General features: G+C 62.5%; 110 protein-coding genes and 2 tRNA genes (2 of these 112 cut by a window edge). 48 read left to right on the plus strand and 64 right to left on the minus strand.

Features of this window, described 5'->3' with window-relative positions; all coding sequences use genetic code 11:
- Together hpnD and RMET_RS09750 are read left to right on the plus strand one after the other, a co-directional pair.
- A protein-coding gene (gene hpnD, locus RMET_RS09745; protein ID WP_011516672.1) for a presqualene diphosphate synthase HpnD crosses the window boundary here: on the plus strand, positions 1-663 show its 3' portion. It extends 168 nt beyond the left edge of the window; 663 of the gene's 831 nt are visible here — the last part of the coding sequence; its start codon lies beyond the left edge, outside the window; its stop codon occupies positions 661-663.
- Positions 664-722: 59 nt separating this feature from the next.
- On the plus strand, positions 723-1,985 hold the full coding sequence (locus RMET_RS09750) for a Zn-dependent hydrolase (protein WP_011516673.1): 1,263 nt from the start codon (positions 723-725) through the stop codon (positions 1,983-1,985).
- A 93-nt stretch (positions 1,986-2,078) separates the two neighbouring features.
- On the opposite strand, the gene RMET_RS09755 is transcribed toward RMET_RS09750, so the two are convergent.
- Positions 2,079-2,456, minus strand: a complete 378-nt coding sequence (locus tag RMET_RS09755; protein ID WP_017513458.1) for a hypothetical protein — start codon at positions 2,454-2,456, stop codon at positions 2,079-2,081.
- A gap of 261 nt (positions 2,457-2,717) precedes the next feature.
- Between RMET_RS09755 and ompR the strand changes: the two genes are divergently transcribed.
- From ompR to RMET_RS09785, 6 genes are all read left to right on the plus strand, one after another.
- Positions 2,718-3,440, plus strand: coding sequence for an osmolarity response regulator transcription factor OmpR (gene ompR, locus RMET_RS09760; RefSeq protein ID WP_006576352.1), 723 nt, complete (start codon positions 2,718-2,720; stop codon positions 3,438-3,440).
- A gap of 26 nt (positions 3,441-3,466) precedes the next feature.
- Positions 3,467-4,816: an ATP-binding protein gene (locus RMET_RS09765; protein ID WP_011516675.1), complete on the plus strand. Its 1,350-nt coding sequence runs from the start codon at positions 3,467-3,469 to the stop codon at positions 4,814-4,816.
- Between the two features lie 254 nt (positions 4,817-5,070).
- Positions 5,071-6,360, plus strand: a complete 1,290-nt coding sequence (tcuC, locus tag RMET_RS09770; RefSeq protein WP_011516677.1) for an MFS transporter — start codon at positions 5,071-5,073, stop codon at positions 6,358-6,360.
- Positions 6,361-6,706: 346 nt separating this feature from the next.
- A complete protein-coding gene (locus tag RMET_RS09775) occupies positions 6,707-7,255 on the plus strand; it encodes a peroxiredoxin (RefSeq protein ID WP_008651557.1) in 549 nt (182 codons plus the stop codon).
- Positions 7,256-7,376: 121 nt separating this feature from the next.
- The gene (locus RMET_RS09780) at positions 7,377-7,898 is read left to right on the plus strand and encodes a carboxymuconolactone decarboxylase family protein (RefSeq protein WP_011516678.1); all 522 of its coding nucleotides are present in this window, start codon (positions 7,377-7,379) and stop codon (positions 7,896-7,898) included.
- A gap of 205 nt (positions 7,899-8,103) precedes the next feature.
- Positions 8,104-8,682, plus strand: coding sequence for a GNAT family N-acetyltransferase (locus RMET_RS09785; protein WP_011516679.1), 579 nt, complete (start codon positions 8,104-8,106; stop codon positions 8,680-8,682).
- 37 nt (positions 8,683-8,719) lie between these two features.
- Here RMET_RS09785 and ispF read toward each other — a convergent pair whose 3' ends face one another.
- Together ispF and ispD are read right to left on the minus strand one after the other, a co-directional pair.
- Positions 8,720-9,226, minus strand: a complete 507-nt coding sequence (gene ispF, locus RMET_RS09790; RefSeq protein ID WP_011516680.1) for a 2-C-methyl-D-erythritol 2,4-cyclodiphosphate synthase — start codon at positions 9,224-9,226, stop codon at positions 8,720-8,722.
- A gap of 32 nt (positions 9,227-9,258) precedes the next feature.
- The gene (gene ispD / locus RMET_RS09795; protein ID WP_008651553.1) at positions 9,259-10,083 is read right to left on the minus strand and encodes a 2-C-methyl-D-erythritol 4-phosphate cytidylyltransferase; all 825 of its coding nucleotides are present in this window, start codon (positions 10,081-10,083) and stop codon (positions 9,259-9,261) included.
- 134 nt (positions 10,084-10,217) lie between these two features.
- Here ispD and mfd point away from each other — a divergent pair, with 134 nt between their 5' ends.
- Complete coding sequence (gene mfd / locus RMET_RS09800; RefSeq protein ID WP_008651552.1) at positions 10,218-13,670, plus strand: transcription-repair coupling factor; 3,453 nt, start codon at positions 10,218-10,220, stop codon at positions 13,668-13,670.
- A 54-nt stretch (positions 13,671-13,724) separates the two neighbouring features.
- On the plus strand, positions 13,725-14,936 hold the full coding sequence (gene argE / locus RMET_RS09805) for an acetylornithine deacetylase (protein WP_029307725.1): 1,212 nt from the start codon (positions 13,725-13,727) through the stop codon (positions 14,934-14,936).
- Positions 14,937-15,223: 287 nt separating this feature from the next.
- On the opposite strand, the gene RMET_RS09810 is transcribed toward argE, so the two are convergent.
- From RMET_RS09810 to RMET_RS09860, 11 genes are all read right to left on the minus strand, one after another.
- Positions 15,224-17,074 carry a gamma-glutamyltransferase family protein gene (locus tag RMET_RS09810; protein ID WP_011516682.1) on the minus strand — a complete coding sequence of 617 codons (1,851 nt, stop codon included), beginning with the start codon at positions 17,072-17,074 and terminating at the stop codon, positions 15,224-15,226.
- 101 nt (positions 17,075-17,175) lie between these two features.
- The gene (locus RMET_RS09815) at positions 17,176-17,646 is read right to left on the minus strand and encodes an OsmC family protein (protein ID WP_011516683.1); all 471 of its coding nucleotides are present in this window, start codon (positions 17,644-17,646) and stop codon (positions 17,176-17,178) included.
- 135 nt (positions 17,647-17,781) lie between these two features.
- On the minus strand, positions 17,782-20,370 hold the full coding sequence (gene clpB / locus RMET_RS09820; protein WP_011516684.1) for an ATP-dependent chaperone ClpB: 2,589 nt from the start codon (positions 20,368-20,370) through the stop codon (positions 17,782-17,784).
- A 216-nt stretch (positions 20,371-20,586) separates the two neighbouring features.
- Positions 20,587-22,755 (minus strand): D-(-)-3-hydroxybutyrate oligomer hydrolase, encoded by a 2,169-nt coding sequence (locus RMET_RS09825; RefSeq protein ID WP_011516685.1) that lies wholly within the window; start codon positions 22,753-22,755, stop codon positions 20,587-20,589.
- 277 nt (positions 22,756-23,032) lie between these two features.
- Positions 23,033-23,413, minus strand: coding sequence for a fluoride efflux transporter CrcB (gene crcB, locus RMET_RS09830; protein WP_008645434.1), 381 nt, complete (start codon positions 23,411-23,413; stop codon positions 23,033-23,035).
- Entirely contained in the window at positions 23,413-23,904 is a 492-nt protein-coding gene (gene moaE, locus RMET_RS09835) for a molybdopterin synthase catalytic subunit MoaE (protein ID WP_011516686.1), read from the minus strand. Before moaE ends, crcB begins: the two co-directional genes overlap by 1 nt.
- Position 23,905: 1 nt before the next feature.
- Positions 23,906-24,163, minus strand: a complete 258-nt coding sequence (moaD, locus tag RMET_RS09840; protein WP_011516687.1) for a molybdopterin converting factor subunit 1 — start codon at positions 24,161-24,163, stop codon at positions 23,906-23,908.
- A 2-nt stretch (positions 24,164-24,165) separates the two neighbouring features.
- Positions 24,166-25,401 carry a molybdopterin molybdotransferase MoeA gene (locus tag RMET_RS09845; RefSeq protein WP_011516688.1) on the minus strand — a complete coding sequence of 412 codons (1,236 nt, stop codon included), beginning with the start codon at positions 25,399-25,401 and terminating at the stop codon, positions 24,166-24,168.
- Between the two features lie 153 nt (positions 25,402-25,554).
- Positions 25,555-27,000 carry a threonine synthase gene (gene thrC, locus RMET_RS09850; protein ID WP_011516689.1) on the minus strand — a complete coding sequence of 482 codons (1,446 nt, stop codon included), beginning with the start codon at positions 26,998-27,000 and terminating at the stop codon, positions 25,555-25,557.
- 28 nt (positions 27,001-27,028) lie between these two features.
- A complete protein-coding gene (locus RMET_RS09855) occupies positions 27,029-28,339 on the minus strand; it encodes a homoserine dehydrogenase (protein ID WP_011516690.1) in 1,311 nt (436 codons plus the stop codon).
- A 50-nt stretch (positions 28,340-28,389) separates the two neighbouring features.
- Positions 28,390-29,619, minus strand: a complete 1,230-nt coding sequence (locus RMET_RS09860; protein ID WP_008650683.1) for a pyridoxal phosphate-dependent aminotransferase — start codon at positions 29,617-29,619, stop codon at positions 28,390-28,392.
- A gap of 307 nt (positions 29,620-29,926) precedes the next feature.
- Between RMET_RS09860 and RMET_RS09865 the strand changes: the two genes are divergently transcribed.
- The 5 genes from RMET_RS09865 (at position 29,927) to RMET_RS09885 (ending at position 34,335) form a co-directional block, all read left to right on the plus strand.
- Complete coding sequence (locus RMET_RS09865) at positions 29,927-30,307, plus strand: Mth938-like domain-containing protein (protein ID WP_011516692.1); 381 nt, start codon at positions 29,927-29,929, stop codon at positions 30,305-30,307.
- A gap of 200 nt (positions 30,308-30,507) precedes the next feature.
- Positions 30,508-30,969: a peroxiredoxin gene (locus tag RMET_RS09870; RefSeq protein ID WP_011516693.1), complete on the plus strand. Its 462-nt coding sequence runs from the start codon at positions 30,508-30,510 to the stop codon at positions 30,967-30,969.
- A 346-nt stretch (positions 30,970-31,315) separates the two neighbouring features.
- Entirely contained in the window at positions 31,316-33,010 is a 1,695-nt protein-coding gene (locus tag RMET_RS09875; RefSeq protein WP_011516694.1) for a PhoH family protein, read from the plus strand.
- 161 nt (positions 33,011-33,171) lie between these two features.
- Positions 33,172-33,648, plus strand: coding sequence for a hypothetical protein (locus RMET_RS09880; RefSeq protein WP_011516695.1), 477 nt, complete (start codon positions 33,172-33,174; stop codon positions 33,646-33,648).
- A gap of 48 nt (positions 33,649-33,696) precedes the next feature.
- Positions 33,697-34,335, plus strand: coding sequence for a C40 family peptidase (locus RMET_RS09885; protein WP_011516696.1), 639 nt, complete (start codon positions 33,697-33,699; stop codon positions 34,333-34,335).
- Between the two features lie 60 nt (positions 34,336-34,395).
- On the opposite strand, the gene RMET_RS09890 is transcribed toward RMET_RS09885, so the two are convergent.
- The 8 genes from RMET_RS09890 to RMET_RS09925 all read right to left on the minus strand — a co-directional run bounded on the left by RMET_RS09890 (position 34,396) and on the right by RMET_RS09925 (position 40,287).
- Positions 34,396-35,406 carry an inorganic phosphate transporter gene (locus RMET_RS09890; protein WP_008650677.1) on the minus strand — a complete coding sequence of 337 codons (1,011 nt, stop codon included), beginning with the start codon at positions 35,404-35,406 and terminating at the stop codon, positions 34,396-34,398.
- A 13-nt stretch (positions 35,407-35,419) separates the two neighbouring features.
- Positions 35,420-36,046, minus strand: a complete 627-nt coding sequence (locus tag RMET_RS09895; protein ID WP_008650676.1) for a DUF47 domain-containing protein — start codon at positions 36,044-36,046, stop codon at positions 35,420-35,422.
- Between the two features lie 150 nt (positions 36,047-36,196).
- A complete protein-coding gene (locus RMET_RS09900; protein WP_011516697.1) occupies positions 36,197-37,588 on the minus strand; it encodes a replicative DNA helicase in 1,392 nt (463 codons plus the stop codon).
- 120 nt (positions 37,589-37,708) lie between these two features.
- Complete coding sequence (gene rplI, locus RMET_RS09905) at positions 37,709-38,161, minus strand: 50S ribosomal protein L9 (RefSeq protein ID WP_011516698.1); 453 nt, start codon at positions 38,159-38,161, stop codon at positions 37,709-37,711.
- A gap of 30 nt (positions 38,162-38,191) precedes the next feature.
- Positions 38,192-38,470 carry a 30S ribosomal protein S18 gene (rpsR, locus tag RMET_RS09910; RefSeq protein WP_006163606.1) on the minus strand — a complete coding sequence of 93 codons (279 nt, stop codon included), beginning with the start codon at positions 38,468-38,470 and terminating at the stop codon, positions 38,192-38,194.
- 3 nt (positions 38,471-38,473) lie between these two features.
- Entirely contained in the window at positions 38,474-38,773 is a 300-nt protein-coding gene (priB, locus tag RMET_RS09915; protein WP_011516699.1) for a primosomal replication protein N, read from the minus strand.
- Positions 38,774-38,793: 20 nt separating this feature from the next.
- Positions 38,794-39,168 carry a 30S ribosomal protein S6 gene (gene rpsF / locus RMET_RS09920; RefSeq protein ID WP_008650672.1) on the minus strand — a complete coding sequence of 125 codons (375 nt, stop codon included), beginning with the start codon at positions 39,166-39,168 and terminating at the stop codon, positions 38,794-38,796.
- A gap of 117 nt (positions 39,169-39,285) precedes the next feature.
- The gene (locus tag RMET_RS09925) at positions 39,286-40,287 is read right to left on the minus strand and encodes an asparaginase (protein WP_011516700.1); all 1,002 of its coding nucleotides are present in this window, start codon (positions 40,285-40,287) and stop codon (positions 39,286-39,288) included.
- A 205-nt stretch (positions 40,288-40,492) separates the two neighbouring features.
- Here RMET_RS09925 and lexA point away from each other — a divergent pair, with 205 nt between their 5' ends.
- Positions 40,493-41,149, plus strand: a complete 657-nt coding sequence (gene lexA, locus RMET_RS09930) for a transcriptional repressor LexA (RefSeq protein WP_011516701.1) — start codon at positions 40,493-40,495, stop codon at positions 41,147-41,149.
- Positions 41,150-41,272: 123 nt separating this feature from the next.
- Entirely contained in the window at positions 41,273-41,446 is a 174-nt protein-coding gene (locus RMET_RS33945; RefSeq protein ID WP_011516702.1) for a hypothetical protein, read from the plus strand.
- A gap of 113 nt (positions 41,447-41,559) precedes the next feature.
- Here the strand turns inward: RMET_RS33945 and RMET_RS09935 are convergent, their stop codons facing one another.
- Entirely contained in the window at positions 41,560-41,832 is a 273-nt protein-coding gene (locus RMET_RS09935) for a hypothetical protein (RefSeq protein WP_011516703.1), read from the minus strand.
- Positions 41,833-42,100: 268 nt separating this feature from the next.
- On the opposite strand from RMET_RS09935, the gene RMET_RS09940 reads away from it, so the two are divergent.
- Entirely contained in the window at positions 42,101-43,717 is a 1,617-nt protein-coding gene (locus tag RMET_RS09940) for a bifunctional aspartate transaminase/aspartate 4-decarboxylase (protein WP_011516704.1), read from the plus strand.
- A 55-nt stretch (positions 43,718-43,772) separates the two neighbouring features.
- Positions 43,773-45,458, plus strand: coding sequence for an aspartate-alanine antiporter (aspT, locus tag RMET_RS09945; RefSeq protein ID WP_011516705.1), 1,686 nt, complete (start codon positions 43,773-43,775; stop codon positions 45,456-45,458).
- Between the two features lie 77 nt (positions 45,459-45,535).
- On the opposite strand, the gene RMET_RS32195 is transcribed toward aspT, so the two are convergent.
- The 4 genes from RMET_RS32195 to dusA all read right to left on the minus strand — a co-directional run bounded on the left by RMET_RS32195 (position 45,536) and on the right by dusA (position 48,349).
- Positions 45,536-45,745, minus strand: a complete 210-nt coding sequence (locus tag RMET_RS32195) for a DUF3079 domain-containing protein (RefSeq protein ID WP_008650658.1) — start codon at positions 45,743-45,745, stop codon at positions 45,536-45,538.
- A 173-nt stretch (positions 45,746-45,918) separates the two neighbouring features.
- Positions 45,919-45,994 (minus strand) — tRNA-His (locus RMET_RS09950).
- Positions 45,995-46,109: 115 nt separating this feature from the next.
- Entirely contained in the window at positions 46,110-46,370 is a 261-nt protein-coding gene (locus RMET_RS34140) for a hypothetical protein (protein ID WP_011516708.1), read from the minus strand.
- Between the two features lie 923 nt (positions 46,371-47,293).
- On the minus strand, positions 47,294-48,349 hold the full coding sequence (dusA, locus tag RMET_RS09960; protein ID WP_011516711.1) for a tRNA dihydrouridine(20/20a) synthase DusA: 1,056 nt from the start codon (positions 48,347-48,349) through the stop codon (positions 47,294-47,296).
- Between the two features lie 554 nt (positions 48,350-48,903).
- Here dusA and RMET_RS09970 point away from each other — a divergent pair.
- The 5 genes from RMET_RS09970 to RMET_RS09995 all read left to right on the plus strand — a co-directional run bounded on the left by RMET_RS09970 (position 48,904) and on the right by RMET_RS09995 (position 53,580).
- On the plus strand, positions 48,904-49,323 hold the full coding sequence (locus tag RMET_RS09970) for a hypothetical protein (protein WP_011516714.1): 420 nt from the start codon (positions 48,904-48,906) through the stop codon (positions 49,321-49,323).
- 370 nt (positions 49,324-49,693) lie between these two features.
- A protein-coding gene (locus RMET_RS09980) for an IS3-like element IS1087B family transposase (RefSeq protein WP_085959070.1) occupies positions 49,694-50,892 on the plus strand; the annotation gives its coding sequence in 2 pieces (ribosomal slippage) (positions 49,694-50,009 and positions 50,009-50,892; 1,200 coding nt in all).
- 54 nt (positions 50,893-50,946) lie between these two features.
- The gene (locus RMET_RS09985; RefSeq protein ID WP_011516716.1) at positions 50,947-51,195 is read left to right on the plus strand and encodes a type 2 periplasmic-binding domain-containing protein; all 249 of its coding nucleotides are present in this window, start codon (positions 50,947-50,949) and stop codon (positions 51,193-51,195) included.
- 516 nt (positions 51,196-51,711) lie between these two features.
- Positions 51,712-52,158 (plus strand): phosphate-starvation-inducible PsiE family protein, encoded by a 447-nt coding sequence (locus RMET_RS09990; RefSeq protein ID WP_011516719.1) that lies wholly within the window; start codon positions 51,712-51,714, stop codon positions 52,156-52,158.
- A gap of 582 nt (positions 52,159-52,740) precedes the next feature.
- Positions 52,741-53,580, plus strand: a complete 840-nt coding sequence (locus RMET_RS09995) for an integrase arm-type DNA-binding domain-containing protein (RefSeq protein ID WP_029310228.1) — start codon at positions 52,741-52,743, stop codon at positions 53,578-53,580.
- Between the two features lie 178 nt (positions 53,581-53,758).
- Here the strand turns inward: RMET_RS09995 and RMET_RS10000 are convergent, their stop codons facing one another.
- The 4 genes from RMET_RS10000 to RMET_RS32205 form a co-directional block, all read right to left on the minus strand.
- Positions 53,759-53,974, minus strand: a complete 216-nt coding sequence (locus RMET_RS10000; RefSeq protein ID WP_011229369.1) for a hypothetical protein — start codon at positions 53,972-53,974, stop codon at positions 53,759-53,761.
- 53 nt (positions 53,975-54,027) lie between these two features.
- Positions 54,028-54,861 carry an ExeA family protein gene (locus RMET_RS10005; protein WP_008651548.1) on the minus strand — a complete coding sequence of 278 codons (834 nt, stop codon included), beginning with the start codon at positions 54,859-54,861 and terminating at the stop codon, positions 54,028-54,030.
- Entirely contained in the window at positions 54,858-56,297 is a 1,440-nt protein-coding gene (locus RMET_RS10010) for an IS481 family transposase (protein ID WP_008651549.1), read from the minus strand. The genes RMET_RS10005 and RMET_RS10010 overlap by 4 nt, the downstream gene beginning before the upstream one ends.
- Before the next feature lie 111 nt (positions 56,298-56,408).
- Positions 56,409-56,954 (minus strand): transposase, encoded by a 546-nt coding sequence (locus RMET_RS32205; protein WP_124682078.1) that lies wholly within the window; start codon positions 56,952-56,954, stop codon positions 56,409-56,411.
- An 86-nt stretch (positions 56,955-57,040) separates the two neighbouring features.
- On the opposite strand from RMET_RS32205, the gene RMET_RS10020 reads away from it, so the two are divergent.
- The 15 genes from RMET_RS10020 to RMET_RS10090 all read left to right on the plus strand — a co-directional run bounded on the left by RMET_RS10020 (position 57,041) and on the right by RMET_RS10090 (position 67,528).
- Positions 57,041-57,559: a tyrosine-type recombinase/integrase gene (locus RMET_RS10020; protein ID WP_157139104.1), complete on the plus strand. Its 519-nt coding sequence runs from the start codon at positions 57,041-57,043 to the stop codon at positions 57,557-57,559.
- The gene (locus tag RMET_RS10025; RefSeq protein ID WP_011516721.1) at positions 57,556-58,161 is read left to right on the plus strand and encodes a hypothetical protein; all 606 of its coding nucleotides are present in this window, start codon (positions 57,556-57,558) and stop codon (positions 58,159-58,161) included. The genes RMET_RS10020 and RMET_RS10025 overlap by 4 nt, the downstream gene beginning before the upstream one ends.
- 179 nt (positions 58,162-58,340) lie before the next feature.
- On the plus strand, positions 58,341-58,661 hold the full coding sequence (locus RMET_RS10030) for a hypothetical protein (RefSeq protein ID WP_029310384.1): 321 nt from the start codon (positions 58,341-58,343) through the stop codon (positions 58,659-58,661).
- A 7-nt stretch (positions 58,662-58,668) separates the two neighbouring features.
- The gene (locus RMET_RS10035; protein WP_011516723.1) at positions 58,669-58,971 is read left to right on the plus strand and encodes a hypothetical protein; all 303 of its coding nucleotides are present in this window, start codon (positions 58,669-58,671) and stop codon (positions 58,969-58,971) included.
- Between the two features lie 2 nt (positions 58,972-58,973).
- Complete coding sequence (locus RMET_RS31745) at positions 58,974-59,840, plus strand: hypothetical protein (RefSeq protein WP_011516724.1); 867 nt, start codon at positions 58,974-58,976, stop codon at positions 59,838-59,840.
- A 125-nt stretch (positions 59,841-59,965) separates the two neighbouring features.
- Complete coding sequence (locus RMET_RS32210) at positions 59,966-60,511, plus strand: transposase (protein ID WP_124682078.1); 546 nt, start codon at positions 59,966-59,968, stop codon at positions 60,509-60,511.
- A gap of 111 nt (positions 60,512-60,622) precedes the next feature.
- The gene (locus tag RMET_RS10050; protein WP_008651549.1) at positions 60,623-62,062 is read left to right on the plus strand and encodes an IS481 family transposase; all 1,440 of its coding nucleotides are present in this window, start codon (positions 60,623-60,625) and stop codon (positions 62,060-62,062) included.
- Positions 62,059-62,892: an ExeA family protein gene (locus RMET_RS10055; RefSeq protein ID WP_008651548.1), complete on the plus strand. Its 834-nt coding sequence runs from the start codon at positions 62,059-62,061 to the stop codon at positions 62,890-62,892. Before RMET_RS10050 ends, RMET_RS10055 begins: the two co-directional genes overlap by 4 nt.
- A gap of 53 nt (positions 62,893-62,945) precedes the next feature.
- Positions 62,946-63,161: a hypothetical protein gene (locus RMET_RS10060; RefSeq protein WP_011229369.1), complete on the plus strand. Its 216-nt coding sequence runs from the start codon at positions 62,946-62,948 to the stop codon at positions 63,159-63,161.
- Positions 63,162-63,433: 272 nt separating this feature from the next.
- Positions 63,434-63,913, plus strand: a complete 480-nt coding sequence (locus RMET_RS10065; RefSeq protein ID WP_011516725.1) for a hypothetical protein — start codon at positions 63,434-63,436, stop codon at positions 63,911-63,913.
- A 106-nt stretch (positions 63,914-64,019) separates the two neighbouring features.
- Positions 64,020-64,376, plus strand: a complete 357-nt coding sequence (locus tag RMET_RS10070) for a hypothetical protein (protein WP_011516726.1) — start codon at positions 64,020-64,022, stop codon at positions 64,374-64,376.
- Positions 64,377-64,380: 4 nt separating this feature from the next.
- Positions 64,381-64,659: a hypothetical protein gene (locus RMET_RS10075; RefSeq protein WP_029310311.1), complete on the plus strand. Its 279-nt coding sequence runs from the start codon at positions 64,381-64,383 to the stop codon at positions 64,657-64,659.
- A 16-nt stretch (positions 64,660-64,675) separates the two neighbouring features.
- Entirely contained in the window at positions 64,676-64,972 is a 297-nt protein-coding gene (locus tag RMET_RS10080) for a hypothetical protein (protein ID WP_011516728.1), read from the plus strand.
- 377 nt (positions 64,973-65,349) lie between these two features.
- Positions 65,350-66,690 (plus strand): phage major capsid protein, encoded by a 1,341-nt coding sequence (locus RMET_RS10085; protein ID WP_035822924.1) that lies wholly within the window; start codon positions 65,350-65,352, stop codon positions 66,688-66,690.
- A 256-nt stretch (positions 66,691-66,946) separates the two neighbouring features.
- Positions 66,947-67,528 carry a hypothetical protein gene (locus RMET_RS10090; protein WP_152560299.1) on the plus strand — a complete coding sequence of 194 codons (582 nt, stop codon included), beginning with the start codon at positions 66,947-66,949 and terminating at the stop codon, positions 67,526-67,528.
- Positions 67,529-67,593: 65 nt separating this feature from the next.
- Here RMET_RS10090 and RMET_RS32215 read toward each other — a convergent pair whose 3' ends face one another.
- From RMET_RS32215 to RMET_RS10100, 3 genes are all read right to left on the minus strand, one after another.
- Positions 67,594-68,478, minus strand: a complete 885-nt coding sequence (locus RMET_RS32215) for a DUF2971 domain-containing protein (RefSeq protein ID WP_157139105.1) — start codon at positions 68,476-68,478, stop codon at positions 67,594-67,596.
- Positions 68,479-68,737: 259 nt separating this feature from the next.
- Positions 68,738-69,046 carry a hypothetical protein gene (locus RMET_RS34145; RefSeq protein ID WP_011516732.1) on the minus strand — a complete coding sequence of 103 codons (309 nt, stop codon included), beginning with the start codon at positions 69,044-69,046 and terminating at the stop codon, positions 68,738-68,740.
- 55 nt (positions 69,047-69,101) lie between these two features.
- The gene (locus RMET_RS10100; protein WP_011516733.1) at positions 69,102-69,506 is read right to left on the minus strand and encodes a hypothetical protein; all 405 of its coding nucleotides are present in this window, start codon (positions 69,504-69,506) and stop codon (positions 69,102-69,104) included.
- A gap of 140 nt (positions 69,507-69,646) precedes the next feature.
- On the opposite strand from RMET_RS10100, the gene RMET_RS10105 reads away from it, so the two are divergent.
- On the plus strand, positions 69,647-69,991 hold the full coding sequence (locus tag RMET_RS10105) for a hypothetical protein (protein ID WP_029310307.1): 345 nt from the start codon (positions 69,647-69,649) through the stop codon (positions 69,989-69,991).
- 155 nt (positions 69,992-70,146) lie between these two features.
- On the opposite strand, the gene RMET_RS10110 is transcribed toward RMET_RS10105, so the two are convergent.
- The 3 genes from RMET_RS10110 to RMET_RS10120 form a co-directional block, all read right to left on the minus strand.
- Positions 70,147-70,222: transfer RNA gene (locus tag RMET_RS10110), tRNA-Met, on the minus strand.
- A gap of 267 nt (positions 70,223-70,489) precedes the next feature.
- A complete protein-coding gene (locus RMET_RS10115) occupies positions 70,490-71,050 on the minus strand; it encodes an NADPH-dependent FMN reductase (protein WP_011516735.1) in 561 nt (186 codons plus the stop codon).
- Positions 71,051-71,143: 93 nt separating this feature from the next.
- Complete coding sequence (locus RMET_RS10120; RefSeq protein ID WP_029309788.1) at positions 71,144-72,226, minus strand: enoyl-CoA hydratase/isomerase family protein; 1,083 nt, start codon at positions 72,224-72,226, stop codon at positions 71,144-71,146.
- Positions 72,227-72,371: 145 nt separating this feature from the next.
- Here RMET_RS10120 and RMET_RS10125 point away from each other — a divergent pair, with 145 nt between their 5' ends.
- Entirely contained in the window at positions 72,372-73,283 is a 912-nt protein-coding gene (locus RMET_RS10125; protein ID WP_035820795.1) for a sterol desaturase family protein, read from the plus strand.
- A gap of 86 nt (positions 73,284-73,369) precedes the next feature.
- Here RMET_RS10125 and typA read toward each other — a convergent pair whose 3' ends face one another.
- Positions 73,370-75,193 carry a translational GTPase TypA gene (gene typA, locus RMET_RS10130; RefSeq protein ID WP_011516738.1) on the minus strand — a complete coding sequence of 608 codons (1,824 nt, stop codon included), beginning with the start codon at positions 75,191-75,193 and terminating at the stop codon, positions 73,370-73,372.
- Positions 75,194-75,388: 195 nt separating this feature from the next.
- Between typA and RMET_RS10135 the strand changes: the two genes are divergently transcribed.
- The 4 genes from RMET_RS10135 to RMET_RS10150 all read left to right on the plus strand — a co-directional run bounded on the left by RMET_RS10135 (position 75,389) and on the right by RMET_RS10150 (position 80,401).
- Entirely contained in the window at positions 75,389-75,895 is a 507-nt protein-coding gene (locus RMET_RS10135) for a MarR family winged helix-turn-helix transcriptional regulator (RefSeq protein WP_035820798.1), read from the plus strand.
- A gap of 70 nt (positions 75,896-75,965) precedes the next feature.
- Positions 75,966-77,480, plus strand: a complete 1,515-nt coding sequence (locus RMET_RS10140; protein WP_035820801.1) for an AdeC/AdeK/OprM family multidrug efflux complex outer membrane factor — start codon at positions 75,966-75,968, stop codon at positions 77,478-77,480.
- A gap of 46 nt (positions 77,481-77,526) precedes the next feature.
- Positions 77,527-78,768: an HlyD family secretion protein gene (locus tag RMET_RS10145; protein ID WP_011516742.1), complete on the plus strand. Its 1,242-nt coding sequence runs from the start codon at positions 77,527-77,529 to the stop codon at positions 78,766-78,768.
- A 19-nt stretch (positions 78,769-78,787) separates the two neighbouring features.
- The gene (locus RMET_RS10150; RefSeq protein WP_011516743.1) at positions 78,788-80,401 is read left to right on the plus strand and encodes a DHA2 family efflux MFS transporter permease subunit; all 1,614 of its coding nucleotides are present in this window, start codon (positions 78,788-78,790) and stop codon (positions 80,399-80,401) included.
- A gap of 74 nt (positions 80,402-80,475) precedes the next feature.
- Here RMET_RS10150 and truB read toward each other — a convergent pair whose 3' ends face one another.
- From truB to RMET_RS10190, 8 genes are all read right to left on the minus strand, one after another.
- Positions 80,476-81,420, minus strand: a complete 945-nt coding sequence (truB, locus tag RMET_RS10155) for a tRNA pseudouridine(55) synthase TruB (RefSeq protein ID WP_011516744.1) — start codon at positions 81,418-81,420, stop codon at positions 80,476-80,478.
- A 59-nt stretch (positions 81,421-81,479) separates the two neighbouring features.
- Positions 81,480-81,851, minus strand: a complete 372-nt coding sequence (gene rbfA / locus RMET_RS10160) for a 30S ribosome-binding factor RbfA (RefSeq protein ID WP_011516745.1) — start codon at positions 81,849-81,851, stop codon at positions 81,480-81,482.
- A gap of 64 nt (positions 81,852-81,915) precedes the next feature.
- Positions 81,916-84,855 carry a translation initiation factor IF-2 gene (gene infB, locus RMET_RS10165; RefSeq protein ID WP_011516746.1) on the minus strand — a complete coding sequence of 980 codons (2,940 nt, stop codon included), beginning with the start codon at positions 84,853-84,855 and terminating at the stop codon, positions 81,916-81,918.
- An 83-nt stretch (positions 84,856-84,938) separates the two neighbouring features.
- Positions 84,939-86,414, minus strand: coding sequence for a transcription termination factor NusA (nusA, locus tag RMET_RS10170; protein WP_008650614.1), 1,476 nt, complete (start codon positions 86,412-86,414; stop codon positions 84,939-84,941).
- Entirely contained in the window at positions 86,411-86,899 is a 489-nt protein-coding gene (rimP, locus tag RMET_RS10175) for a ribosome maturation factor RimP (RefSeq protein WP_011516747.1), read from the minus strand. Before rimP ends, nusA begins: the two co-directional genes overlap by 4 nt.
- A 328-nt stretch (positions 86,900-87,227) precedes the next feature.
- Positions 87,228-89,123, minus strand: a complete 1,896-nt coding sequence (gene rluB, locus RMET_RS10180) for a 23S rRNA pseudouridine(2605) synthase RluB (protein ID WP_011516748.1) — start codon at positions 89,121-89,123, stop codon at positions 87,228-87,230.
- 28 nt (positions 89,124-89,151) lie between these two features.
- The gene (scpB, locus tag RMET_RS10185) at positions 89,152-90,060 is read right to left on the minus strand and encodes an SMC-Scp complex subunit ScpB (RefSeq protein WP_011516749.1); all 909 of its coding nucleotides are present in this window, start codon (positions 90,058-90,060) and stop codon (positions 89,152-89,154) included.
- A gap of 550 nt (positions 90,061-90,610) precedes the next feature.
- Complete coding sequence (locus RMET_RS10190) at positions 90,611-91,378, minus strand: sulfite exporter TauE/SafE family protein (RefSeq protein WP_011516750.1); 768 nt, start codon at positions 91,376-91,378, stop codon at positions 90,611-90,613.
- Between the two features lie 85 nt (positions 91,379-91,463).
- Here RMET_RS10190 and fnr point away from each other — a divergent pair, with 85 nt between their 5' ends.
- Positions 91,464-92,189, plus strand: coding sequence for a fumarate/nitrate reduction transcriptional regulator Fnr (gene fnr / locus RMET_RS10195; protein ID WP_024570149.1), 726 nt, complete (start codon positions 91,464-91,466; stop codon positions 92,187-92,189).
- An 83-nt stretch (positions 92,190-92,272) separates the two neighbouring features.
- On the opposite strand, the gene RMET_RS10200 is transcribed toward fnr, so the two are convergent.
- The 18 genes from RMET_RS10200 to ugpB all read right to left on the minus strand — a co-directional run bounded on the left by RMET_RS10200 (position 92,273) and on the right by ugpB (position 112,810).
- Positions 92,273-92,518: a hypothetical protein gene (locus RMET_RS10200; protein WP_008647451.1), complete on the minus strand. Its 246-nt coding sequence runs from the start codon at positions 92,516-92,518 to the stop codon at positions 92,273-92,275.
- A complete protein-coding gene (locus tag RMET_RS32220; RefSeq protein ID WP_011516752.1) occupies positions 92,515-92,751 on the minus strand; it encodes a membrane protein in 237 nt (78 codons plus the stop codon). The genes RMET_RS10200 and RMET_RS32220 overlap by 4 nt, the downstream gene beginning before the upstream one ends.
- 13 nt (positions 92,752-92,764) lie before the next feature.
- On the minus strand, positions 92,765-94,294 hold the full coding sequence (ccoG, locus tag RMET_RS10205) for a cytochrome c oxidase accessory protein CcoG (protein WP_011516753.1): 1,530 nt from the start codon (positions 94,292-94,294) through the stop codon (positions 92,765-92,767).
- A 55-nt stretch (positions 94,295-94,349) separates the two neighbouring features.
- Entirely contained in the window at positions 94,350-95,264 is a 915-nt protein-coding gene (gene ccoP, locus RMET_RS10210) for a cytochrome-c oxidase, cbb3-type subunit III (protein ID WP_011516754.1), read from the minus strand.
- Positions 95,261-95,428 (minus strand): cbb3-type cytochrome oxidase subunit 3, encoded by a 168-nt coding sequence (locus RMET_RS10215; protein WP_011516755.1) that lies wholly within the window; start codon positions 95,426-95,428, stop codon positions 95,261-95,263. Before RMET_RS10215 ends, ccoP begins: the two co-directional genes overlap by 4 nt.
- Positions 95,429-95,432: 4 nt before the next feature.
- The gene (ccoO, locus tag RMET_RS10220) at positions 95,433-96,098 is read right to left on the minus strand and encodes a cytochrome-c oxidase, cbb3-type subunit II (protein WP_008647462.1); all 666 of its coding nucleotides are present in this window, start codon (positions 96,096-96,098) and stop codon (positions 95,433-95,435) included.
- A 17-nt stretch (positions 96,099-96,115) separates the two neighbouring features.
- A complete protein-coding gene (gene ccoN, locus RMET_RS10225) occupies positions 96,116-97,564 on the minus strand; it encodes a cytochrome-c oxidase, cbb3-type subunit I (protein WP_008647464.1) in 1,449 nt (482 codons plus the stop codon).
- Between the two features lie 171 nt (positions 97,565-97,735).
- Positions 97,736-97,882: a cbb3-type cytochrome oxidase assembly protein CcoS gene (gene ccoS / locus RMET_RS10230; RefSeq protein ID WP_008647465.1), complete on the minus strand. Its 147-nt coding sequence runs from the start codon at positions 97,880-97,882 to the stop codon at positions 97,736-97,738.
- Positions 97,883-97,884: 2 nt separating this feature from the next.
- A complete protein-coding gene (locus RMET_RS10235; protein ID WP_011516756.1) occupies positions 97,885-100,470 on the minus strand; it encodes a heavy metal translocating P-type ATPase in 2,586 nt (861 codons plus the stop codon).
- 146 nt (positions 100,471-100,616) lie between these two features.
- Positions 100,617-101,714: a cell division protein ZapE gene (gene zapE, locus RMET_RS10240; protein ID WP_011516758.1), complete on the minus strand. Its 1,098-nt coding sequence runs from the start codon at positions 101,712-101,714 to the stop codon at positions 100,617-100,619.
- Positions 101,715-101,799: 85 nt separating this feature from the next.
- Positions 101,800-103,224, minus strand: a complete 1,425-nt coding sequence (lpdA, locus tag RMET_RS10245) for a dihydrolipoyl dehydrogenase (protein WP_011516759.1) — start codon at positions 103,222-103,224, stop codon at positions 101,800-101,802.
- Positions 103,225-103,349: 125 nt separating this feature from the next.
- Positions 103,350-104,609, minus strand: a complete 1,260-nt coding sequence (odhB, locus tag RMET_RS10250) for a 2-oxoglutarate dehydrogenase complex dihydrolipoyllysine-residue succinyltransferase (protein ID WP_011516760.1) — start codon at positions 104,607-104,609, stop codon at positions 103,350-103,352.
- A gap of 93 nt (positions 104,610-104,702) precedes the next feature.
- Positions 104,703-107,555: a 2-oxoglutarate dehydrogenase E1 component gene (locus tag RMET_RS10255; protein WP_011516761.1), complete on the minus strand. Its 2,853-nt coding sequence runs from the start codon at positions 107,553-107,555 to the stop codon at positions 104,703-104,705.
- Positions 107,556-107,835: 280 nt separating this feature from the next.
- Entirely contained in the window at positions 107,836-108,573 is a 738-nt protein-coding gene (ugpQ, locus tag RMET_RS10260; RefSeq protein ID WP_011516762.1) for a glycerophosphodiester phosphodiesterase, read from the minus strand.
- Positions 108,570-109,673 (minus strand): sn-glycerol-3-phosphate import ATP-binding protein UgpC, encoded by a 1,104-nt coding sequence (locus tag RMET_RS10265; protein WP_011516763.1) that lies wholly within the window; start codon positions 109,671-109,673, stop codon positions 108,570-108,572. The genes ugpQ and RMET_RS10265 overlap by 4 nt, the downstream gene beginning before the upstream one ends.
- Positions 109,674-109,682: 9 nt before the next feature.
- On the minus strand, positions 109,683-110,531 hold the full coding sequence (ugpE, locus tag RMET_RS10270; RefSeq protein ID WP_011516764.1) for a sn-glycerol-3-phosphate ABC transporter permease UgpE: 849 nt from the start codon (positions 110,529-110,531) through the stop codon (positions 109,683-109,685).
- 10 nt (positions 110,532-110,541) lie between these two features.
- The gene (gene ugpA, locus RMET_RS10275) at positions 110,542-111,423 is read right to left on the minus strand and encodes a sn-glycerol-3-phosphate ABC transporter permease UgpA (protein WP_011516765.1); all 882 of its coding nucleotides are present in this window, start codon (positions 111,421-111,423) and stop codon (positions 110,542-110,544) included.
- A gap of 76 nt (positions 111,424-111,499) precedes the next feature.
- Positions 111,500-112,810, minus strand: coding sequence for a sn-glycerol-3-phosphate ABC transporter substrate-binding protein UgpB (gene ugpB / locus RMET_RS10280; RefSeq protein ID WP_011516766.1), 1,311 nt, complete (start codon positions 112,808-112,810; stop codon positions 111,500-111,502).
- A gap of 205 nt (positions 112,811-113,015) precedes the next feature.
- On the opposite strand from ugpB, the gene RMET_RS10285 reads away from it, so the two are divergent.
- Both RMET_RS10285 and RMET_RS10290 read left to right on the plus strand, forming a co-directional pair.
- Positions 113,016-113,822, plus strand: coding sequence for an HAD-IIB family hydrolase (locus RMET_RS10285; protein ID WP_011516767.1), 807 nt, complete (start codon positions 113,016-113,018; stop codon positions 113,820-113,822).
- 163 nt (positions 113,823-113,985) lie between these two features.
- A protein-coding gene (locus RMET_RS10290) for a M30 family zinc metallopeptidase (RefSeq protein WP_322790409.1) crosses the window boundary here: on the plus strand, positions 113,986-114,539 show its beginning. The gene runs 1,087 nt beyond the window's last position; the window shows 554 of its 1,641 coding nt (coding positions 1-554); it begins with the start codon at positions 113,986-113,988; the stop codon falls past the right edge of the window.

Below are 114,539 nucleotides of genomic sequence, written 5' to 3' on the forward strand. Positions count from 1 at the left end.
CATCAGCGCCTGGACTGGTGGCGCGCGGAATTGCGCCGCCTGTACGACGGGGGGGCAGCCCACCCGGTCAGCCAGGCGCTGCAGCCGCATCTGGATGCGCTGCCGCAGGCCGAAATGGCCGAGATGCTCGCCGCCACCGAGATGGATTTGGCGCAATCGCGCTATCTGGACGAGATCGGCCTGCTTCGATACTGCCGCGCCTCGGGCGGCACGTTCGGCAAGCTGACGGCCCGCGTGCTTGGCCACACCGACCCACGCACGCTCGACGCCGCGGAACAGCTTGGGCTGTCCTTGCAGCGGGTGCGCATTGTGAAGGATATCGGTGGCGATGCGCGCCACGGCCGCATTTATATTCCCGTCGATACGCTGCAACGCTTGGAAGTGCCCGCCGCGGACATCCTCCAGTCGCGCCATTCGGACCGCTTTGTCGCGCTGATGCGGGAACAGGCCACGCAAGCCCGCGCGCTGTATGGCGAGGCACTGGCCGCACTGCCACGCGCCGATCGTCGGTCTCAGCGTGCCCAGCTGGCCTTCGCGGCCATTCAGCACGCTCTTCTGGACGAAATCGAAGCCAGCGACTTCCAGGTCCTGAACCAGCGCATCGATCTGACGCCGATGCGCAAGCTCTGGATTGCCTGGAAAACCTGGCTGAAGAATGGCTAACCCCCGGCTTCGTTCTGCTTTTCTGCCTTTCTGCTTTCTGCCCTACTGTCGTTGACGCCATGACCATCGCCACCCCTTCCCTCGGCCAGTCGATCCTCGAACGCGCCGAAGCCCTTGCCCGCTTCTCGGATATGGAGGATGGCCTGACCTGCGCCTTTCTGACGCCCGCCCACCGCCAGGCACAAGCGCAGTTGGCACGGTGGATGGAGGATGCCGGCATGACGGTAAGGATCGACGCGATCGGCAACGTGATTGGCCGTTACGCCGCCGATTCGGCCACGGCCAATCCGAAGGTGCTGATGACGGGCTCGCACTTCGACACGGTGCGCAATGGCGGCCGCTATGACGGCAGGCTCGGCATCCTGCTGCCAATTGCCGTCGTTGGCGCGCTGCGCGATGCCGGCATCCGCCTGCCCTATCACTTCGAAGTGGTTGGATTTGCCGAGGAAGAAGGCCTGCGTTTCAAGACCAGCTTTCTGGCCAGTAGCGTGCTGGCGGGACGCTTCGACCCCGCGCTGCTCGACCGCGCTGACGTGGATGGCGTGACGATGCGCGAGGCGCTGGCCGACTCCGGCCTGCCCGGCGCCGGCGACATCGACGCCTTGCGCGCTGCGGCGGTCGATCCGTCGACATTGGCTGGCTTTGTCGAAGTCCATATCGAACAGGGCCCGGTGCTGCTCAATCGCGGATTGCCGCTCGGCATCGTGACCCAGATTGCCGGAAGCAGCCGCTTCCAGGTACGCGCGGAGGGCCTGGCCAGCCACGCTGGCACCACGCCGATGGATATGCGCCGCGATGCCGCGACGGGTGCCGCCGAAATGATCCTGCTCGTGGAGTCTCGCTGCGCCCAGGTGCCGACGCTGGTGGGAACGGTGGGCCAGCTTCAGGTGCCGAACGGGTCAAGCAACGTGATTCCGGCCGCGTGCGTGTTCTCGATGGACATTCGCGCCGGCGAAGACGGCATCCGCGAGGCCGCCATCGCCGATATCGTCGCCGGGATCGAGCGGATTGCCGCAAAGCGCAGCCTGAAGGCCAGCGTGGAGCGCGTGACGCCGGTCAACAATGCGCCTTGCGCGCGCTGGCTGATGGATCAATTCGGCGCGGTGCTGAAAAAGCGTGGCCATGAAGTGTTCGAACTGCCTTCAGGCGCAGGCCACGATGCGATGATGATGCACCGCATCATCGATGTGGCGATGCTGTTCGTCCGATGCGGCAATGGCGGTATCAGCCACAACCCGCTCGAGACGATCACCGAGGAAGACGCGCAACAGGCAGCCGAAGTCTTCGTGGACTTCCTGCGGCATTTCCGGGTGAAAGACTGAGCGGACTGGGCCTGGGGGGGGCCTGGGGGGGGCCTGGGGGGGGCGGTACGGCAAAGCCGCGCAACCACGCCAGGATCACTCTGAAGCGGTTGCTCAGCCGCCTTGGTACATCTCGCGGCTGAGATCGTAGAGATTCTTGCGTAACGTCTTGCGCTCGTCGGGCGACAGGCGTGGATTGCCACCGCGCTGCCCCTGCCGCGTGGCGCGGTCCGCCATGTCCCGTTCGGACTCGGCCTTGTCTGACCGCCGGCCGGACGGGCGACCTCGCTCCGAGGCCTGGCCGTTGCCGCCCTGGGCGCTGGATGAGGACTGGCTTTTCGATGTATGAAGCAGATGTGCCATACCCGCCGACTGGGCCAGCGCCACGCCGGATGCAGCCGTAATCAGCAGGGTCAGGCCAGCCAGACATGCTGCTCGCGCGTACGTCGCGCGCCGCAGGGTATGCCCAGGCCGGATTCGCTTCACTTTCATTGGATAATGGCGGTTTCGACGGCACCCCGACCGCCTGCCATCCAGCATCAACTGGGGGGAGGCTGCGTGGCCCCTGCCGTCGACAAGGGGCGCGGGATGCCCGTGGTGGCCGTTCCTGAAATTGGACCAAAAATCGGCATCAGGAATACGGTTTGCGGAGTGTAAATGCACAAAAGGTGCACGCCGCCATACCACAGGGTAAAGTATGTAACGTTTTGTTAAGCCATTTTGAGCGAAAGCGATAGTCGCTAAGATACCGCCATGGAAAATACCAGCCACAAGATTCTCGTCGTGGACGACGACCCGCGCCTGCGCGATCTTCTACGCCGCTATCTCGGCGAGCAGGGCTTCACGGTCCTCGTGGCGGAAAACGCCACGGCCATGAATAAGCTCTGGCTGCGCGAGCGTTTCGACCTGCTGGTGCTGGACCTGATGATGCCGGGCGAGGACGGCCTTTCCATCTGCCGCCGCCTGCGAGGCGCCAACGACCAGACCCCGATCATCATGCTCACCGCCAAGGGTGAGGACGTGGACCGTATCGTCGGCCTGGAAATGGGCGCGGACGACTATCTGCCCAAGCCCTTCAACCCGCGTGAACTGATCGCGCGGATTCACGCCGTGCTGCGCCGCAAGGGTCCCGCCGAAGTGCCTGGCGCCCCGTCGGAAACCCCGGAAACGTTCGCCTTCGGCGATTTCGTACTCAACCTGGCCACGCGTACGCTGACCAAGAACGACGAGGAAATCACGCTCACCACGGGCGAGTTCTCGGTGCTCAAGGTTTTCGCGCGCCACCCACGCCAGCCGCTCTCGCGCGAAAAGCTCATGGAAATGGCACGCGGCCGCGAGTACGAAGTCTTCGACCGCAGCCTGGACGTGCAGATTTCTCGCCTGCGCAAGCTGATCGAGCCGGATCCGGGTAACCCGCGCTTCATCCAGACGGTCTGGGGCCTGGGTTATGTCTTTATCCCCGATGGCGTGAAGTAATTCCGGTCGCACCTCACAGCTTCATCGTGGCGACCGCTCTCGGCCGTACCGCAACGCGGTTCTTTGGTTCGCTCTTCTGGCGAACCTTCATGCTGATCGCCCTGTTGCTGGCGATCTCGCTGGGTATCTGGTTCCAGAGCTACCGGCTCTTCGAACGCGCGCCGCGTGCCCAGCAGATCGCCATGCAGGTAGTCAGCGTGGTCAAGCTCACCCGCGCGGCCCTGCTCTACTCGGACCCGGCTCGTCGCCGGTTCCTTCTGCTCGACCTCGTCCAGAACGAGGGCATCAAGGTCTATCCGCGCGAGAAGGACGATGACTTCGCCGCGCCCACGGCCAACCCGTTCCTGACACAACTCGTGCAACAGGAGATTCGCGGCCGCCTGGGCGAAGACACGGTCATCGCGACCACGGTCAACGACATTCCCGGCGTGTGGGTCAGCTTCGAAATCGAAGGCGACGACTACTGGGTCGCCATCAGCCCAGAACGATTCGAGCGCGTGCCAGGCATCCAGTGGCTCTGGTGGAGTATCGCGGCGCTGATGCTGTCGATCATCGGCGCGGCATTCATCACCGCGCGCGTCAACTATCCGCTCAAACGACTGGCCAACGCCGCGCGCCAGATCGGGTCCGGTGGCGATCCGCCGCCGCTGCGCGAACAGGGCGCAAGCGAAGTGGCGCAGGCCAACCGCAGCTTCAACCAGATGGTGCACGACCTGCGTCAGCTCGATGACGACCGTGTAGTGATGCTGGCAGGTATCTCGCACGATCTGCGCACGCCGCTCACCCGCCTGCGGCTGGAAACCGAAATGTCCCCCGTGGACAACGTCACCCGCGACGCGATGATCGCCGACATCGAACAGATGGACGCGATCATCGGCCAGTTCCTGAACTATGCCCGGCCAGGGCAGGAAGTCGTGGAACCGGTCGATCTGTCGACGCTCGTGCAAGAGTCCGTCGGCGTCTATGCCGCGCATGACGACGTGCGCATCCACGTGCGATCGAACGGCCCGGTGATGGCCATGGCCAACCGCATGGAAATCCAGCGCATTCTCGACAACCTCGTGGAGAACGCGCGGCGCTACGCCAAGGACGAAGAGACCGGCATGGCCGAAGTGGAGATCTCCACGCGCGTCGAGGACAAGGATGCGTTGCTGGTAGTGGCGGACAACGGCATGGGCGTGCCAGACGAAGAACTGTCGCTGCTGACGCGCCCGTTCTACCGGCTCGACGCCGCCCGCAGCGAGGCCAAGGGGGCCGGCCTGGGCATGTCCATCGTCAACCGCATCCTGCAGCGCAACGGCGGCAGGCTGGTCCTTGCCAACCGTCCGGCGCCCAAGTCCGGGCTGGTGGTCAGCGCAATCTTCCGGCGCGCCTGAGCGCCATCTCGCGAAAATCGCCGCGAATGTATTCGATGCGGCGCATTGACAGGTTTTCGACAGCAAACGATAGGGTTTTGTAAGCTCGCTGACAGGCGATTGACAGCGATTCAGCGCACACTTCCGCCCATCGACAGGTCCGATGCATACCGTTGCATCCCTAGCCATGGCACCACCTGCCGCAACCCCAAACGCCCTGGCTGCCCACACCGAAAACATACCGCCGGTCAACCGGCGGTGATCGAGAGACAGCCATGTCCAGCACTACCCAGTCACAACACGGATTCCGCACCGTGTTCCGCGTTGTCAGCGGCAACTTCCTGGAAATGTACGACTTCATGGTCTATGGCTTTTACGCTGCAGCCATCGCCCGTACGTTCTTTCCTTCGGATAATGAATTCGCATCGCTGATGCTCTCGCTGGCCACGTTCGGCGCGGGCTTCCTGATGCGACCATTGGGCGCCATCATCCTGGGCGCCTATATCGATCACCACGGGCGTCGCAAAGGCCTGATCCTCACGCTGATCCTGATGGCGGCCGGCACGCTGCTCATTGCGGTAGTGCCAGGGTACGCGGCGATCGGCGTGGCCGCGCCGCTGCTAGTCCTGTTCGGACGACTGCTGCAGGGCTTCTCCGCAGGCGTGGAACTGGGCGGTGTATCGGTGTATCTGTCCGAGATCGCCAAGCCCGGCAAGAAGGGCTTCTACGTGGCATGGCAATCGGCCAGCCAGCAGGTAGCCGTGATCTTCGCGGGCCTGCTCGGCGTGATCCTGCACGCCACACTGGCGCCGGCGCAGATGGATAGCTGGGGCTGGCGTGTGCCGTTCCTGATCGGCTGCCTGATCGTGCCGTTCCTGTTCATCATCCGCCGCTCGCTCGAGGAGACCGAGGAGTTCCGCACGCGCAAGCATCGTCCGAGCGTGAACGAGATCTATCGTTCGATGCTCGACAACTGGGGCATCATCATCGCCGGCTGCATGATGGTGGTGATGACCACGGTGTCGTTCTACATGATCACCGCCTACACGCCGACCTTCGGCAAGACCGTGCTGAAGCTCGACGACGTGGACAACCTGATCGTCACGATGTGCGTCGGCCTGTCGAACTTTATCTGGCTGCCGCTGATGGGCGCGGTGTCCGACCGCATTGGCCGCAAGCCGCTGCTGGTGTTCTTCACGATCGCCACGCTGGTGACCGCCTACCCCGCCGTTTCGTGGCTGGTGGCCGCCCCGTCGTTCGAACGCCTGCTGATGGTGGAGCTGTGGCTCTCCTTCCTGTACGGCAGCTATAACGGCGCAATGGTCGTCACGCTGACCGAAGTCATGCCGCCCGCCGTGCGCACCGCCGGCTTCTCGCTGGCATACAGCCTGGCCACGGCACTGTTCGGCGGCTTTACGCCAGCGATCTCGACCTACCTGATCCACGCCACGGGCAACAAGGCCGCGCCGGGTCTGTGGCTGATGTTCGCCGCCGCATGCGGTCTGGTTGCCACGATCATCATCTTCCGCACACGTCGCGAGCAGTCCGCGCTGAGCGCCGCATAACATCACGTGGCACGTATCGCGCGTCACCTGACGCCACACGCCGCCTTCACATTCCTGCCAAATCGCATAGCAGGCAAGCGTGAAGGCGGCGTGACCCGTTTCAGATCCCTCTGAATTTCTACGGTGTCCCCGTCAGGCGCGTCCGCGCATGGCATACTCCCCCGTGCTTCGTCTCTCCCCCTAGGCGCTGCCTATCGGGCTGTTTGAGAATATCAATTGGCCGCAGCGCCTCCGACGACGCATAATCCCCCTTTGTTGCACTCGCACAAGTGACATTTCCATTGCATCAGGGAACTCGCCATGCGAATGCGCGCCTCATTCTGTTCAACCGTATCAGGAGAAGTGTATGAAGACCGTTGGTGACAAGCTCGAAGCCTTCCACGTCGTTGGCGTCAAGCCCGGTTTCAACAACCACGAAGAGAACGGCCAGTCGGCGTTTGAAGACATCACCGAAAAGTCGTTCGAAGGCAAGTGGAAGGTCATCTACTTCTACCCGAAGGACTTCACGTTCGTGTGCCCGACCGAAATCGTGGCCTTCGCGAAGCTGAACGGCGACTTCGCCGATCGTGACGCGATCGTGCTGGGTGGCTCGACCGACAACGAGTTCGTGAAGCTGGCATGGCGTCGCGAACACAAGGACCTGAACAAGCTGAACCAGTGGCAATTCGCCGACGTGACCGGTTCGCTGGTGGATCAACTGGGCGTGCGCGACCAGGCCGCCGGTGTTGCGCTGCGCGCCACGTTCATCGTCGACCCGGACAACACGATCCAGCACGTTTCGGTGAACAACCTGAACGTCGGCCGTAACCCGGAAGAAGTCCTGCGTATCCTGGACGGTCTGCAAACGGACGAACTCTGCCCGTGCAACCGTGCAGTTGGTGGCGCCACGCTGTAATCGGCCTGCCTGCCAGTCGCCTCGAGCAAACTGGCGTATCAAGCGTGAAAGGGCCAGCGCCCTTTCACGTCGAAACCCGCTCCGTGCGGGTTTTTTGAGCCCTCGACGATAGGAGAAATAAATGGAATTCCTCAGCACGATCAAGAATTTGATCCCTGACTATGCAAAGGACATCCGTCTGAACGTGGACGGCACGATTGCACGCTCGTCGCTGGAAGGCAACGACGCGGTTGGCGTGGCGCTTGCGGCCGCTTTTGCCGCCAAGAGCAAGGTCCTGGTCGATGCCATCCGCAATGCGAACGTGCTGTCGCCGGAAGAAGTCAACGGCGCGCTGACGGCCGCCGCGCTGATGGGGATGAACAACCTCTGGTATCCCTATGTCGAGATGGCCGAGGACCCCGATCTGGCCAGCCAGCCCGCAGGCCTGCGCATGAACGCCTATGCCACCCATGGTGGCGTGGACAAGCGGCGCTTCGAGATGTACGCGCTGGCCGCATCGGTCATCGGCAAGTGCCATTTCTGCATCAAGTCGCACTACCAACTACTGAAGACCGAGCAAGGCATGACTGCTCAGCAACTGCGCGACGTAGGCCGCATCGCCGCGGTGATCGGCGCTGCTGCGAATGTGATCGCTGCCGAGTAATCCGGGAGGTACGCGGGTAAATCACCTGCGTGACGGATGCAAGCCGGCGCGCGCCCTCACGGGTGCCGCCGGCTTTTCCTTTGCTGCGCGGCGAACGTGAATACGCACGCATCGTGGAAATGTCACACATCAGACATCGTTGTACCGATGCATTTGTGCACCGGACGGCCTACAATCCACCCAAGGCCACGTCATCGTTACCGCCATGAGCACCCTGCCTTCGCAAAATTCGCCCCGCTTCCGGTTTCGCCTGGCCGCGACCTACGACTGGGGCGATATCGCCGCCGTCACGCAACATGCCTACGGGCAATATGAGCTCGAAATCATGGAGGACTGTCGCGCATCGTTCCAGCGCGGCATGCAATCCGTGCTGGCCGCCAAGGACAACCCGGATATGGAATGGTGGGTCGCGGAGACCGACCATGGCATCAGCGGCGCGGTGCTGTTCTGCCACCCCGACGCAACTGTGCCGGCCCTCGACGGCAGTATGGTCACGCTCACGCAGCCCGAAGCGCGCCTGCTATCGGTCAGCCCGCAGGCACGGGGACTTGGACTGGGGCACCGGCTGATGCAGATCTGCATCCAGCGTGCGCGCGACATCGGGTCGAAGACGCTGGTCTGCCGCACCATGCCGGAAATGGATTCCGCCAACCGTCTGTGCCAGCAGATGGGATTCGAGAAACGCACGGAAGCTGGCGCGCGTCACGGCGCGATGGCGCGGCTGATCGACTACGTCTATCCGATCACCGCCGAAACGGCGGAAGCTACAGCGCCGAAGGCCTGACGGCCAACGGCGCGATTTCAGACTTCAGGCGACAAGCTCAGTCCTGGGCGTCGCCGTTGCGGCGGTAGATCAGTACCGCCGCCTGCGCCACGATCCCCTCCTCCTTTCCTTCGAAGCCCAGTTTCTCGTTGGTCTTCGCCTTCACGTTGCAGCGCGTGACGGGCAGGCCGAGATCTTCCGCGAGATTGGCCACCATGCCGCTGATATGCGGCGCCAGCTTGGGCTTCTGCGCGATGACCGTGGCGTCGACGTTGCCGATCTCGTAACCGGCTTCGCGCACACGACGGACCGCCTCACGCAGCAATACCCGGCTGTCGGCGCCAGCGAAATTCGGATCGGTATCGGGAAAGTGGCGACCAATATCGCCCAGCGCCGCGGCACCGAACAACGCATCTGTCACGGCATGCAGCAGCGCGTCGGCATCGGAATGACCGAGCAGTCCGCGATCGTGTGGAATGTCCACGCCACCGAGGATCAGCTTGCGGCCCGGCACCAGGGCGTGAACGTCATAGCCTTGGCCAATGCGGATATCGAACGGGTTCAATGCGGCTCCTTTGTCTGGATGGATCACGTTTGTCACGTGTTGGAAGTCGGTGTGCCAGTGCGCAACAGTACGTCCGCCAGCGCGAAATCCTCGGGGTATGTCACCTTGAAGTTGCGCAGCGAACCATTCACCAGGCGCGGATGCAGTCCAAGCCGCTCGATCGCACTCGCCTCGTCGGTCACCACCGCGCCCGCGGCCAGCGCATCCTCCAGCGCATGGCGCAGCACGCCGATTCGGAACATCTGCGGTGTCTGGGCTTGCCACAGTCCTTCGCGCGGCACGGTGGCGCCGATGCGGGCAGCGGCGTCGGCACGCTTGAGCGTGTCCGGCACCGGCACGGCAAGAATGCCGCCGATCGGCTCGCTGGCGGCATCGTCGGACTCGACAGCGCGCACAAGTGTGTCGATCATCGCGGGCGTCAGGCCGGGCCGGGCCGCATCGTGCACGAGCACCCAGTCGGTATCCACTGCGCCCATGGTCCCAAGATGATGGAGACCGGCGAGTACCGAGGCATGGCGGGAATCACCGCCGACGAACGCTGTATCGAAGCGGAGCCCGGCAAAGGCGGCGGCGCCGAAACGGGACTCGAGCGGCATGTCGTCGGGGGCCAGCACCAGCGCGGTGGCGCTGATGGCATCGCAAGCGGAAAAGGCGGCCAGCGCATACCAAAGCATCGGCCGTCCGGCCACGGTCTGGTACTGCTTCTGGATGGGGCCTCCGGCACGACTGCCGGTACCGGCACAGGGAATCAGGGCGAAGCGGCGATCTGACACGGATTTGCGGGAGATGGAATATCGGAAACCGGCCGGCAAACCGGCCGGGGTGCATTCTATAATACGGCCCTCGCCCGCCGCCATCTGGCACTGCCGATGCAGTGGGCATGAACCATGATCCTCGCCCGTGAACAGCCCGGGCCCAGCCCGTCACAGGGCAACAACGGGCCCTCGCAAACGCCGGCGGGGTGTTGTCGTTTCAAGCGCCTCTGCTGCCAATGCCTGACAACCACGCCGCTTTTCCGTTCGCCAGCTTCCCCTTGATCAAACCGGGTCTGCGTCATGCCGTCAACGGCCTGACCGGTTCCGCCGACGCGCTCGCGGTTGCCGCCTATGCGCGGCAGCATCGCCGCAGCGCGCCGATGGTGGCCGTCGTCTGTGCCCATGCCGTCGATGCGCAGCGTCTGGCCGAAGAGATCCCCTGGTTCGCCCCGGAACTGCGCGTGCGTCTGCTGCCGGACTGGGAAACGCTGCCGTACGACAGCTTCTCGCCGCACCAGGACCTGGTCTCCGAGCGTCTGGCGACCCTGCACGACATCCAGGGTGGTCAGTGCGACGTGATGCTCGTGCCCGCGTCGACCGCCCTCTATCGGCTGGCGCCACCCGCGTTTCTGGCGGCCTACACGTTCTTCTTCAAGCAGGGGGCCAAGCTCGACGAAGCGGCCTTGAAGGCGCAATTCACGCTGGCCGGCTATGAGCACGTGAGCGCCGTGATGCGCCCCGGCGAATACAGCGTGCGCGGCGGCCTGATCGACCTGTATCCGATGGGGTCGGCCCTGCCGTACCGGATCGACCTGTTCGGCGACGAGATCGAAACCATCCGGGCATTCGATCCCGACTCGCAGCGCAGCCTGTATCCGGTCAAGGAAGTCCGCCTGCTGCCCGGCCGCGAGTTCCCGCTCGATGAAACCGCGCGCACCGCCTTCCGGGGCCGTTGGCGCGAACTATTCGAGGGCGACCCGACCAAATCGCCGATTTACAAGGACATCGGCAATGGCGTGCCGTCGGCCGGTATCGAGTACTACCTTCCGCTGTTCTTCGAGCAAAGCGCGACGCTGTTCGACTATCTGCCCGAAGGCACCCAGCTTGCCTTCTCGGGCAATGTGGACGAGGCCATTCGCCGCTTCTGGGCCGACACCACCCAGCGCTACAACTTCATGCGTCATGACCGCGAGCGGCCGCTACTGCCGCCAGCGGACCTGTTCCTGTCAGAAGAACAGTTCTTCGTCGGCGCAAAGCCGCTGGCGCGACTGGTACTGCAGCGGGATGCCGCGCCTGCCGACGCGCCCGCCTTCGCCGGACACCTGCCCGATGTATCGGTCAATCGACGCGCTGAAGATCCGCTGGTCAACCTGGAATCGCTGCTGCTCAACAAGGCCACGCGCGTGCTGATGTGCGCCGACTCGGCTGGCCGACGCGAGACGCTGTTGCAGTTGTTCGCGGAAAGCGGCCTGCGTCCGATGATCGTCGACGACTTCGCCGCCTTCCTGGCGGGCGATTCGCATTTCTCGATCGCGGTGGCACCGCTGCAGACCGGCTTCGCGCTGCCGTCGGCGCAGATGGCATTCGTGACCGAGGCCGAACTCTACGCCGGCACGGCACGCCGCTCGGGCCGGCGCAAGCAGGAACAGGCGAGTACTGTCGATGCGATGGTGCGCGACTTGGCCGAACTCAAGATCGGCGACCCCGTCGTGCATAGCGAGCATGGCATTGGCCGCTACCAGGGTCTGGTCACGCTGGACATGGGCCAGGGCGACGAGGAATTCCTGCACCTGGACTACGACAAAGGCAGCAAGCTCTATGTGCCCGTGCATCAGTTGCATGTGATTTCGCGCTATTCGGGCGCCGATCCGGAGACGGCCCCGCTGCATTCGCTGGGCACGGGCCAGTGGGACAAGGCCAAACGCCGAGCCGCGCAGCAGATCCGCGATACGGCCGCCGAACTGCTGAACCTGTACGCGCGCCGCGCCCTGCGTGAGGGCTTTGCCTTCCCGTTGCAGCCCAAGGACTACGAGGCATTTGCCGAGAGCTTCGGCTTCGAGGAAACGCCTGACCAGGCCGCGGCCATCGCCGCCGTGATCGCCGACATGACGTCGGGCAAGCCGATGGACCGGCTGGTCTGCGGCGACGTCGGCTTCGGCAAGACTGAAGTCGCGCTGCGCGCGGCGTTCGTGGCGGTGCTGGGCGGCAAGCAGGTCGCCATGCTCGCGCCGACCACGCTGCTGGCCGAGCAGCATTTCCAGACGCTGTCCGACCGTTTTGCCGAATGGCCAGTGCGTATCGTCGAGTTGTCACGTTTCAAGACGAAGAAGGAAATCGACGCCGCGATCAAGCAGATCAACGAAGGCACCGTCGATATCGTGATTGGCACGCACAAGCTGCTGTCCGATGAGGTGAAGTTCCAGCGCCTGGGGCTCGTGATCATCGACGAGGAACACCGCTTTGGTGTACGCCAGAAGGAAGCGCTGAAGACACTGCGCGCCGAGGTCGACGTGCTGACGCTGACCGCCACGCCGATCCCGCGCACGCTGGGCATGGCACTGGAGGGCCTGCGCGATTTTTCTGTGATCGCCACCGCGCCGCAGAAGCGACTGGCCATCAAGACCTTCGTCCGACGCGAGGAAGACGGCGTGATCCGCGAAGCCATCCTGCGCGAGCTGAAGCGCGGTGGTCAGGTCTACTTCCTGCACAACGAAGTGGAGACGATCGAGAACAAGCGCGCCAAGCTGGCCGAACTGGTGCCGGAGGCCCGTATCGCCGTGGCCCATGGCCAGATGCACGAGCGCGAACTCGAACGCGTGATGCGAGACTTCGTCTCGCGTCGCGACAACATCCTGCTCTGCACGACGATTATCGAAACCGGTATCGACGTGCCGACGGCCAACACCATCCTGATCCATCGCGCCGACAAGTTCGGTCTGGCCCAGCTTCATCAGTTGCGCGGCCGTGTGGGCCGTTCGCACCACCAGGCCTACGCATATCTGCTCGTGCATGATGTCGAGGGGCTGACGCGCCAGGCGCAACGCCGGCTCGAGGCCATCCAGCAGATGGAGGAACTGGGTTCCGGCTTCTATCTGGCCATGCACGATCTTGAAATCCGTGGCGCCGGCGAGGTGCTGGGCGACAAGCAGTCAGGCGAAATCCACGAAATCGGATTCCAGCTCTATACGGACATGCTCAATGCCGCCGTGAAATCGCTGAAGGCCGGCAAGGAGCCGGACCTGATGGCACCGCTGGCCGCCACTACAGAGATCAACCTCGGCACGCCTGCCCTGCTGCCGAATGATTACTGCGCGGATGTCCACGAACGCCTGTCGATCTACAAGCGCCTGGCCAACTGCGAGGCCGGCGAGCGCGTCGACGACATCCAGGAGGAGCTGATCGACCGCTTCGGCCGGCTGCCCTCGCAGGCGCAGGCATTGATCGAGACGCACCGGCTACGTATCGCCGCGGCGCCGCTGGGCGTACGCAAGATCGACGCGGGCGAAGCCACGGTCAGCATGCAGTTCGTGCCGAATCCGCCGATCGACGCCATCCGCATCATCGACCTCGTGCAGAAGAATCGGCATATCAAGCTGGCCGGCCAGGACAAGCTGCGTATCGAGGCAAAGATGCCCGACGTGGCTACCCGCGCGCAAACCATCAAGCACACGCTGCGCCAGTTGGCCTGATGCCGGGCCAGGTGTACGATCAAACCCCCAATGAATCAGACGTTTCAACGCCCCATGCCAGCCCAACCCGACAACCGATCCGCCGCCACCAATGCCCCCGCGCGTGGCAGCGCGCTCGAATGGACCGAGCGCCTGGTATCGATGGATACCACTTCCCGCCATTCGAATCTGGGCCTGATCGAGTCCGTGCGCGACCACTTCCTGGCCAAGGGCCTGCGCCCCCATCTGAGCTACAACCCGCAGGGCGACAAGGCCAACCTGTTCGTGACGATTCCCGCAGCCGATGGCGCCACCAATGGTGGCATCGTGCTGTCCGGGCACACGGACGTGGTGCCCGTCGACGGGCAGAACTGGAGCACCGACCCGTTCAAGCCGGTGGTGCGCGACGGCAAGCTCTACGGTCGCGGCACCTGTGACATGAAGGGGTTCATCGGCACGAGCCTGGCGCTGCTGCCGACCATCCTTGATGCCAGGCTGCGCGAGCCAGTGCACTACGCACTGTCGTTCGACGAAGAGATCGGCTGCATGGGCGCGCCGTACCTGCTGGCCGAACTGCGTGACCGTGGCGTGCGCCCGGCGGGCTGCATCGTCGGCGAGCCGACCAGCATGCGCGTGATCGTGGCGCACAAGGGCATCAATGCCTACCGGTGCTGCGTTAAGGGCCAGGCGGCGCACTCGTCGCTGACCCCTAAGGGCGTCAATGCGATCGAGTACGCCGCGCGCCTGATCTGTTTCATTCGCGATATTGCCGACGAGTTCAAGGCCAATGGCCCTTACGACCGGGCCTTCGACGTGCCGTTTACGACCGCTTCGACCGGCACGATCCAGGGTGGCATCGCGCTAAACACCATTCCCGCCGAGTGCGAATTCGTCTTCGAGTTCCGGAATCTTCCTGGCGTTGATCCGGAAGCGATCCTGGCGCGCATCCAGGCCTACGCGAACGATGTGCTGTTGCCGAAGATGCGCAACGAGCATCCGGATGCCGGCATGGCCATCAGCAAGATCGCCGCCGCGCCTTCGCTCGATGCCGCCGAGACCGATGCCATTACCCAGCTCGTACGCGCGCTGACCGCCGACCGCGATACCAACAAGGTGGCCTACGGCACCGAGGCTGGCCTGTTCCAGCGCGCAGGCATTCCGGCTGTGGTGTGCGGCCCCGGCGATATCCAGCAGGCGCACAAGCCCGACGAGTTCGTCTCGCTGGATCAGCTTGCCGCGTGCGAGACCTTCCTGCACAAGGTGGTGGATAGCCTGCGCGTCGCCTGATTCGGCCCCGTGAAAGCGGGGCCACGGACAGGGCAAAGACCAAGACCAAAAAACGGGGTCACCAACGCCGGCCCGCAAAAAGAAAAAACCCGCGGCACCGGGAGGTGCAGCGGGTTAAGTTTCCATTCCGGAAACGGGTAGACAAGTCATGAAGAGCGCCCCCGCATCTCCATGACGGTTTGAATAGTAGCCACCGAATCGCCCCCTCGGCTTGACACAAGTCAAGCGCCAGACAATGGCGAAGCTGGTGTCACAGATTAGTACAATCCCCCTCCTTCCCGCCCGCTTCAAGGCCGGATAGTGTCGCCCAGCACCACACCCTCGCGCCGTGGATCGGTACCGCCTTCCAGCAGGTCGTCATCCCCCGTCCGGGTACGCAGTATCGTGTTCACGCCACTTGGCTGGGCCCGTAGCGAGATGCGGTGGCCAAGTGCCTTGAGTCCCTGGACCAGCGGGTCGCTGGCGCCGTCGTTCGTCGTGTTGATATGCGGATGCTCGCCACCGAGCGTCGTGACTGGGCTGTTGCTGGCGCCGAAGTCGACCAGACCGGCCGACTGCTGCGCGTTGAGCCCCCAGTCGAGCACCCCGACCAGCGTCTTTATCACGTACTGCGGTATCGCCCCGCCGCCCGGCGAACCCGTCGCCATCAGGAAATCTCCGATCGAGCCATCCGCACCCTTGCGGAATACCAGCGTCGGCGCCATCGAACTGCGCGGACGCTTGCCCGGCTCCACGCGATTGGCGACGGGCTGGCCTCTGGCGTCCACCGGCGTCGCGCTGAAATCGGTCAACTGGTTGTTGAGCAGGAATCCGTGGGTCATATGAAACGACCCCATGCTGGCTTCCACCGATGTGGTGGCGCTGACCGCACTCCCCTGCGCATCGACGATCGAAAAGTGGTTCGTTCCATGTTCCGCCTGCGGCACAACGCCCAGCAGCGCGCCGCCCAGGCTGCCGGCCATGGCGGTGCCCATGGAGCGATGCCGATCGATCAGCGCCGCTCGTCCGCGCAGGTATCGTTTGCCCAGCAGCGCATCCGCGCTACCACCCGGCAGCGGCACGAAATCGGGATCGGCCACGTACTTGTCACGATCTGCATAGGCCAGCCGCTCGGCCTCGCTGACGAGGTGCACACCGTGTACGGATGGCTTGCCGCCCTCCCCGTCGACGGCGGTCGGTCCAAGTTCGGCCAGGTCGAAGTTCTCCAGAATCCCCATCACGGATGCCACCGTGATACCGCCGGCGGGTGGCGGCGCACCGCAGATCCAGAACGCGCGGTAGGCCATGCAGACCGGTTCGTGCCGCTTCACCGTGTAAGCCGCCAGATCGGCCAACGTCGTCTTGCCTGGCGTGATGGGCCGGCCATCGGCACCCGTCGTGGCCGCGATCGACACCACGATGCCTTCCGCGATCGGCCCCGTATAGAACGCATCGGCACCCTGGCTGGCCAGGGCCTGCAGCGTCCGCGCGTAGGCGGGATTCCTGAGAACCGTACCGATTGCCTTCGGCTTGCCGTCGGGATCGAGAAAGTACGCGCGCGCCTCGGCATCGCGCTTGAGACCATTGGCGTTCGTGGCAATCGCCTGCGCCAATCTGCCGCCGATCGGGAAGCCGTTCGTCGCCAGTGTCACGGCGTCGTCGAACAGCCCCGGCCAGGGCAGCTTGCCATGCTCCCGCTGTACGCGCTCGATCAATCGGGGCACGCCGGGTGTGCCAATGGAGCGGCCGCTGGATCGAAGATCGGGCTTTGGCGAACGCCGGTCCCTGGCATCGTCGATGTGAACCAGATAGTTCGCACCAGCCGACGCCGGCGCAGTCTCCCGGCCATCGTAGGCCTGCACGGTCCGCGTGGTGGCGTCGTAATAGAGCAGGAAGCCGCCCGAACCCAGTCCAGTGGCCTCCGGCACCGTGAGCCCCAGCACCGCCTGCACCGCGACGGCGGCGTCCGCAGCGGTGCCGCCCCGACTGAGCACCGCGCAACCCGCCGCACTGGCGTACGCGTTCGAGGTCGACACCATATACGACCGGGCATGGATCGGCCGCATTCCCTTGCGGTAGCCGCTGGCGGGCTCCGGCGCGGCAGGATCGCCCGGCAAGTTCGAGCCGACCACCACGGTGCCGCCATCATCGGCAAGCACCTGGCAGACGCCTTCGGCGTGTGTCGACGTAGGTGGCGTAGGTGGCGCCGATGGCGGCGCAACGCTAGAACAGCCCCCGACGAGCAGCGCGCCTGCGAGAATCAGCCCGAAACGATGACGGGTTCGCACAGGATCGGAAAATTGACGGAATTGGCGATGTAGCACTTCTCGTGTGCCACGTGATGCAGGTGTTCGGCCTTGGCCGCGTCATCACCGGCGCGGATGGTGACCTGCGGGCGCAGCACGATCTCGGTGAATTTGGCCGGCGAGGCTCTGTCCGTCATCGTGCCTTCGGCCTGATCGACATAGGCCAGCACAGCGATGCCGGCGTCGGCGCACAGGTGCAGGTACCAGAGCTTGTGGCAGGCCGACACCGATGCCAGCAGCAGTTCCTCCGGATTCCAGCGGCTGGGGTCGCCCAGGAACGCGGGATCGGAGGAACCCGGGATCTCGGGCTTGTTGCCGGACCGGATCACGTGTTCGCGTCCGTAGGCGCGGTATCCCGACGTTCCGGTGCCGTGGTTGCCTGTCCATTCGACCGTCGTCTGGTACTTGTGCTCGCCGTGAGCCATGGAATTGCTCCTGAAGTGGGAGAAAAGCTGCAAGGAGCCACCATTGTGGCGAAAAAAAGGGACCTCCGCAGAGGTCCCTTGCTCAACCCGGCCAGACTGCCCGGGCTGGAGATCGGCCGATGCAGCCGGCGCGTCTCAATGCACCATTCGCCCAAACGTGAACTCGCCATCCACATAGTCCACCGGCACGACATCCTTCGCGGCAAACCGGCCTTCCAGGATGGCCTTGGCCACCGGATTCTCGATCTGCTGCTGGATCGCGCGCTTGAGCGGCCGGGCTCCGAACACCGGGTCGTAGCCCGCGCTGGCGATCTTCTCCAGCGCGCGCTCGCTCACGTCCAGCGTCATGTCCATGCGGGCCAGACGGACCTGCAGGCGCTTGAGCTGAATCTTGGCGATCGACTCGATATTCTTCTGGTCGAGCGCATGGAACACCACGACTTCGTCGATCCGGTTCAGGAACTCGGGCCGGAAATGCGTGCGCACCTCCTGCCATACCGCGCCCTTCACCGCCTCCTGCGGTTCGCCAGCCATCGACTGGATGATGTGTGAGCCCAGGTTCGACGTCATCACGATCACCGTGTTCTTGAAGTCGACGGTACGGCCCTGACCGTCGGTCAGACGACCATCGTCCAGCACCTGCAGCAGCACGTTGAACACGTCCGGGTGCGCCTTCTCGACTTCGTCGAGCAGGATCACCGCGTACGGCTTGCGACGCACCGCCTCGGTCAGGTAACCACCTTCGTCATAGCCCACGTAGCCCGGAGGCGCGCCGATCAGCCGGCTCACGCTGTGCTTCTCCATGAACTCGCTCATGTCGATGCGGATCAGGTGTTCCTCCGAATCGAACAGGAACTCGGACAGCGCCTTGCACAACTCGGTCTTGCCCACGCCCGTCGGCCCAAGGAACAGGAACGAGCCATACGGCTTGTTCTCATCCGACAGACCGGCACGCGAACGGCGGATCGCATCAGACACCAGCCGCACGGCCTCGTCCTGACCCACCACACGCTGGTGCAGACGATCTTCCATCTTGAGCAGCTTCTCGCGCTCGCCCTGCATCATCTTGGCCACCGGAATACCCGTGGCGCGGCTGACGACCTCGGCGATTTCCTCGGCGCCGACCTGCGTGCGCAGCAGCTTGTTCTGCTGCTTCTGCTCGCTGGCCTCGGCCTTGGTTGCCGCCTGCAGCTTGCCCTCGAGTTCCGGCAGCTTGCCATACTGGAGTTCAGCCACCTTGTCGAGCTTGCCTTCGCGCTGCAGTCGGGTGATATCGAGCTTGATCTTCTCGATCTCCTCCTTCAGCGCGGCCGCACCCTGGGCGGCGCCCTTCTCGGCGCGCCAGATCTCATCCAGGTCAGCGTATTCCTTCTCGAGCCGGATGATTTCCTGCTCGATCAGTTCCAGACGCTTGCGCGATGCCTCGTCGGTTTCCTTCTTGACCGCCTCACGCTCGATCTTGAGCTGGATCGTGCGACGCTCAAGCTTGTCCATCGCCTCGGGCTTCGAGTCGATTTCCATCTTGATCCGCGCGGCAGCCTCGTCGATCAGGTCGATGGCCTTGTCCGGCAGGAACCGGTCGGTGATGTAGCGGTGCGACAGCTCGGCCGCAGCCACGATGGCCGGGTCGGTGATCTCCACCTTGTGGTGCAGTTCGTACTTCTCCTGCAGGCCACGCAGAATGGCGATCGTTGCCTCGACGCTGGGCTCATCCACAAGCACCTTCTGGAAGCGGCGCTCCAGCGCGGCATCCTTCTCGATGTACTTGCGGTATTCGTTCAGCGTGGTCGCGCCGATGCAGTGCAGTTCGCCGCGCGCCAGCGCCGGCTTGAGCATGTTGCCCGCGTCGATCGCGCCTTCGGCCTTGCCCGCGCCCACCATCGTGTGAATCTCGTCGATGAAGACGATGGTCTGGCCTTCGTCCTTGGCCACGTCGTTGAGCACGGCCTTCAGGCGTTCCTCGAACTCGCCGCGATACTTGGCGCCGGCCAGCAGCCCGGCCATGTCGAGCACGAGCACGCGCTTGTTTTTGAGCGTCTCCGGCACTTCGCCGTTGACGATGCGCTGTGCCAGCCCTTCGACAATGGCGGTCTTGCCCACGCCGGGCTCACCGATCAGCACGGGGTTGTTCTTGGTGCGGCGCTGCAGGATCTGGATCGCGCGGCGGATTTCGTCGTCGCGGCCAATCACGGGGTCCAGCTTGCCGGCACGCGCTCGCTCGGTCAGGTCGACCGTGTATTTCTTGAGCGCCTCGCGCTGCGACTCGGCGTCGGCGCTATTGACGGTATCACCGCCGCGCACGGCCGTGATCGCGGCCTCGAGCGACTTGCGCGACAAGCCGTTCTCGCGGGCGATCCGCCCCGTCTCGCCCTTGTCGTCAGACACGGCGAGCAGGAACAGTTCACTGGCGATGAACTGGTCGTTGCGCTTGATCGCTTCCTTTTCTGTGGCATTCAGCAGGTTGTTCAGGTCGCGGCCCACCTGGACCTCGTTCGTGCCCTGAACCTGCGGCAGGCGATGGATCGCCGCATCGAGCGCGCTCTGCAGGCCGCCCACGTTCACGCCAGCACGCGACAGCAGTGTGCGGGCCGCACCATCGTCCTGCGCGAGCAATGCACGCAGCAGATGCTGGGGTTCGATGTATTGATTGTCATTACCCAGCGCCAGACTTTGCGCTTCTGCCAGCGCTTCCTGGAACCGGGTGGTCAGTTTGTCAATTCGCATTAGGAGCCCTCTCTCTCTCTAGGAAAGTGTGTCCTGATGCGAGGCCCGCGGCGGCATCGGCTGCCGCCACATATGCCCAGCCGGACACGTTACTTCCGAAAGATAGGGCTTGGGAATGACATTTCAAGACATCGGCGATACACCCGTCATACATTGACCAAGTATCGGCCAAGTGCATGACGGGTAACCCGCATCGCCGGGCCTGGCGGCCACGTCTCAGTTGGGCACGTCCACGGTCGAGCCGGTGACCGTGATCGCGTCGCCGGCCGCGGGTGTGGCGGCAATCGGCGGCACGTTCGACGGCTGGATCCTGGGGCCGACCGTGTCGGTGTCGGCACCTCCGCGCGGCGTGGTGCGCACCACCTGCGACGGCGGCAGCGGCGTACCGTCGCGCAGGTTGGCGTAGACCGCGTCGAGCGCCCGGTTCACGTAAACGTGCATCGGGATATAGCGCTTGGCATATCCGGGAATCACGTCGATGAACCCGTCGAAATGCTGGCCGTTGGTCACCTCGATGTACGAGAGCCGGCTGCTGGCGCCCTCGACGTGCTTGTTCAGCCCGAGATATGGCCGCGACGTGTGGTTCACCGGCAGCAGGCCATCGCTGCGGCCCTGCACGATGACCGACGGTCGGCCGCCAAGGTTGCCCGTGCGATAGGTCTGGCCGATACCGGTCATCAGCGCCGGGTTGCGGGTATCCAGCAGGCCACGCAGGCAGAGCGCGCCGTCGACATTGCCGTCGGCCAGCTTGGTCGAGGGCGATATCGACGTGAAGTCACGCATCGCGCCGGACGGGTTGGCATCGTTCATCAGCGTCACCGCCGTAGTGGGCGGAATGCCATTGCCAGTCGAGAACAGCCCCGCCAGCGCGGCCGCCGGGGCCGTGACGGGATTGGCCTGCGGCGGGCTGCCCGGCGAGGAAAAACTGTAGTGGCAGAGCCGGTCCGTCACGCTGGCGCGTGCATAGGCATTGGCATAGGTCACCGAAATGGAACTGCCGACCTCCAGCGCCGAAAGCGACGCGAACAGGTCATCCGACTCCGGCTCCCAGCCGGCGCGGTGCAACGCATCCAGCGCGGAGGTTGCCTGGGCGGATGTGCTGCCTCCGGCAATCATTTTCTTGGCGGCCAGTGACGCGCATCGGTTGAGCGCGGCCTGCCCGGCCGTTTTGGCAAATGGCGCATTGCCCAGGCTGGCATCCTGGCTGGCGCAGAGCTGGTACAGGTTGGCAATCGTCGTGTAGTCATAAAGATGCTTGCCCGACGCCGCCACCGGTACGCCACCGCGCTTGACGACCACGCCTGCCGTCGGTGGCAGGTTCACATTCGGCTCCCCGACGGCCACGCCGTCGATCAACCCGCCGGTGTCCTGTTCCGCCGCTGCAATGGCCGCCCCGCCGCCATTCGAGATGGCCGACGCGATCACCAGCACATTGGCCGGCGTGAACGTCGCCTGCCGCATGCCATCGGTATTGGTCCTGCCGAACTTGTCGTTGACCGCCCAGAGCGTGAACTGGATCGCCTGCAACGTGTTGGCGCCCCAGTTCGCCTCCGGGTTCTGCTGCGAGTGCGCGTGCTTGAACGCAAGCCGGTGCGGGGTGCTGGAATTGAAGCCCGCCAGCGTTTCCGAGGCACCGGGCTGTGCCGCGAACTGGGCCTGCGTGCCGGCACCGGCCCGGGTCTGCCGGGTGCCGTCGATCAGCGGCACGGTGTCGCTACCCAAGTCATGCGGCGCCGCGCCGGTGCCCTTGTCCGTATAGGCCACCGCGCAGTTGTGCTTGAGCCCCCACTCCCCCACGGCAATTCCGCCATAGACACCACGCGAGCCGGACGAAGTGGCGGAAATGATGCAGGGATGTTTCACATCGAACCCATCCGGAACCTGGGCCATGACCGTCACGTTTTGCCGGCCCGAGCCGTCGTCGGTAAATGCGATGTACTCGGTACCCGGGACCTTGCCCTGGCCGGTCGTCACATTCCCCTTGGCGTCGACGTTGGGGCCGTAGAGCGAGCCATAGCCGCCTGCGGCCTGGACATCCACGATCGCGCGGTAGTTGGCCCAGATCGCGTTACGGCGCAATTCCACGGCCGTCGGCGCGTTCGGATTGGCAAACGCCGGCGCTGCGGCCGCCAGTCCGTCCTTGCCCAGCCCCGCCGTCAGCAGGTCATCCGTGTTGCCGTCGTAGGATTTGACTCCGACGGGGCCGGATATGAACGCCGGCTTGACGTTGGGACCGGTGTTCCCGCCGCTCCCATTTGTGCCAAACCCGCCGCACGCAGCGACGGCAAGCGTGGCGACGGCGATGGCGATCGTGTTTCGGCGGTGCGCACGCCGGGTGCCATGGCCGTGCGAATGGGCGGACTGCGAGAGGTGGCGCTGCTGCATGGGTATGTCTCCTTGTTGTTATCGGCGGGATGGCGCGAACGCCATCCCGTCCAGGACTCGGTGAGACAACTGCAAACTGCGAAACAGGGGGAATTGCGGAGTGGCGCGGACCATGGTGAGGCGCTGGGAGGTGCGGCTTCATGCGAAGCCGCGCGCACCCGGCGATCCGGCCCGGCAATGTTATACGGTCTTGCGCCGCAGGAGGACGGCCTGGCGGTACGTAGTGTTACCTAAGGTCTACCCCGAAGCCCCTGTACAGAGCCTAGGGGACACCGCCTCAGGCCAGCGCGCGGTACGACCAGATGCCGAACGCGGTCAGCAGGAGCGATCCACCCAGATGCATCGCGAGGTGGAGCATGGCCCAACGATAGTCACCGGCCATCAGATTGGCGATGACTTCGCTCGAGAACGTCGAGAACGTGGTCAGGCCGCCAAGAAAACCCGTGACGGCCAGCAGGCGCCACTCAGGCGGCAAAGACGGGTGGGTTTCGAAGAACGCGACGGCCAGGCCGATCAGGTAGCCCCCGACCAGGTTCGATGCCAGCGTGCCATACGGCAGTGCCGGATTGATAGCGTTCCACGTGACCGAGAAAAACCAGCGCAGCCAGGCGCCGACGGCGGCACCGACGCCGACCGCCACGAAACCCATCGGGCCCATCATTCTTCCTTGTTATTGGCGGGATCCGCGTTGAACGATTCGATACCCCAGCGGCGCAGCGCGGCATCGTCCGAGACCCGCGCGTCGACCCAGCGCGCGCCTTCCGGCGTGTCTTCTTTCTTCCAGAACGGTGCCTCGGACTTCAGATAGTCCATGATGAACTCGCACGCCGCAAACGCGGCCCCACGGTGGGCCGAGGACACGGCAACCAGCACGATCTGGTCCAGCGGCTGCAGCAGGCCCACGCGATGCACGATGGTCACGCCAAGCAGCGGCCAGCGTTCGCGCGCCGCCGCCTCGATCGTCTCCAGCGCCTTCTCGGTCATGCCGGGATAGTGCTCGAGCTCCATCGTACTGACGCGCGTGCCTTCGCTGACATCGCGCACCGTTCCGATGAAGCTGGCCACCGCCCCAACGCCCGGATTGCCGGCGCGCAGCGCCGCCACTTCCGCGCCGAGATCGAAATCCTCGTGCTGAACGCGCACCGCCATCTCAGCCTCCGGTCACGGGAGGGAAAAAGGCCACCTCGCAGCCGTCGGCCAGCGGGGTGTCGGCACGTGCCACGGCGTGGTCCACGGCCATGCGCAGCGCGCGGCCATCGGCCAAAGCCTCGGTCCAGGCGCCGCCGCGTCCGCGCAGCCATGCGCGCAGGTCGCCAACCGTGCGAACCTCGGCGGGCACCTCGGCGCGTTCGGCGCCCTGCCCCACCTGTTCGCGCACGCTGGCGAAGTATCGGAGTTCTAGTTGCATGATCAGGCCAGCAAACTGGCAAATGGAATGAACTGCACAACGTCGCCGCGCTGGATGGTCTGGTTCGGCGGATTGTCGATCAGGCCATCGCCCCACACGGTGGACGTCAGCACGCCCGAGCTCTGGTTCGGAAACAAGTCGAGGCCGCCAGCATCGTTGATGCGCGCGCGCAGGAATTCGTTGCGGCGGTCGCCGCGCGGCAGATCGAAATCCGCACGCAGCGGCAGACGACGCGGCGTCACATCCGCGACGCCCTGCAGACGCAGGATGAACGGGCGCACGAACAGCAGGAATGTGACGAAGCTCGACACGGGATTGCCCGGCAGGCCCAGGAAAAACGCGGGCAGCTCGGTGCCGTTGGCCACCTGCCCGAAGGCCAGCGGCTTGCCCGGCTTGATCGCAATCTGCCAGAGGTCCAGCCGACCTTCCGCCGTGACGGCCGGACGGATATGGTCTTCCTCGCCTACCGATACGCCGCCCGACGTGATGATCAGGTCGTTGCCCTCGGCGGCGCGGCGCAACGTGTCGCGCGTGGCTGCCAGCGTGTCCGGGACGATACCGAAGTCAGTCACTTCGCAGCCGAGGTTCTCCAGCAGACCGCGCAGCGTGAACCGGTTCGAGTTGTAGATCGCGCCGGGCTTGAGCGGCTCGCCGGGCATTGCCAGTTCGTCGCCGGTAAAGAACACGGCCACGCGCACGCGGCGGACCACGTCGAGCTTTGCCTGTCCCACCGACGCGGCCAGGCCCAGCGCTTGCGGCGACAGGCGCGTGCCGGCGGGCAGGATCTCGCTGCCGGCCTCGATATCCTCGCCGGCACGGCGAATCCACTCGCCCGATGCCGGTGCATGATTGACGATCACCGCGTCGCCATCGGCCTGGCACTGCTCCTGCATCACCACCGCATCGGCGCCAGGCGGAATCAGGCCGCCGGTGAAGATGCGCGCGGCGGTACCCGGGGCCAGTTCGGTACCCACGTGGCCCGCCGGTATCCGTTGCGAGACTGGCAGCCGCGTGCCCGGCGCGGGCACATCGGCGGCACGCATCACATAGCCGTCCATCGACGTGTTATCGGCCGGCGGCACGCGCAACGCGCTGGTGACCCCGGCCGCCAGCACCCGGCCGTTGGCCTGCAGCGTATCGACGGTTTCGGAATCGGTGATCGGGCGAACGCCGGCCATCAGGGCATCGAGCGCCTGGGCCATCGTCAGCATCGGAGGGCGCGCAGCAGTCTGGGTCATGGGATGCGTGTGGGATTCAGGTTGGCTCCAAATGAAACAGCCCCCGGGCCGGGAAGCCTGGGGGCCGTGGCAGCGGAGCCCGGCAAACCCGATTGTAGCGAGTTGGCGCCGGACCGGCCGATCCTGCTGTGATAAGGGCTATTCGCCCTTCGATCACAAACCGGTGTGCTGGGCGATATACGCCTTCACGCTGTCCGCGTCGGCCGGCATCACCTCGAAGCGTTGCGGCAGCTTCTCGATACCGTCGAACGCAGCCGGACGTTCCGGCTCATGGCCCAAAGCCTCGTGGATTGTGTCGGCGAACTTGGCCGGCAGCGCGGTTTCCAGCACCACCATCGGCACGCCCGGCTGCAGGTACTCGCGCGCCACCTTCACGCCATCGGCGGTATGGGTGTCGATCGTCACGCCATAGCGCTGGTTCACGTCGCGGATCGTCGCCAGACGGTCCTGGTGCGAGCTGCGGCCGGAAACAAAGCCAAACTGGCCGATGCGCGCGAATTCCGGCGTGCCCGCCAGATCGAAGCCACCCTTGGTGTCGACGTCGCTGAACAGCGCCACCAGCTTGTCGGCGTCCTGGCCCAGCAGATCGAACACGAAACGCTCGAAGTTCGATGCCTTCGAGATGTCCATGCTCGGGCTCGACGTGTGGTACGTCTGGGCCGAGGTCCGCACGCGATACGTGCCGGTGCGGAAGAACTCGTCCAGCACGTCGTTCTCGTTGGTGGCCACCACGAGCTTGTCGATCGGCAGGCCCATCATGCGCGCGATGTGGCCGGCGCAGACGTTGCCGAAGTTGCCCGACGGCACGCAGAACGACACCTTCTGTCCCGGACCGCTGGTCGCCAGCAGCCAGCCCTTGAAGTAGTAGACCACCTGGGCGACCACGCGGGCCCAGTTGATCGAGTTGACCGTGCCAATGCGCTGGCGCGCCTTGAACGCATGATCGTTCGAGACGGCCTTGACGATGTCCTGAGCGTCGTCGAACACACCTTCGATCGCGATATTGAAGATGTTCGGGTCCTGCAGGCTGAACATCTGGGCGGTCTGGAACGCGCTCATCTTGCGGTGCGGGCTCAGCATGAACACGCGAATGCCTTCCTTGCCGCGCATCGCGTACTCGGCCGCGCTACCGGTATCGCCGGAAGTCGCGCCAAGGATGTTCAGCTTCAGACCCGCGCGCTTGAGCGCGTACTCGAACAGGTTGCCCAGCAACTGCATCGCCATGTCCTTGAAGGCCAGCGTCGGGCCGTTGGACAGGCCCAGCAGTTGCAGCTTCGTGCCGCCCTCTTCGCCCAGTGTACGCAACGGCGTAATGTCGGCAGTGTTGTCGCCGGCTCGCGCGTTGCAGTACACGTCAGCCGTGTAGGTCTTGCGCGTCAGCGCGCGCAGGTCCTCGGCGGGGATGTCGTCACAGAAGCGCGACAGCACCTCGAACGCCAGGTCGGCGTACGGGAGCTTGCGCCAGGCTTCGAGTTCCTCGGCCGTGATCTGCGGGTACTGCTTGGGCAGATACAAGCCGCCATCGGGCGCCAGGCCACCGAGCAGGATCTCGGAGAACGATTGCGGCACGTCATGGCCGCGCGTCGACTGGTAATTCATGAGGCGAGTCAGGTCCGTCTGTCAGCTATCAGTTCAGTTCTTCCATGCGCAGGCGCGTGACCGGCGACAGCACGGTCTGGAGCGCTTCGATGCTGCGAATCGCGGCATTGACGTGCTTCTCGCGCGTCAGGTGCGTCAGGATGATGATGTCGGTCTGCGGCTCGCCTTCGCGCGATTCCTTCTGCAGCATCGCGTCGATGCTGATGCCGGCTTCCGCCAGGATGCGCGTGATCTCTGCCAGCACGCCAGTTTCGTCCGACACACGCATACGCAGGTAGTACGAGCTAGTGACTTCGTCGATCGGCAGCACGGGCACGTTCGACAGCTCGTCCGGCTGGAATGCCAGGTGCGGTACGCGGTGGTTCGGATCGGCGGTGTGCAGGCGGGTCACGTCGACCAGATCGGCAATCACGGCCGAGGCGGTCGGCTCGGCGCCGGCGCCCTTGCCGTAGTACAGAGTGGCGCCCACGGCATCGCCCTGCACCAGCACGGCGTTCATCGCGCCTTCCACGTTGGCGATCAGGCGCGAGGCCGGCACCAGCGTCGGGTGCACGCGCAGTTCCACGCCTTCCTCGCGGCGGCGGGTGATGCCGAGCAGCTTGATGCGATAACCCAGTTCCTCGGCGTATTTGATATCGATGGCCGACAGCTTGGTGATGCCTTCCACGTGGGCGCGGTCGAACTGCACCGGCATACCGAATGCGATCGCGCTCATCAGCGTGACCTTGTGCGCGGCGTCGACGCCTTCGATGTCGAAGGTCGGATCGGCCTCGGCATAGCCCAGTTGCTGCGCTTCCTTGAGCACGGTATCGAAATCCAGACCCTTGTCGCGCATCTCGGACAGGATGAAGTTCGTCGTGCCGTTGATGATGCCGGCGATCCACTGGATGCGGTTCGCGGTCAGGCCTTCGCGCAGCGCCTTGATGATGGGGATGCCACCCGCCACTGCCGCCTCGAAGGCGACGATCACGCCCTTCTTGCGCGCGGCCTCGAAAATCTCGTTGCCATGCACGGCCAGCAGCGCCTTGTTGGCGGTGACCACGTGCTTGCCATTCTCGATCGCCTTGAGCACCAACTCGCGGGCGATGCCATAGCCGCCGATCAGCTCGATGACGATGTCGATGTCCGGACGCGTCACCACGTCGTTCGCATCGCTGACGACGTCCACCGTCCCACCGGTCAGCTCGCGGGCGCGCTCGGTGTTCAGGTCAGCCACCACCGCAATCTCGATGCCGCGGCCTGCACGGCGACGAATTTCCTCCTGATTGCGCTTGAGCACGTTGAACGTGCCGCTACCGACGGTACCGATGCCGAGAAGGCCGACTTTGATGGGATTCATGAACGTCTGACTCTGGTTTGCTTGATTCTGAAATAGGGGCGTCCGGTGGCTCAGGCCGTACCGTGACGTTTGCGATAGCTTTCAAGGAAGCGGCCGACGCGGGTGATGGCCTCACGCAGGTCTTCCTCGTGTGGCAGGAACACAATCCGGAAATGGTCCGGCGCGCCCCAGTTGAAGCCGGTACCCTGCACCAGCAGCACCTTCGATTCCTGCAGCAGTTCGTAAATGAACTCCTGATCGTCCTGGATCGGGTACATGGACAGGTCGAGCTTCGGGAACAGGTACAGCGCAGCCTTGGGCTTGACGCACGTAACGCCCGGAATCTTGGTAATCAGCTCGTAGGCCAGATCGCGCTGGCGGCGCAGGCGGCCGCCTTCGGTCACGAGGTCATTGATGCTCTGATACCCGCCCAGCGCCGTCTGGATCGCCCATTGGCCCGGCACATTGGCGCACAGGCGCATCGACGAGAGCATGTTCAGCCCTTCGATGTAGTCGAGCGCGGGACGCTTGTCGCCCGACACCACCATCCAGCCCGCGCGGTAGCCGCACGAACGGTAGTTCTTCGACAGGCCGTTGAAGGTCACGGTCAGGACGTCCGTGGACAGCGAGCCGATCGACGTATGCGTATTGCCGTCGTACAGGACCTTGTCGTAGATCTCGTCGGCGAAGATGATCAGGCCGTGCTCGCGCGCGATGGCCACGATCTCCTTCAGCAGTTCGTCCGAATACAGCGCCCCGGTGGGGTTGTTCGGGTTGATGATGACGATGCCGCGCGTGTTCGGGGTGATCTTGCGGCGGATATCATCGAGGTCCGGCATCCACTCGTTGGCCTCGTCGCACACATAGTGCACCGGCGTGCCGCCGGACAAGCTCACCGCGGCCGTCCACAACGGGTAGTCAGGCGCCGGCACCAGCATTTCGTCGCCACTGTTGAGCAGCGCATTCATCGCCATCACGATCAGCTCGGACGCGCCGTTGCCCACATAGATGTCATCCAGCCCCACGCCCTGGATCTTCTTTTCCTGGGTGTAGTGCATGATCGCCTTGCGCGCGGCGAAGATGCCCTTGGAATCCGAGTAACCCGCCGAATTGGGCAGGTTGCGCATCATGTCCTGCTGGATCTCCTCCGGCGCGTCGAAGCCGAACACCGCCAGGTTGCCGATGTTCAGCTTGATGATCTTGTGCCCCTCTTCCTCCATTTGCTTGGCCTTTTCCAGCACCGGGCCGCGGATGTCATAGCAAACGTTCTGGAGCTTGTGCGATTTCTGGATGGGTTTCACGGCGGTGTTGGCGATGTCAGGGCAAGCTGCCGGTCTCTGGCGGCAGCGGAATCTGGGAATCTCTGGATTGTCCTGCGCGTCTGGCGGCGCGTCCGCAATGAGGCTCGCGAGGCGTGGCAGACCTGGAGGCAAAAGCTATAAGATATCGGATTATGACAGACTTCGGCACGGATTCTTGCATTGCGGCGAGCGTTTTGCCCTCCCGCGCGCACGATCCTGCCACCAACCCGTCGCCAGTCTCCTGCTACGGCCACCCTTCTGCACCGGGTGGCTCGCCGGACACATCCCGACGGCATGAGGCCCCCACTTGAAACTCCACGCCGACCAACCTCAAAGCCTCAATACCGTGACCGGCTACGGTCCCGGCTATATAGAAATCAATGCGATCCGGCACGAAACGGCGGTGCTCGTGATGCCCGAAGGCAACGTCGAGCCATGGCCGGTCAGCCGTTTCGAAGACCTGGAACCCGCCCATTTCGAAGCCTTACTGAAAAAATCGCCCGAAGTCGTGCTGCTAGGCACCGGCAGCACGCTGCGCTTTCCCCACCCGCGCCTGACCGCCGCCCTCTCCCGCCTGCATATCGGCGTGGATGCAATGGACTTGCAGGCCGCATGCCGCACCTACAATATCCTCATGGCCGAGGGCCGCAAGGTTGCGGCGGTGCTGCTGGTGGAGCCGGCTGCCTGACTTGCCGGAGCTCGGCATCGGGCAACCTGATGTGCCAGCGCGTACCGCCGGGGCCGGGATTCCCGCCGGGTTCGGTTTACGCCACGCTTGAAGTCCGTAGAACTGCCCCAATCTGCACTCGCCATGGCCGCAAAGCCCGAGGCCGACATCGGGCTGCCGCCGTCACCGATGATGCACGCCATCCCAGGAGAGCCACCAGCATGACCGTCAGTCTCAACAAGGCCATTCCCGACTTCCAGGCCCCCGCCACCGGTGGGGACTTCCGTCTTGCCGACCAGCGCGGCAAGACCACCGTGCTGTACTTCTACCCGAAGGACAACACGCCGGGTTGCACCACGGAGGCGATGAACTTCCGCGATCAGTACGACGATTTCGAGAAGGCTGGCGCCGCGGTTTACGGCATCTCTCGCGACAGCATGAAGTCGCACGAGAACTTCAAGGCCAAGCTGGAGTTGCCGTTCGAACTGATCTCGGACGCCGACGAGGCGATCTGCCAGCTCTTCGATGTCATCAAGATGAAAAAGATGTATGGCAAGGACGTGCGCGGCATCGAGCGCAGCACGTTCATCCTTGATGCCAAGGGTGTCCTGCGCCACGAAATGCGCGGCATCAAGGTGCCGAATCACGTGGACGAAGTGCTGGAGATCGTCAAGGGGATGTGACCGGAGACATCCTCGCGACAGCGATGCAACAGTGACGCAACGATGCGTTTTCGCCTGATTGCCAAACCGGAATCGTTCGGGTAGATTGGGTCGTAATGCGTTCAGATCCCAGTTGCCACGCTGCCGTATCGGTCCAGCCCAGCAGGCTCAGTCCCCGGGCTGGTAGCGGACCTGCCGCGTCGCGGGTCCGCAAGCAAGCCGCCATCCCTGTCCACCAGGTCTGGCGGCTTTTTTGTTTGTCCACACCCTCAACCTCACTCTACGGTTTTCCGGTTTTCTGCCGTTCGTTGGCGTTGATGCGCCAGCCATTCCGCCCCCGTCTGTTCCCCTGAAAGGAAAGCCAAGCATGCCGCTGCCTACCATGCCCGCCAAGCCTGCCCAACTGCTGGACCCGAGCGAGTTCGCCCCGGTCACACTGCCCAAGGCCAAAGTCGCGCAGGGTAAGAAACCTGTGCCGGCCCTCGAGCGTGTGGCATTGCTCGAGACCGGCGACACCAATGCGCCTGCCACCGCGCGCGCTGGCAGCACCACCCGGGCCAAGACCACCGAAGCCCCGGCATCGACCAAGGCTCCGTCCGCGACGCCAGCCGTCAGCCTGGTGCAGCCCGGCGCCAGCCCCACGCGCCGCGCGCGCAAGGCCACCGGCCCGAGCAAGCTGTTCGTCCTCGACACCAACGTGCTGATGCACGATCCGTCGTCGCTGTTCCGCTTCGAAGAGCATGACATCTATCTGCCGATGATGACGCTCGAGGAACTGGACAACCACAAGAAAGGCATGAGCGAAGTCGCGCGTAACGCGCGCACGGTCAGCCGGACGTTGGACCAGCTCGTGGGAGGTACCGACGGCGTGCTCGACGAAGGGCTGCCGCTGGCCAAGCTCGGCAATCGCGATGCCCAGGGCAAGCTGTTCTTCCAGACGCGCCTGAACGACATCAAGCTGCCGGAAGGCCTGCCGCAAGGCAAGGCGGACAACCAGATCCTTGCGGTGGTGAGCGCCCTGCAGCAGCAGTACCCGGACCGCCAGGTCGTGCTGGTGTCGAAAGACATCAACATGCGCATCAAGGCGCGCGCCCTGGGCCTGCCCGCCGAGGACTACTTCAACGACCAGGTCCTGGAAGACAAGGACCTGCTCTACTCGGGCGTGCTTCAGCTGCCCAACGATTTCTGGGCCAAGCACGGCAAAGGCGTGGAAAGCTGGCAGGATCCGAAGTCCGGCACGATGTTCTATCGCCTGACCGGGCCGCTGGTGCCGTCGTTCCTGGTCAACCAGTTCGTCTACCTGGAGCCGATGGACGGCAGCCTGCCGCTCTATGCGCAGGTCAAGGAAATCAACGGCAAGACCGCCCTGCTGCAGACGCTGAAGGACTACACCCACAACAAGAACAATGTGTGGAGCGTGGTAGCCCGCAATCGCGAGCAGAACTTCGCGCTGAACCTGCTGATGAGCGCGGACGTGGACTTCGTCACGCTGCTCGGCCAGGCTGGCACCGGCAAGACGCTGCTGGCGCTTGCAGCCGGCCTCGAGCAGGTGCTGGACCAGAAACTCTACAACGAGATCATCGTCACGCGCGCCACCGTGCCCGTGGGCGAGGATATCGGATTCCTGCCCGGTACCGAGGAAGAGAAGATGCAGCCCTGGATGGGCGCGTTCGACGACAACCTCGAGGTACTGCAGAAGAGCGACGACAGCGCAGGCGAGTGGGGCCGTGCCGCCACGCAGGAGTTGATCCGTTCGCGCATCAAGGTCAAGAGCATGAACTTCATGCGCGGCCGCACCTTCGTGAACAAGTTCGTGATCATCGATGAGGCGCAGAACCTGACACCGAAGCAGATGAAAACATTGGTCACGCGGGCGGGCCCTGGCACGAAGATCGTCTGTCTGGGCAATATCGCGCAGATCGACACGCCTTACCTGACCGAAGGTTCGTCCGGCCTGACGTACGTGGTGGACCGCTTCAAGGGCTGGAGCCACAGCGGTCATGTGACGCTGGCACGCGGGGAACGCTCGCGCCTGGCCGACCACGCCGCTGACGTACTGTAGGATCGGAGCTTGCAACGCCGAGTCCGCGGCTCTGGCCATCCAGACCGCGGGCGGCACGCTGCCGGGCGTGGCAACGAAAAAGGCGTCGGTGTCTTGCTGACAGCCAGGACCACATGGCCCGGTTATGATTTCCGGGTACGCATGTCAATACGGAGGCGTCGATGGACAAGCAGGAAGCGTTCAATCGGTATCTCTCGAACAGCAGAACGCTGTTCTCGCGAACTGCCCGCGTAACGCGGCGCAGGCGCGTTATCGCTGCAACGCTGGTGGGCATGGCCGTGACGATTGGGGCCGCACTGTGCCCCGCATTTGCGGCCGACGAGATGGTGATTCGCACCATGGGCCCCGTCAGCTACGTCTGTGGCGGCATTGCCGCGGATGAACGCGCGAAACTGGCGGCTCAGGAAAAGAACTTCAACATGAGTATCCTGTTCACCCAGGGTGATGGCGAATACCTGTCCGACGTTGACGTAAAGATGACATTGGAAGGCCAGCCCGTGGCCAATTTCAAGGCCGGCGGCCCTCGCTGCCTCATACGTGCGCCCGAAGGCAGCTACAATATCGAGGCCAGTTACAAGGGTCAGACAAAGTCCATCAAGATCACCACCGGCACGCGTAACGCGCAAATGCGCTGGTAGGCAATCGTGGGAATGGACGCATGACCCGGCAACCGAATCAGAAGAAGGATGCCGCAGCGCCCGTTTCACTCACCCTCTCGCCGGCTTTCACTATCCGCACTGTGCGCAGCGGCACTACTGCTCGCCGCCTGCGCCGGCGGGCCGCCCGCACGTCAGGGCGCGTCGCTGCCCCGCACACCGGGCAAGCCAATCGTCGATCCCAGCGCCGGACTCGAGGAAGTCTCGATCCAGGCAATGTCCCTCGTCGGCACACCATACCGCTACGGCGGAAACACGCCTGACTCCGGATTCGATTGCAGCGGCCTGGTCCGTTACGTGGTCCAGCGCGCCGCCAGCGTCAACCTGCCACGCACCACCGAGCAAATGGGACAGCGTGGCACGGCACTCGATCGGCGCGATGTCGCATCGGGCGATCTTGTCTTTTTCAACACCACGGGACGCGCCAACTCCCATGTCGGCATCTATGTCGGACAGAATCGCTTTGTCCACGCCCCAGCCACCGGTGGCACCGTCCGGCTGGAAGACATGACCAAGTCGTACTGGGCGTCGCGCTACAACGGCGCGCGGCGCGTCGTGGCCGCCGGCAGCCTCGATATGACCCCGGTTCCCAGCCCAGTTCCGTCAGCCCCAATCACCCCACCCGCCCCGGACGACGACGATCCGATCGCCGCATTCGCGAACCGGTAAACGAACAAGCCAGGCACGAAGCCTGGCTTGTCATTGGGATTCCGCTCGCGCTTGCCAGCGTTACAGAATCTGCTTACCGATCCACCAGGCAATGGCGGACATAAATGCCGAGGCCGGAATCGTCAGGACCCAGGCCCACACGATGTTGCCCGCCACGCCCCAGCGCACGGCCGACATCTTCTGAGCCGAGCCAACGCCGACGATCGCACCGGTGATCGTATGTGTGGTCGACACCGGCACACCCAGCGCGGAAGCAATGAACAGCGTGATCGCACCGCCTGTCTCCGCACAGAAGCCACCCACGGGCTTCAGCTTGGTGATCTTCTGACCCATCGTGCGCACAATCCGCCAACCGCCGAACAGCGTGCCCATGCCGATGGCCAGGTAGCAGCTCACAATCACCCACATCGGCGGCGCGGCACCACCCACTGCGACATGACCGCTGGCAATCAACAGCATCCAGATAATGCCGATGGTCTTCTGCGCGTCATTACCGCCATGACCCAGGCTGTAGAGCGACGCCGACACCAGTTGCAGGCGACGGAACCAGCGATCCACGCGCGACGGCGGCGTGCGGAAGAACGTCCAGCCGACGATCACCATCATGATCGAACCCAGGATGAAGCCGAGCAGCGGCGAGATCAGGATAAACGCGACGGTCTTGAGCAGGCCGTTGCCGACCAGGGCGCCCGTGCCTGCCTTGGCCACCGCGGCACCCACCAGCCCGCCGATCAGCGCGTGCGAGGACGACGAAGGGATGCCATACAGCCAGGTAATCACGTTCCAGGCAATCGCCCCAACCAAGGCACCGAAAATCACGTAATGATCGACGATGTTGACGTCGATGGTTCCGGTACCGACAGTGGCTGCCACCTTGAGGTGGAAAATAAAGATGGCGATCACGTTGCACATGGCCGCCATGGCCACGGCATGGTGCGGCTTGAGCACGCCCGTGGAAACCACCGTGGCGATCGAGTTGGCCGCGTCGTGGAAGCCGTTCATGAAGTCGAACAGCAGCGCAAGCGCGACCAACAGGCCGATCACCCACAAGCTCATTTGAACAGTATGCATGCGAGTACGCGCCTCAGGCGTTTTCCAGGACGATGCCTTCGATGATGTTGGCCACGTCCTCGCACTTGTCGGTAATGGACTCGAGCTGTTCGTAGATCGCCTTCAGCTTGATCAGACGCTTGACGTCGGTTTCCTCGCGGAACAGCTTCGACATCGCCGAGCGCATCACACGATCGGCCTCGGATTCGAGCTGGTCGATCTGCTGCGTGGTCTTCAGGATCGCACTGGCGTTGCCCATGTCTTCGAGCAGCGCAACGGCAATCTTCACCTGATCGCAGCACTGCACGCAGATCGCCGCCAGACGACGGGCCTCGTCGGTCAGGCTCGTCACGTCGTACAGCGAAATCGTCTCGGCAACATCCTCCATCAGGTCCAGGATGTCATCCATGGTCGTGATGAGCTTGTGAATCTCGTCGCGGTCCAGCGGGGTGATGAACGTCTTGTGCAGCAGGTCGATCGTGTCATGCGTGACGCGGTCCGCCTTCTTTTCGGTGGCCTGCACGCGCCGGGCATGGGCTTCGGCGTTGGGCAGATCGTTGACCAGCGCCTCCAGCTCATGGGCTGCAGTCACCGCGCAATCGGCGTGCTGGTTGAAATATTCGAAGAACTTGCCCTCGGTGGGCATGAATCGACCGAACATGAAATGTCCTTGTGGCGCGCCTCAGGGCCGCGCTTGGTTGTTTTGCAAATGGGATGCAGGGCAAATTGCATGACAGCCGCGCGAGGGCGGCTGTCATCAAAGCGCAATATTTTACAGGTATGCGTCGCCCTGCGGGGTAATCACGGCGAATCAGGTGTCGTTGTCGAAGAACGCCGGACCACCGCTAAAATTGTCAAATTTCGTGAATTGACCTAGGAACGTGAGCCTAACGGTACCGATTGGACCGTTACGCTGCTTGCCGATGATGATCTCGGCCGTGCCCTTGTCTTGCGAATCCGGGTTGTAAACTTCGTCGCGATAGATGAACAGAATCACGTCGGCATCCTGTTCGATAGCGCCCGACTCTCGCAAGTCGGACATCACGGGGCGCTTGTTCGGGCGCTGTTCCAGACTGCGGTTCAGCTGCGACAAGGCAATGACCGGGCAGTTGAGCTCCTTGGCCAACCCCTTCAGCGAACGCGAGATTTCCGAGATCTCGGTGGCACGGTTCTCGCCGCTACCCGAACCCGACATCAGTTGGAGGTAATCGATGATGATCAGGCCAAGCTGCCCACATTGCCGCGCCAGACGGCGGGAACGGGCACGCAACTCCATGGGATTCAACGCCGGCGTCTCATCGATGAACAACTGCGCGTCGTTCATGCGCTGAATCGAGTGCGTCAAGCGCGGCCAGTCCTCGTCGAGCAGTCGACCGGTACGCAGGCGATGCTGATCGAGGCGCCCCACCGAACCCAGCATACGCATGGCCAGCTGGACGCCCGCCATTTCCATCGAGAAGACCGCTACAGGCAGCCCCTGCTCGACAGCCACGTGTTCGCCAATGTTCAGTGAGAATGCCGTCTTACCCATCGAGGGGCGCCCTGCCACGATGATGAGATCCCCCGCCTGCATACCACTGGTCATGCGGTCGAGGTCGATGAAACCGGTGGGTACGCCGGTCACATCGGTGGTGGAGTCACGGTGGTAAAGCTCGTCGATCCGCTCGACCACCTGCGTCAGCAGCGGCTGGATTTCCTGGAAGCCCTTCTGGCCACGCGCGCCCTCTTCGGCAATGGCGAATACTTTCGACTCGGCTTCGTCGAGCAGCTCGCGCACCTCACGCCCCTTGGGCGCGAAGGCCGCCGACGCAATGTCATCGGCGACGGTCACGAGCTTGCGCAGCACCGCACGTTCGCGCACGATTTCCGCGTAACGACGGATATTGGCCGCACTCGGCGTGTTTTGGGCCAGCGAGTTCAGGTAGGCCAGCCCTCCGACCTCCTCGGCCTTGCCAGCTCCCTGGAGCATCTCGAAGACAGTGATCACGTCGGCCGGCTTGGTCGCCGAAATCAGACGGGCAATGCTCTGAAAGATCAGCCGATGGTCGAAACGATAGAAATCCGCCTCAGAAATGAAGTCGGCAATCCGGTCCCAGGCGGCGTTATCCAGCAGCAACCCGCCAAGTACCGATTGCTCGGCCTCGATGGAATGCGGTGGAACCTTGAGACTGTCTAGTTGGGGATCTGCGGCGGGCGCGTTCATGGGGGGCAATTATAGCGGCGCTGAAGGCCGCGCAAACAAAAAAGGCAGGAGCGCGGCTCCTGCCTTTCTGTGCATCGCGTACGCCAAACCGAACTGGCGCACTGCTTCGCGGGGTACGGCTTAGACGTGCTCGCCCAGAACGGCCACGGTCACATCTACCACCACGTCGGTGTGCAGAGCAACGCTGACCGGGTGGTCGCCAACAACCTTCAGCGGGCCGGACGGCATGCGAACCTGAGCCTTCTCCAGCTTGAAGCCTTGGCCAGCCAGGGCTTCAGCGATGTCAGCGTTGGTCACCGAACCGAACAGACGGCCGTCCACACCCGACTTCTGGGTGATCTGGACGGTCAGGCCATTCAGCTTCTCGCCTTCGGCTTGAGCGGCAGCCAGCTTTTCGGCGGCAACCTTTTCCAGCTCGGCGCGCTTCACCTCGAATTCGGCGATGGCGCTTTGCGTCGCGCGGCGTGCGCGCTTGGTCGGGATCAGGAAGTTACGAGCGTAACCGTCCTTCACGCGAACGATGTCACCCAGGCTACCCAGGTTGATGACTTTTTCCAGCAGAATGACTTGCATCGTGTATTTCTCCTTGCGGTCCTGGGACTATCAGTTCTTGTGCAGGTCGGTGTACGGCATCAGCGCCAGGAAGCGAGCGCGCTTGATGGCCGTATCCAGCTGACGCTGATAGTGAGCCTTGGTACCGGTCAGGCGAGCCGGCGTGATCTTGCCGTTGTCGCCGATGAAGTCCTTCAGCGTGTCCAGATCCTTGTAGTCGATCTGTTCGACGCCTGCCACGGTGAAGCGGCAGAAGCGCTTGCGCTTGAACAGCGGGTTCTGTTGCTGAAAGCGCTTCTTGTTCTTGTTGTCACGTTTGACGAATGCCATGATTCAATCCTTTTCGAATGCTTTACATCGAGTGATGTGAAAGACCAGTGTCCTGCTGTTGCGGTGCTTGCGGGCCAGAAAGCCTTCGCAATCGAGCAGCGTATCGAGCGGAAACCGCTCAAGCTGCTGGCCAACGGCGCCAATGCCCATGGCCACGATTGCGAACTCCACCTGCCGGGGCGTTTCCGCCTCCAGTGTCTCGCCGGCATGCTGCAGAATGCAGTTGACGACGGGCACTCCAGCCGGCGTATAGCGCAGCGCCTCTCGCTCGACGAGCGTGGCGGTCAGCCGAAGCTGGTTCACCGCAACAATGCAGTCCGCTCTCAGGCGGGCTGGCCTTCCGTGGTCGTTTGCGCGGCCTTGCGGGCTTCTTCGCGCTGCACTTCCTTCATCATCGGCGAAGGAGCAGTCTCGGCCTTCTTGGTCTGAACGATCAGGTGACGCAGCACAGCGTCGTTGAACTTGAACGCGTGTTCGAGTTCAGCCAGCGTGTCCTTGCCGCATTCGATGTTCAGGCAAACGTAGTGAGCCTTGGCCAGCTTCTGGATCATGTAGGCCATTTGACGACGGCCCCAGTCTTCCACGCGGTGAATCTGGCCGTTTTGCGACGTGACGAGCTGCTTGTAACGCTCGATCATCGCCGGCACTTGTTCGCTCTGGTCCGGATGGACGATAAATACGATTTCGTAATGACGCATTGACGCTCCTTTTGGGATGAGCCACCCGGGCGTCACGTCCGGTGCGGCAAGGTTGAGTAGCCCGCGAGTATAGCCCGGAAAGGGGCCTTCCCGCAAGGATTCGGCACCCGGCCTGTCTCAGTACCGCTCGAAGAGCGCCTGAAGCCGGGCCGCATCGCGCCCCAGCGAAGGGTCGCCGGCCAACGCCAGCAGCAGCAGCACGCGCGCTTTGTAGGGATTGAGGTCGCCCGCCGAGACAAATACGCCACCTGCCGGTCGCGGCGGTGCGGGGATTGCCACATGACCAGCACCGGTACGCGAGCTTCGAGCCACCGCAACGCCACATGCCGCAGCATCGACCAGCGCGGCCGTCAGCGTTTCGTGCACGGAACCGTTGCCGGCCGCGGCCACGACAAACCCGAGCACGCCGGCGGCCACCATCGCATCGATACCCACCCTCCCCGGCTGCGCGTAGCTGGCGACGATCTCCACCAACGGCCATGCAGCGGGCACCGGCAAGCGCGGCGCCTGATCAGGACCCGGGGTGCGCGAGAAATGGACATAGGTGTCCTGCACAAAACCCAGCGGACCGGCAACTGGCGAATGGAAAGCATCGACAGCCGACGTATGCGCCTTGACGACATCACGCGCGGCATGAATCTGCTGATTCAGCACCACGAGCGCACCTTTGCCAACTGCCACCGGGCTTGCCGCCACGCGCACCGCATCGAGCAGGTTCAGCGGCCCGTCAGCGGAAAGCGACGTCGATGGGCGCATGGCCGCCGTCATCACGACAGGCAACGGGCAAGCCTGTGTCAGATGCAGGAACATCGCCGTCTCTTCCAGCGTGTCAGTGCCATGTGTGATCACGATCCCGGCGACATCGTCCTGCGCGGACCAATACCCGATTCGCGCGGCAAGCATCCGCCAGAGATCGAACATCATGTCCTTGCTGTCCACCTGCGCCACCTGCTCCGCCTCGACTCGCGCCACATCGGCCAGCGCGGGCACTGCCTGTACAAGTTGCGATACGGGCACTGTCGCAGCCTGATAGTGCGCGCTACTGGCAGGATTTGCGGACGAACCGGCGATGGTGCCACCAGTCGCGAGCACAACGATACGAGGCAGGAGTACGGACATGGACGGGGTTGACGGAGCTTGTAGGCGGGCCGATTGTAACTGCGCGAACGCCTGGCCGAACCCGTGACAAACCCGTGGGCCTCACCCCACAGAACTACTCGTGTTGAGCCGGCTGCGCAAAATGTGCTTGCACTTCACCCGATACTGTATAAAATCACAGCATACTGTTTAAACATACAGTGCTTCGGCACAAGACCTGCGACCCATGGCGACCCTGACACCCCGGCAGCAGCAGATTTTCGACCTGATCCGCGACACGATCCGCAACACGGGCTTTCCGCCCACTCGTGCCGAGATCGCCGCCGAATTCGGCTTCTCCTCCCCCAATTCGGCCGAGGAACACCTGCGGGCTCTGGCGCGCAAGGGTGTGATCGAGTTGACACCGGGAGCGTCGCGAGGCATTCGCCTGAAGGTGACGCGCAGCGACTCTGAACGACCCGATCAGTTTTCGTTACCGATGCCGGGCGTGCTGCAATTGACATTGCCATTAGTCGGTCGCGTCGCAGCTGGCAGCCCGATCCTGGCTGCCGAGCATATCGACCGGCAGTATCAAGTCGATGCCTCTGTCTTTGACGAGCGCCCCGACTATCTACTCCGCGTTCGCGGCCTGAGCATGCGCGACGCGGGCATTCTGGATGGCGACCTGCTTGCCGTGAAGAAAGCCAGCGAAGCCGCGAACGGCAAGGTTGTCGTCGCCCGCCTGGGCGATGACGTCACCGTCAAACGCTTGAAGAAACGCGGCGACACGATCGAGTTGATCGCCGAAAACCCTGACTTCCAGAACATCGTCCTGCATGCAGGACGTGACGAGTTCTCCCTGGAGGGTATCGCAGTTGGCCTGATCAGATCTTCAGGCTTCTGACTCTCCGGACCCAGGCAGCTGGCCACCTGCCCCGGTCACCCGCTTTTGCTTTGCCAACGCCGCCCCGTCCTTTACGGACGACGGGTGCGGACTTCTGCTGAACGCAAATTACGAGGTGTTGCCATGCTGCAATCCGAATCCGTCGCATCCCGCCGTCCGGTCAAGCCGGTCCCCTTCCGCCAGATCAAGGGCGTTCGCGTCTACCAGGGCACCCATCGCCGCACCATGGTCGGCAATATGGCCGCCATCTGCCGAATGCTCGAGCTTGCGGAACCGTCCTCGAAAACTCTTGACTGAGGCAGCCCGTTCTCTGCTGTCACCATGCACTGCAGCGTATTGCATGTACCGGCGATGATGGACCCGGGACCCGACGCTAATCGGGACCCGACCATCATCAATCTGACTCGACATCAATCGGCCAGCGGCGCACCGAACCAATCGGAGGCGAGGTCTGCCTCAAAGGCAGCCAGCCAGGTCGCAGCCCCACCGGCGCCTCCTTTGTATTTCTGTAACTGGCCGCCGACCACGCGTTCGACAGTCACCATATCCGCAGCGCTCTCCCCCGGATTGAGCACGTTCGCAACCGCGAATTCGAAATCGTCTGGGACGAATCCGTGCCTGGCGCAAATGGACTCCAAAGCCTCCCGCACATCGGGAGAGAGTTCGTGAAATCTGAGCGTCATGCTCTCCTCCGTAGCATCTGCAATTCCTGATCTTTACAGATTACTTGCCCGATTTCGCGACGTCGCGCATTTTCCTGGCCATTCGTAGTTCTTTGGGCCAATGAAAATTTCTCGCTCTCCGGCTAGGGTAACAACCGAGAACGTCGATCGTGGCGGAAAGCGCCAACCCGGCATGGTTTTGCCCCATTCGATCCGACGATGACGAAAGGTTGAAGCCTTTCGTCCCTCCCACACCCCTATACCGCTCAGCACCTTCAGGAGATGCACGATGGCCAAGCACGATACGTCAAGGCTCGCCAGCCTGTCGCCTTTCGAACTCAAGGACGAACTCATCAAGTTGGCAGGAAGCGTATCGAATCGCCTGATGCTAAATGCCGGCCGAGGTAATCCGAATTTTCTGGCAACCATCCCGCGACATGGCTTCTGGCAGCTCGGCCAGTTCGCCATGATCGAATCGGAAAGGTCATTTTCGTATTTGCCAGAAGGTGTCGGCGGTTTTCCGCGACGCGCAGGTATCGAGGAGCGGTTCGACCTTTATGCCCGCGTGCACAAGGACGTTCCTGGCGTCAAATTCCTGACCGGCGCCGTATCGTATGTGCGCGACCAGCTTGGTCTGGATGGCGGTGATTTCCTGTACGAAATGTGCGAAGGGATCCTGGCCTGTAACTATCCTGTTCCCGACCGGATGCTCCGACTGAGCGAGAAGATCGTCAAGCAGTACATCCGCAAGGAAATGATTGGCGCGCATCCGTTCCTGGGCGATTTCGACCTGTACGCAGTAGAAGGCGGAACCGCCGCGATGACGTACCTCTTCAATTCGCTGAAGGTCAATCATCTGCTCAATCCCGGTGACACGATCGCACTGGGAATGCCGATCTTCACGCCGTATATCGAAATTCCGGAACTGGCCGAATACCACCTGACAGAAGTTTCGATCGATGCCGATCCCGCAGGTGGATGGCAGTACCCGAAGAAGGAACTCGACAAGCTGCGAGATCCCAAGGTTAAGGCGTTTTTCCTGGTGAACCCCAGCAATCCGCCTTCCGTAAAAATGAGCGATGAAAGCCTGAAATACATCGCCAGCATCGTTGAAGAACGCCCAGATCTGATTCTCCTGACGGACGATGTGTACGGTACCTTCGCCGACAATTTCGTCTCGCTGTTTGCGATGTGCCCCAAGAACACGCTCCTGGTGTACTCGTACTCCAAGTACTTCGGCGCCACCGGCTGGCGCCTCGGCGTTATTGCCACGCACAAGTCGAATCTTTTCGACGAGCAACTGGCGAACCTCCCCAAGAATATTCAGAAGGATCTGAACAAGCGCTATTCCTCCATTACCACCGAACCAGAGAAGCTGCCCTTTATCGACCGAGTGGTTGCCGACAGCCGCACGGTGGCACTGAACCATACCGCCGGTCTTTCTACGCCGCAGCAGGTGCAGATGGTGCTGTTCTCCCTGTTCTCGCTGATGGATTCCGCCGACCACTACAAGCAGACCATGAAGCGGCTGATTAGAAGCCGCAAGGCCGCGCTCTATCGCGGCATGGGCGTTGCGCCGGAAGCCGTCGATGAGAACGTGGTCGACTACTACACGCTGCTCGACGTCGAACAAATGAGCCGCGAAGTCGGCGCCGATTTCGTCAAATGGTTGCTCGAATCGATTCAGCCGCATGAGCTCCTATTCAGACTCGCCGAGGAAGCCGGCGTGGTCCTGTTGCCTGGCGGTGGCTTCGGCACCCGTCACCCCTCTGGTCGCGTTTCGCTCGCCAACCTGAATGAAGAGGACTACGTGAAGATCGGGCGCTCGGTGCGCAAGCTGCGCGACGAGTATCTGGCGCGATACCAGGAGTCCGGCGGCAAGACACAGAAGCCGAAAAAGAAGTAACCCGGTCGCGGCAAGGCAGTTCTGACTAATCAGTCTACAAATACAGGAGTAGGCTATGACCTGGTTTGTCTCCACCCTCAAGGCGTACCCCGAGATCGCGATTTTTCTCGCACTGGGAATCGGCTACTGGGTAGGCGGGAAGAGCTACAAGGGGTTCAGCCTGGGCGCCGTAACGTCGACACTGCTGGTGGCGATCGTCATCGGCATCCTCGGCGTGAAGATCTCCGCGAACGTGAAATCCGTCTTTTTCCTGATGTTTCTGTTTGCGGTGGGCTATGGCGTCGGCCCGCAGTTCGTTCGCGGCATTGCGAAGGATGGCATCCCTCAAGCCATATTTGCTGCGATAGTCTCGGTGCTGTGTCTCGCCGCACCCATCGTTGCGGCGATGGTCGCCGGCTACGATCTCGGGTCGGCTGCCGGATTATTTGCGGGTTCGCAGACAATCTCGGCGTCCATGGGCCTCGCCACTGATGCCATCAATCGCCTGGGCCGATCTCCGGAAGAAACCAAACAGCTTCTGGACGGCATGCCGATCGCCTATGCGGTCACGTATATCTTCGGTACGGTCGGCTCGGCAATTATCCTGGCGCAAATTGGCCCCAAACTGCTTGGCATCGACCTTGTAGCTGCCTGCAAGGATTATGAGCAGCAACTTGGAGCCGGAGCAGACGGAGAAGGCACCGAATGGCATGAGTTTGAACTGCGAGCCTACGCGCTGGCCCCCCACAGCCCATACATCGGCAAGTCCGTAGCCGAACTGGAGGCCAGCACGGCCGAAGGCGTACGTGCCTTTATCGAACGCATTCGCCGAGGTGGCAAGATTATCGAGGCACAACTCGATACCGTTCTGGAGCCTGGCGATATCGTCGCAATAGGCGGAAAGCGCGATCAACTGATTGCCAGACTGGGACCAAGCGGCCGTGAAGTGGAAGACTCAGAGCTGCTCAATGTGCAGACGGAGGGTGTGGACATCTATATCACCAACAAGGAGGTTGATGGCCACACACTGCAGGAGATGGCTCGGTGGCCCGGTGCGCGTGGGATTTTCCTGAAGAAGATCAAGCGCGGACCGACGGAAACGGTCATCCCCGTACTGCCGAAAACCAAGCTCTACCGCGGTGACGTCATCACGGTGGTCGGCCGCACGCAGGACATCAATGCGACAGCGAAACATGTCGGGTATATCGACCGCCCGACAACGGTGACCGACGTGGCATTCGTGTCGCTGGCGATTACCGTCGGCGCATTGATCGGTGCCGTCGTGATCAACGTCAGCGGCATTCCCCTGACGATTTCCACGGCAGGCGGCGCGCTAATCGCAGGTATTATCTTCGGTTGGTACCGGGCCATTCACCCGACTTTCGGACGCATACCTGAGCCAACTCTTTGGTTCATGAATTCGGTTGGCCTCAATGTGTTCATTGCGGTCGTCGGTATTTCCGCGGGCCCTGGCTTTATTGCCGGCCTGCAGAAACTCGGCGTCAGCCTCTTCCTCTGGGGTATTTTCGCCACATCGATACCGCTAATCATCGGCATGTACCTGGCCAAGTACGTATTTCGCTTTCATCCGGCGCTCGTACTTGGAGTCTGTGCCGGCGCGCGCACAACCACTGCTGCGCTCGGCATGATCTGCGAGACCGCGAAAAGCCAAGTGCCAGGCCTTGGCTATACCGTGACCTACGCTGTGGGTAACACCCTGCTGACAATCTGGGGGATGGTCGTCATCATGATTCTTTCATGAGCGTTTGCGCCGCTCAGCTGCACTTGGGTGGCGCAATCCGGCTTCAAGGGATTGAAGCGATCAAATCGACCGACTGGTTATCCAAGCCCGGTCTTGGCTGGGGCATCGAGTTGAGGCTCGATGCCCCAATCGCCATGTAGATACCAATCTTCGCCGAGCAATTCGGCGGGATGCTGTGTGCGGCTTGAGCCATTGCCACAGCCCATTGCATCGGTCGAACAGAATTTGTCGCACCCCCAGCACACGCGCTCAGGGTGTGCGGGATGCAGGGGAAACTTCTTAGCCATGACAAGCGAGAGACGCTGTTGTCTGATGGCTTGATAGTAGCCCTGGCGAATCTGGGCGAACGACTGATTCCGGGAATGCTTGATCCAACGCAAGCGCGCCTATCCCTCGCCCACAAGAAGCTTTGCCGAAATGCAAAACAGCGCCCGGAGGCGCTGTTTTGACGACAATTCTTTGGGGTGGCTGATGGGACTCGAACCCACGACGACAGGAATCACAATCCTGGACTCTACCAACTGAGCTACAGCCACCGTAGAGATTCTTCGCTGCCGACGTTGCCGCTCAGCGAAGAACAAGACTATACATGCCTTTTGATTCTGTGGCTAGTATCACGCACAAAAAATTCGACAACGCTCCCAGATGGCTTTATCGACTTCCCTGCCACCTTGCCTCCAGCAGCACAGCTTCCTTGATGGCGGCGATTGTCTCTGCCTCGGTCGGACACAAGGCCAGTAGTCGCTTCGACTTGCCGTTAAGTACATCTCTCTGTAGCGCCCTGCCCGATTCGGCCGAAGTCCCCGCGTGCCAGCAGTAACGCGCCGTCCATTTCCCGTCCTGTAGTTGCTCGACTACCCATATCACCCGGCAGCCCTCGAAAACCTCACCGAACGGCTCTTCTGATCCCATTCTGAACCTCCAGGATTCGCTTCCGGACGCACTCACGGCACTTGCATGCGCAAACGCTCTTGCGAGCGACCGGCCAACCCCTACTCTTCTATTCCTCCACTGAGACCACGCCAGACATCGTCGTGGTTCAGCCCGAGCGTCACTCTCATGACACCGGTCGGCATCCTAGCATGGTGGCAGCGCCTGCTCATCAGTTCTATCACCCGAGAATCCCCCACAACCGACAAGCACGCGCGCCGAATTTCTTGAGCTTGGATTGATTGCAATCCGCACTGGTAATGTGAACTGCCTGCCCCACCAATGCAGGGTACAACCTGAAGGCGGTGCTGATAGATACTCTTTCGCGAGGGACATTGACCCCCCTCGACATTCCCGTCAGGCGACCCTCAAACAAGCGTCGCCTGTTTTTTTACCAGGCAAGGCTTATTGGAATAATTCGTTACCGACCGATTATATTGTTTCCGCCCGATAGATACGGAACTCTTTCACCACATGCGCGTCGAAGCGCTGTGTCCGAAAAGCATCTTCACAGGTATGGAGACAAAAAAAGAGCCCGCAGCGCGGACTCTCAATTTGCGATCTCAATGCCCTGAAGGCGCTTTCAATGTAGTCGCTGTATGTAGCGCACACTATCCGGGCAAACCCAAGGGTCGAGATGTGACGAAACAGGCCCAACAAGAAAAAACAGCCCGCACAAGGCGGGCTGGAAAATCAGTTGAAGAAAGCCCTGTATTCGAGGGCAGGCACAGTTTAAGAACATGAGGCGCCACTGGCGAATTAGGGGAATCCCTTTGCCGGCGCGGGTTTCGGACGGCCCGACAGGCGCAAACGCCTCAGCAGCATACATTTGCGCCCGGTCGCATGGAACGAGCGTTCGTTTTTAGAACCTTTCCTCGACATGCAGAAATCTGACTGACATCAAATTACGCCGCTTCCTGGAGCCCCGGACGAAGGTGTGAGCGCGCCTCCTCGAACAGGGCATCCACATCTGCTCGGGAGCGCGCTGCGTTCATTCGACGGGCATCGGAAAGCACACGACGCCAACCACGGCCACCATAGATTCCGCGATGGAGGCCAAGCATATGGCGCGTTGCAGCCCCCATATAGCCACCCTTCTCCACGAGATCGCCAATATATGCCTGCATCGTCAGCTCGGCCATTTCGCGCGTCACGATAGGCGCAGTCCCACCATAGAAACGTGCATCCATTTCCGAGAGGAAATAGGGATCGTGATAAGCCTGACGCCCGATCATTACGCCGTCGACGTGCCTCAGGTGTTCGTCTATTTCACCGTACGAGACAACACCACCATTAATCAGGATTTCCAGATGTGGAAATTCCCGCTTTAGTTCATAGGCGACCTCATATCGCAGCGGTGGAATTTCGCGATTCTCCTTTGGGCTCAGCCCCTTCAGAATCGCATTACGCGCGTGGACGATGAATATGTCACAGCCGGCCTCCGCAATGGTGCCGACAAAATCACGCACAAATCCGTAGTGCTCGATCGTATCAATGCCAATGCGGTGCTTGACCGTCACCGGCACCGACACGACATCGCGCATGGCCCTCACACAATCGGCCACAAGCTGTGGTTCGGCCATCAGGCACGCACCAAACGCACCGCGTTGCACGCGCTCGGACGGACAACCGCAGTTCAGATTGATCTCTTTGTAGCCCCACTGCTCGCCCAGTTTTGCCGCTTGGGCAAGGTCCACCGGCTCGCTGCCGCCAAGCTGCAGCGCCACAGGTTGCTCCGCCGCACTGAAATCGAGGTGCCGCGCGACATCGCCGTGCAGCAGCGCACCAGTCGTCACCATCTCCGTATAGAGCCAGGTGTGTTGACTCAGGGCGCGGTGAAACGTCCGACAATGGCGGTCAGTCCAGTCCATCATTGGCGCCACAGAAATTCTACGGGGCCTGATATTTCCTTGGCTTCCGCCTCTGGACTCGGTTTGTGGGGTGCTACTGGTCTGTTCCATTGCCTACTGATTCTGCCTGTTTCGTCCCTTTTTCCGAACAAAGTGCCACGATGTAGCACACAACTACTCGCGTAGCACCGGGACCATGGGGACGATCACGCAACGTGTGCGAAAGGACGGAAGTATATGGCACACAGCGCAGATTCGCCTGAAGCAAGGCGGCGCTACGATGTTCACCGAGGCCAAGACGCTTGACCGGAAACAGGCGGCCAAGTCCTGGTTGAAAAAGCGGGAGCGGAAGCTCGCGCAACTTGGCCAACGACGCCCCCATGAGCTCCGCCTTTACCCGCGCCTGCAAAATGCTTGAGATCGACGACCTGCACTTCCGTGACATGCGGCACGAGGCAGCATGTGATCCCGACACTTTCAGCCTAGGCCTATGGACTGCCTAGCGCGACGTAAGCAGAATCAAAATGCCACTCGCGCGCTCTACCCCGCGACCTACATAGCGCCCTCGTTGGGCGCTTTTTTCTGCGACTTCGACGCGGCCCGGACTACAGCGTTTCGAGAAGTGTATATACCACGACGCGTACGCACCGGAGGACTTAGGGCGCTTGATTGCAAAGATGGACACCAGCATAAGAACGACAGAATCCCTTGAACCTGCCGCGGAAGAACCAACTCTGATTGAGCTCGCTCGCATATTTGCCGAAAAGAGATCTCAAATTCCCGACATCATCCCGCCTTATATTGCATCGTCTCTTGTAGCGAACGAACGACGTTACTACTACGTAGCTGGCAAAGACCGCCAAGGCAGGCCACGCCTTTTCGAGGTGTTTCTGGTTAATCCGACAGGCGAGTTGGATGCAGTCCCAGCATGTTTTTACCCTGGAGCCGTCCTTGAGCTATTTCCCACAGACCTCCAGATATTGGCCGCGCCAGACCCCTGGGGAGGCAAAGTCCCGGACCTGACGACCACGCAGATCGCGGACGGACTACAGTCGATTTATCTCGACGAGCAACGGAACGGCTAGCTCTAGTGCGAGCGATAGGACTCATCGATGAAATCCCCTGCCCCAGCGCTGCTCCTGGTCGTCTTGGCCGTCTCAGTCTTCAACGGCGCCGTCTTCGCAGCGGAGCCCATCAACGGGTTCCGCGGTTTGCGCTGGGGCGATCCTGTCTCGTCAATCCCGAATGCCCGGAAAACTCAGAGTCTTGCAATAGGGGAGCACTGTTATGAGCGACCAGACGACACGCTCACAATGGGTAAGGCAACTTTGAGCGACATCCGATATTGCTTCTATAAGAACTGGAGCGGCCCCTTGAATCTCAGGACACCCGGCACCTCTTACAATAAGAGGTAGTCTTGTGACTAGTTTCAAGCCTAGGCAAATCGTGGAAAGCATCGAAATTCTTACCGAACCTGAGCGGCGGCGGCGCCGTTCAGTCCAAGAAAAGCTCGCCATCGTTCAGGAAACGATGGAGCCGGGTGCCACGGTTTCGGCGGTTGCCCGACGGCATGGGCTCAATCCCAATCAGGTGTTCGCATGGCGCAAGCAATACCAGGAAGGAAGCCTGGCCGCTGTGAGCGCTGGCGAAGCTGTGGTCCCGGCCTCGCAGTTGGCTGCAGCGATGAAGGAGATCAGGGAACTGCAGCGGCTACTCGGAAAGAAAACGCAGGAAGCCGAGATCCTGAAGGAAGCCGTGGAGTACGGGCGCTCAAAAAACTGGATTGCGCGCTCGCCCTTACTGCCCGGGGACGACCAATGAAGACGGTCTGCGATGTCCTTGGCGTGGCGCGCTCTGCGGTGGCAGCGAAACAGGCCCGTTCGTCGGAATGGCGGGATGGCCGCCGCGCCCGCCAATACGACGACACGGCGCTGGTGGCTGAAATCCATGAGCTGGTTGCGGGCCTGCCGACATACGGCTACCGAAGGGTCTGGGCTTTGCTACGGCGCAGTCATGAGCTGAGCGGGGCCTCGCCCGTGAACGCAAAGCGTGTTTATCGTGTGATGCACGACCACCAGTTGCTGCTTCGCCGGCCTGGGCGACGACTCGATACACGTCGCCATGACGGTCGGGTCGCTGTCGACCGTAGCAATACCCGCTGGTGTTCAGACGGCTTTGAATTCCGTTGCGACGATGGTTCGCCGCTACGCGTCACCTTTGCGCTCGATTGCCATGACCGAGAAGCCATTAGTTGGGCGGCGACCACCGGCGGGCACAGTGGGGATATTGTTCGAGATGTCATGCTGGCGGCCGTCGAGCAGCGCTTTGGCGCCGTGCAGACCGAGCAAACCATCGAATGGCTCTCGGACAACGGCTCGGCGTACATCGACCATCGTACGCGCAGCTTCGCGCGGGAACTGGGCCTGGAGCCACTGACCACGCCGGTGCGTTCTCCGCAGAGCAACGGTATGGCCGAATCCTTCGTCAAGACCATGAAGCGCGATTACATCGCGTTCATGAACAAGCCCGACGTGCCGACCGCGCTCTCTCAGCTAACGGTCGCGTTCGAGCAATACAATGACTGGCATCCGCATAAAGCGTTGAAGTATCGTTCGCCTCGGGAGTTCCGACGCGCCGCAACATCATCAACTTAACGGTGTTCGGGTGTCCTGAGTTACAGGGTCAACTCCAAGAACCGGTTCTCTTCCTTGATCATTACGTTCCCGAGCGAACGCGACGGCGACGCGATAAGGCTGGCGCTAATCGAAGCATACGGTGTACCCAACCAGCCCCATCCAGATCTGAAACACCATTACCGGTGGCGCACATCCAAGGCCGAAGCGATCCTGGAGTATCGGCCTGAAGGTGGGGCGTTCATCGCCAACTCGGAGGCCCTCCTCCGCGAACGCAAGAACGAAATGAAGTCTAGCGCCAAGAACCGCAGCACCGACCGCTAGGGCGGCCTCGACGCTGACATCCGGCCTGTTACTCGTCGCAAGGCCCATGGGAAAGTGCGCCTCTTCAGCATTGGCGACCTTCGTCTTGCGGCTCGCCCCCGAACAAGCCCCTCCAATGCGCCCTTTGACTCCAGCCATTTGAACTCCCATTTGAAAAAAGGGAATTCTTTGCGCGTGAGAGGGCGAGCAGCCTAGGCCTCATGGGTCACTCATGGTTCTGAGACGCCTCCTTGCCCTCGGCGCGTGTGCCTTCCTCGGTCTGATATTTAGTGCCAACCTCTTTGCAGTCGGTGCCAAACCCGCTCTCTACGGGCACGTCAGGGACGGCCTGACGGTCGAATTTTTCGCGAAGACGGTCGGACTCATCAGCAAGGAAGGTATGAGATGACACCGACAATCTATGCCACCTACGCAGTCATTCTAGTCGCCGTGGTCTGCCGAGAAACGCTAGGTCAGGACGCGCTTGGCGGCACCAACTATTTGCGGACAAGTTCTTAACGAGGAGTCTCGCCGGTTATGCAAGTGGAAAAGAAGATCACTGCCAAAATCACATTCTGGTTCGAACAATCCATCCTTGTGGCCGCTCAGATCCTGCTGATGGCGGTAATCTTGGCGATGGTCATTCAGCTTTGGATCATGTTCTCGTCCGATATTCTCGAGCGCGTTAGCAGCATCGATACCGTTCCGGAGCTTATGAAGTCGGTACAGACAGCCTTTTCCGGCGTACTGCTCATCATTCTCGGGCTCGAGCTTATGGAAACACTGCGCGTGTATTTCAGATCGCACCGCGTTCGGCTGGAAACCATCTTGGCCGTGGCCATCATTGCCGTCGGCCGCCATGTGATTAATTTGGATGTGGAGCACATGTCGGGCGGTTCCCTAATGGGCGTGGCCGCAGTGGTGCTCTCGCTAACGGGTGGTTACTTTCTGGTTCGATTCAAGTCGCCACCGTCTGCAGATTGAGAGCATCAAACCCCTCCGCCGGTCGGCCTGGTGTGCCTTCAGCGCCAACGCCATAGGCCACCGACAGATCAACGTCGCTCGCGCCGCCCCGGTGCCGACGAACTACGTTGGCAACATCGCTCAGCTTGCGACGACACACCAGCATTCCCTCACCCAGCGGGTCGTGCCGAATGGAGTCCACAAATTTGTGCATGTCATACGGGCATTTTTTGGTGGCCGCGCCCACTCTAGCGAACCACACGAAAGACAACCACGCCATACACCAATTGTCATTCGTGTGGACGCTGACGCCGATGCTAGCTCGCTGTGCCGAAATAATTCTGGACTTTTGACAATCACGCCAAAGACACAAAAACAAAAAGCCCGCGCGGCATGAACCGAGCGGGCTTTCAAATTTGGTTGCGGGGGCAGGACTTGAACCTGCGACCTTCGGGTTATGAGCGCGAAAATTGCCGTTGGCCGCTGGTGCTGGCGGGTGTTTGGTGTTTAAGAATCAAGGACTTATGTCTATAGTGGGTGTTGGGCGTTGCCCGGTGTTGCTCGCCGTGTTTGCCCAAAGTTTGCCCAAATGGAGCTATAGACATGCAGAGGGCCCGAAACCGGGTAGATATCGACCGCGACTTCCTGCGCGGCCTGAGTGCGACCGGCGCGCACCAAGAGTACGCCGACTCGACCCTGAGCGGCTTTGGCGTGCGTGTCACGCCTGCCGGCGCCATCCAATACACGCTGCGTTACCGCAAGCCTGACGGCAAGTTCGGGCGCACGAAGATAGGCACCTATCCCGCCATGACCGCCACGCAGGCGCGTAAGGCGGCAAAAGACCAACTGGAGTTGACCGACCGCAAGGGGGATGCCCTGTCGGTGCTGGCCGAGCGCCGAAAGAAGCGCGACGACGCCCACCGCATTGCCGGGGTGCCGACCTTGCGCACCTTTCTGGACGGGGACTATACGGATTGGCTGATAACCAACCGCAAGACCGGCGCCGACTTGGCCGACCTCATCCGCATGGCGTTTGCCGGCCTGCTGGACAAGCGCCTGGACGATGTGACCCCGTGGGCGCTGGAGCGCTGGAAGCACGACGAGGCGAAAAAAGGCAATGTCGCGGCGACGGCGGCGCGCAAGCTGACCGCGCTGCAAGGGCTCTACCGCGTCGCCATGCTGGCCGGTCACGTCTCGGAAAACCCGGTAAAGGGTGTCGAATATGACGGCACGAGCGAAGAGGTGGTGCGCTTCCTGTCGCCGGACGAGCGCGCGCGCCTATATATAGCACTCGCCGCCCGGGAAGACGAAATGCGCGACGCCCGCGACCGCGCGAACGACCACCGCAACGTGCGCCGCCGCCCGCTCATGCCGAGCCTGCGCGATGCTGCCTTTACCGACTACCTGCGCCCCGCCGTGCTGGTCAGCCTGAATTGTGCGTGAGCACGAGATTCGATGGATGCGCGAGCACGGTAATTGATGGTCGGCTGCGGCACCGTCCATCACCAATGTTGCGTGCCGTCGGGCAACGCTGATGGACGTGGCGATCTATCGCGGTGGACCGGATGCGGAGCAGCGGCACTGATGTAACAAGGGGCCCGGCGGGCCCCTTGTTACTGGATCAGAAGTCGTTATCTGCGAGATCGCCAAGGCCATCAGGATGCTCCTGCCGATCTTCGGCCAGCCACTGGGCCAAGGCCAATTGATAGTGAGCATGCAGACGGTCGCGCAGATCGTCGAGCAATTCGATCACAGCCCAGGCCTGCGCGGGCGTCCAGTTGGCATCAATGAGCAGGGGCAGCCCCTGGGCGATGCCGGATGGCTGGTGGAAGGTCATGGTGATGTCGTCGTTGTGTTGATGGACGTGGCGGCGATGGCCAACGGCGCCACTCACCGCCTGGCGCGGCGGTTCAGGGTTGCGCTGTAGGTTTCCAGATAGAGCTTCTCGTCGATCTGCGGTAGCTCCCGCTGCGCGGCCTGGGCCAGAAGCTCGCCCGCCAGGTTCATCAGGATGCGGTAATTGCCGGCGGCGTGCTCACACAGGGTCTGGCGCAATGGCATGGTCATCAGGGTGGCGTTGCCGGCGGCGGCCAGCAAGTGGTCCAGGCAGGCCTGCAGCTCGTCGATGCTCGCACTCTCCAGCGCCAGACGGCAGCGGATGCGGCTGCCCAGCGGGATCAGGTCCTCGCGGCTGAACTTCTCCGGCAGGCGAGCGTCGCCGGCAAGCACCACGCACAGCAGCAATTGCGAGTCGAAGCGTGCCTGTGCGAGCAGGCGCAGTTCCGAGAGGGCTGGCACCGCCATCTCCTGGGCTTCATCGATGAGCAGCACGCAGCGGCGGCGGCTGGCCTCCATGTGGGTGAGCCAGCGCTCGCGCAGCGCCTTGAAGCCGCCCCAGCGATTGTGGGGCTTGAGCGGTACGGTAAAGATGTCGCTGAGCTCGCGATAGAAGTCCGCCAGATTGCTCTGTGGGTGAGCGATCGAGCCGACCATCAGATCGGGGACGCGCATGAGGCGCTGATGGAGCAGGCGCAGCGTGACGCTCTTGCCGCAACCGGGGTCGCCATGCACCATGGCGAAGCCGCCTTCGCGGGCCATACCGTTCTCAATGCGCCAGCAGAAGTGATCGAGCTTGGGTGGCACGAACACGGCCTCGACGGGGATGTCCTGGGCGAAGGGGTTGAACTTCAGACCGTACAAGGCCAGCAGGTTGGGTTGATTCATAGCTTGGTGGGTGCGGGTGGGAGATAGGCCGGCGGCAGGCCGGTGGCGGCGTGTTCGGCGAGCAACTGACGCAGCAGCGGCGCAGTGCCAGCCTGCGCGGGTTCCTCGTTAGCAGGCGAGGCACCCTTGGCCGTGAGATGCGCGCGCCGTGCGTCGGCATTGGCAGACTTGTCCAGCGGGAACACGGCGGCCAGGATCGCGCCGATGCGCGCATCGATCAGGTCGACTTGGGAGAGATCCCAGCGCGCGTAGCTCAGGCAGACTTGCTCGAGGTGGCGGTAAGCGCCGGGGATCTCGAAGCGCACGCCGTCCAACGTGAAGGTGCCGTCGGTTCTGCGCTGGCGGCGATGCTGGCGGATACGGAAGGCCCGGCGCAAGGCCAGCGCCTCGGGACTGGGGCGCGAGACGTCGGCACAGGACAGGTAGCGCTGCAGAGGCGTCGCCTCGAGTTCGGCGTGTTCCTTGTGGTGGTATTCCTGCTCGACCCAGGCCTGCGTGGCGAGGTTCAATTGCTCCAGGGTGAGGTGCGACTCACCTTCGAGCATGGCCATCAGCCGGGACTCGAGCTGTCCCCAGAAGCGTTCCTGCTTGGCATTCTGGTATGGGCTGTAGGGCAAGGTAGTCTGGTGCAGGATGCCCAGACTGGCCAGCCCCTCGACGAACTCGTCGGCCATCATGGCTGCGCCGTTATCGGTCATGATGGCCCGCGGCAGCCCTCGCTTCATGATCGCCTGCGAGACGCCGTGCACCAGCGAGGCAGTGGTCTCGTCGAGGAACCACTGCAGGTGGCAGACCAGCCGCGAATGGTCGTCCATAATGCAGAGCAGCAGCGGCTTGTGCCACTGCCCATCGGGGGTGAGCACCTTGCGCGAACCATGGTGGAAGTCCAGGTGCCAGAGCGCGGCCACGTGGTCGACCTCGTAGCTACGCACCTCGCGTGCCTCGCGGCGAGCCGCAGCAGCGATGGCCCCATCCGTGCTCGAGCGCGGGGTTGGCTTGCGCACCAGACCCTGCGCCTTCAGATACCGGCACACCGTGGTGTAGGACGGCAGCGTGTCCGGGCCATCCTTGGTCGCGACGCGCAGGTTGTCGTAATGCAACTGCATGGTCCAGCCGGGGTGCTGACGGTACTGCTCGACCAGCGCTTCGATGATGGCTGGGCTCAGACTGACGAAGTGGCCGCAATCGTCGCGCAGTCGGTTCTTGAGTTGATCGACCGGATCCTGGACGTGACGGGCCCGGTAATACCAGCGTTCGATGGAAGACGCGCCGAACTGAACGTCGGCGCCGGTGATGGGGTGCCGCCAGACCTTGGCGGCCAGTGCCTGGAACGCTTGCTGCAATTCTCCTTTGGCAGGCGGCGAAGCCAGCAAAGGGCCAATGACCGAGAAGCGCAAGCGCGCCCATCGGTTGCGATGATCAATCGATAGTGACATGACTCTCCGTTGGGGGGATAACGGGAGCAGGCTACGGGCAGTGCGGGTGACCCGCCATCGACATGTTCTGCGGGAGATTCCCCTATCTGGCGCATCCCTCAGCCAGCGTGGTCAGGCCGGGCCCAGCAGCAGAAGCAACACCGCGGCCAGACGCTCGTCTTCGCTGTCGTGCTCGACCGATTGCAGCAGGCAGTCGGGATAGATGAACGGCTCGGGCGTTGGCGGGATGAGGCCACGCAGCCACCGACCGACGGGGGTCTTGGGGAAGGTCTCGGTCCACCACTGACGCCAGCGCTTGAGCGTGGCCCAACTGATCGCCGGCAGGCCGTCCAGGCAGGCGCCAGTGGCACGGCTCGATCGCAGTACCAGGACAATGGCCAGCCAGACACGCCGGCCGAGAAAGCGCACCGAATCGGGCGTCATGCGTTTGCGGCATCCGGCACAGCACAGGCTCAGGCGCGTATTGCAGTCCGGGTGTGCTGCCGGTGGGCATCCGCGCGGCTTACGCGGATAGTTGGCACTGTGCAGCACAGAGCCGCAATGGCAGCAGCCCCTGTCTCGCGCCACCTTCATCAAGTCTTCGTCGATCCGGCGCAACAGGGCAAAAAACGCTGGCGTTTGTAGCAAGGCATGGCACACTGCTGAGGTCTCCTTCATTGCTCGACACAATAAAGGCGACATCTTCCCTCAGGCGCGTGCATGCACGCTCCCTGAGGGAACCCCTCCAGCGTCCATCACCGTTCTTGCTCAAATCCCCACGCTTTCGGCATCACGAAAGCTGCTTATGCACACTGAATACCGGCCTGCGCCGGGGCGAATTGCTGGCGCTGGAATGGACGGACATTGATTTAGAGCACGCGGTGCTGACCGTGCGCCGCGCGACCGCGAAGGGCGACAGGACCCGCCGCGTGCCGCTGAACGCTGAAGCGCTCGATGCGCTTACGCGCTGGAAGCCGCTTGCGCACAAGGTCTATGTTTTTGCGGGCGAGGATGGGCAACCGCTGAGCGAAATCAAAACGGCATGGTTGCAAGTTTTACGCGACGCAAAAATCAGCAATTACCGCTGGCATGACCACCGGCATGATTTTGCGAGCCAGCTAGTAATGCGCGGGGTGGACCTCAATACATTGCGGGAACTGTTGGGGCACGCGGACCTGAAAATGGTTCTGCGTTACGCGCACTTGTCGCCCGAGCATACCGCCGCTGCCGTGGCGCTGCTGGATGCGCCGAAAATAACGTTGCCCCGGGCGCAAACATCATGATTTATCTGGACGATGCGACCGCCGCCGAGCTGCGTGCCGGGTACGAAATGGAATTACCCCTCACGCCGGTAGGTGAGGTGGATAAATTTCTGGCCGACTTCGTGGATGCAACAGAATTCATTGGGCTTACCGTCTTTGAACAGACGCAGGAAAAGCGCCGGGGGGCTTTCGATAAGGCAGCGACTGCCCTTATGAACTTGCTCGAAGCACTATCCGGTCTGAGCGATATCGATAATTCTCAACTGAGATTCTTGCTAACGGTCGAAATCGAGTCGCGCCTGCCGGAATCGCTGAGGCTCCAATGGCAGGAAATCGTTTCAAGCCTTACGAAAACCGACGCGTTGGCAGCCTTGGGGCAACTCGATTTGCACGCGCGGGGCATGGCACAAGTCGCGCAAGGCGGCGAGCGGCTGGAAGCGTTCGCCGGCAGGATGCTACTGAGAGTTTTTCGCAAGCATCACTTGCCGTGGGATTATGCGGAAACCGGTTATGCAGCCACTTGCCTGCGAGTTATGCTGCGATTATCAGGTCGGGATGATATTACCGAGCAGAAACGGATTCGTCACTGGCTGGAAAAGGCAGAACAGCCCCGTAGCAGATAATCCAGAAATCTGCCGCAAAAACAGCCGGAATTTTATTGGCGTTTTTGCGGCAAAACCCGGCAAACCCCCCTAGGGTGTGAATCATATATTCACCCCGGAGGCCCGCCGTGCACCCCTCAAATATCGTCCCCGCCGCTGACCCTGACAGCATCCGCGCAGCCGCCTATGAGCCGGGCGCGATGACCTTGGCGCAATTCTGCCGCCGCTATAATCTCGACCGCTCCACCGTATTCAAGCTGCGCCGCGATGGGCTGGGGCCGGACGAAATCCAGATTGGCCGGAAGATTCTCATTACCCACCGGGCCGCCGTGGAATGGGAACTGCAAATGACCCTCCGCAGTAATGAACTGCGGGGAGTGCAGCGCACCCATACCCCGGCCCCGCCGGCAGTCCACCGACCGCGCGAAGCCGCCGGCCTCCCGAAGAAAGCCGCCGAGCCAGCGAAACGCCCGGGCCGTCCGCCCAAGGTCAAGCCCGAAGCTGCCCTAGCCGCCGAGTGAGGCCGCCATGGTTGATGACCTGCTGGCCCGGCTCTACCGCGTGCGGGAGGCTGGCTACAGCCAATGGCTGGCCTGCTGTCCCGCCTGTCAGGAACCCGGCCGCACGCTGTTGATTCGCAGCAATAGCGACGGCTTCACCCTTATCCATTGCCGCAACGGCTGCCCGCCCGGCTTCGTGCTGCACGCCGCCGGAGTGCCATGGAGCGTGTTGTTTTCGGATGGGGCGCAGCGCCGCCACGCCTGGCCGCCCGAATGGTGGCGCGAGCCGCCACGCTACGAGCGCGAGCCGCGCCCGATGGTGGAGCAATGACCATGAGCAAGAGCAAGCCCACCGAAAAGAGAGAGGTCTACCCCGGAAAATTTGCCGCCGTGCCGGAGGCCATCCTCTATTCGTCTGCCGTGGTGTCGCTGTCGGACGGCGCCTTTCGTCTTTTGGTGTGTCTGCTGTCCCGGCACAACGGCGCGAACAACGGCCATTTGAGCGCCACGCAATCCGCCCTCCGGCCCCATGGCTGGGCCTCCAAGTCCAAGCTGGAAAGGGCACTGACCGAGCTAGTGGAGCACCGCCTTCTCGTACGCGCGCGCGAGGGCGGCCCGCACTGCGCGGCACTGTATGCGCTGTCATGGCTGCCCATCCTCAACTACAACGGCCTGCACCTTACCCCCGACACGTACCCGCGCGGAGCGTGGGCAGACTACCGCGCCACGGACAACGGCAAGGCAAGGCGGCGTGTCTCGCGCGCGAATGGGAAGCCACGCGACAGCGGAGGAATCGCCCCTGCTTACGGGGCAATGCGGGCGACTGACGGAACGCTACACGGCCAGCCAATCGCCCCAAAATCGGAAAAAATCGCCCCGTATCAAGGGGCACATTGCCCCGTATCGTGGGGCGAAATTGCCCCTCCGTACGGGGAGCAGGAAACAGAATCGCCCCTTGATACGGGGCAGTCAGAGGCAAATTCGCGTTTTAATCGCCCCTCCGTACGGGGACAGTTGCATAGTTGCCAGTGTCAGGTGGGATATGACGGGGAGGTTTTAGACCTGCTGCCGTGTCCGCGCTGTGGTGGTGCCCCGACCGTGCTGGAACTGGCAAGGGGCGACCTGCCCCCCCTCTGGCTGGTGTCCTGTCGTAATGCCCGCTGCGGCGTGCGCCCCGGCGACACTGCCGGCTGTGCATAAGCAGCTTTCGTGATGCCGAAAGCGTGGGGATTTGAGCAAGAACGGTGATGGACGCTGGAGGGGTTCCCTCAGGGAGCGTGCATGCACGCGCCTGAGGGAAGATGTCGCCTTTATTGTGTCGAGCAATGAAGGAGACCTCAGCAGTGTGCCATGCCTTGCTACAAACGCCAGCGTTTTTTGCCCTGTTGCGCCGGATCGACGAAGACTTGATGAAGGTGGCGCGAGACAGGGGCTGCTGCCATTGCGGCTCTGTGCTGCACAGTGCCAACTATCCGCGTAAGCCGCGCGGATGCCCACCGGCAGCACACCCGGACTGCAATACGCGCCTGAGCCTGTGCTGTGCCGGATGCCGCAAACGCATGACGCCCGATTCGGTGCGCTTTCTCGGCCGGCGTGTCTGGCTGGCCATTGTCCTGGTACTGCGATCGAGCCGTGCCACTGGCGCCTGCCTGGACGGCCTGCCGGCGATCAGTTGGGCCACGCTCAAGCGCTGGCGTCAGTGGTGGACCGAGACCTTCCCCAAGACCCCCGTCGGTCGGTGGCTGCGTGGCCTCATCCCGCCAACGCCCGAGCCGTTCATCTATCCCGACTGCCTGCTGCAATCGGTCGAGCACGACAGCGAAGACGAGCGTCTGGCCGCGGTGTTGCTTCTGCTGCTGGGCCCGGCCTGACCACGCTGGCTGAGGGATGCGCCAGATAGGGGAATCTCCCGCAGAACATGTCGATGGCGGGTCACCCGCACTGCCCGTAGCCTGCTCCCGTTATCCCCCCAACGGAGAGTCATGTCACTATCGATTGATCATCGCAACCGATGGGCGCGCTTGCGCTTCTCGGTCATTGGCCCTTTGCTGGCTTCGCCGCCTGCCAAAGGAGAATTGCAGCAAGCGTTCCAGGCACTGGCCGCCAAGGTCTGGCGGCACCCCATCACCGGCGCCGACGTTCAGTTCGGCGCGTCTTCCATCGAACGCTGGTATTACCGGGCCCGTCACGTCCAGGATCCGGTCGATCAACTCAAGAACCGACTGCGCGACGATTGCGGCCACTTCGTCAGTCTGAGCCCAGCCATCATCGAAGCGCTGGTCGAGCAGTACCGTCAGCACCCCGGCTGGACCATGCAGTTGCATTACGACAACCTGCGCGTCGCGACCAAGGATGGCCCGGACACGCTGCCGTCCTACACCACGGTGTGCCGGTATCTGAAGGCGCAGGGTCTGGTGCGCAAGCCAACCCCGCGCTCGAGCACGGATGGGGCCATCGCTGCTGCGGCTCGCCGCGAGGCACGCGAGGTGCGTAGCTACGAGGTCGACCACGTGGCCGCGCTCTGGCACCTGGACTTCCACCATGGTTCGCGCAAGGTGCTCACCCCCGATGGGCAGTGGCACAAGCCGCTGCTGCTCTGCATTATGGACGACCATTCGCGGCTGGTCTGCCACCTGCAGTGGTTCCTCGACGAGACCACTGCCTCGCTGGTGCACGGCGTCTCGCAGGCGATCATGAAGCGAGGGCTGCCGCGGGCCATCATGACCGATAACGGCGCAGCCATGATGGCCGACGAGTTCGTCGAGGGGCTGGCCAGTCTGGGCATCCTGCACCAGACTACCTTGCCCTACAGCCCATACCAGAATGCCAAGCAGGAACGCTTCTGGGGACAGCTCGAGTCCCGGCTGATGGCCATGCTCGAAGGTGAGTCGCACCTCACCCTGGAGCAATTGAACCTCGCCACGCAGGCCTGGGTCGAGCAGGAATACCACCACAAGGAACACGCCGAACTCGAGGCGACGCCTCTGCAGCGCTACCTGTCCTGTGCCGACGTCTCGCGCCCCAGTCCCGAGGCGCTGGCCTTGCGCCGGGCCTTCCGTATCCGCCAGCATCGCCGCCAGCGCAGAACCGACGGCACCTTCACGTTGGACGGCGTGCGCTTCGAGATCCCCGGCGCTTACCGCCACCTCGAGCAAGTCTGCCTGAGCTACGCGCGCTGGGATCTCTCCCAAGTCGACCTGATCGATGCGCGCATCGGCGCGATCCTGGCCGCCGTGTTCCCGCTGGACAAGTCTGCCAATGCCGACGCACGGCGCGCGCATCTCACGGCCAAGGGTGCCTCGCCTGCTAACGAGGAACCCGCGCAGGCTGGCACTGCGCCGCTGCTGCGTCAGTTGCTCGCCGAACACGCCGCCACCGGCCTGCCGCCGGCCTATCTCCCACCCGCACCCACCAAGCTATGAATCAACCCAACCTGCTGGCCTTGTACGGTCTGAAGTTCAACCCCTTCGCCCAGGACATCCCCGTCGAGGCCGTGTTCGTGCCACCCAAGCTCGATCACTTCTGCTGGCGCATTGAGAACGGTATGGCCCGCGAAGGCGGCTTCGCCATGGTGCATGGCGACCCCGGTTGCGGCAAGAGCGTCACGCTGCGCCTGCTCCATCAGCGCCTCATGCGCGTCCCCGATCTGATGGTCGGCTCGATCGCTCACCCACAGAGCAATCTGGCGGACTTCTATCGCGAGCTCAGCGACATCTTTACCGTACCGCTCAAGCCCCACAATCGCTGGGGCGGCTTCAAGGCGCTGCGCGAGCGCTGGCTCACCCACATGGAGGCCAGCCGCCGCCGCTGCGTGCTGCTCATCGATGAAGCCCAGGAGATGGCGGTGCCAGCCCTCTCGGAACTGCGCCTGCTCGCACAGGCACGCTTCGACTCGCAATTGCTGCTGTGCGTGGTGCTTGCCGGCGACGCTCGCCTGCCGGAGAAGTTCAGCCGCGAGGACCTGATCCCGCTGGGCAGCCGCATCCGCTGCCGTCTGGCGCTGGAGAGTGCGAGCATCGACGAGCTGCAGGCCTGCCTGGACCACTTGCTGGCCGCCGCCGGCAACGCCACCCTGATGACCATGCCATTGCGCCAGACCCTGTGTGAGCACGCCGCCGGCAATTACCGCATCCTGATGAACCTGGCGGGCGAGCTTCTGGCCCAGGCCGCGCAGCGGGAGCTACCGCAGATCGACGAGAAGCTCTATCTGGAAACCTACAGCGCAACCCTGAACCGCCGCGCCAGGCGGTGAGTGGCGCCGTTGGCCATCGCCGCCACGTCCATCAACACAACGACGACATCACCATGACCTTCCACCAGCCATCCGGCATCGCCCAGGGGCTGCCCCTGCTCATTGATGCCAACTGGACGCCCGCGCAGGCCTGGGCTGTGATCGAATTGCTCGACGATCTGCGCGACCGTCTGCATGCTCACTATCAATTGGCCTTGGCCCAGTGGCTGGCCGAAGATCGGCAGGAGCATCCTGATGGCCTTGGCGATCTCGCAGATAACGACTTCTGATCCAGTAACAAGGGGCCCGCCGGGCCCCTTGTTACATCAGTGCCGCTGCTCCGCATCCGGTCCACCGCGATAGATCGCCACGTCCATCAGCGTTGCCCGACGGCACGCAACATTGGTGATGGACGGTGCCGCAGCCGACCATCAATTACCGTGCTCGCGCATCCATCGAATCTCGTGCTCACGCACACCGGCTCGCCCTACCTTGCAAGCCGCCCTGAAGCCGTAGAGCGCTGGAACCGCTTTGCGGCTCGTCCGGCTGGCGGGAGCCTGCAATGACCGCGCGCCTGCCTCACGTCTTCCCCGGCACCCCCGCTATCACAACGCTGCTGCGGCAGGGTCATGCATGGATGGACCGCCTTGCCGCGCTTGAAGGCTGGTCCGCCGTCCTGCTGGCCGATTTGCATGACCGCCTGCGCCGGCAGCCCGCCGCGACCGTGGCCGACACCGTAGAGCATTTCCGCCATCGCCTGAACGACGCGGAGGAACGCGAGCGGGAGCGCTTGCGCGCCGTGCGTCCGTCCGTGGGCTGGTGTCCTGGCTGCCACGGTGAATGCGTGGGCACGCACAGAAGCTGTATGCCGGGCTATGGCGTTGCGCCACCCAGTCCCATCCCGGAAGTGCCGCAGCGCGTGGAGCCCCAGCCCATTGCAAGCCCGACTCGCCCTCGCTATCAGCGCAAGCCGCGCGGACTGGCGCGGCACCTCGGCCATGTCACCGCACCGGGGTGCAAGGAAAACATAGAGGAGCCATGACCATGAAAGTGCAAAACGCGGGAGGGCCACGACGCATGGCCGGGCTATCCCGCCTGAAGCCAAAACGCAGCGGCACGGCGCCGCGCAACACAACGGAGGTGCGGATATGGACGACGACACGTTAGGGGCGGGCCTGCATCTCGCGTGGCCCACAGCGGAGGGCTACCGGCATTTCATGGTGGCGGTGTTGGGCGCGGATGGAAAGGCCGCCGATTACGTGATGGTGGGCGCGTCACGCCCGGACCTGCCGGCGCTAGCGCAACGGTATCTATCGGGTGCGCGGGAATTTGACGATGCGACGCGCCGGGATATGGAGCGCTGGCTAGGACAGTCCATTGAATCGGCCATTGCGGCGGCGCTCGAAACCTGCATTCGCAATCTGTCCACGCTGACCGTGGGTGACATTAGCGCCAAGGCCAGTCGGCCCCGGGGCGACTCAAAGGGAGGTATGGGAAATGTTTGAACACATGAGCGCGGAGCAAACGGCGGAAGTAATTCACCAGTGCATTGACATGCGACTGAAGGGGCCATTTCAACAAGTGGCCGAGGCATTCAAGGCCCGGGACGCCAAGCGCACCGAGGATATGGCCGCGCTACGGCAGGAGCTAGCCGCACTGCGTGGCGAGGTGCGCGCACTGAAAGCCGAGCGGCGCCGGGCCGATGCGTTGGGCGCCGAGGCCGAGCGCTGCGAACTGGTCCGCCGCGAGGCGCAGGCCGCCGAGTCCCGGCTATCGCGCCGGCAATGACGAGGGAGGGCACACCATGGACATCAAATCCGACAGCGTAGCCCGCCGCATCGAGGCCGCCCGCGCGGCCCGGCTTGCGCAAACCGAAGTCAGTAGCCGTGCCCTGCTGGTGCGGTGCTGGGCCGGCGAGGCCTCGCCCCGGCAGGCCATCAAGGCATTCTGCGTCGCCTGTGTCGGCGGCACCCGCGCCGAGGTGACGCGCTGCACCTGCTATGCCTGCCCCCTCTACGAGTTCCGACCGTTCAAAACCGCGCGAGAGGACGGGATTTTGGAGCTAAAAGCGCCGGAAGCGGACCCGGGCATGGCTGAGTAGCCCCGAGCCGTGGAAACGCAATCCAGCGCCGCCCCTCGGCGCCTCAAGCCAAGGGGCGATAGCTTCACAAGTGGGGGGGCGGGTCGAGAAATCGACACCTGTCGCCCACCGCGTACGCGATATCCGCGCGTGGGTAAATCACAAAAATTGGCCCGGGTAAATTTTGGGCCACAAAAAATCCGGCGGAGGGCGGGATAGCCGGGTTGAGGGTGGGTCAGGCGGGGATGCCGGCGGGATGGGCCGCCGGTTCGCCCGCCGATGCTGGGAGTGTCACCGGTATTGCTGCGGCATTCCTTATATATGGAATCGGCATCGGATAGAACTAGAAAAATGACTTGGTAAATGCCGATTTATTTCTAAATGAATTGGAGAAAATCATGTCTGCATCTACGGAAATTTCCGCCTTGGAAGCCCAGCGGGGCGCGAAACTGGAAATCATGGAAGGCTTGCACCAGCGCGCCGCCGACGAGGGCCGGCCCTTTACTGCCGAAGAGGACGCCCGCTTTGAGTCCGGTGCGCGCGAGGTGGAGAGCATCGACCTGAGGCTGGCCCCGCTGCGCCGGAGCCAGGAATTGGCGGCGTATCATGCGGTGCCGGTGGTTCCGGGCTTTTCGCAGCCGCACGCCCGCGAGCCGGTGGGCCTCGCCCAGCCCGAGCGGGAGGACAAGCGCGGCTTGTCTTTTGCGCGCTATGCGATGGCGCTTGCCGCCGGCAAGGGCAATCTGTCCCAATCGTTGGAATTTGCCCGCCACGCCTACGGGCGAAGCAACCCGGAGCTAGTCTCCATCATCAAGGCGGCAGTCAGTGCCGGCACTACCACGGACCCGCAGTGGGCCGGCTCTTTGGTCTACTACCAGAACATGGCCGACGAATTTATCGACCTGCTACGGCCTGCCACCATCATTGGCAGGATGACCGGATTCCGCCGGGTGCCCTTTGCCGTCAGGATTCCGCGCCAAACGGCGGGGGCCTCTGTTGGGTGGGTGGGTGAAGGGGCGGCCAAGCCGGTTAGCAAACTGGCCTTTGACGCCATCAGCATACCGTTTAGCAAAATCGCGGGCATCGTCGCAATCACCGAAGAGCTAGCAAGGTATTCCGCCCCGAGCGCCGAGGCCTTGGTGCGCGATGACCTCGTGGCGACCATTAGCCAGTTTATGGACGTGCAGTTTATCGACCCGTCCATCGCGGCAAATCCGGCGGCCGATAGCCCGGCCTCCATTACCCACGGCGCGCAAACCATCCCGAGTAGCGGCGCGACCGTTGACAATGTGGCGGACGATTTGAGCACGATGCTGTCCGCCGTGGTCGTCAATGGGTTCCCGCTGCGCGGCCTCGCCTGGGTGATGAACAGCCGCACGAAAATCAGCCTGTCAAATTTGCGCAATGCCATGGGCGTATATGCCTATCCCACGCTGGCGGCAAACGGGACATTGCTGGGCTATCCGGTGATTGACTCCGCCTCGGTGCCCATCACCGCCGGCACCCCGCCCACCACGTTTATTGCGCTGGTGGTGCCCGGGGAAATCCTGCTAGCCGACGATGGGGGCGTGACGCTGGATAGCTCGCGCGAGGCCGCGCTCGCCATGAGTGACGATGGCACCGGCGCCCTCGTCAGCCTGTGGCAAAACAACCTCGTTGGCATCCGGGCGGAGCGCTTCTGCCATTGGCTGCGCCGCCGCGAAGGCTGCGTGGTGGTGCTGACAGGCGTGGAATATTAAGGGGTGTACGGGTGCGCGGCCCTATCCGCGCGGCGGGCTAGCCGGTGACTCCCGCTCTCTTGAATAAGGCCGGCAGCCGTGGCCCCGTTCTCCGCTATCTCTTGCGGGGTGACACGGTAGCCCGGCCTCTCGCAATGAGGGGCTGGGCGCCTGGCCCATTTTGCGCAAGCTGGCGGCGGCTAGGTCGTCTGTCTATGGTCACTTGCAAGTGCTACGATACGTCCCATCAGACGCGGTGTCGAACTCTTGCCCGGCCATGACCAAGCTCCGATATTTTGCATGTGCAATCACTGTCCTACTTGCCGCTACTTCGTCCAATGCTCAACAAGCAAAGCCCCGAAGCGGTCAAGGTGCTGCACGATGGGCACAAGAGCCTTCGTCGTTCCTTGGAATCAAACTGGGCGAGCCAATGGCAATTAAGAGTTGCCGAGAGACCACGGACCTATGTTTAGACGACGGGAGCACAAATCGGTATGCGGTATTCAGTAATCTGCCCGACTTGGGTTTTCGCTATACGCTAACTTCTTTGATTGAGGAAGGCAAGCCCATTAGCATTGAACTCAAGACCGACCACGCTAATTATTCTGCGCTGCTCAGTATGCTAAAACAGCGCTTCGGCTTGCCACAGAAGGCTAAAACTGAGGCAATTCAAACGCGAATGGGTATGAAGACGTCGTCAACGGATTCTATTTGGCACGGCCAGAAAGTATCCATGCTCTTAAACGAGCGGCATGAGACAATTGACAACACTAGGGTTGTTGTAATGGACCGAAAGCTGGCAGATGAGCTTTCTTCTCGTCAAGAAACTGAAATGAAGTCCAAGGCCAATGCGTTTTGATGCCATTTTGACTGGGTCAAGTAACAGGCAACGCCCCGACCTCTCGCAATGAGGGGGCGGGCGTTTTACTGTCTGCGTCGGTTACGCACTCGCCCTTGCTCTATGTGGAAAGGTCGGATGGACAACGCGAACTTATGCTCATCGAGCACGGCCTCAAAAAAATCGACGTTCAACCCTTGCGCCCTGACAAAATCGACAATCCTTGTTCTCTCGTTCGGTGGCATGTTGCAGCCAAACGTTATAGAGGCTATGACAGATGGACTTAAAGTTGCCGGCCCATGTCCTGCCGGCCTTCCAATGAACCGCATCAGGTCAGCATCATCCTCAATCCCGCGCATTAAAGACTTCGGGTCAATTCCGGTGTTAAGACTTAAAATCCGATACTCGTCCTCGTATTCCCAGAATTTAGCCTTCTTGTGATAAACATCGTAAAATTCTTTTGAATTCGTTGAGAGATGATTGTAGTGCGGTCTGATATCGGAATATTCTATTTTGTGCGCAATTCTAAATATACCGACACCTGTTTTAAAGCCAATTGATAATCCTGTATGTTTTTCCGCGTAGTGTGACCACATCAACGGGTGACTGTTGTTGGCGGAGACGCAATAAACGCCGACTTCTCGAATTCTGCGGTGGGCGGAATTTTGATAATTTTCCCGCCATACGGAACTAGATTGACTTCTAACAATTCCAACCTGTTCCCGTCGCACCTTCCGGCTATGGCCTTGCCTCGCGCCGGCTCGAAACAATCTCTTATTTACCCTCTTATCCTGATTGCTTGGAATATCCAAGCGTGGCAAACAATCAAAAGGGTCATTGAAATCGAGTGGCGACGATAGATAGATTTGACCGAGTCGGATGAGGTTCTGAAACCAAGTCCAACGCTCACCATTGATGGACATGAACTTGTAAAGCACTGGCGGTGGCGTCGTGTCTTCGATATCGGGCATGTCGAATTGGCTAGGGGCGGGCGAGCAATTCTGCCACACGGCGCTTGCCATGTCCTGCGGCACCTACCGCCGCCACATGGCCACGGCGCAGAAGCGCGAGCACATCGCGGCCCAATTAAAAGAAATCCCGGAGAAATCGGACCGGCAAGTAGCCAAGGCGCTAGGGGTGTCGCATCACACGGTTTCCGAAGAGCGGGCGGCCTTGGGGGCTGGTGGGCAAATTGCCCACCAGCCCACGCGCACGGGCACCAAATCCCGGTTAGTAGGCGATATCGTCCGGGTCCTTGAATTGGTGCAAGTAATAAGTATGGGTTTTGGTCTTGCCGTCAGCTTGCGGCCAATTAATTTGTACAGTCTGGCCGATGATGCTGTAACAGCCCTCACGGGGAGGGGTGGAACCACCCCATTGCTTGGCTATCTTGTCACCCAAGCCGGATTTGCAGGGCAGCTTGTAAAGGTCGATGTGGCTACCACCCCATGTGGGTGCGGAGGCAAAATAATCGCCATCGGAGGCGTAGGCAGTCGCTACAGCCGTTGCCAACAACAAGGCGAGAAAGGAGTGTGTCATTCAAGCATTCTCCGCTAGGAATGTCGCCAATTTGTGCCCTGATACCACAGATAAATTATGGATGGGTTGCCCTGACCGGTTCTGTCCGGTAGCGCCGACCATCCCAAAGGGCAAGGCGGCTAACGGTGGGCGGCTCTACATATTTCGTCGGTGCGTTTGGACTAGTTCGGTATCCGAAATAGACGTGCACCGGTAGATTTTTGGCGCGTGCCTCGTCCAGGCCACCATAGAACATCGCCGCCTCTTTCCGTTTGTCCCATGCGCTCCACCGTGGGTCCAGCCTGTCGGCCTCCACAGCACCATTCTTGTTCAGTAGCTCGTCGGTTTGCACGAGCATCAATAGTACATTCTCGCCAGTGTCGGGCGCCTTGCCAATGGCACCGGCAAACTGCCGTGCAAGGGCGTTGGAAATGTGGATGTCGTATAGGCGCAAGAGTTCTTGGCAACGAATGGAGGACATGGCCTGAGATGAAAAAACTAGGTGGTGGGAACGCTAGCACAGGCGCCGTGCGCTCCCGTCACATCGTCGGACCCGGCATTCTGTCTGTCGCCGGGCTGGCTATTCTTGACGGCATCCGCAGTCCACGCCGAGGGGGAGCCATGCCCGACGCCGCCGCAGGAGCCTTTGCCCATGTCACCGCCGACCTGTCGGGCGAGGACATGAAGCTGTCGCGCCGCAAGCCGAAAAGCGACGCCCTGCCGGGCAAGGTGCTGGCGGTGCTTGCCCAGGCGCCGGCTCCGCTGTCCGCTGGGCGGGTGGCAAAGGCGCTGGCCGGTGTGAGCCGCCCCACGGTCACGGAAACGCTCCGGGCAATGGCCGAGGCCGGCGCCGTGCTGACCGGACGTACCGAGGGCGGACAGACACGCTACGCCGCGCCAACATCCGACCCCGCGCAAGGCGATGACACACTGCGCGCGGGTGCCCTGCGGCCCGGTGGCTGGTAGGAAGGGGAGTTTGCGCGGGAGACGGGCAACAAAAAACCCGCCGTAGCGGGTTGCTTGTCTGCCGGATTTCCGCCGACTTTGCCCAAATAGTGCCCAAATTCGATAGCAACGATTTGCTAATTTTTGGGCAATTGGCTGCAAAGCCTTGCTGGTATTGGTTGCGGGGGCAGGACTTGAACCTGCGACCTTCGGGTTATGAGCCCGACGAGCTGCCAACTGCTCCACCCCGCGGGGCGAACTATACGCGGATCTGCAGTGCATTGATACAGGAAAATGCAAAAAAGCCCGCGCGGCGTGAACCGTACGGGCTTTGGGCGTGACTCCGCAATCTGGGAAATTAGGATCGCTGGCACCATCTGCCACGTCCGCGGAGGCTGCATGACACCCGAGCAGGCCTCTCCCCGACGACTCGATGGAGAGCCCACACATCAGCGCAGCTGCCAACAAGAACGGCGCCCAAAGGCGCCGTCACGATACTCGGACTGCTATCCGCTGCAATCAGCGCGGTGCGTTCCTTTCTACCCAGGCCGCGAAAGTCGTCAGGTACTTGTTCAGGAAGCCACGCGTGGATTCGTTGGCGATATTGCCATGATCGTCAAAGAGCTTGTCCACGCCACTGATATAGGCCTCGGGCTGCTGCAGCACCGGGACATTCAGGAACACCAGCGACTGGCGTAGATGGTGGTTGGCGCCGAAACCGCCGATATTGCCCGGCGATGCGCTGATCACGCCGCCCGGCTTGCCATCCCAGGCGCTCTGACCATAGGGGCGCGAGCCAACGTCGATCGCGTTCTTGAGCGCAGCTGGCACCGAGCGGTTGTACTCGGGTGTCACAAACAACACGGCGTCAGCACGACGGACACGGTCGCGGAACACCACCCATTCCGCCGGCGGATTGGCATCGTCGTCCTGGTTGTACAACGACAGCTGCCGGATCTCGACAATCTCGAGCTTCAGCTGCGGCGGCGCGAGCGCCGCGAGGGCCTTGGCCAGTTTCAGGTTGAAGGAGTCCTTGCGCAGGCTTCCCACCAATACGGCAACATCGCGAGGATTGCTCATAACGGTTCCTTTCACTGCTTGAACGAGTTCGAACGAAGAGAAGCCTGGTCCGCGACAACGCTGCGGGCCAGTCCAGCCGACACTCTACTCGACTTACGCGCCCAGCGTAGCCAAGGGATGGTCATCCTTGCGCCATGGACTATCGAAGAACGCACGCACGCGTGCCCCACTCACCTCGTCCAGGCGTGGCGGATTCCACTTCGGCTGGTGGTCCTTGTCGATCACCAGCGCGCGAATTCCCTCGATGCCGTCGCCGTGACGGAACACGTCATGCATCATGTCGAGCTCCATCCGCAGCTCATCTTCGAGCGACATCGTGCGAGCACGGCGGATCTGTTCGAGCGTGACGCAGAGCATCAGCGGTGAGCGGCTACGCAGCGTGGCGGCGGTTTGCGCGGCCCAATCGCCTTCGGCGTCGCTGACAGCTGCCAGGATCGCCTGTGCGGAGGCGCCTGCGAACAAGGTATCGATCAGGGCAGCATTCGAAGCCAGCTGGCTGGTGGATGGTACGCAGGCGTCGGCGTGCTGGCGCGTGAACGACGCAATCTGCTCGAGTACCGCTTCGCCACTGGTGAACTGCCGCGCCTGCAGCGATGCAACCATCTCGGCGATCGCGTTCGTTGGCAGATAGGCATCGGCCAGCTTCGCGTAAATAGCATCGGCCGCGCCGATCACCGCGCCGGTAAGGCCCAGGTACTCGCCGATATGACCTTGCGTGCGTGCCAGGAACCATCCACCGCCAACATCGGGGAACAGACCGATATTGGTCTCCGGCATCGCCATTTTCGTCCGCTCGGTGACGATGCGCAGCCGCGCGCCCTGCGAGATCCCCATACCACCGCCCATGACCACGCCATCCATCAGCGCGATGTAAGGCTTGGCATAGCGATGAATCAGATGGTTGAGCGCGTATTCCTCAACGAAGAACTGATCCAGCAGCGGATCGTTCGCCTGGTGCGCCTGGTAGAACCAGCGGATATCGCCGCCGGCGCAGAATGCCTTGCCGCCCGCGCCAGCCACTACCATCGCGTGGACTGCGGGATCGTTCTCCCAGCTTTGCAGCGCACCGGTGATCGCGCGAATCATCTCGAGCGACAGCGCGTTGAGGGCCTGCGGCCGGGTCAGTGTCAGATACGCCACGCCGCCCTGCACCTGGGTCGATACAAACTCCGTCATTTCTGTCTCCATCATTGCAGGCAGCGATTCTACGACAGACCCGCCAAAGCGCCTGCCACGGCACAACACGGGAAACCCCGATGCGCGTATGCGTATGGAGGAATCCCTCCATGCGAAACTGCGAAAAATATGCACACTGTCGCCCATGACACCGCAAACCCCTGCCCCCGAGGCGTTCGATCCCGGCCTGATTCTCCTGGCCTTTGCGCCGGTCTTCGTGCTGACGATAGGTTGGGAAGCCTGGTACTGGTGGAAGCGCGATCGCTCGGTCTATAGCTGGCGCGACACGCTCTCGAATGCCACGCTCGCACTGATGCATCAGGCATCCGATGCGCTGTTTCTCTGGCTGATGGTTCGCACGGTCTACACGTGGTGCTACGCCCACGGGCTTCGTGCGGTGCCGGAGACCTGGTGGTCGTTCGCGCTGCTATTGATCTTGCAGGACTTCCTCTACTACTGGTTCCATCGTGCCAGCCACCAGGTGCGCTGGATGTGGGCTTCGCACGTGGCGCATCACTCGTCGGAGGGCATGAACTTCTCGACGGCTTTCCGGCAGAGCCTGACCTACCCGATCTCCGGCATGTGGATTTTCTGGATCCCTCTGGCACTCGTCGGCTTCACGCCTGACTGGGTGATCCTTGCAGTGGGACTGAACCTGGCGTTTCAGTTTTTCGTGCACACGCGACTGGGGCGACGCTGGCCGCTGGTTGAGAGACTCGTCAACACGCCATCGGTCCATCGCGTCCACCATGCGAAGAATCCTCAATACATCGACCGCAACTACGCCGGGGTTCTGACGATCTGGGACCGGATGTTCGGCACCTTCGTGCCCGAAGAGGAAGCGCCGCAGTACGGCATTACGCGGCAGGTCTGCACCTACAACCCGCTGACGCTGACATTCCACGAATGGCGCGACATGTTTGCCGATGCCTGGCGCGAGCGTGACCCACGATACCTGTGGAAGCCGCCCGAGTGGCGCAGCCCTCGATCCGCATTGATGCCCAGCGCGGGCCAAACGCCCGCTGCCGAGCACGGACAGCGCTCCGACGCGATCTGATACGAACCTGCGCACTTGGAGACGGCAAGCGCCCATAAAAAAACCGCGCCACACCGGGCGCGGTTTTTTCTTCAAGCGGATGCCTGTCAGGCCACCGATTCGCGCGAGGCGCGCTTGCGCTCGTGCTCCTTCAGGTGGCGCTTGCGCAGACGGATGCTCTTCGGCGTGATCTCCACCAGTTCGTCGTCGGCGATGAATTCCACCGCGTACTCGAGCGACATCTGGATCGGCGGTACCAGTCGTACGGCTTCGTCGGTACCCGAAGCACGGACGTTGGTCAGCTGCTTGCCCTTGATCGGGTTCACGACGAGGTCGTTGTCACGGCTGTGGATGCCGATGATCATGCCTTCGTACAGCGCATCGCCCGGCTTCACGAACATGCGGCCGCGATCCTGCAGCTTCCATAGTGCGTAGGCCACGGCGTCGCCATCGTCCTGCGAGATCAGCACGCCATTGTGGCGTTCACCCAGGCCGCCTTCGCGCACCGGCGCGTAGTCGTCGAAGATGTGGCTGATCAGGCCGGTACCACGCGTCAGCGTCAGGAATTCACCCTGGAAGCCGATCAGGCCACGCGCCGGAATGCGGTATTCCAGGCGGGTGCGGCCCTTGCCGTCCGATGCCATATCGAGCAGTTCACCCTTGCGGCGGCCCAGCTCTTCCATCACCGAACCCTGGTGGCCGTCTTCCACGTCCACGGTCAGCAGTTCGTACGGCTCGTTCTTGACGCCGTCGATTTCCTTGAACACCACGCGCGGGCGCGACACGGCCAGCTCGTAGCCTTCACGGCGCATGTTTTCCAGCAGGATGGTCAGGTGCAGTTCGCCACGACCCGAGACTTCGAAGATCGTATCGTCGCCAGTTTCGGCCACGCGCAGCGCCACGTTCGACTTCAGCTCGCGGTCCAGACGCTCGCGCAGCTGGCGGCTGGTCACGAACTTGCCTTCGCGGCCGGCCAGCGGCGACGTGTTGACGCAGAAGTTCATCGTCAGCGTCGGCTCGTCCACCTTCAGCATCGGCAGCGCGTCCAGAGCCTCGGGGGCGCACACGGTGCAGCCAATGCCCAGTTCCTCGATACCGTTGATCAGCACGATGTCGCCGGCTTCCGCCTCGGCCACAATCTCGCGCTCCAGGCCGCTGAACTTCAGCACCTGGTTGATACGGCCCTTGATCGGGTTACCTTCCGGACCGAACTTGACCACCACGTCCTGCAGCGGCTTGGCGCGGCCACGCGAGATACGGCCGACGCCGATCTTGCCGACGTAGCTCGAGTAGTCCAGCGAGATGATTTGCATCTGCAGCGGACCATTCGGGTCATCGTTACGCACCGGCACCTTGTCCAGCACGGTTTCGAACAGCGGCTTCATGTCGCCGTCGCGCACGTCTTCGGTCAGGCCGGCATAGCCGTTCAGGCCCGAGGCGTACACCACGGTGAAGTCCAGCTGCTCGTCGTTGGCGCCGAGCTTGTCGAACAGGTCGAAGGTCTGGTTGATCACCCAGTCAGGACGGGCGCCCGGACGGTCAACCTTGTTGATCACGACGATCGGCTTCAGGCCCAGGGCCAGTGCCTTGCGCGTCACGAAACGCGTCTGCGGCATCGGGCCTTCCACGGCATCCACCAGCAGCAGCACGCCGTCGACCATCGACAGCACGCGCTCCACTTCACCGCCGAAGTCGGCGTGGCCCGGGGTGTCCACGATATTGATGTGCGTGCCGTTGTACTCGACGGCACAGTTCTTCGCGAGGATGGTGATCCCGCGTTCCTTTTCCAGGTCGTTCGAGTCCATCACCCGTTCGGCGATTTGCTGGTTCTCGCGGAAGGTGCCTGCCTGGCGCAGGAGTTGGTCGACCAGGGTGGTCTTGCCATGATCAACGTGAGCGATGATGGCGATATTACGGATGGCGCGGGTCATTGCGGCGTCCCCTGAAGGCGGAGCGATCGAAAAAATTAACCCAACATTCTAGCATGTTGCAGCGCGGAACGACGTGCTTTTGCTCAGAATAGATCAAGGGACACCATTGCGTTTCCTGCAATGGCAAATTTCTATTGTTGCCGTATCATCAGCACATGCTTATATTTGCCCAGGCAAAGATTGCAGCGACAAGAGATGACGTCAAACACACCCGGCGACCTGTTCGATCCGGATCACTACGAAATCGGCAAAAGTGTCGGCTATCTGCTCGCCCGCGCCAAGAGCGCGCTCTCCCAGGGCGTTGAGCAGGAAGTCAGCAGCCTGGACATGACGCACGCCCAGGCCAGTTGCCTGATGATGCTGGCCAAGGGCGAGGCCACAACGGTGACCGACCTGGCCCGCAATCTCAATACAGATGCCGGCTCGGTGACCCGCCTCCTGAGCCGCATGGAAAAGCGCGGCCTGATCGAACGCACGCGGCGCGACGATGATCGCCGCGTGGTAGATCTGTCGCTGACAGCCGAAGGCGAAGCCATGGTCGAAAAACTGCCCGTGGTGTTTTGCAATGTGATGCGCCGACACTTCGTGGGGTTCAGCCAGGAAGAAATCGAGACCCTGCGCGACATGTTGCTAAGGCTGATCGCCAACAACGGTGGCATTGGGTCGGCGGCCAGTTGTCCGCTCGACAGGAACACAGGATAGCGCTGAACAAGTATTCGAATAGAGGATGAGCGCCCTTCCCGTTGAAGCAAGATCTGGTCACAGTCACACAATGAATCTCTCCCCTTCCTCCACCCTCGGCCGCAATGGCGTTGCGGCCCGCACCGGCAGCCTGGCCTTGACGGTCCTGGCTGCCGCTGTCATTTCCGGCTGTGCCGCGTTGGGCAATTCGCACAGCACGCAGACGTTGGCCGAACCCGGCACGATGGCCTCGCCGCAGACGTTCACCGCTGATCACGGCCAATGGCCGTCACAGGACTGGGTCGACCAGTTCCATGATCCGCAACTGCGCGCACTGGCCGACGAAGCCGTCAAGGACAACCCGAACCTGCAGGTCGCGCTGGCACGCCTGGAGGCCTCGCGCGCAATGGCCGATGCCACGCGCGCGGCGCTGTACCCGAGCGTCGATTTCGAAGGCAGCATCATTCGCCAGCGCTTCTCGGCCACCGACCTCTTCACCGGCACGCCCCTCGCCGGCTCCTGGCAGAACCAGTCCCGCCTGCAGTTCGGGCTGTCTTGGGATCTCGACTTCTGGGGCAAGAATCGCGACGCGCTCGAAGCCGCCCTGTCGGATGACCGCTCAATGGAGGCTGAGAGCCAGGCCGCACGCCTGATGCTCACCACGTCGATCGCACGCAGCTACAACCGACTGGCCGCGCTCTTCGCGCAGCGAGACGTTGCCGAACGTGCCATCGCCCAGCGCCGGGACCTTACCGATCTGTCCCGTCAGCGGCTGGCCGCCGGCCTCGACACCCAAGTGGAAACCACACAGGCCCGCGCCACAGTTGCATCGGCGCAAACGGAACTGCAGGCCATCGACGAGGAAATCGCCCTGGCGCGCAACCAGATCGCCGCGCTGCTCGGCAAGGGCCCGGACCGCGGCCTGCAGATCACGCGCCCGACGCTGCTGGCCAACCCGACGCCACAATTGCCGGACGACCTGACGATCGGCCTGATCGGCCGCCGCCCCGACCTTGTTGCCGCCCGCTGGCGCGTGGAGGCCACGTCCAAGGACATCAGCGTCGCCAAGAAGGAATTCCTGCCTGACGTGACACTGACGGCGTTCGCCGGCCTGGCGTCGCTGGACCCCGCCAACCTGTTGATGAGTGTCAGCCGCACGTTCGGCTTCGGCCCGACGCTGCGCCTGCCGATCTTCGAAGGTGGCCGCCTGCGCGCCAACCTCAAGGGCAAGTACGCGCAGTACGACATCGCCGTGGCCAGCTATAACCAGACGCTGGTCGACGCGTTGCGCGAGGCCGCCGATACGGTGATCAGCATCCGCAGCGTTGATCAGCAGATCAAGACGCAGCGCGAAGCACTCGAACTGGCCGAGCACGCGTACTCGCTGGCCACCACGCGCTACAAGGCCGGCCTCGGCACGCAGTTGACCGTGTTGAACGCGGAGAGCACCGTGCTGCAGCAACGCCGTCAGGCGACAGATCTGCAGGCGCGCCGCCTGGATCTGCAGATGGGCCTGATCAAGGCTCTCGGCGGCGGCTATCACGAGGAAGCCGACGAAAAAGCCGGCGCCGTAGAACAGAACACGGAAAAGGGCACCCGGGGCTGATACGCCGGGCAATGCAAGACACGACGAAAATACGTACGAGATCGATATGAGCAACAACCAGCAATCGGCCAGCCAGAAACCCGCTCCAACCGGTGACAGCAAGCGCAAGCGCCTGCTCACGACGCTCACTGCCGCGATCGTGGTGGCCGGCGTCGGCTATGGCCTGTACTGGGGCCTCTACGCCCGGCACTTCGAAAGCACCGATGATGCCTATGTGGCCGGCAACGTGGTCCAGGTGACCCCGCTGGTGGGCGGCACTGTGGTGTCGATCGCCGCCGACGACACGCAACTCGTCACCGCTGGCCAGCCGCTGATCCAGCTCGACCGCGCCGACACCCAGGTAGCCATGGAACAGGCCGAAGCCCAACTCGCGCAAGCCGTGCGTGAAGTGCGCACGCTCTATGTGAACAACGCTTCGCTGGCTGCGAACGTGGCATTGCGCGATGCCGATGTGGCCAAGGCACGCGATGACCTGCGCCGCCGCCAGGCGATTGCCGGCTCGGGCGCGGTCTCGAGCGAGGAAATCTCGCACGCCCAGACCGCACTGAAAGCAGCCGAGTCGGCGCTGCTTGCCTCGAAGGAGCAACTCGCGTCGAATCAGGTATTGACCGACCAGACCACCGTGGAAAAGCACCCGAACGTGCAGCGCGCCGCCGCCAATCTGCGTTCGGCCTACCTGTCGTTCGCCCGCTCCACACTGCCGGCGCCGGTCACCGGCTACGTGGCCAAGCGCTCGGTACAGGTTGGCCAGCGCGTGGCCGCCGGCACACCGCTGATGGCCGTGGTACCGCTCGATCAGGTCTGGGTTGATGCCAACTTCAAGGAAGTGCAGATCACCCATATGCGCATCGGCCAGCCGGTGGAACTGGAAGCTGACGTCTATGGCTCGAAGGTGAAGTACCAGGGCCATGTCGAGGGCTTCTCGGCCGGTACCGGGGCGGCGTTCTCGCTCCTGCCCGCGCAGAACGCCACCGGCAACTGGATCAAGGTGGTGCAGCGCCTGCCGGTGCGTATCGCGCTGGACGCCCAACAACTCAAGGAGCATCCGCTGCGTGTCGGCCTGTCGATGAACGTTACCGTTGACGTGCGCAAGGAAGAAGGCGCCGCGATGGTCACCGCCACCAACGCCCGGCCTCTGCAGACGGACGTCTATGACAAGGTGGCGCAGGACGCCGACGAACTGATCGCCCGCATCATCTCCGTCAATAACGGCGGCCGCACGCCGGCACCGGCGGCGCCGGGCGGCGCCAGCGCGGCGCGCGCAGCCGCCAAGCCTGCCAACACCTGATTCGCGGCCTGAGAAGTCCATGGCAGATTCCATCACCACAGTGCCGGATTCCGGCGCGGCTCCGGCCCCAAAGCCGAAGCCAGCGCCAGCCCGGCATGCCGCGCCCCCTCCGCTGACGGGCGGCAAGCTCGTCATTGGCACCATCGCCCTGTCGCTGGCTACGTTCATGAACGTGCTCGACTCGTCGATCGCCAACGTGTCGATCCCGGCCATCTCGGGCGACCTCGGCGTGTCGCCGAACCAGGGCACCTGGGTCATCACGTCGTTCGCCGTCGCCAACGCTATTTCAGTGCCGCTGACGGGCTGGCTGACCACGCGTTTCGGTGCCGTGCGATTGTTCGTGCTGTCGATCTTGCTGTTCGTGCTCTCGTCCTGGCTGTGCGGCGTGGCGCCGAACCTGGAGACGCTGCTGGCCGCGCGCGTGCTGCAAGGCGCCGTAGCCGGGCCGATGATCCCACTGTCGCAGTCGCTGCTGCTGGCCAGCTATCCGGTTGCCAAGAGTTCGATGGCGCTGGCGCTATGGGGCATGACCACACTCGTAGCGCCGATCATGGGCCCCCTGCTTGGCGGCTGGATCTCCGACAACATGACATGGCCGTGGATCTTCTATATCAACGTGCCGATCGGCATCATGACCGCGTATGCCACATGGGCAATCTATCGTGATCGCGAAACACCCACGAAGATCCTGCCAATCGACCGCATCGGCCTGGCTCTCCTCGTGATCTGGGTGGGGTCGATGCAGCTCATGCTCGACAAGGGCAAGGAACTCGACTGGTTCCATTCCTCGATCATCGTGACGCTGACGGTGGTGGCGGTAGTCGGATTCCTGTTCTTCCTGATCTGGGAGAACTATGAGAAGCACCCGATCGTCGACATTCACCTGTTCAAGGGACGCAACTTCGCCGCAGGCGTGGTGGCAATCTCCGTGGCGTACGGGCTGTTCTTCGGCAACCTGGTGATTCTGCCGCTGTGGCTGCAGACCATCATCGGCTACACCGCGACGGACGCCGGTCTGGTGATGGCGCCAGTGGGGATCTTCGCGATCATCCTGTCGCCAATCATCGGTCGCATCCTGCCGAAGGTCGACTCTCGCTGGGTGGCAACCGCTGCGTTTATTACGTTTGGCGTGGTCAGTTTCATGCGTGCTGGCTTTACCACAACCGTTGATACGCGCGCGCTGATCATCCCTACGCTGATACAGGGCGCCGCAATGGCAATGTTCTTCATCCCGCTGACGTCAATCATCCTGTCCGGCCAGCCGGCCGAGAAGATCCCGGCGGCTTCCGGTTTGTCGAACTTTGTACGGATCACGTTCGGCGCGATCGGCGCTTCGATCTCGACGACGATCTGGGAGAACCGCTCGGCGCTGCACCATGCCCAGTTGGTCGAACAGATCAATCCGTATAACCCGACGTACCAGGCACAGCTCGACCACCTGATGTCGATGGGGATGAACCGGATGCAGGCGATCGGCCTGATGGAGCGAAATATCTCGCAGCAGGCATCTATGCTCGGCGCCAACGACATCTTCTGGATTTCCGGCGTGCTGTTCTTCGTGCTGATCGGCTTCGTCTGGCTGACCAAGCGCGCCAAGGGCGGCGGCGGCGCGGAAGCAGCCGGAGCGCACTGACGTCGAACATCGAACAAAAAAGGCATCGGGTTTATCCGATGCCTTTTTTACTTGGGCGTTGCTTGTGCCGCGTCCTAGAGTTTGACTAGCCGCTCGGGCCGCAAGGCCCCTTCCTTCATCCGCGCGACGCCTAGCAGACGCCCTTCGTCGCCATAGACACGTGCCAGCGTGCCCTCATCCGGCGGCACCTGCCCTTCCGGCAGATCGCGGCGTGCGATGCGCTGGCCTTGCAGAAAGCGCCCCATCGCGGCGGCATCGAGATGCACCGGCGGGCACCGTTGCAGCAGCGCGTCAACAGGCGCGAGCATTCCCGGCCGTGCTTCGTCAGCCTGTGCGTCAATCTGCTCGAGCGTGACCGCGCCTTCCAGCGTCAGGTCACCGACGGCGGTTCGGCGCAGCCCAATCAGGTGCGCGCCGCAACCCAGCGCCTCGCCGACATCTTCGGCCAGCGTGCGAATGTACGTGCCCTTGCTGCATGTGACACGCATCGTGAACATCGCCGCAGGCAAATCAACGTCCAGCAGCGTGATGGCGTGAATCGTTACCTGCCGCGCCGCGCGCTCGACGGTCTGCCCGGCCCGGGCATACTCGTAAAGCGGCTTGCCGTCCTTCTTGAGTGCCGAGTACATCGGCGGTACCTGTTCGATCTCTCCGGTAAAGCGCGCAACCGCAGCATCAAGCGCGTCGTGATCGCATGTCACCAGTCGCTCGACGACGATCTCGCCCTCGGCATCGCCTGTGGTCGTCGTCGCGCCAAGCCGGACTTTCGCCTCGTAGGTCTTGTCCGCGTCAAGCAGATCCTGAGAGAACTTGGTGGCCTCGCCAAAACACAGCGGCAGCAGTCCAGTCGCCAGCGGATCCAGCGTGCCCGTGTGGCCGGCCTTGTTCGCGCGCAGCAGTCGCTTGGCGCGTACCAGCGCGTCGTTGGACGACAGACCCAGAGGCTTGTCGAGCAGCAGCACACCGTGCACGTCGCGGCGTGGCAGCCGGGGCGGTCGGGTCGCGGAGGAATCGGTCATTGCAGGAGAGGAAAAACGTGGTGCCGGCATCCACCGGCACCACTTGGGCACCCGTGGACTTACTCGTCGTCCTTGGCGCGCGTAGCGTTCGCTTCGTTGATCAGCTTCGACATCTCGATCGCGTGCTCCACCGACGTATCGTGATGGAAATGCAGCGTCGGCACGGTATGGATATGCAGTCGCTTGAACAGCAACGAATGGAGGTAGCCGGCCTTTTCCTTGAGGATGGCGGCAGCCGTCTCGGGTTCGGCGCCGAGCACCGTGAAGTAGACCTTGGCATGCGCATAGTCGGGCGTCAGCGACACCGACTGCAGCGTTACCAGGCCCAGGCGCGGATCGCGGATCTCGCGCTGGATCATCTCCGCCAGCTCCTTCTGGATCTGATCGGAGAGGCGCAGGTTACGGGAGGTGATATTGCCTTTCTTGGCCATTCAAAACTGAGCGTGAGCAGAAGTGAAAACGGCAGGCCGGAGCCTGCCGTCTTTGCGTATCGCCTTACAGCGTACGCGCCACCTCTGTGATTTCGTACACCTCGAGCTGGTCGCCTTCCTGAACGTCGTTGAAGTTCTTGATCGACAAACCGCACTCGAAGCCTTGCTTGACTTCCTTGACGTCGTCCTTGAAACGCTTGAGCGAGTCGAGTTCGCCATCGTGGATAACCACGTTGTTGCGCAGCACGCGCACCATCGAGTTCCGCTTGATGAGACCGTCGGTGACCATACAGCCAGCCACCGCGCCCACCTTCGGCACGCGGAAGACCTGACGGACTTCCACCTGACCGATCGTGGTCTCGCGCTTCTCCGGTGCCAACATGCCCGACATGGCCGCCTTGATCTCGTCTACCGCATCGTAAATGATGTTGTAGTAGCGGATGTCGATGCCGTTGTGCTCGGCCAGCTTGCGCGCGCCTGCGTCGGCACGCACGTTGAAGCCGATGATGACCGCCTTCGATGCCGTCGCCAGGTTGACGTCCGACTCCGAGATGCCACCCACGCCACCGTGCACGATCTGCACGCGCACTTCGCTCGTCGACAGCTTCTGCAGCGACTGCACCAGCGCTTCCTGCGAACCCTGCACGTCGGCCTTCACGATCAACGGCAGCGTCTGCACTTCGCCTTCGGCCATCTGCTCGAGCATCGTTTCCAGCTTGGCGGCCTGCTGCTTCGCAAGCTTCACGTCGCGGAACTTGCCCTGACGGAACAGCGCGATTTCGCGCGCCTTGCGTTCGTCCGGCAGCACCAGCACTTCCTCACCGGCGGCGGGCACTTCCGACAGACCCTGGATTTCCACCGGGATCGACGGGCCAGCTTCCTTGGAGGGCTTGCCGTTTTCGTCCAGCATCGCACGCACACGGCCGTAGGCGCTACCAGCCAGCACCACATCGCCACGCTTGAGCGTGCCGCTGCTGACCAGGATCGTCGCGATCGGGCCCTTGCCCTTGTCGAGCTGGGCTTCCACCACCAGGCCCTTGGCCGGGGCGTCCACCGGTGCGCGCAGCTCCAGCACTTCGGCCTGCAGCAGCACGTTTTCGAGCAGATCGTCGATGCCCTGGCCGGTCTTGGCCGAAACAGGCACGAACGGCGATTCGCCACCGTACTCTTCGGGCACGACCTGCTCGGCCACCAGTTCCTGCTTGACGCGGTCCGGGTTGGCTTCGGGCTTGTCGACCTTGGTGATCGCCACCACGATCGGCACACCGGCAGCCTTGGCGTGCGCAATCGCTTCCTTGGTCTGCGGCATCACGCCGTCATCGGCGGCCACTACCAGAATCACGATGTCGGTAGCCTTGGCACCGCGGGCACGCATGGCCGTAAAGGCCTCGTGACCCGGAGTATCCAGGAACGTGATCACGCCGCGATCGGTTTCCACATGGTAGGCACCGATGTGCTGCGTAATACCGCCCGCTTCGCCCGCTGCAACCTTCGTGCGACGGATGTAGTCGAGCAGCGAGGTCTTGCCGTGGTCGACGTGGCCCATCACCGTCACCACCGGCGGACGCGGCAGCATCTCGGCATCGCCGTGATCCTCGCCATCCACCACCAGCAACGCTTCAGGATCGTCCAGCTTGGCGGCGAACGCCTTGTGGCCCATTTCTTCCACCACGATCATGGCGGTTTCCTGGTCCAGCACCTGGTTGATCGTCACCATCTGGCCGAGCTTCATCATCTGCTTGATGACCTCGGATGCCTTCACGGCCATCTTGTGCGCCAGATCGGCCACCGAGACGGTTTCCGGCACGTGCACTTCACGCACCACCGGCTCGGTCGGCGCCTGGAAGTTGCTGCGTGCGTCGTCGGCATTGTGCTTGCCGCCACGGCCACGCGGGCCGCTGCGCCAGCCACCGACACCGCCGGACGAATCGCCGCGCGTCTTCAGGCCACCGCCCTTCTTGCCGCGGCTGCCTTCATCCTGCCAGGTTCCGGTCTTGCCACCCTTGGCGCCCTTCTTGTCGCCAGCGGCAGCCGTGGTAGTCGTGGCAGCCGGTGCGGCCTTCTTGTCGTCCTTCTTCGCTTCGGTCGTGGCGCCAGCCGGCTTCACCGGCTTGTGCAGCGTGCCCGTCTGCTCGGCCTTCTTTTCCTCGGCCTTGCGCTCCGACGGCGCCTTCAGCACACGTGGCGGCGCATTCAGCATCTGCTGAATCGCGCGCGCTTCCGCTTCGGCGGCTTCGCGACGGCGACGGGCGGCAGCATCCTGCTCCGCACGCGCCTTGTCGGCTGCAGCCTTCGCGCTGTCCTGCTCGGCGCGCGCCTTGTCGACGGCAGCCTTGGCGTCGTCGGCATTTTTCTGCGCTTGCGCGCGTTCCGTGGCCAGACGTGCCTTGTCTTCTTCTGCCTTCTCGCGCGCGGTTTCCTCGGCGGCGTCGGCTGCGGCCTGTGCGGCGGCAGCTTCTTCAGCAGCCTTCTGGGCCAGCAGTTCGGCCTGGCGGCGCTGTTCGGCCTCCAGGGCTTCCTGCTTGGCGCGGCGTTCGGCTTCCTCGCGCTCGGCGGCCTCGCGGGCTGCCTGAGCCTCGGCTTCCTGACGTGCCAGGGCCTCGGCCTGCTCGCGGCGCTGTTCCTCATCGCGACGCACTTCCTCGGCAGCGGCCTCGGCCGATTCCTGGGAGTCGGCGCCGTCGCCGTGAGATTCCACGTCGTCACGCTTGATCAGGACGCGCTTCTTGCGCACCTCCACCTGCACCGTGCGGGTCTTGCCGGTGGAGTCGGATTGGCGGATCTCGGAAGTCTCACGCTTGGTCAGCGTGATCTTCTTGCGCGCGCTGTCGTCGGACTGACCATGCGACCGCTTCAGGTAATCCAGCAGCCTGGTCTTGTCCGATTCGGTGATGACGTCGTCTGGCGTTGCTTTGCCCACCCCAGCTGCCTGCAATTGTTCCAGCAGTGCAGCAGGGCTGCGGCTCAGTTCTGCGGCCAGTTGGGCAACTGTTGTGCTTGCCATTCAAACCCTTTCAATGCTCGGTTTCTACGTCGGGACAATTCGTGTGCGGAAAGCGCGTCCAGGCTTCACCCCGGACGTGTCCCTCAGTTAAACCAATGTTCCCGTGCTTTCATGATCAGCGCCTTGGCTTCTTCCTCGCCCACGCCGGCCAGTTCGACCAGTTCGTCCACGGCCAGCTCGGCCAGGTCGTCGCGTGTGTGGATGTTGCCTTCGGCCAGTTTGCCGATCAGCTCGGGCGTCAGGCCGTCGAGCGAGCGCAGATCCTGCGACACCTCTTCCACCTTTTCTTCCCGGGCCAGTTCCATCGTCAGCAGCGCATCGCGGGCGCGATTGCGCAGCTCGTTGACGGTGTCCTCGTCGAATGCCTCGATTTCCATCATTTCACTGATGGGCACGTAGGCCACTTCTTCCAGCGAGGAGAAGCCTTCCTCGATCAGGATATCCGCCACTTCCTCGTCCACGTCCAGCTTGGCCATGAACAGCTTGCGCACCACTTCGCTTTCCTCGGCCTGCTTCTGCGCCGATTCTTCCTGCGTCATGATGTTGATCTGCCAGCCGGTCAGCTCCGACGCCAGGCGTACGTTCTGACCACTGCGGCCGATGGAGACGGCGAGGTTTTCCTCGTCGACCACCACGTCCATGCTGTGCTTCTCTTCGTCGACCACGATCGACTGCACTTGTGCCGGTGCCAGCGCGCCGATGACGAACTGCGCCGGATCCTCCGACCACAGCACGATGTCCACGGCCTCGCCGCCGATCTCGTTACGCACGGCCGTCACGCGCGTGCCTCGCACGCCCACACAGGTACCGATCGGATCGATACGCTTGTCATGCGCCACGACGGCGATCTTCGCGCGCACACCCGGATCGCGGGCGGCAGCCTTGATCTCCAGCAAGCCCTGTTCCATTTCAGGCACTTCGTTCTCGAAGAGCTTGATCAGGAACTCAGGCGCGGTACGCGACAGTTCGATCTGCGGGCCACGCGCGGCGCGGTCCACATTGAGGATATACGCGCGCACACGGTCGCCGGTGCGCAGGTTTTCCTTCGGGATGATCTGGTCACGTGCCAGCAGCGCTTCCACGCGGCCCGACTCGACGATCAAGCCCTTCTTGTCGGCGCGCTTGACCGTGCCGGTCATGATCTTTTCGCCACGATCCAGATAATCGTTCAGGATCTGCTCGCGCTCGGCGTCACGAATACGCTGCAGGATAACCTGTTTGGCCGCCTGCGCGCCGATACGACCGAACTCGACCGACTCGATCTGCTCTTCGATGTAGTCGTCGAGCTGGATATCGGCATTCTGCTCGCGTGCCTCGAACAGCAGGATCTGCTTGTCCGGCTCCTGCAGACCCTGTTCATCAGGAACGACGAGCCAGCGGCGGAACGTCTCGTGCTCACCGGATTCGCGGTCGATATGAACGCGAATATCCACGTCCTCCTCGAAACGTTTCTTGGTGGCCGAGGCGAGAGCCGCCTCCAGCGCACCGAAAACCACATCCTTGTCGACGTTCTTTTCGCGCGCTAGCGCATCGACGAGCAACAGAACTTCGCGGCTCATTGCTTGTTCCCTTTTCTTTGATTTCCCTTGAAGTCGATCACCGGCACCAAACGTGCGCGATCGACATCGGATATGGCGAATTCCAGCAGTGCCGGACCGTCCTTGCCTTCGAACTCCAGGCCGATCTTCTCGGCCCCGGCATCTCCTGCGGGTTCACACAGGATGCCCACGAAATTCTTCTGGCCATTGACCGGCAGGCGCAGCGTAACCCTGACCTCAGCACCGGCAAAGCGAACGAAATCGGCCAACTTCTTCAGCGGCCGGTCCAGGCCTGGCGACGACACTTCGAGGCGCTCGTAATCAACGTTCTCCACAGTGAGCACGTGAGTGAGCTGGCGACTGACCTTCTCGCAATCCTCAATGACGATGCCAGTTTCAGGCTGATCGATATAGACACGCAGAAGTCCGGCCGGGGCACGCTCAAGCTCAACCAACTCGTAGCCCATGCCGATAAGGGTGGTTTCGATCAAATCTGCCAGATGCACTGTAATCCCGAGTAGTGGCCTTCAATACCGTGGCAGACACCGGACAACGCAATACGCTCGGAATTGATGCTCGACGCGACCTGCAAACCGTCCTGCCTGCCCAATCATCCTGCCGGCCCGCCATGTGACGAAAACCAGCCGCAAGTGCAAACGGGCGAACCAAAAAAAAATGGGCGCAATGCCCATCATTCGCCCATCCTCGCCGAGGATGATACTTTTGAATAGACTTTGATTATACGCGGATTATGTCCAAAAGGCAAAAGCCTCCGAGGTTCCGCTCCGGATCGGGGCGATTGCCGACCATTACCGGCACCGCCCGATCCGTCAATCAACGCTGACCTCGGCCGCGCGGTCGGCGACTACCGCCTCCCGCACCCTTGGCAGCCTTTGGCATTACATTTCCATTGACCTCGCCACCGCCGCGACGCTGGCGATTGCCACCTGCGTTGCCCGCATTGCCAGCGTTTCCGGCCTTGCCGCCCCGCCCGCCGCCGCGACCACCACCGGCGCCAGGGCCCCGCAGGCCGCCGCCCATCCCGCCGCCAAACTTGGTCGTATGCGACGTCAGCGGCGCAGGGCCGGACGGAATGTATCCCATCGAGGTCTGCATCGGATCAGGCTGACCACGGCCCGCGCCCCCAGCATTACCACCCCGGCCACCGCTCTTCTCGTAGCGCGGCAGACCATCCATGCCGGTGTGCATCGGCATGCCCGCCAGCGCCGCTTCTTCGCGCTGCTTGCGGCCGCCGACCTTCGTCACACCCTTGCCGCCACTCTGTGCTTCCTTGGACGGCGCCTTCAGTCCAATGTTGGCCATCAGGCCGCGCACATCCGTCGGGTCCAATTCCTGCCAGCGACCGCGCTTCAAGCCGCGCGGCAGCAGGAACTGACCATAACGCGTGCGGATCAGGCGCGACACGGTCAGACCGACGGCCTCGAACATGCGACGCACTTCGCGGTTACGGCCTTCGGTCAGCGCCACGTGATACCACTGGTTCACGCCCTCGCCACCGCCATCGGCGATCCGCAGGAAGTTTGCCTCGCCATCATCGAGCTGAATGCCATGCAGCAGCCGCTGACGATCGGCTTCGGCCAGTTCGCCCAGCGTGCGCACTGCGTACTCGCGCTCCACGCCATAGCGCGGGTGCATGAAACGGTTCGCGATATCACCCGACGTGGTGAAAATCAGCAGCCCTTCGGTATTGAAGTCGAGGCGACCAACCGCGACCCACTTGCCGTTCTTGATGCGCGGGAGACTGTCGAAAACGGTCGGACGGCCTTCCGGATCCGACTGGCTGACGATCTCGCCGGAGGGCTTGTGATAGAGCAGCACCCGTGGAGGCTTGGTCGTCACCTTGCGGTGAATCAGCTTGCCGTTCACGCGGACCTGGTCGGTCGGCAGAATACGCTGGCCGATATGGGCAGGCAGGCCATTGACCGACACACGCCCCTGCAGGATCAGTTCTTCCATCTCGCGGCGTGAACCAAGTCCACCCTCCGCCAGCACCTTGTGCAGTTTGGGCGCGTCGTCGTCTGCGGACAGTTCGCGCACCGGCTTGGCCTTGGTGCGCGGCACAATCGTGTCTTCCTGATCGAACTGCTCGGAAATCACGAAACGGAACAGATCCTCGCCACCGGCAGCGGTCTTCGCGCCGCCCTTGCCGGCTTGCCGACCGGGCTTGTCGCCCTGGCGCTGCTCGACACGCTGGTCACCCCTGTCAGCACCCGGCTTGCCGCCAGGCTGTTGACCCTTGCGCTGACCACCCTTGTTGCGGCGGCCCGGCTGTTGTGAGGTTGGCTTGTTGTCACCATCAACCAGCGCTGCCTTGCGTTGCGGCTGCTGACGGCGCTTGCGAGCCCCCTGCGCTGGCTGATCCGATCGCGGCTGGCCAGCTTGCGCGTCGCCACCCATCTCCTCGGCACCAGCAACTGCCTGCGTGTCGGCGGCCGGCGCCGGCTTGCGACGCCCACGGCCACGCGCGGGGGCGGCGGCCGGCGAAGCATCGCCGCTTTCGCCAGTCGACGAGGGTTCGACATCGTCGCGCCCCGTTTCCCGGCCATCGCGGTCCTGCCCCGCCTGGCGACGGGAAGCCACTAGATTGCGCAGGCCGCGGCGCAGCCCCTTGCGGCGGGGCGCGCCTTCGGCGCCGTTACCCTCGGGGGCTGCGCCGGTATCGCCCGGCACGTCCGGCTGGCGGACGTCTTGCTCAGCGGAATCAGACAAAGTATTCACTATCGATGTTGCATGTTGTTCAGTTGGACACGCGCTCGTCGTCGTCCTCGGTCGTCAGCGGCATATCACCGTCGCGAGCCGGAACTGCGGCGTCCTCCTGCGAGGAAGACTCTGTGTCCACATGGAATCCGTTGGCCTGGGCCACCGGCGCGTCATCGTCATGCCCATCACCCTCGGGCAACTGCGCGACGCTGTCGTTCTGTTCGTTTTCATTGCCGGCGGCATCGCTCGCGCCACCGGACAGATCTTCGGATTGCGGCTCGACCGACAACGACTCAACTGCCGGCTCGCCCGTCTCAGCCACCCCAACGGTAGCCTCCGAAAAGGCTTCCTCGTCACCAGCAGGCGGATTCGCCGTCGCGACCGCCTCGAAATCGATGGCCTGCTGATCCAGCAGTGCCGCCTGGGCCTGGGCCTGGGCATCCTCGAGCGGCGGTAACTCATCCAGCGAGCGCAGACCGAGGTCATCCAGGAATGCCTTGGTCGTTGCGTACAACGCGGGGCGGCCAGGCACGTCCCGGTGACCGATGACTTCGATCCAGTCCCGATCCTCAAGCTTCTTGACCACTTCCGTGCTGACCGTCACGCCCCGGATCTCTTCGATGTCACCGCGCGTCACCGGCTGGCGATACGCGATGATCGCTAGCGTTTCCATCACGGCACGCGAGTACTTCGGCGGCTTTTCCGGATTGAGTCGGTCAAGAAACTCGCGCATCTCGGGACGGCTCTGGAACCGCCAACCGCTGGCCAGGGCCACGAGCTCCACCCCGCGCTGCTGCCAGTCGTTGCGCAGCTCTTCGAGTAGAACCCGGATGGTGTCGGCACCGACGTCGTCGGCGAACAACCGTCGCAGATCACCAACGCGCAACGGCTCCTGCGCACAGATCAGCGCGGTCTCGAGGACGATCTTCGCCTCTTGGGTATTCATGTGATTGTGTGCAGCCTGTCTTTGCACCTGCTTCTGGACGAATCCTGAAGCACTGGAGATTGCAGATACAGCGAGGCCTAAGCCACCGCCATCTCATCGCGCAGCTAACTCGCAGCTTTTCGCAGCGCAGCCGTGCACCTCATTTTCTTTGCATCGAATTGCCGGGTCGTTCCGGCAGGAGATCGTCCGGGGCTGACAGACTGCGCCAGTCAACGGACCTCTTGCGTCGCACCCTCTCCCTTTTGGGGTGGACATTCACCTGGACAATCAGATCGCCAAGGCGGCAAGAAACAATCGATATCGGCCCAGGCAACTTCGCCTGGCACCGGCGCCACCTCTCCACACAGCCCCATCGGACTTTGGAACCAGATCTTGTGAACCGGATGAACTGTGGGGACGATCCTGGCAAGCCAGACCTGCCCAGACCCCCTGGGCACACACCCCAGATCGGGAATGCAGCCCCGGCGACGCCACGAGCGCATCGGAGCGCGATACCGTGGTTTCGCGATTGTATGGCATTCCAGCCCCGCCCTGCAACCAGCAAAAAAGTCTAGAACACGACGCAGAAGCCGTGATTGGCCAGCGTATCGGGCAGCCAGACGGCGCGTGCGACACCCAGCGCCCCAAAACCGATCACAATAAGCGCGGCGCCCACTCGCACGCTGGGGCGGCGCGACAGTTGCCGCAGGTAGCCCGACAAACCCGAGATCACCAGCAGGTTCGGCAGCGTCCCGATGCCAAAGGCCGCCATGACAAGTGCCCCAGAAGGCGCATTACCAGCCAACAAGGCGAGCGCAAGTGCGCCGTACACCATACCGCAAGGCACCAGCCCCCAGGCCAACCCCATCCCATAGCGCCGCATGATGGGCGCGTGCCGACGCAAGCGAAGCGGCATCTGCATACCCAGCGACGCGATGCCCTGAACGACATACGAGGCCGCCCGCGCCGCCAGCCGTTCGAGCCACGCTGCCCGCATGACGCGGCCCCGCAACAACCACACCCCGGTCAGAACAAGCAACAGGCTGCCTGCACCGTAGAGCCAGCGCTGCACTGGCAGGTAATCCTGCTTCCAGACTGTCGCGCCCACCGCCCCCATCAGTGCCCCAAGCAGCACATAGGTCGTGAGACGCCCGGCGTGCATAACCAGTAGTTCCAGCCACCAGTGCAACCGCGAACGATGCACGACGTTAACGACCGCGACAGCCGCCCCGGACTGCCGTTGCTCGACGGCAATGGCAATTCCTCCACACATGGCTGCGCAATGCACGCCGCCAAGCAATGCAAGTGTAAAGACACTGAAAAGCACACCAAATGGCAACTGTTCCTCGCTTCTGCGTCACATCAAGCTGTAAAATGCCTGCATCGCGCCTCCATCGCAAGCGCATTCATGCGAGCACCATCAATTGCTTACCTCCATTCCCGTCACCGAGATGTCTCCACGTTGCTCCACTTGCGCCATGGGCCAGCTTTGCCTTCCCGTGGGCATGTCGCAACAGGACCTCGCAAAGATGGACACGCTCGTACAGGAACGCGTTCGTGTTCACAAGGGCGAAACGCTCTATCGCATGGGCGAGCCACTTACCGCAGTCTATGCGATCCGCTTTGGCACATTGAAGACCCACGTGACCATGGAGGACGGACGCACGCAAATCACCGGCTTCCATTTACCCGGTGAAGTCGTCGGACTCGACGGCCTCGGCGAGATGCAGCATGCATCCGATGCCACTGCACTCGAGGACACCGAGGTCTGCGTCGTACGATTCGATGACCTGCAATCGCTGTCCGGCACCTTGCCGTCGCTCCAGCAACAGTTCCTGCGACTGATGAGCAAGGAAATCTCGCAGGACCAGATCATGCTGATCACTCTTGGCTCGATGCGTGCCGAAGAGCGCCTGGCAGCATTTCTCGTCAACATGTCGGAGCGCCTGTCGATGCGCGGCTACTCGTCGAGCGAGTTCGTGCTGCGGATGAGCCGCGAAGAAATCGGCAGCTACCTTGGCCTCAAGCTCGAAACCGTGAGTCGGCTCTTCTCTCGATTCGCCGAAGCCGGCCTGATTCAGATTCGCCAACGACACGTGAAACTCGTGGACATGGAAGGCATCAGGCAGGTCTATAGCCGAAACTGCTAACGAACGTCCTAGCCAGGAAAACGGCCGCACCTGGAATTCAGTTCCCGGTGCGGCCGTTCTGCTTTCTACCAGCACTCGATCCATTACTCGAGTTCGTCGGTCTCCTCGAGCTTGGTTGGCATGGTGTATAGCGTCAGCCCGCTGGACAACGCGCAAAACAACCACGCCACCAGGAAGCCAATCGTGTAGACCGCCTCACGAGACGCTTCCACCTGGTGCCCGAAGAACGTGAGATCGCCCGGATCAACGACCGAAAATACGGTGGCGGTGGCCGCTCCGCCCATCAGAAACGCCGGCCAAAGTACCCACATCAGCCAGCGGAGTCTCATGGGCGCCTCGCAGCCGGCGACGTTACATGCTCCGCCCCCGTTTTCTCTACGACCAGACCATGACGCTCCACGCCGGAAACCGGCAAATCCGGATGCGTGTTGGCGAGCCAGATGGTCACGCCGCAGCCAATAATTGCAAGCAACGGACCGCTCATCAAAAGCCACGGCCACGGTTCCCTGTACCAGGGCTTGGACTGTTGGGATGTCATTGCGCTCTCCTTGTTTGCTGCCATTTCGCCCTCAGCATCACAGATTGCGGGGAACAATGAAACTCGTGGATTGCCTGATATGCGCGTCTCGGCCGTCCTCGCCCTCCGCCGTCACCGTTACGTTGATCTTGTGCGTGCCTTCCTTGGCATCGTCGATCGGCACGCGGATGCGAATCGGCAACAACCGGTTGGACGTTGGCTGCATGGCCTCGGCGGACTTGTCATACTCGACCGTCAGTCCAGTCAGGTCGTCGCCCTCAGCCTCCACGCGAATCCGCATCGGCGCTTCCGTGGTGTTGATCACCTGGAGCCGATAGACGTTCTCGATCCAGCGCCCCTCCACTTCCCGGCCCAGCGCGCCGCGATCCCGAATGATGTCGACCTTGATCGGCGACCGCACTGCCAGCGACGCGACGAAGCCCGCCGCCAGAACCAACCAGATCAGCGTATAGATGATCGTGCGTGGTCGCAGCAGCCGCTTGCGCGCGTCGGATGTCGACAGGGACTTGCGCATCGCATTTTCCGACGTGTATCGGATCAGTCCGCGCGGGTACTCCATCTTGTCCATGACCAGATTGCACGCGTCGATACAGGCACCGCAACCGATGCACTCGTACTGGAGGCCATCGCGAATATCGATACCGGTCGGACACACCTGCACGCAGATACTGCAATTCACGCAATCGCCAATGCCAGCGGCATGGCGATCGGTCTTGCGGGAACGGCTACCACGCGGCTCCCCACGACCCACGTCATAGGTCACGACATAGGTATCGCGGTCGACCATCACGCTCTGGAAGCGCGCATAGGGGCACATGTACTTGCACACCTGCTCGCGCATGAATCCGGCGTTGCCCCAGGTCGCAAACGCGTAGAACAGCATCCAGAAACTCTGCCAGGGTCCGAGCGTAAAATGCAGGACCTCGCTACCAAGCTCCCGAATCGGCGCGAAATATCCAATAAACGTGAAGCCCGTCCACAGTGCGATCAGCACCCAGAGCACATGCTTGGTCGCCTTGATTCGCAGCTTGCGCAGGCTCCAGGGATCGCCGTCAAGTCGGATCCGCGCGATGCGATCCCCTTCGACATGTCGCTCGATCCACATGAATATCTCTGTGTAGACCGTTTGGGGACAGGCGTAGCCGCAGAACAGGCGTCCGGCGATGGCTGTGAACAGGAATAGCGATAGCGCAGAAATGACCAGCAGCACGGCAAGATAGATCACATCCTGCGGCCACAGCACGAGACCGAAGATGTAGAACTTGCGCGCGCCGAGATCGAACAGCACGGCCTGGCGATCATTCCACTTTAGCCAGGGGGTTCCGTAGTAAATCAACTGCGTCAGGATGACCAGCCACACGCGCCAGCTCGAAAACGCGCCAGAGGTCGAGCGCGGATAGATCTTGCGGCGGACCTCGTACAGCGCTTCCTCGGTGGTCTCTGCCCCCTTGGGGGGCGGCGCGGGACGCCAAGTGTTGCCGTTACGATCGCTCGACGACTGGCTTGCAGACGGATCGTTCGAGGCGTGATCGTCCGAGTGATCGGGGGCGTTAAGGGGCGCGCTCATCGTGTTGCCCTCACGCCCCGGTGGGCGGCACTCCGCCCGGCCCCGGGGCAGTTAGTCATTTTGCAGCGCCTCCCGTATTCGAGAGTCCCCACACATATGCGGTCAGCATGCGGATGCGCTCGGGCGTCAGAATCTCCTCATGCGCCGGCATATGACCGTTATGTCCCTTCAGGATCGCGTCGACGATCGTCGCTTCCGAGCTGCCGTACAACCACGTGTTGTCGGTCAGGTTCGGCGCGCCGAGTGCCTGGTTGCCCTTGCCGTTGGCGCCGTGGCAGGCCGCGCAGGTCGACTTGAAGGTGCTTTCGCCACGCGATGCACGAATCGGATCCGAGGACAGACCAGACAGCGAACGCACGTACTGCGCGGTATCGCCCGCCTGCTTCGCATCGATCGTGCTCGCAAACGACGGCATCACGCCATTGCGGCCCTTGGTGATCGTCTGTTGGATCGTCTCCGGCTCGCCACCGTAGAGCCAATCGTTGTCGGTCAGGTTGGGGAAGCCTCGGCTGCCACGCGCATCCGAACCATGGCACTGCGCGCAGTAGTTCAGGAACAACCGCTGGCCGATCTCGCGTGCATCAGGATCCGCCGCCACCTGCTTGATATCCATGTTCAGATACTTGGCGTAGATCTGGTGCTGCGTTTTCTCGGCCGCTTCGCGGTGAGCGGCAAGCTCGCCCTGCGTCGAGAACTTGAGCATACCGGCGTACGATCCCAGACCCGGATACAGCGCCAAGTAACCAAGACCGAAGATGCAGGCCAGCAGGAACATCCACATCCACCAACGTGGCAGCGGATTGTTCAATTCGCGCAGGTCACCATCCCAGACATGACCGGTGTCATCAGTGGTGCTGACACCTTTCGGCATCTTGCGTTGGGAGAACAGCAGCCAGACACACCAGACGATCCCGATGAGCGCGATGGCCGCGATGTAATAACTCCAGAAATCGGAAATGAAATCGCTCATGGCTGTGGGTTCCGGCTTGTAGTTGTGTTTTCGTCAGGCAGGGCAAACGGCAACATCGCCGATTCCTGATTGGCGGCCTGGCGGCCGCCCGACCATGCCCACCAGCAGATGCCAATGAACGTCAGCATCGACACGACGGTTGCAATTGCGGTCACGATCGCCATGGCATCACTCCTTCGCCGGCGCCGGAGCCGCCGCCGAGTCAACGCGCACATTGCGGCGATTCAGGCCAAGTCCCTGCAGATACGCCACCAGCGCATCTTCTTCCGTCTTGCCCGCCAACTCTTCAGGCGCACGGGCAATCTCTTCGTCCTTGTACGGCACACCCAGACGCTTCAGCGCGTGCATGCGTGCCTGGATGTCGTTGGTGGGCAACTGCGTCTTCTCCAGCCACGGGTACGAAGGCATCACCGACTCGGGAACCACATCGCGCGGATTGCGCAGGTGGATCCGCTGCCAGTCGTCCGAGTAACGGCCGCCAACGCGCGCGAGATCCGGACCGGTACGCTTCGAGCCCCACAGGAACGGGTGGTCATACACCGACTCGCCCGCCGTGGAGAAATGGCCATAACGCTCAGTCTCCGCCTGCAGGGTACGCACCTGCTGCGAGTGGCAACCAACGCAACCCTCACGGATGTAGATGTCGCGCCCCATCAGGCGCAGCGGCGAGTACGGCGTGATGCCCGGATCGGGCTCAGTCGTCGAGTGCTGGAAGAACAGCGGCACGATCTGCACCAGGCCAGCGATACTGACCACGATGATGGTTGCGATGATCAGCCAGCCGACGTTCTTCTCCAGCGTTTCGTGGGAAAAGAATCCTTGTTTTTGAGACATCGTTCGGTCCTCGGCGATCAGTGGGCGGAAGCCGGCAGGTTGGCCGGAATCGGAGCGTCAACCGCAGGCTTGCCAATGATGGTACGTGCCACGTTGTAAGCCATGAGGATCATGCCGCTCAGGAAGCACAGGCCACCCAGCAGACGGATCAGATAGAACGGATACTTTGCCTTGACCGCTTCGACGAACGCATAGGTCAGCGTGCCGTCAGGCTGCGTGGCGCGCCACATCAGACCTTCCATCACACCGGCGATCCACATCGAGGCGATGTAGAGCACGACGCCGATCGTCGCAATCCAGAAGTGCCACTCGATCAGGCGCGTGCTGTACATCTCCTTCTCCCCGAACAGGCGCGGAATCAGGTAGTAAAGCGAGCCAATCGAGATCATCGCGACCCAGCCCAGGGCACCCGAGTGCACGTGGCCGATCGTCCAGTCCGTGTAGTGCGACAGCGCGTTCACCGTCTTGATCGACATCATCGAGCCCTCGAACGTGGCCATGCCGTAGAACGACAGCGCCACCACCAGGAACTTGAGAATCGGATCGGTACGCAGCTTGTGCCAGGCACCGGACAGCGTCATGATCCCGTTGATCATGCCGCCCCACGACGGAGCCAGCAGGATCAGCGAGAACACCATGCCCAGCGACTGCGCCCAGTCAGGCAGCGAGGTGTACTGCAGGTGGTGCGGACCCGCCCACATGTACGTGAAGTTGAGCGCCCAGAAGTGGACGATCGACAGGCGATACGAGTAGATCGGACGCTCTGCCTGCTTCGGGATGAAGTAGTACATCATCCCCAGGAAGCTCGTGGTCAGGAAGAAGCCCACCGCGTTGTGGCCGTACCACCACTGGATCATCGCGTCCTGCACGCCTGCATAGGCGGAGTACGACTTCCACATCGACACCGGCATTTCGATGTTGTTGACGATATGGAGGATGGCGATCGTCAGGATGTAAGCGCCGAAGAACCAGTTCGCCACGTAGATATGGCGGGTCTTGCGCTTGATGATCGTGCCGAAGAACACCACCGCGTAGGCAACCCAGACCAGCGTGATCAGGATATCGATCGGCCATTCGAGCTCGGCATACTCCTTGGAAGAAGTAATGCCCATCGGCAGCGTGATCACCGCCGCGATGATGATGGCTTGCCAGCCCCAGAATGTGAACGACGCCAGCGGGCCGCAGAACAGCCGGGCCTGGCAGGTGCGTTGCACGACGTAGTACGACGTGGCGAACAGCGCGCTACCGCCAAATGCAAAGATCACCGCATTGGTGTGAAGCGGTCGCAAGCGACCGAACGATAACCACGGTGTATTGAAATTCAGATCCGGCCAGATCAATTGCGCCGCAAGCAGAACGCCTACGGCCATGCCAACGATCCCCCAAACCACGGTCATGACGGCAAACTGCCGCACGACTCCATAGTTGAAGGTGTCGGCGCGTGAGGACGCGGTGGTGACAGCCATTCAGACCCCCAATGCAAAAAGTAAAAATAAACCTACTGACGGTGTGACTTTAGAAAATCGGCTTACAAGTCGCGTTGACTTTCATCAAGCCACCAGCATCCCTTGCGAACTGCTTGCATTAATTCCTGTCAATGAGCGTTCGCCGCAACGGTCACCTATACGCCTTGACATTCAAGGCTTGTCGTTGTCGAGCAAAATTGCTTCCGCCGGGCGATCGAGGTCGTCGTACTGCCCCGCGTGCAACGCCCACCACAGCGCCCCGGCAATCACGGCCACCAGCACCAGGCTCATCGGCACCAATAGATAGAGTGTTTCCATATTCAGGACTCCCTGGCCGGCGCCGCCGCGGCGCGCAACAGGCGCCATGCATTGCCGACAACCAGTAACGACGACACGGACATTCCGATGCCTGCCATCCATGCCGTAACGAGTCCGGTAGCTGCCAGGGGGATCGCCACGACGTTGTAGAAAAAGGCCCAACCCAGGTTCTGGCGTACCACACGGCGCGTCTTGCGGGCCACGGCAATGGCATTGGCGATTTCGCCCACGCCACCGTGTGTCAGCACGGCATCGGCACCGGCCTGCGCCAATGGCGCACCGCTGCCGATCGCTATCGAAACCTGGGCCTGGGCCAGCACCGGCGCATCGTTGATGCCGTCGCCCACCGCCAGAACGACGGCGCCCTGCTGTTGAAGATTGGCTACATAGTCGCGCTTGCCTTCAGGCGTGACCGCTCCAACGGCGGTCTCGATGCCGAAGCGGTCCGCCCACCAGCGCACCGCTGCCGGCTGATCGCCCGAAACCAGATGACAGCGCACACCGAGTCGGGTCAGCGAAGCCAGAAGCTCGGCTGTCTGGGGCCGTTCGACATCGGCCAACTGAAAACACGCCAGCGGACCGTTTGCGTCACCAAGCCAGACCTCGGTAGCGCCCGGAAAACGGTCACCACTGCGGCGGATGTCGGCTGCTGCCGGTGCCAATTCCGCGACGAACTCTCTACGCCCCAGCCGCATCAACCGGCCGTCGACATTTGCCTGCAATCCTTGCCCGGGAGTGTTGTGCAGTTCAGCCACCAGCCGTTCGGCATGGTCCGCCGCGGCCTCAACCAAGGCCCTCGCAATCGGATGTTCCCCACCACGCTCCATGGCGGCGGCGAGACTCTGGCAAGTCGGCGCATCCAGATTGCCCGCGATCTCCGTCGACACGAGCGCAAAACGCCCCTCGGTCAACGTGCCCGTCTTGTCGAGCATGATGTCCGTGACACCCGAAAGCGCTTCGAGCGTGTGCGCGCGGGTCAGCAGCACGCCGCGCCGCGACAACGCCGCGCCAGCGGCGGCCAGCGCCGCCGGAGTAGCCAGCGACAACGCGCAAGGACAGCTCACAACGAGCACCGCGACTGTCACCAATAGCGCGCGTGATGGATCGATCCAGATCGCCCAGACCAGCCCGGTGATTGCGGCCAGGATCAAGAGGGTGGCGACAAACCAGCCGGCCACACGATCTGCCAACTGGGCCAGGCGGGGCTTATCCGCCAGCGCGCGATCCAGCACGGCTACGATCTCGGCGAGACGGGTCTGCGCGCCGATCCGGCGCACGCTCACCTCGAGCGGACTGGCAGCATTGAAACAACCCGCCAGCACGGTGTCGCCAATGGCGCGCTTCACCGGCCGCGCTTCCCCTGTCAGCATCGATTCGTCGATTTCGCTGACGCCAGCCACCACGACACCGTCGGCCGGCATGATCTCGCCCGCCTTCACGCGAATCCGGTCACCGGCATTCAGTCGCGCAACCGGGATCCGCTCGCCGACGCCGCTCGTCTCCACCAGCCGCTCGCAGGTCGCGGGCAGCTGGCGCGCCAGCATCTCGGCGCCACTGCGCGAGGCTTGCCGGACACGCAACTCCAGATAGCGGGCCAACAGAAGGAACGCGACGAACATCGTCACGGAATCGAAGTAGACCTCCCCGACGCCCCGCACGGTCGCCACAGCGCTCGCGAAGAAGCCAGCCAGCACGCCGATCGCAACAGGCACGTCCATGCCCATATGTCGTTGCCGCAATGAACGCCATGCGCCAGCGAAAATCGGCGAGGCAGAGTAAAGAACCACCGGGATCGTCAGCGCAAAGCTCGCCCAGCGCATCAACTGAAGCTGGCCGGGGTCGATCGTGGCTTCGTGCGTATAGAGCGGCCACGCATACATCATCACCTGCATCATGCCGAGCATCGCCACGGCCATGCGCATCAGCAAGCCGCGCCGCTCGCGGCGATCGTGCTGGTCGCCACGCGACACCTCGAACGGCCATGCCTGATAGCCGATGTCGGCCAGCGTGGACAGCAGCCCCGCCACGCCCTGCTTGTTCTCTTGCCAGCGCACCACTACGCGGCGCGTGGCCACGTTCGCCACGGCCGACTCGACCCCATCCAGTTGCCCGAGGTGCTGCTCGATCAGCCAGGCACAGGCCGCGCAGCGGATGTTTTCCGGCGCCAGCGTGATCTCCGCCCGGCCGTCGCCCAGTTCGCGAACGAACTGGTTGCGCAGCTCGGGGGTATCGTAGGCGGCCCACACAGGCTCTGCCTCGCGTCGCGCCTGGGCATCTATCGGCCGCGCGAACCGCGTGACATCGCTATATAGATGCCCGAAGCCGGCTGAATAGAGTGTCTGCGCCAGCGCCTGGCAGCCGCCACAGCAGAATGTGCGGCGCTGCCCGCCGATATCAGCGACGAGCGGCGTGACATCGCGCCCGAGAGGCTGGCCGCAATGAAAACAATGAGTAGTGGATGTAGATAGAGACGCCGACCCAAGCCGCGTGCCCGAGGCAAGGGCTGCGGCGGAACCAAGTTGTGCGCTCGGATTGGACGGAACGGACGTTCCATCGGGCGCGAGGGGGCTAGCGTGCAGGGACGGCATAGTGCGCTTTTAGTACCCAGCGAATACTAGGTAACCAGCGCGCCATATGCCTTGATAAAGATCAAACTTCCAAAAATGGAGTCAGGGTCTGGCCGTGCAAACAGGGGAGCGGGTTCGAACGGCCTTCAGACTCCCCTGCCAACCTGTCAGGTCAACGAGGTGTCGACCGTACGACGTTCGGACTCGAGGTACTCCCGCGACTGCATCTCGATGATCCGCGAGACCGTCCGATGAAACTCGTTCGCCATCTGGCCTTCGGTATAGAGTTCGTCGGCCGGCACCTCGGCGGACATCAGCAGCTTGACCTTGTGATCGTAGAAAACATCGATCAGCCAGGTGAAGCGGCGCGCCTCCGATGACATCCGCGGCGTCATCTTCGGCACATCCGACAGGATCACCGTATGAAACTGTGACGCAATCTCCAGATAGTCGTTCTGGGAGCGCGGGCCGCCGCACAAGGTCGCGAAATCGAACCAGACCACGCCATTGGCCTTGCGCAACGCCTTGATCTCGCGATGTTCGATATGCAGGATCGGAGACTCGTCCGCCGTACCCGCGATGGACACGAACGCATCGCGCAGCGCGGCGCTGGCTTCCCGGTTCAGCGGCGTATGGTAGGCCTGTACCTGTTCCAGCGCCCGCTTGCGGTAGTCGATGCCGGCATCGACATTGAGTACATCGAGCTTTTGCTGCAGCAGCGCAATAGCCGGCAGCACCCGATCACGGTGAAGGCCGTCCGGGTAAAGCAGATCCGGGCGATAGTTCGACGTCATCACGAACTGCACACCGTTCTCGAACAACTGCTGCAGCAGACGATGCAGGATCATCGCATCCGCCACATCATTGACGTGGAACTCGTCGAAGCAGATCAACCGGAAGCGGCGCGCAATGCGTTTCGCCAGTTCGTCCAGCGGGTCTGCCCGACCGCGCAGTTCCTCGAGTTCCCGATGCACCTCGCGCATGAACTCGTGGAAGTGGAGCCGCGTCTTGCGCACCACCGGCACGCAGGAATAGAAACTGTCCATCAGGAACGACTTGCCGCGCCCCACCCCACCCCACATGTAGACGCCCTTCGGCACCTCGGGGTGTACCAGCAACTTCTTCAGCGTGCTGTTTCGACGGCCCTTGTAGGCCACCCACTCGTCATAGCATTGCTGGAGCCGCTCCACGGCGCGACGCTGCGCCTCATCTGACTGATAGCCGCGCTGCTTGAGTTCGTGTTCGTAAAACTCGGTGACGTTCATGTGGGTTCAACCGGGGGGCTGCAAGTGAAAACGGCGCGCCGCGAATGGCGGCGCGCCGATGCTCACACTTTGCGAGGCAAATGCCTTACATGTTGAGCTGACGCTTGTCGACGGCCAGCGCGGCTTCGCGCATGACTTCCGACATCGACGGGTGCGGGTGGCAGACGCGACCGATATCTTCGCTCGCAGCCTTGAACTCCATCGCCACCACGGCTTCGGCGATCAGGTCCGATGCATTCGCGGCCACGATGTGCACGCCCAGGATCTCGTCGGTCCTGGCATCGGCCAGCATCTTCACGAAACCGTCCGAAGCACCCATGCCCAGCGCACGGCCATTGGCCATGAACGGGAATTGGCCCGACTTGTACTCGCGGCCTTCGGCCTTGAGTTGCTGCTCGGTCTTGCCGACCCACGCGATTTCCGGGAACGTGTAGATAACCCAGGGAACCGTGTTGAAGTCGATATGCGGCTTCTGGCCAACGATACGTTCGGCCACGGCCACGCCTTCGTCTTCTGCCTTGTGGGCCAGCATCGGGCCACGCACCACGTCGCCGATTGCCCAGATGCCCGGCACCTTGGTCTGGCAGTGGTCGTCCACCTCGATGAAGCCACGCTGGTCCACGCCCAGGCCCACGGCGTCCAGGCCGAGGTTGTCGGTGTTCGGCACGCGGCCCACCGACACGATCAGGCGATCGACTTCCAGCGTCTGCGCCTTGCCGTCCTTGTCGGTGTAGTTGACCGTGACGTTGTCCTTGCCGGTCTTCACTTCGTCGACCTTGACGCTCAGGTGGAACTGCAGCCCCTGCTTGGTCAGCAGCTTCTGCGCTTCCTTGGCCACGCCTTCGTCGGCGGCGCCCAGGAATGCGGGCAGCGCTTCCAGCACGGTCACTTCGGCACCCAGACGGCGCCACACCGAGCCCAGCTCCAGGCCGATCACGCCGGCGCCGATCACGCCCAGCTTCTTCGGCACGGTACCGAACTTCAGCGCGCCTTCGTTATCGCTGATCAGGTTGTTGTCGACAGCGACGCCTGGCAGATGGCGAGCCTTCGAGCCCGTGGCGATGATGACCTGCTTGGCGGTCAGCGTCTCGCCATTCACTTCCACCTGGAAGCCTTCTGCAGCCTTGCCGGTGAACTTGCCGTAGCCCTTGAACAGGGTCACCTTGTTCTTGCGGAACAGGAACTCGATGCCCTTCGTCATCTTGCTGACGATGTCGTCCTTGCGCTTGAGCATCTTGGCCACGTCGACCTTGACGTCGCCCACGGTGATGCCATGGTCGGCCAGGTGATGCGAGGCGTTCTCGAACTCTTCCGAGGAAGCCAGCAGTGCCTTGGACGGAATGCAGCCCACGTTCAGGCAGGTACCGCCCAGGCGTGCTTCGCCCTTCGGATCGTCATAGGCGTTGCCTTCCAGGCAAGCCACGTTCAGGCCCAACTGGGCAGCGCGGATGGCGGCGATATAGCCGCCGGGGCCGGCGCCGATCACCAGCACGTCGAATTGTTTGCTCATGGGAAATTTCTCTCTGGTGTGTCATGCCCGCGCAAGGGCGGGCGTCCGGCGGCGAGGTAGCGGCCGGGTCCCCGCGCGCGAAGCGCGGGGACGACGACAAACGATAGACGGAGGTCTGGCCTGAATTACAGGTCCAGCAGCAGACGAGCCGGATCTTCCAGCGCTTCCTTCATGGCCACCAGACCCAGAACGGCTTCGCGGCCGTCGATGATACGGTGGTCGTAGGACATCGCCAGGTAGTTCATCGGACGGATCACGATCTGGCCGTCTTCCACCACGGCACGGTCCTTGGTGGCGTGCACGCCCAGGATGGCCGACTGCGGCGGGTTGATGATCGGGGTCGACAGCATCGAGCCGAACGTACCGCCGTTCGAGATCGAGAACGTACCGCCGGTCAGTTCTTCCAGCGACAGCTTGCCGTCACGCGCCTTGGTGCCGAACTCGGCGATCTTCTTCTCGATGTCGGCCAGGCTCATCTGGTCGGCGTTGCGCAGGATCGGCACCACCAGACCACGCGGCGAGCCCACGGCGATACCGATGTCGAAGTAGCCGTGGTAGACGATGTCGTTGCCGTCCACCGAGGCGTTGATGACCGGGTACTTCTTCAGCGCGTGCACGGCGGCCTTCACGAAGAACGACATGAAGCCCAGCTTCACACCATGTTCCTTCTCGAAGCGATCCTTGTACTTGGCGCGCAGATCCATCACCGGCTTCATGTTCACTTCGTTGAAGGTGGTGAGAATGGCGTTGGTCGATTGCGACTGGATCAGACGCTCGGCGATACGCGCGCGCAGGCGGCTCATCGGCACGCGCTCTTCCGGGCGATCGCCCAGCGCGGCGAAGTCAACCTGGGCCGACACTTGCGGCAGGGCCGGCTTGGCGGCGGCCGGAGCCGGAGCAGCCTTGGCGGCCGGAGCGGGAGCCGAGCCGGCGGCCAGCACGTCACCCTTGGTGATGCGGCCGTCCTTGCCGGTGCCAGCCACTTGCGAAGCCGACAGGCCACCTTCGGCCATCAGCTTGGCAGCCGACGGCATGGCGATGGCGCCAGCGCTGGCAGCGGCTGCGGGGGCAGCAGCTGCCGGGGCCGGTGCTGCTGCGGCGGGAGCCGGAGCGGCGGCGGCCGGTGCCACAGCGCCTGCGGTGGCTGCCGTGTCAATCTTGGCGATCACTTCATCGGCCACGACGGTATCGCCGTCGTTCTTGATGATCTGCGACAGAACGCCAGCCGACGGTGCCGGCACTTCCAGCACAACCTTGTCGGTTTCGATTTCGATCAGGATCTCGTCCTGAGCAACAGCTTCGCCCGGCTTCTTCTTCCAGTTCAGCATGGTCGCTTCGGCGACCGATTCCGACAATTGGGGAACCTTGACGTCAACAATAGCCATGGTTTGAAAATTCCTCGATGTATGCGTGTGTTTCGTTGCGGGTAGGCTGACCCGCGGCGCGCATCCTGGTGCGCGGCCGCGGGTGCCGACGAATTACTTGGTCAGAACAAAGCCCTTGAGCTTGGAGAACGCAGCGTCCAGCAGCGCCTTCTGTTGCTCGTTGTGCTTTGCGTAGTAGCCCACCGCCGGCGAAGCCGAGGCGGGACGACCGGCATAACCGAGCTTCTGGCCTTCCGTCATGTTTTCCATGATGTAGTGCTGCACGAAGAACCAGGCACCCTGGTTCTGCGGCTCGTCCTGGCACCACAGGATTTCGGTCGCGCCCGGATACTTCTTGAGTTCCGCGGCAACGGCCTTGTGCGGGAACGGATACAGCTGTTCCATGCGGATGATCGCCGTGTCGGTGGCACCACGCTCACGGCGGGTGTTGACCAGGTCGTAGTAGACCTTGCCCGAGCACATGATCACGCGCTTGACCTTGCTGGCGTTCAGTTCCTCGTGATCGGGGATCACGGTCTCGAAATGACCCTTGGCCAGATCGGACAGCGGCGACACGGCATCCTTGCTACGCAGCAGCGACTTCGGCGTCATGATCACCAACGGCTTGCGGAACAGACGGATCATCTGGCGACGCAGCAGGTGGAAGATCTGGGCCGGCGTGGTCGGCTGGACAACCTGGATGTTGTGATCGGCGCAGAGCTGCAGGAAACGCTCGATACGGGCCGAGCTGTGTTCCGGACCCTGGCCTTCGTAGCCGTGCGGCAGCATCATCGTCAAGCCCGATGCGCGACCCCACTTCACTTCACCCGACGAGATGAACTGGTCGATCACAACCTGAGCGCCGTTGACGAAGTCGCCGAACTGGGCTTCCCAGATCACCAGCGCATTCGGTTCGGCGGTCGAGTAGCCGTATTCGAAGCCGAGCACGGCCTCTTCAGACAGCACCGAGTCGATCACCGTGAACGGTGCCTGGTTTTCCGACACGTTCTGCAGCGGCACGTACGAGCCGGCATCCCAGCGCTCGCGAGCCTGGTCATGCAGCACGGCATGGCGGTGCGTGAAGGTACCGCGGCCGGCGTCCTGGCCGGTGATACGCACCGGGTAGCCCGATGCAACCAGCGAAGCGAAGGCCAGGTGTTCACCCATGCCCCAGTCCAGCATCTGCTCGCCGCGGCCCATGTTGGAGCGGTCCTTGACGACCTTCTCCACCAGCGGATGCAGCTTGAAGTGCTCAGGAATCGTGGTGATGCGCTCGGCCAGACGCTTCAGTTCCGTCATCGGCACGGCGGTGTCGGCAGCGTCCGTCCACTTGCGGTTCAGGAACGGCATCCAGTCCACAGCGAACTTGTTCTTGAAGTTCGACAGGACCGGATCCACCGTGTGCTTGCCAGCGTCCATGGCGGCACGGTAGTCCTTGACCAGCTCGTCGCCGAACTCGGCCGGGGTCAGGCTCTGCGCCACCAGCTTGTCAGCGTACAGCTTGCGCGTACCCGGATGCTGGCCGATCTTCTTGTACATCAGCGGCTGCGTCATAGCCGGCGTGTCTTGCTCGTTGTGGCCCAGCTTGCGGAAGCAGATGATGTCGACCACGACGTCCTTGTTGAATTCCATGCGGAAATCAACGGCCAGCTGCATGGCGTACACCACGGCTTCGGGATCGTCGCCGTTCACGTGCAGCACCGGCGCCTCGATCATCTTGACCACGTCCGTGCAATACAGCGTCGAACGGGCGTCGCGCGGGTCCGACGTGGTGAAACCGATCTGGTTGTTGATAACCAGATGCATCGTGCCACCCGTGCCGTAGCCGCGGGTCTGCGCGAGGTTCAGCGTTTCCATCACCACGCCCTGGCCGGCAAAGGCCGCGTCGCCGTGCACCTGCACCGGCAGCACTTCCTTGTGGCCGACGTCGCCGCGGCGTTCCTGGCGAGCCTTGGACGAGCCTTCGACCACCGGGTTGACGATTTCCAGGTGCGACGGGTTGAACGCGAGCGACAGGTGAACCGGGCCGCCTTCCGTCGAGACATCGCTCGAGAAGCCCTTGTGGTACTTCACGTCACCGGCCGGCAGGTCGTCGACGTGCTTGCCTTCGAATTCAGCGAACAGGTCGGCCGGCATCTTGCCCAGCGTATTGACCAGCACGTTCAGACGGCCACGGTGAGCCATGCCGATCACGATTTCCTGCACGCCCTTGGTGCCGGCGTGCTGGATCAGTTCGTCCATCGCGGCGATGAAGCTCTCGCCACCTTCGAGCGAGAAGCGCTTCTGGCCGACGTACTTGGTGTGGAGGAATCGCTCCAGGCCTTCGGCCGCGGTCAGGCGGTCGAGGATGTGCTTCTTTTTCTCCAGCGTGAACACGGGCTTGGAACGCGTGGTTTCCAGACGCTCCTGCCACCAGCGCTTCTGCGCCTGGTCGCTCACGTACATGAACTCGGCGCCGATGGTGCCGCAGTACGTTTCTCGCAGGTTGTTGAGCAGCTCGCGCAGGCTCATCGACTCCTTGCCGAAGTACGTGTTGCTGGCATTGAAGACGATATCGAGGTCAGCCTCGGAGAAGCCGTAGAACGCCGGATCCAGGTCAGGCAGGGGCGGACGCTCCTGGCGCTTGAGCGGATCGAGGTCAGCCCAGTGCGAGCCGATGTTGCGGTAAGCGGCGATCAGCTGCGTGGCAGCGACGCGCTTGCGACCCATATCGGAATCGGCCGAGGCAACAATGGTCTTGATGGGGCCCTGCTTGGCGCGCTCGGCGAACGAGGCGACGATCGGTGCGTGGGGGATATCGCGGGCGTTGGAACCATCCGCAGCCGGGACATTCTGCATCGCGTCGAAATACGCGCGCCAGTTGTCGGGAACCGAGCTGGGATTCTGGAGGTAGGCCTCGTACAGCTCTTCCACATAGGGGGCGTTGCCGCCGAAGAGGTACGAATTGCTTTGATACTGCTGCATCATGGGGCGCTCACTATTCTCCGGGAATGCCGGAGTTAAGCGGGTTCATCAACCTTCCGCGACACGGCTCGACCGGTTAGCGGATTGCAAACAACTCTTGGGGGCCCAACGGTTACCACCTTGAACGAACGGCACCGTGTCAGGTGCCGCTAGTTTTCGGTCTCGCCGCCAGACCCGAAAGGGCAAGTTGTGCGGGGAAGGACCTAAGTCTTCACTCGCGAAGCATAGCACGTTTGCCCTGGACTCGTAGGGACTTTTCGTGATGCAAAACAAGACGGACTGTTCAGGACTGTGGCGCGATCTGATCGACCGCATCGGTGATCAAGCCGTCCAGCCCCCATGACAGCAGGTTCGCTGCCCTCGCCCGGTCGTTGACCGTGTAGCAGAGGACCTTGAACCCAGCCGAATGCGCGGCGCCGATGACAGCAGCATCGAGTTCACGGTGGTTGGCGTCGAGCGCCACGCATTCCAGCTGGCGCAGCCGCTCGAGCCAATCGGCAGGCAGTGTATCCAGCAGCAAGGCACGCGGGAGGTCTGGCGCCACCTGATGCGCGGCCTCCAACGCCACTTCCGAGAACGAGGACAGCAACGGCGGCGTGCCAGCACCCCTCCACAGTGAAAGTGCGTCAAGCGCCACGGCTGCACCAGTCCGATACTCGGTCCCTGGCACCGGCTTGATCTCAATATTGACCATGAAGCCATTGGCCTGCGTATAGCGAGCAATGGCCGCCAGCGTCGGCACCGGCTCGCCCGCGTACGCGGGACTGTGCCAGCCGCCAGCATCCAGCGCCGCCAGTTCGCCCAGCGTCAGCGCATCGACACGCCCTTTGCCGGTCGTAGTGCGATCCAGCGTCGCATCGTGCATCAGGATCGGCTTGCCGTCGGCAGACAGCTTCACGTCGAACTCGAACATCCGGTAGCCGAACGACGCACCGTGCCGAAACGCGGCCAGCGTGTTTTCGGGAGCCAGCTTGCCCGCGCCGCGATGGGCAATAAAGCGGGGATAGGGCCAATTCGTCATGCCTGAGCCTCGATACGCTTGCCCGACTGCACGTCGAAGAAATGCAGATGCTCGGCCGACGCCGTAATCGGCAGCTTGTCACCGGCACGCACCTGCGTCTGGCTGTCGAGCCTGACCACGATGGGCTGGCCGCCGAGCGATCCGTACGCGAACGAATCCGCGCCGAGCGCCTCCACCACCCTCACATCCAGTTCGGCGATGGCCTCGTGCACGGCGCAAGGCTCGATGTGTTCGGGACGCAATCCCATCAGCGCCTGCTCGGGCAGATGCAGCCCCATCGGCAGATGTCCCAGCGTCGCCGCTGCCTGCCCGTCCTTCGGTTGGACCCGCATTTGCGCGACGCCCTGCCCGCTTCCGTTCCGCGCCACCGGCACCAGATTCATCGGCGGCGAGCCAATGAAGCCGGCGACGAACGTGCTGGCCGGTCGCGCATAGACTTCCAGCGGCGTGCCGATCTGCTCCACCCGGCCACCATTGAGCACCATCATGCGGTCCGCCAGCGTCATGGCCTCCACCTGGTCGTGCGTCACATAGAGGCTGGTCGTCTTGAGCCGGCGGTGCAGATCCTTGAGCTCCAGCCGCATCTGCACGCGCAGCTTGGCATCGAGGTTCGACAGCGGCTCGTCGAACAGGAACACCGATGGCTCACGCACGATTGCACGGCCCATCGCCACACGCTGCCGCTGTCCGCCGGACAATGCGCGCGGCTTGCGATCGAGCAGCGACGCAAGTTCCAGGATGCCGGCCGCATGCTTGACGCGCTGCTCGATCTCGCCCTTCGACATCCCGCGGATCTTCAGCCCGTACGCCATGTTGTCGTACACGCTCATGTGCGGATAGAGCGCGTAGTTCTGGAACACCATCGCGATATCACGCGCGGCCGGCTCCAGATCGTTGACGACCTTGTCGCCAATATGGATCTCACCACCGGTGATCGTCTCGAGGCCGGCCACCATGCGCAGCAGCGTGGATTTGCCGCAGCCGGACGGCCCGACTATCACGATGAACTCGCCGTCGGCGATTTCCATGTCGATGCCGTGCACGACCTGCGTGCCCCCGGCGTAGGTTTTCTGAACGTTGCGAAGAGACAGCTTTGCCATGGAATGACCTTATTTTTCCGTTTCCACGAGGCCCTTGACGAACCAGCGTTGCATCAGCACCACCACCACTGCCGGCGGGATCATCGCCAGCATCACGGTGGCCATCACGAGGTTCCAGTCGGTAGCGGCATCGCCCGAGCGGGAAATCATCTGCGTCACGCCCACCACCACGGGCGTCATCGACTTCTGCGTGGTGATCAGCAATGGCCAGAGGTACTGGTTCCAGCCATAGATGAACTGGATCACGAACAGCGCGGCGATGCTGGTGCGCGACAGCGGCAGCACCACATCCCAGAAGAATCGCAGCGGTCCGGCCCCGTCGATGCGGGCGGCTTCGGCCAGTTCATCCGGGATCGTCAGAAAGAATTGCCGAAACAGGAACGTGGCGGTGGCCGACGCGATGATGGGAATCGTCAGGCCGAAGTAGCTATCCAGCATGCCGAGGTCAGATACCACCTTGTAGGTCGGCAGGATACGCACTTCCACCGGCAGCATCAGCGTGATGAAGATCATCCAGAAGAACGTCTTGCGCAGCGGAAAGCGGAAATAGACGATCGCGAAGGCGGAAATGATCGAAATCGCGATCTTCCCCAGCGCAATGCCCAACGCCATGATCAGGCTGTTCTTCATCATGGTCGAGACCGGCGAAGCGGCCTCGCCCACGCCTTGAAACAGCACGGTGCGATAGTTTTCGATCAGATGGCTGCCCGGGATCAGCGTCATCGGTGCATCGAGTACCTGCTCGGCCGTCAGCGTCGACGCGACGAAGGTCAGGTACACCGGAAATGCCACGATCGCGATACCGACGATCAGCACGAGGTGAGTAATAAAGTCGAGTACGGGACGTCGTTCTACCATGGCTGGCTCCTCAATACTGGACCTTGCGTTCCACGAATCGGAACTGCACCACTGTCAGCGCGATCACGATCACCATCAGCACCACCGACTGTGCGGCCGAGCCACCAATATCCATGCCACGGAAGCCATCATGGAACACTTTGTAGACGAGCGTGTTCGTCGAGTTGAACGGGCCGCCGTGGGTCACCGCATCGATGATCGCAAAGGTATCGAAGAAGGCGTAGACCATGTTGATCACGAGCAGGAAGAAGGTGGTGGGCGACAGCAGCGGGAACACGATCGACCAGAAGCGCTTCCACGGGCCCGCGCCGTCGATGGCAGCGGCCTCGATCAGCGATTTCGGAATGCTCTGTAGCCCGGCCAGGAAGAACAGGAAGTTGTAGCTGACCTGCTTCCATGCGGCCGCCAGCACCACCAGCAGCAGTGCCTGGTTGCCATTGAGCAGGAAGTTCCAGTCCACGCCTGCTTTGCGCAGCGCGTAGGACACCACGCCCAGGGTTGGGTTGAACATGAACATCCAGAGCACGCCGGCCACGGCAGGCGCCACCGCGTACGGCCAGATCAGCAGGGTCTTGTAGCCAGTGGCGGCGCGTATGACGCGATCGGCGAAGTACGCCAGCAGCAACGCCACGGACAGGCCCACCACCGTCACGCCAATGGCGAAGATCGCAGTGGTCTGGAAGGACTCGATGTACTGCGGGTCCTTCCACAGCGTAACGAAGTTATCGAGCCCGACGAACTCGAGATTGATGCCGAAGGCATCTTGCTGCAGCATCGACTGCCACAGCGCTTGCCCGGCGGGCAAAAAGAAGAAGATCAGCGTGATGGCGATCTGCGGCAGCACCAGCAGATACGGCAACCACGGAGAGCGAAAGACGACGCGCTTTTCCATCGAGGGGGTTCCCAAAACAAACGCAAACGGGCGACGATTGTGCCGCCGCCCGCTTCAGCTCCATCACCGCAGGGGCTTATTCCCTGGCGGTCTTCTGGAAACGCTCCAGCAGTTCGTTGCCACGTGCCACGGCGTTGTCGAGCGCGGCCTTCGGCTCCTTCTTGCCAGCCCACACCGCTTCGAGTTCCTCGTCGATCACGGTACGGATCTGCACGAGGTTGCCGAGACGCACGCCGCGCGACTTGTCGGTGGTCTTCACGACCATCTGCTCGACCGAGACATCGGCACCCGGGTTCTTGTCGTAGTAACCCGACTTCCTCGTCATCTCATACGCAGCCATCGTCACCGGCAGGTAGCCAGTGGCCTGGTGCCAGTCCGACTGGATCTCCGGTCGCGACAGGAACGTGAAGAACTTGGCCACGCCCTTGTACTCGTCGGCCTTCTTGCCGCCCATCACCCACAGCGATGCACCGCCGATGATCGTGTTCTGCGGCGCGCCCGGCACGTCCGGGTAGTACGGCAGTTGCGACACACCAAACTGGAATTTGGCATTCTTGCGGATATTGGCCAGCGATGCGGACGAGCCCGTGAACATCGCGCACTCGCCGTTGTAGAACTTGGCCTGCGACTCCGCCTTGCGGCCGCCGTAGCTGAAGTAGCCCTTCTTCACCATCTCCTGCAGATTCGTGATGTGCTTCACATGCAGCGGGCTATTGAAGACCAGTCGCGCGTCGGTGCCGCCAAAACCGTTGTTCTTCGTGGCGAAGAGCGTGTTGTGCCAGGCGGAGAAGCTCTCCAGGTGCACCCAGCTCTGCCAGTCGGTGGTATAGGCGCAGTTCTGGCCCGACGCCTTGAGCTTGGCCGAGTACTGCATCACCTCGGGCCAGGTCTTGGGTGGAGCGGAAATGCCCGCCTTCTTGAAGGCATCCTTGTTGTAATAGAAGACAGTCGTCGAGCTATTGAAGGGGAACGACAGCATCTCGCCCTTCGACGACGTGTAGTAACCCGCCACTGCCGGGATGTACGCCTTTTGATCGAACTTCTCGCCAGCGTCCTTCATCACCTGCGACACCGGCTTGATGGCGCCCTTGGCGCTCATCATCGTCGCGGTACCCACCTCGAATACCTGCAGGATGGCCGGCGCGCCGCCCGCGCGGAATGCCGCAATGCCGGCTGCCATGGTCTCGTCGTAATTGCCCTTGTTGACCGGCACGATCTTGTAGTCGGACTGGCTGGCGTTGAACTTGTCGGCAATCTCGTTGACCTTGTCGTTCAGCGCGCCCTGCATGGCGTGCCACCACTGGATCTCAACTGCGGCATGGGCCGTACCGGCCAAGGCCAGGCTTGCAACGGCGGCGAACTTCAACGCGGTGCGTGGAAAAGACATTGGCATTTCTCCTGAGGCTGTGTTCGGTCCGACCAATTTTTTTGAAAAAGCGACCGACTGTATGCATTTTTTGTGACAGGCATGTTACGCCGCTCTTATGTCACGGCAAACAGGGCAAACCCGCCTTGCCGAAGAGATTGTTGCGGCATATTGACACTGCGCAATCATCGCCCTTGCAACAAGGACGCAGATACAATTCGCCGCCATGACCTCGCCCCAACCTTTCTCCGCCCTGCCCGACGCCGCCCTGCGCCGCGTGCGCGGCATCCTGACCGACATTGACGGCACGCTGACCACCGATGGCCGCCTGCCCGCAGCCACGTATCTGGCATTGGATCGTCTCACCCGCGCCGGGCTGCATGTGATTCCGGTAACCGGGCGATGCATCGCGTGGGCGGAGATTCTGACTCGTCTGTGGCCGGTTGACGCAATCATCGGCGAAAACGGCGCCTTTTACTCGCATCTGCGTGATGGCAAGCTGGTTACCCGTTTTCTGGACGATGCGGAAACGCGCGATGCCAACCTGTTTCGCATCCACGCGCTCGGTCAGGAAATCCTGCGCGAGGCCCCCGGCTGCGCGCTGGCATCGGACCAAGCCTGGCATGCTGCCGATCTCGCGATCGACCATGCCGAGGACGTCCCGCCGCTGCCGCAACCGGCCGTTGACCGGATCGCCGAGATAATGCGCGAGGCTGGCATGACGGCAACGATCAGTTCGATCCATGTGAATGGATGGTTCGGGCACCATGACAAACTATCGATGAGCCGGCTGTGTGTAGAGGAACTCCTCGGTGACGACGTCGACGCCCATCGCGACGAATGGCTGTTCATCGGCGACTCGGCCAACGACGTCGCGATGTTCGGCCACTTCCCGCTGTCGGTCGGCGTTGCCAACGTGGGTGACATCCTCCACCTGCTGCCGCACAAACCGGCCTACGTCACCAATGCATCCGGTGGCGAAGGTTTCGCCGAAATGGCGGAAAGGTTGTTGGGACTGAGGCAGTTGGCCTGACAGTCATCAAGCAAGGCTGAAGTTCTCCTGGAGCGGGTAGCTATCTCACGATTCTCGCCCGTATAAGCATTGCTGCGCCGCAACGGCGTGGAATGCCAATACTCCAGGAGAACAATCAATGACGAACAAATCCCGCACATCGCCGCGAGCGAGGTACGCTGCTGTGGCGCTGCTTGCGGCCACTGCCCTGAGCGCTTGCGGAGGCGGAGGCGGTGGCGACGGATATCAATCCTCCCAGCCCGTGACCACGTCCGGTGCGCCCTCGACTCCAGAACCCTCTCCGCCCAAGCCAACCAACGTCATGACACCGGCCTGCAGTAACTGCGGAGCCGTCGATGCAGACACCTACGCGGGGACCGGGGTGGGCGTCTGGAAAGGCATCAACGCCACTGCAGACACCGTGGACATGCCAATTCGCATTTCGGGATTGAAGGGCCAGGACGTGACGCTAGTCTTCACCAACCACACCGGCATTGCGCGGACCATGCCGAACATCTCGCTGACGACTTCGCAAATGCCGAGCATTGTCGCAAGCGCGCTGCGGTGGGACAACGACACACAGGAAACCAAGCGCCGCATTTCCGACTTCAACCGTGAAGGCTGGGTCGCGCTCGCCGGCAAGCGTGGCAGCACGCCCTACCATTCCGCTACGAGCGAGCCGACTCCCGCGGCGGTGCATGATGTGAGGACCTGGTACCACTCCGACAATTCCGAGCG

The sequence above is a fragment of the Cupriavidus metallidurans CH34 genome (assembly GCF_000196015.1).
In the GTDB taxonomy this organism is placed as follows: Bacteria; Pseudomonadota; Gammaproteobacteria; order Burkholderiales; family Burkholderiaceae; genus Cupriavidus; species Cupriavidus metallidurans.

Coding starts and splice junctions, on each gene's coding strand:
- RMET_RS09750 (WP_011516673.1), top strand. CDS start 723: ATGACCATCGCCACCCCTTCCCTCGGCCAGTCGATCCTCGAACGCGCC.
- RMET_RS09755 (WP_017513458.1), bottom strand. CDS start 2,456: ATGAAAGTGAAGCGAATCCGGCCTGGGCATACCCTGCGGCGCGCGACG.
- ompR (WP_006576352.1), top strand. CDS start 2,718: ATGGAAAATACCAGCCACAAGATTCTCGTCGTGGACGACGACCCGCGC.
- tcuC (WP_011516677.1), top strand. CDS start 5,071: ATGTCCAGCACTACCCAGTCACAACACGGATTCCGCACCGTGTTCCGC.
- RMET_RS09775 (WP_008651557.1), top strand. CDS start 6,707: ATGAAGACCGTTGGTGACAAGCTCGAAGCCTTCCACGTCGTTGGCGTC.
- RMET_RS09780 (WP_011516678.1), top strand. CDS start 7,377: ATGGAATTCCTCAGCACGATCAAGAATTTGATCCCTGACTATGCAAAG.
- RMET_RS09785 (WP_011516679.1), top strand. CDS start 8,104: ATGAGCACCCTGCCTTCGCAAAATTCGCCCCGCTTCCGGTTTCGCCTG.
- ispD (WP_008651553.1), bottom strand. CDS start 10,083: ATGGCGGCGGGCGAGGGCCGTATTATAGAATGCACCCCGGCCGGTTTG.
- mfd (WP_008651552.1), top strand. CDS start 10,218: ATGCCTGACAACCACGCCGCTTTTCCGTTCGCCAGCTTCCCCTTGATC.
- argE (WP_029307725.1), top strand. CDS start 13,725: ATGCCAGCCCAACCCGACAACCGATCCGCCGCCACCAATGCCCCCGCG.
- RMET_RS09815 (WP_011516683.1), bottom strand. CDS start 17,646: ATGGCTCACGGCGAGCACAAGTACCAGACGACGGTCGAATGGACAGGC.
- clpB (WP_011516684.1), bottom strand. CDS start 20,370: ATGCGAATTGACAAACTGACCACCCGGTTCCAGGAAGCGCTGGCAGAA.
- RMET_RS09825 (WP_011516685.1), bottom strand. CDS start 22,755: ATGCAGCAGCGCCACCTCTCGCAGTCCGCCCATTCGCACGGCCATGGC.
- crcB (WP_008645434.1), bottom strand. CDS start 23,413: ATGGGCCCGATGGGTTTCGTGGCGGTCGGCGTCGGTGCCGCCGTCGGC.
- moaE (WP_011516686.1), bottom strand. CDS start 23,904: ATGGCGGTGCGCGTTCAGCACGAGGATTTCGATCTCGGCGCGGAAGTG.
- moaD (WP_011516687.1), bottom strand. CDS start 24,163: ATGCAACTAGAACTCCGATACTTCGCCAGCGTGCGCGAACAGGTGGGG.
- RMET_RS09845 (WP_011516688.1), bottom strand. CDS start 25,401: ATGACCCAGACTGCTGCGCGCCCTCCGATGCTGACGATGGCCCAGGCG.
- thrC (WP_011516689.1), bottom strand. CDS start 27,000: ATGAATTACCAGTCGACGCGCGGCCATGACGTGCCGCAATCGTTCTCC.
- RMET_RS09855 (WP_011516690.1), bottom strand. CDS start 28,339: ATGAATCCCATCAAAGTCGGCCTTCTCGGCATCGGTACCGTCGGTAGC.
- RMET_RS09870 (WP_011516693.1), top strand. CDS start 30,508: ATGACCGTCAGTCTCAACAAGGCCATTCCCGACTTCCAGGCCCCCGCC.
- RMET_RS09875 (WP_011516694.1), top strand. CDS start 31,316: ATGCCGCTGCCTACCATGCCCGCCAAGCCTGCCCAACTGCTGGACCCG.
- RMET_RS09880 (WP_011516695.1), top strand. CDS start 33,172: ATGGACAAGCAGGAAGCGTTCAATCGGTATCTCTCGAACAGCAGAACG.
- RMET_RS09885 (WP_011516696.1), top strand. CDS start 33,697: ATGCCGCAGCGCCCGTTTCACTCACCCTCTCGCCGGCTTTCACTATCC.
- RMET_RS09890 (WP_008650677.1), bottom strand. CDS start 35,406: ATGCATACTGTTCAAATGAGCTTGTGGGTGATCGGCCTGTTGGTCGCG.
- RMET_RS09895 (WP_008650676.1), bottom strand. CDS start 36,046: ATGTTCGGTCGATTCATGCCCACCGAGGGCAAGTTCTTCGAATATTTC.
- RMET_RS09900 (WP_011516697.1), bottom strand. CDS start 37,588: ATGAACGCGCCCGCCGCAGATCCCCAACTAGACAGTCTCAAGGTTCCA.
- rplI (WP_011516698.1), bottom strand. CDS start 38,161: ATGCAAGTCATTCTGCTGGAAAAAGTCATCAACCTGGGTAGCCTGGGT.
- rpsR (WP_006163606.1), bottom strand. CDS start 38,470: ATGGCATTCGTCAAACGTGACAACAAGAACAAGAAGCGCTTTCAGCAA.
- rpsF (WP_008650672.1), bottom strand. CDS start 39,168: ATGCGTCATTACGAAATCGTATTTATCGTCCATCCGGACCAGAGCGAA.
- RMET_RS09925 (WP_011516700.1), bottom strand. CDS start 40,287: ATGTCCGTACTCCTGCCTCGTATCGTTGTGCTCGCGACTGGTGGCACC.
- lexA (WP_011516701.1), top strand. CDS start 40,493: ATGGCGACCCTGACACCCCGGCAGCAGCAGATTTTCGACCTGATCCGC.
- RMET_RS33945 (WP_011516702.1), top strand. CDS start 41,273: ATGCTGCAATCCGAATCCGTCGCATCCCGCCGTCCGGTCAAGCCGGTC.
- RMET_RS09935 (WP_011516703.1), bottom strand. CDS start 41,832: ATGACGCTCAGATTTCACGAACTCTCTCCCGATGTGCGGGAGGCTTTG.
- RMET_RS09940 (WP_011516704.1), top strand. CDS start 42,101: ATGGCCAAGCACGATACGTCAAGGCTCGCCAGCCTGTCGCCTTTCGAA.
- aspT (WP_011516705.1), top strand. CDS start 43,773: ATGACCTGGTTTGTCTCCACCCTCAAGGCGTACCCCGAGATCGCGATT.
- RMET_RS32195 (WP_008650658.1), bottom strand. CDS start 45,745: ATGGCTAAGAAGTTTCCCCTGCATCCCGCACACCCTGAGCGCGTGTGC.
- RMET_RS34140 (WP_011516708.1), bottom strand. CDS start 46,370: ATGGGATCAGAAGAGCCGTTCGGTGAGGTTTTCGAGGGCTGCCGGGTG.
- dusA (WP_011516711.1), bottom strand. CDS start 48,349: ATGGAACAGACCAGTAGCACCCCACAAACCGAGTCCAGAGGCGGAAGC.
- RMET_RS09990 (WP_011516719.1), top strand. CDS start 51,712: ATGCAAGTGGAAAAGAAGATCACTGCCAAAATCACATTCTGGTTCGAA.
- RMET_RS09995 (WP_029310228.1), top strand. CDS start 52,741: ATGCAGAGGGCCCGAAACCGGGTAGATATCGACCGCGACTTCCTGCGC.
- RMET_RS10000 (WP_011229369.1), bottom strand. CDS start 53,974: ATGACCTTCCACCAGCCATCCGGCATCGCCCAGGGGCTGCCCCTGCTC.
- RMET_RS10005 (WP_008651548.1), bottom strand. CDS start 54,861: ATGAATCAACCCAACCTGCTGGCCTTGTACGGTCTGAAGTTCAACCCC.
- RMET_RS10010 (WP_008651549.1), bottom strand. CDS start 56,297: ATGTCACTATCGATTGATCATCGCAACCGATGGGCGCGCTTGCGCTTC.
- RMET_RS32205 (WP_124682078.1), bottom strand. CDS start 56,954: ATGAAGGAGACCTCAGCAGTGTGCCATGCCTTGCTACAAACGCCAGCG.
- RMET_RS10025 (WP_011516721.1), top strand. CDS start 57,556: ATGATTTATCTGGACGATGCGACCGCCGCCGAGCTGCGTGCCGGGTAC.
- RMET_RS10030 (WP_029310384.1), top strand. CDS start 58,341: ATGACCTTGGCGCAATTCTGCCGCCGCTATAATCTCGACCGCTCCACC.
- RMET_RS10035 (WP_011516723.1), top strand. CDS start 58,669: ATGGTTGATGACCTGCTGGCCCGGCTCTACCGCGTGCGGGAGGCTGGC.
- RMET_RS31745 (WP_011516724.1), top strand. CDS start 58,974: ATGAGCAAGAGCAAGCCCACCGAAAAGAGAGAGGTCTACCCCGGAAAA.
- RMET_RS32210 (WP_124682078.1), top strand. CDS start 59,966: ATGAAGGAGACCTCAGCAGTGTGCCATGCCTTGCTACAAACGCCAGCG.
- RMET_RS10050 (WP_008651549.1), top strand. CDS start 60,623: ATGTCACTATCGATTGATCATCGCAACCGATGGGCGCGCTTGCGCTTC.
- RMET_RS10055 (WP_008651548.1), top strand. CDS start 62,059: ATGAATCAACCCAACCTGCTGGCCTTGTACGGTCTGAAGTTCAACCCC.
- RMET_RS10060 (WP_011229369.1), top strand. CDS start 62,946: ATGACCTTCCACCAGCCATCCGGCATCGCCCAGGGGCTGCCCCTGCTC.
- RMET_RS10065 (WP_011516725.1), top strand. CDS start 63,434: ATGACCGCGCGCCTGCCTCACGTCTTCCCCGGCACCCCCGCTATCACA.
- RMET_RS10070 (WP_011516726.1), top strand. CDS start 64,020: ATGGACGACGACACGTTAGGGGCGGGCCTGCATCTCGCGTGGCCCACA.
- RMET_RS10075 (WP_029310311.1), top strand. CDS start 64,381: ATGAGCGCGGAGCAAACGGCGGAAGTAATTCACCAGTGCATTGACATG.
- RMET_RS10080 (WP_011516728.1), top strand. CDS start 64,676: ATGGACATCAAATCCGACAGCGTAGCCCGCCGCATCGAGGCCGCCCGC.
- RMET_RS10085 (WP_035822924.1), top strand. CDS start 65,350: ATGTCTGCATCTACGGAAATTTCCGCCTTGGAAGCCCAGCGGGGCGCG.
- RMET_RS10090 (WP_152560299.1), top strand. CDS start 66,947: ATGACCAAGCTCCGATATTTTGCATGTGCAATCACTGTCCTACTTGCC.
- RMET_RS32215 (WP_157139105.1), bottom strand. CDS start 68,478: ATGCCCGATATCGAAGACACGACGCCACCGCCAGTGCTTTACAAGTTC.
- RMET_RS34145 (WP_011516732.1), bottom strand. CDS start 69,046: ATGACACACTCCTTTCTCGCCTTGTTGTTGGCAACGGCTGTAGCGACT.
- RMET_RS10100 (WP_011516733.1), bottom strand. CDS start 69,506: ATGTCCTCCATTCGTTGCCAAGAACTCTTGCGCCTATACGACATCCAC.
- RMET_RS10105 (WP_029310307.1), top strand. CDS start 69,647: ATGCCCGACGCCGCCGCAGGAGCCTTTGCCCATGTCACCGCCGACCTG.
- RMET_RS10115 (WP_011516735.1), bottom strand. CDS start 71,050: ATGAGCAATCCTCGCGATGTTGCCGTATTGGTGGGAAGCCTGCGCAAG.
- RMET_RS10120 (WP_029309788.1), bottom strand. CDS start 72,226: ATGACGGAGTTTGTATCGACCCAGGTGCAGGGCGGCGTGGCGTATCTG.
- RMET_RS10125 (WP_035820795.1), top strand. CDS start 72,372: ATGACACCGCAAACCCCTGCCCCCGAGGCGTTCGATCCCGGCCTGATT.
- typA (WP_011516738.1), bottom strand. CDS start 75,193: ATGACCCGCGCCATCCGTAATATCGCCATCATCGCTCACGTTGATCAT.
- RMET_RS10135 (WP_035820798.1), top strand. CDS start 75,389: ATGACGTCAAACACACCCGGCGACCTGTTCGATCCGGATCACTACGAA.
- RMET_RS10140 (WP_035820801.1), top strand. CDS start 75,966: ATGAATCTCTCCCCTTCCTCCACCCTCGGCCGCAATGGCGTTGCGGCC.
- RMET_RS10145 (WP_011516742.1), top strand. CDS start 77,527: ATGAGCAACAACCAGCAATCGGCCAGCCAGAAACCCGCTCCAACCGGT.
- RMET_RS10150 (WP_011516743.1), top strand. CDS start 78,788: ATGGCAGATTCCATCACCACAGTGCCGGATTCCGGCGCGGCTCCGGCC.
- truB (WP_011516744.1), bottom strand. CDS start 81,420: ATGACCGATTCCTCCGCGACCCGACCGCCCCGGCTGCCACGCCGCGAC.
- rbfA (WP_011516745.1), bottom strand. CDS start 81,851: ATGGCCAAGAAAGGCAATATCACCTCCCGTAACCTGCGCCTCTCCGAT.
- infB (WP_011516746.1), bottom strand. CDS start 84,855: ATGGCAAGCACAACAGTTGCCCAACTGGCCGCAGAACTGAGCCGCAGC.
- nusA (WP_008650614.1), bottom strand. CDS start 86,414: ATGAGCCGCGAAGTTCTGTTGCTCGTCGATGCGCTAGCGCGCGAAAAG.
- scpB (WP_011516749.1), bottom strand. CDS start 90,060: ATGAATACCCAAGAGGCGAAGATCGTCCTCGAGACCGCGCTGATCTGT.
- RMET_RS10200 (WP_008647451.1), bottom strand. CDS start 92,518: ATGAGACTCCGCTGGCTGATGTGGGTACTTTGGCCGGCGTTTCTGATG.
- RMET_RS32220 (WP_011516752.1), bottom strand. CDS start 92,751: ATGGCAGCAAACAAGGAGAGCGCAATGACATCCCAACAGTCCAAGCCC.
- ccoG (WP_011516753.1), bottom strand. CDS start 94,294: ATGAGCGCGCCCCTTAACGCCCCCGATCACTCGGACGATCACGCCTCG.
- ccoP (WP_011516754.1), bottom strand. CDS start 95,264: ATGAGCGATTTCATTTCCGATTTCTGGAGTTATTACATCGCGGCCATC.
- RMET_RS10215 (WP_011516755.1), bottom strand. CDS start 95,428: ATGGCGATCGTGACCGCAATTGCAACCGTCGTGTCGATGCTGACGTTC.
- ccoO (WP_008647462.1), bottom strand. CDS start 96,098: ATGTCTCAAAAACAAGGATTCTTTTCCCACGAAACGCTGGAGAAGAAC.
- ccoN (WP_008647464.1), bottom strand. CDS start 97,564: ATGGCTGTCACCACCGCGTCCTCACGCGCCGACACCTTCAACTATGGA.
- ccoS (WP_008647465.1), bottom strand. CDS start 97,882: ATGGAAACACTCTATCTATTGGTGCCGATGAGCCTGGTGCTGGTGGCC.
- RMET_RS10235 (WP_011516756.1), bottom strand. CDS start 100,470: ATGCCGTCCCTGCACGCTAGCCCCCTCGCGCCCGATGGAACGTCCGTT.
- zapE (WP_011516758.1), bottom strand. CDS start 101,714: ATGAACGTCACCGAGTTTTACGAACACGAACTCAAGCAGCGCGGCTAT.
- lpdA (WP_011516759.1), bottom strand. CDS start 103,224: ATGAGCAAACAATTCGACGTGCTGGTGATCGGCGCCGGCCCCGGCGGC.
- odhB (WP_011516760.1), bottom strand. CDS start 104,609: ATGGCTATTGTTGACGTCAAGGTTCCCCAATTGTCGGAATCGGTCGCC.
- RMET_RS10255 (WP_011516761.1), bottom strand. CDS start 107,555: ATGATGCAGCAGTATCAAAGCAATTCGTACCTCTTCGGCGGCAACGCC.
- ugpQ (WP_011516762.1), bottom strand. CDS start 108,573: ATGACGAATTGGCCCTATCCCCGCTTTATTGCCCATCGCGGCGCGGGC.
- RMET_RS10265 (WP_011516763.1), bottom strand. CDS start 109,673: ATGGCAAAGCTGTCTCTTCGCAACGTTCAGAAAACCTACGCCGGGGGC.
- ugpE (WP_011516764.1), bottom strand. CDS start 110,531: ATGGTAGAACGACGTCCCGTACTCGACTTTATTACTCACCTCGTGCTG.
- ugpA (WP_011516765.1), bottom strand. CDS start 111,423: ATGGAAAAGCGCGTCGTCTTTCGCTCTCCGTGGTTGCCGTATCTGCTG.
- ugpB (WP_011516766.1), bottom strand. CDS start 112,810: ATGTCTTTTCCACGCACCGCGTTGAAGTTCGCCGCCGTTGCAAGCCTG.
- RMET_RS10285 (WP_011516767.1), top strand. CDS start 113,016: ATGACCTCGCCCCAACCTTTCTCCGCCCTGCCCGACGCCGCCCTGCGC.